The 111,119-nt window shown below is 73.0% G+C and carries 105 protein-coding genes, 7 tRNA genes, 1 other RNA gene and 1 pseudogene (2 of these 114 cut by a window edge); 36 read left to right on the top strand and 78 right to left on the bottom strand.

The features are described 5' to 3' along the window. Positions 1-179, top strand: partial view of a 4-aminobutyrate--2-oxoglutarate transaminase gene (gene gabT / locus ACUXPL_RS03495; RefSeq protein WP_454181980.1) — the 3' portion only. 1,144 nt of this gene lie to the left of the window's left edge; the window shows 179 of its 1,323 coding nt (coding positions 1,145-1,323); its start codon lies beyond the left edge, outside the window; it ends in the stop codon at positions 177-179. An 81-nt stretch (positions 180-260) separates the two neighbouring features. Here the strand turns inward: gabT and ACUXPL_RS03500 are convergent, their stop codons facing one another. The 6 genes from ACUXPL_RS03500 to ACUXPL_RS03525 form a co-directional block, all read right to left on the bottom strand. Beyond that, positions 261-572, bottom strand: a complete 312-nt coding sequence (locus ACUXPL_RS03500) for a hypothetical protein (protein ID WP_454181982.1) — start codon at positions 570-572, stop codon at positions 261-263. A gap of 196 nt (positions 573-768) precedes the next feature. Then, positions 769-2,154: an NAD-dependent succinate-semialdehyde dehydrogenase gene (locus ACUXPL_RS03505; protein ID WP_454181984.1), complete on the bottom strand. Its 1,386-nt coding sequence runs from the start codon at positions 2,152-2,154 to the stop codon at positions 769-771. Further along, positions 2,151-2,486 carry a hypothetical protein gene (locus tag ACUXPL_RS03510; protein ID WP_454181986.1) on the bottom strand — a complete coding sequence of 112 codons (336 nt, stop codon included), beginning with the start codon at positions 2,484-2,486 and terminating at the stop codon, positions 2,151-2,153. The genes ACUXPL_RS03505 and ACUXPL_RS03510 overlap by 4 nt, the downstream gene beginning before the upstream one ends. Positions 2,487-2,601: 115 nt before the next feature. Beyond that, positions 2,602-3,681 (bottom strand): hypothetical protein, encoded by a 1,080-nt coding sequence (locus ACUXPL_RS03515; RefSeq protein WP_454181988.1) that lies wholly within the window; start codon positions 3,679-3,681, stop codon positions 2,602-2,604. Positions 3,682-4,537: 856 nt separating this feature from the next. Next, positions 4,538-5,059, bottom strand: a complete 522-nt coding sequence (locus ACUXPL_RS03520; protein WP_454181990.1) for a hypothetical protein — start codon at positions 5,057-5,059, stop codon at positions 4,538-4,540. Then, positions 5,056-5,259: a hypothetical protein gene (locus ACUXPL_RS03525; protein ID WP_230260565.1), complete on the bottom strand. Its 204-nt coding sequence runs from the start codon at positions 5,257-5,259 to the stop codon at positions 5,056-5,058. Before ACUXPL_RS03525 ends, ACUXPL_RS03520 begins: the two co-directional genes overlap by 4 nt. A 21-nt stretch (positions 5,260-5,280) precedes the next feature. On the opposite strand from ACUXPL_RS03525, the gene ACUXPL_RS03530 reads away from it, so the two are divergent. Continuing rightward, a complete protein-coding gene (locus tag ACUXPL_RS03530) occupies positions 5,281-5,451 on the top strand; it encodes a hypothetical protein (protein ID WP_454181992.1) in 171 nt (56 codons plus the stop codon). A 71-nt stretch (positions 5,452-5,522) separates the two neighbouring features. Here the strand turns inward: ACUXPL_RS03530 and ACUXPL_RS03535 are convergent, their stop codons facing one another. From ACUXPL_RS03535 to ACUXPL_RS03555, 5 genes are all read right to left on the bottom strand, one after another. After that, positions 5,523-6,584 (bottom strand): nucleotidyltransferase domain-containing protein, encoded by a 1,062-nt coding sequence (locus tag ACUXPL_RS03535; protein ID WP_454181994.1) that lies wholly within the window; start codon positions 6,582-6,584, stop codon positions 5,523-5,525. Positions 6,585-6,706: 122 nt separating this feature from the next. Next, positions 6,707-7,702 (bottom strand): ImmA/IrrE family metallo-endopeptidase, encoded by a 996-nt coding sequence (locus ACUXPL_RS03540; RefSeq protein WP_454181996.1) that lies wholly within the window; start codon positions 7,700-7,702, stop codon positions 6,707-6,709. A gap of 55 nt (positions 7,703-7,757) precedes the next feature. Continuing rightward, entirely contained in the window at positions 7,758-8,648 is an 891-nt protein-coding gene (locus ACUXPL_RS03545) for a hypothetical protein (protein WP_454181998.1), read from the bottom strand. Next, complete coding sequence (locus ACUXPL_RS03550; protein ID WP_454182000.1) at positions 8,645-9,661, bottom strand: hypothetical protein; 1,017 nt, start codon at positions 9,659-9,661, stop codon at positions 8,645-8,647. The genes ACUXPL_RS03545 and ACUXPL_RS03550 overlap by 4 nt, the downstream gene beginning before the upstream one ends. 859 nt (positions 9,662-10,520) lie before the next feature. Next, positions 10,521-10,593: transfer RNA gene (locus tag ACUXPL_RS03555), tRNA-Ala, on the bottom strand. Between the two features lie 168 nt (positions 10,594-10,761). On the opposite strand from ACUXPL_RS03555, the gene ACUXPL_RS03560 reads away from it, so the two are divergent. Continuing rightward, positions 10,762-11,892, top strand: a complete 1,131-nt coding sequence (locus ACUXPL_RS03560; RefSeq protein WP_454182002.1) for an oxidoreductase — start codon at positions 10,762-10,764, stop codon at positions 11,890-11,892. An 87-nt stretch (positions 11,893-11,979) separates the two neighbouring features. On the opposite strand, the gene ACUXPL_RS03565 is transcribed toward ACUXPL_RS03560, so the two are convergent. The 11 genes from ACUXPL_RS03565 to ACUXPL_RS03615 form a co-directional block, all read right to left on the bottom strand. After that, positions 11,980-12,055: transfer RNA gene (locus ACUXPL_RS03565), tRNA-Ala, on the bottom strand. A 121-nt stretch (positions 12,056-12,176) separates the two neighbouring features. Beyond that, positions 12,177-12,842, bottom strand: a complete 666-nt coding sequence (locus ACUXPL_RS03570) for a histidine phosphatase family protein (RefSeq protein WP_454182003.1) — start codon at positions 12,840-12,842, stop codon at positions 12,177-12,179. Positions 12,843-12,855: 13 nt separating this feature from the next. Further along, the gene (rsfS, locus tag ACUXPL_RS03575; RefSeq protein ID WP_002853902.1) at positions 12,856-13,281 is read right to left on the bottom strand and encodes a ribosome silencing factor; all 426 of its coding nucleotides are present in this window, start codon (positions 13,279-13,281) and stop codon (positions 12,856-12,858) included. Next, a complete protein-coding gene (gene nadD / locus ACUXPL_RS03580) occupies positions 13,278-13,925 on the bottom strand; it encodes a nicotinate-nucleotide adenylyltransferase (protein ID WP_041104890.1) in 648 nt (215 codons plus the stop codon). The genes rsfS and nadD overlap by 4 nt, the downstream gene beginning before the upstream one ends. A gap of 74 nt (positions 13,926-13,999) precedes the next feature. After that, positions 14,000-14,224: a hypothetical protein gene (locus ACUXPL_RS03585; RefSeq protein WP_036316935.1), complete on the bottom strand. Its 225-nt coding sequence runs from the start codon at positions 14,222-14,224 to the stop codon at positions 14,000-14,002. Between the two features lie 79 nt (positions 14,225-14,303). Then, on the bottom strand, positions 14,304-15,653 hold the full coding sequence (locus ACUXPL_RS03590; protein WP_454182005.1) for a glutamate-5-semialdehyde dehydrogenase: 1,350 nt from the start codon (positions 15,651-15,653) through the stop codon (positions 14,304-14,306). A 73-nt stretch (positions 15,654-15,726) separates the two neighbouring features. Then, a complete protein-coding gene (gene proB, locus ACUXPL_RS03595; protein WP_036316929.1) occupies positions 15,727-16,932 on the bottom strand; it encodes a glutamate 5-kinase in 1,206 nt (401 codons plus the stop codon). 3 nt (positions 16,933-16,935) lie between these two features. Continuing rightward, positions 16,936-18,483 (bottom strand): GTPase ObgE, encoded by a 1,548-nt coding sequence (gene obgE / locus ACUXPL_RS03600; protein WP_063189578.1) that lies wholly within the window; start codon positions 18,481-18,483, stop codon positions 16,936-16,938. Positions 18,484-18,652: 169 nt separating this feature from the next. Continuing rightward, on the bottom strand, positions 18,653-18,910 hold the full coding sequence (rpmA, locus tag ACUXPL_RS03605) for a 50S ribosomal protein L27 (RefSeq protein WP_002853915.1): 258 nt from the start codon (positions 18,908-18,910) through the stop codon (positions 18,653-18,655). A gap of 51 nt (positions 18,911-18,961) precedes the next feature. Next, positions 18,962-19,267, bottom strand: coding sequence for a 50S ribosomal protein L21 (gene rplU / locus ACUXPL_RS03610; RefSeq protein WP_002853919.1), 306 nt, complete (start codon positions 19,265-19,267; stop codon positions 18,962-18,964). A gap of 232 nt (positions 19,268-19,499) precedes the next feature. Then, positions 19,500-22,793: an Rne/Rng family ribonuclease gene (locus tag ACUXPL_RS03615; protein ID WP_454182007.1), complete on the bottom strand. Its 3,294-nt coding sequence runs from the start codon at positions 22,791-22,793 to the stop codon at positions 19,500-19,502. A gap of 397 nt (positions 22,794-23,190) precedes the next feature. Here ACUXPL_RS03615 and ACUXPL_RS03620 point away from each other — a divergent pair, with 397 nt between their 5' ends. After that, positions 23,191-23,850 (top strand): vitamin K epoxide reductase family protein, encoded by a 660-nt coding sequence (locus ACUXPL_RS03620; RefSeq protein ID WP_454182009.1) that lies wholly within the window; start codon positions 23,191-23,193, stop codon positions 23,848-23,850. An 87-nt stretch (positions 23,851-23,937) separates the two neighbouring features. On the opposite strand, the gene ndk is transcribed toward ACUXPL_RS03620, so the two are convergent. From ndk to ACUXPL_RS03695, 15 genes are all read right to left on the bottom strand, one after another. Beyond that, complete coding sequence (ndk, locus tag ACUXPL_RS03625; RefSeq protein WP_180537422.1) at positions 23,938-24,360, bottom strand: nucleoside-diphosphate kinase; 423 nt, start codon at positions 24,358-24,360, stop codon at positions 23,938-23,940. A gap of 75 nt (positions 24,361-24,435) precedes the next feature. Further along, positions 24,436-24,936 (bottom strand): DUF4233 domain-containing protein, encoded by a 501-nt coding sequence (locus tag ACUXPL_RS03630; RefSeq protein WP_336264845.1) that lies wholly within the window; start codon positions 24,934-24,936, stop codon positions 24,436-24,438. Then, positions 24,933-26,486, bottom strand: coding sequence for a bifunctional folylpolyglutamate synthase/dihydrofolate synthase (locus ACUXPL_RS03635; protein WP_454182011.1), 1,554 nt, complete (start codon positions 26,484-26,486; stop codon positions 24,933-24,935). The genes ACUXPL_RS03630 and ACUXPL_RS03635 overlap by 4 nt, the downstream gene beginning before the upstream one ends. Beyond that, on the bottom strand, positions 26,486-29,902 hold the full coding sequence (gene ileS, locus ACUXPL_RS03640) for an isoleucine--tRNA ligase (protein ID WP_454182013.1): 3,417 nt from the start codon (positions 29,900-29,902) through the stop codon (positions 26,486-26,488). The genes ACUXPL_RS03635 and ileS overlap by 1 nt, the downstream gene beginning before the upstream one ends. A gap of 277 nt (positions 29,903-30,179) precedes the next feature. Next, positions 30,180-30,815, bottom strand: a complete 636-nt coding sequence (locus tag ACUXPL_RS03645) for a TIGR03085 family metal-binding protein (protein ID WP_454182015.1) — start codon at positions 30,813-30,815, stop codon at positions 30,180-30,182. Positions 30,816-30,897: 82 nt separating this feature from the next. Then, positions 30,898-32,334: an FAD-dependent oxidoreductase gene (locus ACUXPL_RS03650; RefSeq protein WP_454182017.1), complete on the bottom strand. Its 1,437-nt coding sequence runs from the start codon at positions 32,332-32,334 to the stop codon at positions 30,898-30,900. Next, positions 32,331-33,599 (bottom strand): uroporphyrinogen-III C-methyltransferase, encoded by a 1,269-nt coding sequence (cobA, locus tag ACUXPL_RS03655; RefSeq protein WP_454182019.1) that lies wholly within the window; start codon positions 33,597-33,599, stop codon positions 32,331-32,333. Before cobA ends, ACUXPL_RS03650 begins: the two co-directional genes overlap by 4 nt. Continuing rightward, on the bottom strand, positions 33,596-34,519 hold the full coding sequence (locus tag ACUXPL_RS03660) for an ABC transporter permease (RefSeq protein WP_454182021.1): 924 nt from the start codon (positions 34,517-34,519) through the stop codon (positions 33,596-33,598). The genes cobA and ACUXPL_RS03660 overlap by 4 nt, the downstream gene beginning before the upstream one ends. After that, positions 34,509-35,234 carry an ABC transporter ATP-binding protein gene (locus ACUXPL_RS03665; RefSeq protein WP_180537414.1) on the bottom strand — a complete coding sequence of 242 codons (726 nt, stop codon included), beginning with the start codon at positions 35,232-35,234 and terminating at the stop codon, positions 34,509-34,511. Before ACUXPL_RS03665 ends, ACUXPL_RS03660 begins: the two co-directional genes overlap by 11 nt. Before the next feature lie 31 nt (positions 35,235-35,265). Beyond that, positions 35,266-36,606, bottom strand: a complete 1,341-nt coding sequence (locus tag ACUXPL_RS03670) for a sulfate adenylyltransferase subunit 1 (protein ID WP_377681257.1) — start codon at positions 36,604-36,606, stop codon at positions 35,266-35,268. Next, positions 36,606-37,541: a sulfate adenylyltransferase subunit CysD gene (gene cysD / locus ACUXPL_RS03675; RefSeq protein WP_454182023.1), complete on the bottom strand. Its 936-nt coding sequence runs from the start codon at positions 37,539-37,541 to the stop codon at positions 36,606-36,608. The genes ACUXPL_RS03670 and cysD overlap by 1 nt, the downstream gene beginning before the upstream one ends. Before the next feature lie 32 nt (positions 37,542-37,573). Beyond that, the gene (locus ACUXPL_RS03680) at positions 37,574-38,299 is read right to left on the bottom strand and encodes a phosphoadenylyl-sulfate reductase (RefSeq protein ID WP_049146121.1); all 726 of its coding nucleotides are present in this window, start codon (positions 38,297-38,299) and stop codon (positions 37,574-37,576) included. Continuing rightward, a complete protein-coding gene (locus ACUXPL_RS03685) occupies positions 38,296-40,011 on the bottom strand; it encodes a nitrite/sulfite reductase (protein ID WP_454182025.1) in 1,716 nt (571 codons plus the stop codon). Before ACUXPL_RS03685 ends, ACUXPL_RS03680 begins: the two co-directional genes overlap by 4 nt. A gap of 117 nt (positions 40,012-40,128) precedes the next feature. After that, positions 40,129-40,878 carry a sirohydrochlorin chelatase gene (locus tag ACUXPL_RS03690; protein WP_454182027.1) on the bottom strand — a complete coding sequence of 250 codons (750 nt, stop codon included), beginning with the start codon at positions 40,876-40,878 and terminating at the stop codon, positions 40,129-40,131. Between the two features lie 43 nt (positions 40,879-40,921). Beyond that, complete coding sequence (locus ACUXPL_RS03695) at positions 40,922-41,716, bottom strand: SDR family oxidoreductase (RefSeq protein ID WP_180537408.1); 795 nt, start codon at positions 41,714-41,716, stop codon at positions 40,922-40,924. A gap of 139 nt (positions 41,717-41,855) precedes the next feature. Here ACUXPL_RS03695 and valS point away from each other — a divergent pair, with 139 nt between their 5' ends. Both valS and ACUXPL_RS03705 read left to right on the top strand, forming a co-directional pair. Further along, the gene (valS, locus tag ACUXPL_RS03700) at positions 41,856-44,540 is read left to right on the top strand and encodes a valine--tRNA ligase (protein WP_454182029.1); all 2,685 of its coding nucleotides are present in this window, start codon (positions 41,856-41,858) and stop codon (positions 44,538-44,540) included. A 238-nt stretch (positions 44,541-44,778) separates the two neighbouring features. Beyond that, a complete protein-coding gene (locus ACUXPL_RS03705) occupies positions 44,779-45,294 on the top strand; it encodes a DUF2231 domain-containing protein (RefSeq protein WP_180537406.1) in 516 nt (171 codons plus the stop codon). A gap of 104 nt (positions 45,295-45,398) precedes the next feature. Here ACUXPL_RS03705 and ACUXPL_RS03710 read toward each other — a convergent pair whose 3' ends face one another. Further along, the gene (locus tag ACUXPL_RS03710) at positions 45,399-45,719 is read right to left on the bottom strand and encodes a hypothetical protein (protein WP_180537405.1); all 321 of its coding nucleotides are present in this window, start codon (positions 45,717-45,719) and stop codon (positions 45,399-45,401) included. A gap of 273 nt (positions 45,720-45,992) precedes the next feature. Here ACUXPL_RS03710 and ACUXPL_RS03715 point away from each other — a divergent pair, with 273 nt between their 5' ends. Further along, positions 45,993-46,328 (top strand): DoxX family protein, encoded by a 336-nt coding sequence (locus ACUXPL_RS03715; RefSeq protein WP_454182420.1) that lies wholly within the window; start codon positions 45,993-45,995, stop codon positions 46,326-46,328. An 85-nt stretch (positions 46,329-46,413) separates the two neighbouring features. Here the strand turns inward: ACUXPL_RS03715 and ACUXPL_RS03720 are convergent, their stop codons facing one another. The 7 genes from ACUXPL_RS03720 to ACUXPL_RS03750 all read right to left on the bottom strand — a co-directional run bounded on the left by ACUXPL_RS03720 (position 46,414) and on the right by ACUXPL_RS03750 (position 52,705). Then, positions 46,414-47,031: a mycothiol-dependent nitroreductase Rv2466c family protein gene (locus ACUXPL_RS03720; RefSeq protein WP_180537404.1), complete on the bottom strand. Its 618-nt coding sequence runs from the start codon at positions 47,029-47,031 to the stop codon at positions 46,414-46,416. A gap of 62 nt (positions 47,032-47,093) precedes the next feature. Then, positions 47,094-48,392, bottom strand: a complete 1,299-nt coding sequence (gene clpX / locus ACUXPL_RS03725) for an ATP-dependent Clp protease ATP-binding subunit ClpX (protein WP_060775624.1) — start codon at positions 48,390-48,392, stop codon at positions 47,094-47,096. A gap of 174 nt (positions 48,393-48,566) precedes the next feature. Continuing rightward, entirely contained in the window at positions 48,567-49,232 is a 666-nt protein-coding gene (locus tag ACUXPL_RS03730; protein WP_002855988.1) for an ATP-dependent Clp protease proteolytic subunit, read from the bottom strand. Positions 49,233-49,273: 41 nt separating this feature from the next. Next, positions 49,274-49,888 (bottom strand): ClpP family protease, encoded by a 615-nt coding sequence (locus ACUXPL_RS03735; RefSeq protein ID WP_152743804.1) that lies wholly within the window; start codon positions 49,886-49,888, stop codon positions 49,274-49,276. A gap of 269 nt (positions 49,889-50,157) precedes the next feature. Next, entirely contained in the window at positions 50,158-51,612 is a 1,455-nt protein-coding gene (gene tig / locus ACUXPL_RS03740; protein WP_180537403.1) for a trigger factor, read from the bottom strand. 42 nt (positions 51,613-51,654) lie between these two features. Further along, positions 51,655-51,728: transfer RNA gene (locus tag ACUXPL_RS03745), tRNA-Pro, on the bottom strand. A gap of 83 nt (positions 51,729-51,811) precedes the next feature. After that, positions 51,812-52,705 (bottom strand): SDR family oxidoreductase, encoded by an 894-nt coding sequence (locus tag ACUXPL_RS03750; RefSeq protein WP_454182033.1) that lies wholly within the window; start codon positions 52,703-52,705, stop codon positions 51,812-51,814. A gap of 76 nt (positions 52,706-52,781) precedes the next feature. On the opposite strand from ACUXPL_RS03750, the gene ACUXPL_RS03755 reads away from it, so the two are divergent. Further along, positions 52,782-52,855, top strand: a tRNA-Gly gene (locus ACUXPL_RS03755). A gap of 117 nt (positions 52,856-52,972) precedes the next feature. Beyond that, the gene (locus ACUXPL_RS03760; protein ID WP_454182035.1) at positions 52,973-53,800 is read left to right on the top strand and encodes a DUF1345 domain-containing protein; all 828 of its coding nucleotides are present in this window, start codon (positions 52,973-52,975) and stop codon (positions 53,798-53,800) included. Between the two features lie 21 nt (positions 53,801-53,821). Here ACUXPL_RS03760 and ACUXPL_RS03765 read toward each other — a convergent pair whose 3' ends face one another. From ACUXPL_RS03765 to ACUXPL_RS03780, 4 genes are all read right to left on the bottom strand, one after another. Beyond that, the gene (locus ACUXPL_RS03765; RefSeq protein WP_454182037.1) at positions 53,822-54,733 is read right to left on the bottom strand and encodes an Fpg/Nei family DNA glycosylase; all 912 of its coding nucleotides are present in this window, start codon (positions 54,731-54,733) and stop codon (positions 53,822-53,824) included. Continuing rightward, complete coding sequence (locus tag ACUXPL_RS03770) at positions 54,734-55,207, bottom strand: ribose-5-phosphate isomerase (protein ID WP_454182039.1); 474 nt, start codon at positions 55,205-55,207, stop codon at positions 54,734-54,736. Between the two features lie 81 nt (positions 55,208-55,288). After that, complete coding sequence (locus ACUXPL_RS03775) at positions 55,289-56,854, bottom strand: flavin-containing monooxygenase (protein WP_454182041.1); 1,566 nt, start codon at positions 56,852-56,854, stop codon at positions 55,289-55,291. Positions 56,855-56,868: 14 nt separating this feature from the next. Beyond that, positions 56,869-57,723, bottom strand: a complete 855-nt coding sequence (locus tag ACUXPL_RS03780; RefSeq protein ID WP_454182043.1) for an alpha/beta fold hydrolase — start codon at positions 57,721-57,723, stop codon at positions 56,869-56,871. A gap of 182 nt (positions 57,724-57,905) precedes the next feature. On the opposite strand from ACUXPL_RS03780, the gene ACUXPL_RS03785 reads away from it, so the two are divergent. The 4 genes and pseudogenes from ACUXPL_RS03785 to ACUXPL_RS03800 all read left to right on the top strand — a co-directional run bounded on the left by ACUXPL_RS03785 (position 57,906) and on the right by ACUXPL_RS03800 (position 62,664). Then, complete coding sequence (locus ACUXPL_RS03785; protein WP_454182422.1) at positions 57,906-58,676, top strand: IclR family transcriptional regulator; 771 nt, start codon at positions 57,906-57,908, stop codon at positions 58,674-58,676. A gap of 156 nt (positions 58,677-58,832) precedes the next feature. Further along, positions 58,833-61,454, top strand: a complete 2,622-nt coding sequence (gene pepN / locus ACUXPL_RS03790) for an aminopeptidase N (RefSeq protein ID WP_420826607.1) — start codon at positions 58,833-58,835, stop codon at positions 61,452-61,454. A gap of 136 nt (positions 61,455-61,590) precedes the next feature. After that, positions 61,591-62,022: pseudogene (locus ACUXPL_RS03795) on the top strand (OsmC family protein); the annotation flags it as partial. A gap of 168 nt (positions 62,023-62,190) precedes the next feature. Next, positions 62,191-62,664: a globin gene (locus ACUXPL_RS03800; protein WP_219338321.1), complete on the top strand. Its 474-nt coding sequence runs from the start codon at positions 62,191-62,193 to the stop codon at positions 62,662-62,664. Between the two features lie 40 nt (positions 62,665-62,704). Here ACUXPL_RS03800 and ACUXPL_RS03805 read toward each other — a convergent pair whose 3' ends face one another. After that, complete coding sequence (locus ACUXPL_RS03805) at positions 62,705-63,415, bottom strand: hypothetical protein (RefSeq protein ID WP_073115484.1); 711 nt, start codon at positions 63,413-63,415, stop codon at positions 62,705-62,707. Positions 63,416-63,492: 77 nt separating this feature from the next. On the opposite strand from ACUXPL_RS03805, the gene ACUXPL_RS03810 reads away from it, so the two are divergent. The 4 genes from ACUXPL_RS03810 to ACUXPL_RS03825 all read left to right on the top strand — a co-directional run bounded on the left by ACUXPL_RS03810 (position 63,493) and on the right by ACUXPL_RS03825 (position 67,977). Then, positions 63,493-64,512 (top strand): acyl-CoA thioesterase, encoded by a 1,020-nt coding sequence (locus ACUXPL_RS03810; RefSeq protein WP_180537394.1) that lies wholly within the window; start codon positions 63,493-63,495, stop codon positions 64,510-64,512. 75 nt (positions 64,513-64,587) lie between these two features. Beyond that, positions 64,588-65,472 (top strand): N-formylglutamate amidohydrolase, encoded by an 885-nt coding sequence (locus ACUXPL_RS03815; RefSeq protein ID WP_180537393.1) that lies wholly within the window; start codon positions 64,588-64,590, stop codon positions 65,470-65,472. Beyond that, complete coding sequence (locus tag ACUXPL_RS03820) at positions 65,469-66,908, top strand: flavohemoglobin expression-modulating QEGLA motif protein (protein WP_180537392.1); 1,440 nt, start codon at positions 65,469-65,471, stop codon at positions 66,906-66,908. Before ACUXPL_RS03815 ends, ACUXPL_RS03820 begins: the two co-directional genes overlap by 4 nt. 28 nt (positions 66,909-66,936) lie before the next feature. Beyond that, positions 66,937-67,977 (top strand): glutathione synthetase, encoded by a 1,041-nt coding sequence (locus ACUXPL_RS03825; RefSeq protein ID WP_180537391.1) that lies wholly within the window; start codon positions 66,937-66,939, stop codon positions 67,975-67,977. Between the two features lie 88 nt (positions 67,978-68,065). On the opposite strand, the gene ettA is transcribed toward ACUXPL_RS03825, so the two are convergent. Continuing rightward, positions 68,066-69,748, bottom strand: a complete 1,683-nt coding sequence (gene ettA / locus ACUXPL_RS03830) for an energy-dependent translational throttle protein EttA (RefSeq protein WP_180537390.1) — start codon at positions 69,746-69,748, stop codon at positions 68,066-68,068. 98 nt (positions 69,749-69,846) lie between these two features. Continuing rightward, entirely contained in the window at positions 69,847-70,398 is a 552-nt protein-coding gene (locus ACUXPL_RS03835) for a single-stranded DNA-binding protein (protein WP_073115490.1), read from the bottom strand. A 199-nt stretch (positions 70,399-70,597) separates the two neighbouring features. Here ACUXPL_RS03835 and ACUXPL_RS03840 point away from each other — a divergent pair. Both ACUXPL_RS03840 and ACUXPL_RS03845 read left to right on the top strand, forming a co-directional pair. Further along, positions 70,598-70,671: transfer RNA gene (locus ACUXPL_RS03840), tRNA-Arg, on the top strand. A gap of 115 nt (positions 70,672-70,786) precedes the next feature. Next, positions 70,787-72,232, top strand: coding sequence for a DUF2079 domain-containing protein (locus tag ACUXPL_RS03845; protein WP_454182046.1), 1,446 nt, complete (start codon positions 70,787-70,789; stop codon positions 72,230-72,232). 36 nt (positions 72,233-72,268) lie between these two features. Here ACUXPL_RS03845 and ACUXPL_RS03850 read toward each other — a convergent pair whose 3' ends face one another. From ACUXPL_RS03850 to mptB (ACUXPL_RS03860), 3 genes are read right to left on the bottom strand one after another with little or no spacing between them, the layout of a single operon-like run. Continuing rightward, entirely contained in the window at positions 72,269-73,654 is a 1,386-nt protein-coding gene (locus tag ACUXPL_RS03850; RefSeq protein WP_454182048.1) for a glycosyltransferase family 87 protein, read from the bottom strand. Then, positions 73,651-75,378 (bottom strand): polyprenol phosphomannose-dependent alpha 1,6 mannosyltransferase MptB, encoded by a 1,728-nt coding sequence (mptB, locus tag ACUXPL_RS03855; RefSeq protein WP_180537387.1) that lies wholly within the window; start codon positions 75,376-75,378, stop codon positions 73,651-73,653. Before mptB (ACUXPL_RS03855) ends, ACUXPL_RS03850 begins: the two co-directional genes overlap by 4 nt. After that, complete coding sequence (gene mptB, locus ACUXPL_RS03860) at positions 75,375-77,030, bottom strand: polyprenol phosphomannose-dependent alpha 1,6 mannosyltransferase MptB (protein WP_180537386.1); 1,656 nt, start codon at positions 77,028-77,030, stop codon at positions 75,375-75,377. The genes mptB (ACUXPL_RS03855) and mptB (ACUXPL_RS03860) overlap by 4 nt, the downstream gene beginning before the upstream one ends. Positions 77,031-77,120: 90 nt before the next feature. On the opposite strand from mptB (ACUXPL_RS03860), the gene orn reads away from it, so the two are divergent. From orn to def, 5 genes are all read left to right on the top strand, one after another. Next, entirely contained in the window at positions 77,121-77,747 is a 627-nt protein-coding gene (orn, locus tag ACUXPL_RS03865; protein ID WP_454182051.1) for an oligoribonuclease, read from the top strand. A 103-nt stretch (positions 77,748-77,850) separates the two neighbouring features. Continuing rightward, positions 77,851-77,923 (top strand) — tRNA-His (locus ACUXPL_RS03870). Between the two features lie 167 nt (positions 77,924-78,090). Further along, a complete protein-coding gene (locus ACUXPL_RS03875) occupies positions 78,091-78,396 on the top strand; it encodes an antibiotic biosynthesis monooxygenase family protein (protein ID WP_141844271.1) in 306 nt (101 codons plus the stop codon). Positions 78,397-78,536: 140 nt separating this feature from the next. Then, positions 78,537-78,947: a four-helix bundle copper-binding protein gene (locus tag ACUXPL_RS03880; RefSeq protein WP_285140321.1), complete on the top strand. Its 411-nt coding sequence runs from the start codon at positions 78,537-78,539 to the stop codon at positions 78,945-78,947. Positions 78,948-79,036: 89 nt separating this feature from the next. After that, the gene (def, locus tag ACUXPL_RS03885) at positions 79,037-79,678 is read left to right on the top strand and encodes a peptide deformylase (RefSeq protein ID WP_180537383.1); all 642 of its coding nucleotides are present in this window, start codon (positions 79,037-79,039) and stop codon (positions 79,676-79,678) included. 12 nt (positions 79,679-79,690) lie between these two features. On the opposite strand, the gene ACUXPL_RS03890 is transcribed toward def, so the two are convergent. Both ACUXPL_RS03890 and ACUXPL_RS03895 read right to left on the bottom strand, forming a co-directional pair. Then, positions 79,691-80,584 (bottom strand): dihydrodipicolinate synthase family protein, encoded by an 894-nt coding sequence (locus tag ACUXPL_RS03890; RefSeq protein ID WP_454182053.1) that lies wholly within the window; start codon positions 80,582-80,584, stop codon positions 79,691-79,693. An 89-nt stretch (positions 80,585-80,673) separates the two neighbouring features. Continuing rightward, positions 80,674-82,119, bottom strand: coding sequence for a glyceraldehyde-3-phosphate dehydrogenase (locus tag ACUXPL_RS03895; RefSeq protein WP_180537381.1), 1,446 nt, complete (start codon positions 82,117-82,119; stop codon positions 80,674-80,676). 144 nt (positions 82,120-82,263) lie between these two features. On the opposite strand from ACUXPL_RS03895, the gene rnpB reads away from it, so the two are divergent. After that, positions 82,264-82,642, top strand: an RNA gene (gene rnpB / locus ACUXPL_RS03900) — RNase P RNA component class A. Positions 82,643-82,663: 21 nt separating this feature from the next. Here rnpB and ACUXPL_RS03905 read toward each other — a convergent pair. Continuing rightward, positions 82,664-82,978: a hypothetical protein gene (locus ACUXPL_RS03905; protein ID WP_180537380.1), complete on the bottom strand. Its 315-nt coding sequence runs from the start codon at positions 82,976-82,978 to the stop codon at positions 82,664-82,666. 119 nt (positions 82,979-83,097) lie between these two features. Between ACUXPL_RS03905 and ACUXPL_RS03910 the strand changes: the two genes are divergently transcribed. Beyond that, complete coding sequence (locus tag ACUXPL_RS03910) at positions 83,098-83,895, top strand: YaaA family protein (RefSeq protein WP_180537379.1); 798 nt, start codon at positions 83,098-83,100, stop codon at positions 83,893-83,895. Positions 83,896-83,929: 34 nt separating this feature from the next. Here the strand turns inward: ACUXPL_RS03910 and ACUXPL_RS03915 are convergent, their stop codons facing one another. From ACUXPL_RS03915 to ACUXPL_RS03925, 3 genes are all read right to left on the bottom strand, one after another. After that, positions 83,930-84,940 (bottom strand): reverse transcriptase-like protein, encoded by a 1,011-nt coding sequence (locus tag ACUXPL_RS03915; RefSeq protein WP_454182056.1) that lies wholly within the window; start codon positions 84,938-84,940, stop codon positions 83,930-83,932. An 81-nt stretch (positions 84,941-85,021) separates the two neighbouring features. Then, a complete protein-coding gene (locus tag ACUXPL_RS03920) occupies positions 85,022-85,756 on the bottom strand; it encodes a zinc ribbon domain-containing protein (protein ID WP_180537377.1) in 735 nt (244 codons plus the stop codon). Then, positions 85,753-86,682, bottom strand: a complete 930-nt coding sequence (locus ACUXPL_RS03925; protein WP_454182058.1) for a Nif3-like dinuclear metal center hexameric protein — start codon at positions 86,680-86,682, stop codon at positions 85,753-85,755. The genes ACUXPL_RS03920 and ACUXPL_RS03925 overlap by 4 nt, the downstream gene beginning before the upstream one ends. A 113-nt stretch (positions 86,683-86,795) precedes the next feature. On the opposite strand from ACUXPL_RS03925, the gene msrA reads away from it, so the two are divergent. From msrA to epsC, 3 genes are all read left to right on the top strand, one after another. Beyond that, positions 86,796-87,377 carry a peptide-methionine (S)-S-oxide reductase MsrA gene (gene msrA, locus ACUXPL_RS03930; protein WP_180537375.1) on the top strand — a complete coding sequence of 194 codons (582 nt, stop codon included), beginning with the start codon at positions 86,796-86,798 and terminating at the stop codon, positions 87,375-87,377. A gap of 85 nt (positions 87,378-87,462) precedes the next feature. Continuing rightward, positions 87,463-88,398: a cysteine synthase A gene (gene cysK / locus ACUXPL_RS03935; RefSeq protein ID WP_180537374.1), complete on the top strand. Its 936-nt coding sequence runs from the start codon at positions 87,463-87,465 to the stop codon at positions 88,396-88,398. Positions 88,399-88,441: 43 nt separating this feature from the next. Further along, the gene (gene epsC / locus ACUXPL_RS03940; protein WP_020624780.1) at positions 88,442-89,029 is read left to right on the top strand and encodes a serine O-acetyltransferase EpsC; all 588 of its coding nucleotides are present in this window, start codon (positions 88,442-88,444) and stop codon (positions 89,027-89,029) included. Between the two features lie 18 nt (positions 89,030-89,047). Here epsC and gndA read toward each other — a convergent pair whose 3' ends face one another. The 3 genes from gndA to ACUXPL_RS03955 all read right to left on the bottom strand — a co-directional run bounded on the left by gndA (position 89,048) and on the right by ACUXPL_RS03955 (position 92,312). Beyond that, entirely contained in the window at positions 89,048-90,610 is a 1,563-nt protein-coding gene (gene gndA / locus ACUXPL_RS03945) for an NADP-dependent phosphogluconate dehydrogenase (protein ID WP_180537373.1), read from the bottom strand. Between the two features lie 82 nt (positions 90,611-90,692). Continuing rightward, complete coding sequence (gene ppk2, locus ACUXPL_RS03950; protein ID WP_069941184.1) at positions 90,693-91,607, bottom strand: polyphosphate kinase 2; 915 nt, start codon at positions 91,605-91,607, stop codon at positions 90,693-90,695. Between the two features lie 204 nt (positions 91,608-91,811). Next, a complete protein-coding gene (locus tag ACUXPL_RS03955) occupies positions 91,812-92,312 on the bottom strand; it encodes a hypothetical protein (protein WP_073115531.1) in 501 nt (166 codons plus the stop codon). Positions 92,313-92,450: 138 nt separating this feature from the next. On the opposite strand from ACUXPL_RS03955, the gene ACUXPL_RS03960 reads away from it, so the two are divergent. Then, positions 92,451-93,035: a hypothetical protein gene (locus ACUXPL_RS03960; protein ID WP_180537372.1), complete on the top strand. Its 585-nt coding sequence runs from the start codon at positions 92,451-92,453 to the stop codon at positions 93,033-93,035. Here ACUXPL_RS03960 and ACUXPL_RS03965 read toward each other — a convergent pair. The 5 genes from ACUXPL_RS03965 to ACUXPL_RS03985 form a co-directional block, all read right to left on the bottom strand. After that, on the bottom strand, positions 93,022-93,366 hold the full coding sequence (locus ACUXPL_RS03965; protein ID WP_180537371.1) for an AzlD domain-containing protein: 345 nt from the start codon (positions 93,364-93,366) through the stop codon (positions 93,022-93,024). The genes ACUXPL_RS03960 and ACUXPL_RS03965 overlap by 14 nt on opposite strands. Next, entirely contained in the window at positions 93,363-94,178 is an 816-nt protein-coding gene (locus tag ACUXPL_RS03970) for an AzlC family ABC transporter permease (RefSeq protein ID WP_257643223.1), read from the bottom strand. The genes ACUXPL_RS03965 and ACUXPL_RS03970 overlap by 4 nt, the downstream gene beginning before the upstream one ends. An 86-nt stretch (positions 94,179-94,264) precedes the next feature. Continuing rightward, a tRNA-Val gene (locus ACUXPL_RS03975) sits at positions 94,265-94,338 on the bottom strand. Positions 94,339-94,353: 15 nt separating this feature from the next. After that, positions 94,354-94,860, bottom strand: coding sequence for a redoxin domain-containing protein (locus ACUXPL_RS03980; RefSeq protein ID WP_180537369.1), 507 nt, complete (start codon positions 94,858-94,860; stop codon positions 94,354-94,356). Next, complete coding sequence (locus ACUXPL_RS03985) at positions 94,853-95,284, bottom strand: DUF3052 domain-containing protein (protein WP_454182060.1); 432 nt, start codon at positions 95,282-95,284, stop codon at positions 94,853-94,855. The genes ACUXPL_RS03980 and ACUXPL_RS03985 overlap by 8 nt, the downstream gene beginning before the upstream one ends. Before the next feature lie 254 nt (positions 95,285-95,538). On the opposite strand from ACUXPL_RS03985, the gene aceE reads away from it, so the two are divergent. The 6 genes from aceE to fabF all read left to right on the top strand — a co-directional run bounded on the left by aceE (position 95,539) and on the right by fabF (position 103,461). Next, positions 95,539-98,289, top strand: coding sequence for a pyruvate dehydrogenase (acetyl-transferring), homodimeric type (gene aceE / locus ACUXPL_RS03990; RefSeq protein ID WP_454182062.1), 2,751 nt, complete (start codon positions 95,539-95,541; stop codon positions 98,287-98,289). A gap of 124 nt (positions 98,290-98,413) precedes the next feature. After that, positions 98,414-99,616, top strand: coding sequence for a PucR family transcriptional regulator (locus ACUXPL_RS03995; protein WP_454182064.1), 1,203 nt, complete (start codon positions 98,414-98,416; stop codon positions 99,614-99,616). Positions 99,617-99,722: 106 nt separating this feature from the next. After that, positions 99,723-100,646, top strand: coding sequence for an acyltransferase domain-containing protein (locus ACUXPL_RS04000; RefSeq protein WP_437366978.1), 924 nt, complete (start codon positions 99,723-99,725; stop codon positions 100,644-100,646). A 32-nt stretch (positions 100,647-100,678) separates the two neighbouring features. Further along, a complete protein-coding gene (locus ACUXPL_RS04005) occupies positions 100,679-101,731 on the top strand; it encodes a beta-ketoacyl-ACP synthase III (RefSeq protein ID WP_454182066.1) in 1,053 nt (350 codons plus the stop codon). A 61-nt stretch (positions 101,732-101,792) separates the two neighbouring features. Next, complete coding sequence (locus tag ACUXPL_RS04010; RefSeq protein ID WP_454182068.1) at positions 101,793-102,038, top strand: acyl carrier protein; 246 nt, start codon at positions 101,793-101,795, stop codon at positions 102,036-102,038. A 178-nt stretch (positions 102,039-102,216) separates the two neighbouring features. Beyond that, positions 102,217-103,461 (top strand): beta-ketoacyl-ACP synthase II, encoded by a 1,245-nt coding sequence (gene fabF / locus ACUXPL_RS04015; protein WP_095353759.1) that lies wholly within the window; start codon positions 102,217-102,219, stop codon positions 103,459-103,461. Positions 103,462-103,489: 28 nt separating this feature from the next. Here fabF and ACUXPL_RS04020 read toward each other — a convergent pair whose 3' ends face one another. The 9 genes from ACUXPL_RS04020 to lepB (ACUXPL_RS04060) form a co-directional block, all read right to left on the bottom strand. Further along, complete coding sequence (locus tag ACUXPL_RS04020) at positions 103,490-103,993, bottom strand: DUF3145 domain-containing protein (RefSeq protein ID WP_454182070.1); 504 nt, start codon at positions 103,991-103,993, stop codon at positions 103,490-103,492. 170 nt (positions 103,994-104,163) lie between these two features. Then, the gene (locus tag ACUXPL_RS04025) at positions 104,164-105,204 is read right to left on the bottom strand and encodes a tyrosine recombinase XerC (RefSeq protein ID WP_454182072.1); all 1,041 of its coding nucleotides are present in this window, start codon (positions 105,202-105,204) and stop codon (positions 104,164-104,166) included. 57 nt (positions 105,205-105,261) lie between these two features. Further along, positions 105,262-106,536: a DNA-processing protein DprA gene (locus ACUXPL_RS04030; RefSeq protein ID WP_454182074.1), complete on the bottom strand. Its 1,275-nt coding sequence runs from the start codon at positions 106,534-106,536 to the stop codon at positions 105,262-105,264. Continuing rightward, on the bottom strand, positions 106,533-108,137 hold the full coding sequence (locus tag ACUXPL_RS04035; RefSeq protein WP_454182076.1) for a YifB family Mg chelatase-like AAA ATPase: 1,605 nt from the start codon (positions 108,135-108,137) through the stop codon (positions 106,533-106,535). The genes ACUXPL_RS04030 and ACUXPL_RS04035 overlap by 4 nt, the downstream gene beginning before the upstream one ends. Continuing rightward, positions 108,134-108,553, bottom strand: a complete 420-nt coding sequence (locus ACUXPL_RS04040; RefSeq protein WP_012750829.1) for a YraN family protein — start codon at positions 108,551-108,553, stop codon at positions 108,134-108,136. The genes ACUXPL_RS04035 and ACUXPL_RS04040 overlap by 4 nt, the downstream gene beginning before the upstream one ends. A 134-nt stretch (positions 108,554-108,687) precedes the next feature. Then, a complete protein-coding gene (locus ACUXPL_RS04045) occupies positions 108,688-109,011 on the bottom strand; it encodes a DUF2469 domain-containing protein (RefSeq protein WP_002853817.1) in 324 nt (107 codons plus the stop codon). Between the two features lie 116 nt (positions 109,012-109,127). Then, positions 109,128-109,880, bottom strand: coding sequence for a ribonuclease HII (locus ACUXPL_RS04050; protein WP_454182078.1), 753 nt, complete (start codon positions 109,878-109,880; stop codon positions 109,128-109,130). Beyond that, positions 109,877-110,476, bottom strand: coding sequence for a signal peptidase I (gene lepB, locus ACUXPL_RS04055; RefSeq protein ID WP_454182080.1), 600 nt, complete (start codon positions 110,474-110,476; stop codon positions 109,877-109,879). The genes ACUXPL_RS04050 and lepB (ACUXPL_RS04055) overlap by 4 nt, the downstream gene beginning before the upstream one ends. Further along, on the bottom strand, positions 110,473-111,119 hold the 3' portion of the coding sequence (gene lepB / locus ACUXPL_RS04060) for a signal peptidase I (protein ID WP_454182082.1). Its footprint extends 97 nt past the window's final position; 647 of the gene's 744 nt are visible here — the last part of the coding sequence; its start codon lies off the right edge, out of view — the gene reads right to left on this strand; its stop codon occupies positions 110,473-110,475. Before lepB (ACUXPL_RS04060) ends, lepB (ACUXPL_RS04055) begins: the two co-directional genes overlap by 4 nt.

Consider the following 111,119-nt stretch of genomic DNA (forward strand, 5'->3'; position numbering starts at 1 on the left):
GCGAGCCGGACGCGACGCTGACCGCCACCGTGGCCGCCGCCGTGCGCGCCGCCGGCGTCATCCTGCTCACGTGCGGCACCTACGGCAACGTCGTGCGCTTCCTGCCGCCGCTGACCATCGGTGAGGACCTCCTCAAGGAGGGCCTGGGCGAGGTCACGAAGGCGCTGCAGTCCGCCTGAGACCCCGCCACCGACAGACCGACGACGACGGCCCCGCATCCCTGCCCGGGATGCGGGGCCGTCCGCCTGTCGGCGGAGGACTCAGATGTCGTCCTCGTACGCGGGGCCGCCCTCGTTCTCCATCGCCTCGAGGCGTCGGGACTTCTCGGCGGTGAAGATCCGGCGGACCCCCGTGCCGCCGAACTCGTCCTCCGGGACCAGCCCGACGCCGTACTTCCGCAGGGCCTTCTCCAGACGCAGACGCTCATCCACCCGCAGGTCGGCCACCCCCTTCTCGAAGCGGCGCAGCTGCTCCTTCTCGAGGCCGGCCGCGGTGGCCAGGGTGCGGACACTGACCTGGGCGAGAGCGCGGCCGGCACGCGCCACGTCGAAGGTCATCGGGGTGGGGTACATCAGACATTCTCGATTCTGCAGTTCTCGACGGGGATCCGGTCCATGATGGCCACGCCTCGGATGAAGGGACAAGGGCGCGCCAGCCTAGAACCCGCTGTGTGACAGGCGCGTCGCTGACCCCTCGCTCCCGCCACGGCGGCGGGACGCAGACGGGCCCGCCTCCGGTCACCGGAGGCGGGCCCGTCGTCGTGGGGTGTCAGTCCTGGACGAAGTACATCTGCTTGTTGACGAACTCGTCCATGCCGAGCGGGCCGAGCTCGCGGCCGAAGCCGGAGCGCTTGACGCCGCCGAACGGGATCTCCGCCCCCTCGCCCGCCGGCGTGTTGACGTTGGCCATGCCGACCTCGAGCTGTCGGGCGATCCGCTCGGCCTGGGCCTCGTCCCGGGAGAACACGGCGCCGCCCAGGCCGTACTGGGAGTCGTTGGCGAGGGCGAGCGCCTCGTCCGCGGACTCCACCTTGTAGACGACGGCGACGGGGCCGAAGAGCTCCTCGCGGTAGGCGTCCATCTCGGAGGTGACGCCCGTGATCACGGCTGGGGCGAAGCGGGCGCCCGCCTCGTCCGTGACGGTCCCGCCGACGTGGACGGTCGCCCCCTGCTGACGGGCCCGCTCCACCTGCTCGGCCAGGCCCTCGGCGGCACCGCGCGAGGACAGCGGGGTGAAGACCGTCGGGTCCTCGTCGGTGGCCTCCCCGGGCTTCATGGCCTCGGCCAGGGACACCAGCTCGGCCACGAAGGCGTCATGGATGTCCGCCGAGACGATCATGCGCTTGTTGGAGTTGCAGGCCTGACCCATGTTGTACATGCGGGTCGCCCACGCGGTGCGGGCGGCCTCGGCCGGGTCCTCGGCGTCGAGCACGATGTACGGGTCCGAGCCGCCGAGCTCGAGGACGGCCTTCTTGAGGTGCTGGCCCGCGAGCGCGCCGATCACGGAGCCGGCCCGCTCGGAGCCGGTCAGGGAGACCCCGGCCACGCGCGGGTCGGCGATGAACTCGGCGATCTGGTCGTGCGTGGCGAACACGTTGGTGTACACGCCGGCCGGCACGCCGGCGTCGTCCATGATCTGCTGCACGGCCAGGGCCGAGCGCGGGCAGATCTCGGCGTGCTTGAGCACGATCGCGTTGCCGAGCATGAGGTTCGGCGCGGCGAAACGGGCGATCTGGTAGTACGGGAAGTTCCACGGCATGACGCCCAGCAGCACACCCAGGGGCAGGTGCCGGATCATGGCGCGACCGCCCTCGAAGGTCTCGATGGGGCGGTCCGCGGCGAGGGTGGGGCCCTTGTCCGCGAAATAGCCGAAGATGGCCGAGCTGAACTCCGCCTCCTCGACGCCCTCGGTCACGCGCTTGCCCATCTCGGTGGCGATGATCTGCGCGAGCTTGTCCTTGCGCTCCTCAAAGAGGTCCGCGACCTTCTGCACGATGGCGGCGCGTTCCTCGATGGGGCGGGCGGCCCACGCGCGCTGGGCGGTCTCGGCGGCGGCCAGCACCTGGTCGACCTCACCGTCGGCGAGGGCCGGGAAGGTCTCCACGACCTGGTCGGTGCTGGGGTCCTGCACGCGATAGCCGGTGGGGGTGCTCATGAGTGGGTCCTCTCGTTGGGGTCCCGGACCACGGCAGTGCCGTCGTCGTCCGGACGGATGATCGGGATGCGCCGGGTCGAGTCCGTCTGCGGCAGGGTTTCGCCACGGAAGTAGGCCGGGTGGCGCAACCGCGTCCACATCATCAGTACCACGCCGATCGCCAGCACGCCCATGCCCAGGATGAACACGGTGCCGACACCGAACACGGAGGAGCCGGAGCCGTCGTCCGGGTCGGTGGAGTCCAGCGCGGTCACGCAGAACATCACCAGCAGCACGAGGCCGGGGAGCACCGCGAAGATCGACTCCTGGCTGTCCGGGTTGCCCAGGCCCATGGCGGGCCCCGGCGACTGACGCGCGGGCTGCCGGCCGCGTGTCATGCCGGCGCGGACGCGCCGCCCCTGTGCGTGAGAGGGGCGGCGCGTCAATGGATCCGTGCGCGGCGGGCTGTCAGTCGGTCAGACCCAGACGACGACGGGCCGCGACCAGCATCCCCGCGGCGGCGGCACCGAGGCCGGCCAGCCACCAGCCGGTGGACTGCCCCGTCTCGACGGTGTGCGGGGTCGTGTGCTGCTCGTCGGCGTCGTCCTCGACCGGAGCGGGCTGCTCGTCCTCATCCTCCGGAGCCGGGGCGGCCTCGTCGCCCCGGAACGCGGCGAGCGCCTCGGCGGTGTCCGGGTCGGTCAGGTCGAGCGGCTTCCCGTTGAGGACGCCGTCCTCGGCTTCGACGAAGCCGTCGTATGCGGCAGGGATCTCCTCGCCGACATGCACGGTGACGGTCTGGACGTGGGCGACGTGATCGCTGCGGAAGTCGACGGTGAAGGTGTCCGCGCCGACGAAGCCCTCCTCGGGGATGTACCAGGCACGGAGCTCGGAGTGCTCCGAGTCACGGAACGCGAAGACCTCACCGTGGGCTGGCTCGGTCACGACCGCCGCGTAGGTGCTCTCCATCGTCGGCGCCGCGACCGGGTGGACGATCTCGGCGCCCGCCACCCCGGGTGCCAGCTGCATGGCCGAGTCCCAGACCAGGGGCCGGTCCCCGAGGTGGCCCGTCTGCGGGCCGTCGACGGAGTGCACGGCCGCCCCCTGATCGTCGGTGAGGTCGGCGTCCGCCTGGAGGGTGATGCCCATGTTCAGCATCTGCCCGTCGGCCACGACGTCGTACCGCACGAGGCCCTCACCGGCCGCGCCAAGCGCGCGGCGGGTCTCCAGGACGTCCACCGCGCCGCCGTCGATGACGTCCAGGGCGGTGAACTCCACCTCCTGGCCGCCCTCCAGGCGGGTGCCGTCCTCGGCCACCGGCGTGATCGTGAGCGTGAGGTCCTCCGGGTCGTAGCCGTCGTAGGTCTGGAAGAAGGCCGCGGTGACGTTCTCGGGGTCGACGGCCTGGAAGTAGCCGGCCTGGGGACCATGGGCGTCGTCCCAGGCGGCGGCGGGGCCGGCGAGGGCGACGGTGGTGACGAGGCCGGCGGTGGCGACGGCGGCGGGCAGGTGACGGAGGGAGGGACGACGGGTACGGATGACCGACATGGCAGCTCCCCACTGAGTCGGCCGGAGAGGGCCGGCGGCCCCCGCCTCTGCAGCACCGGCGTTCCGGGCTCCACGGGTGGGGACGCCTCGAGTCTGTCCGCCCAGAGCCCGCCGTGAAAGGGCTGTGCGACGTCGATGCGTGATCGACGCGGGACCGCAACCCGGCCGTGACCGGCGGGGGCGGTCGCGCGGGGAGGAGCGCAGAGTGGTCACGACACGCCGTCTGCTTACGCGGCACGCGGCGTGTCGTGACCACTCGAGGGATCCGGTGGGTCCGACGGCGAGCTCGCCGCCACGACGACGAAGGCCCGGTCCATATGGACCGGGCCTTCTGACTGGTGGACCTAGCGGGAGCGTTTTCGAAACTTGCCCCCGCCCTGGTTCGAATCGCGACGACGCACCGGACGATCCAGTCCCGGCCGACGAGTTGCGGCGGCCATAAGGCGCCGCATGTCAAGCAACAGGTGCGTGTGGATGAGGAAGCACTCCTGGCTGCTGGCGCACGCTACGAAGCAGGAGGGACGTTGCGGGAGATCGGCGTTGACCTGGGCGTGAGCCGTGCTCGGTTGTCGTCACTCCTTCGCGCTCAGGGGGTCCGTTTGCGACGTACATCGCCGCCCGACGCTGATTTCGATGAGATGCGACGACGGTACGCGGCAGGCGAATCCTTGGAGCGGGTCGGGTCCAGACTTGGCTTCTCGGCCGGAGCGGTCCGGCGCAGATTGCTAGCGTGTGGCGTCGTCATGCGGGACTCGCATGGGCGGCAACGCTGACCAGGACGAAGTTGATGGCTGGCTCATCCTCTGCCCCAACGTTGCGAGCTGATGGGTGTGAGCGAGGGCGTCTGACACACTGATCAAGCGTCTCGATGTCGGATCGCTTCGATGTAGCCCTGACGCGCATCATCACTGCGGGAGCGGTCGTAGCGTGCGCGGATGGGAACTCCGCCATCACGTCGCGTGGGCCGGCTCTGCCACGCCTGTGACATCGCCTTGCCGCCTTCGGCTCGTGCCGCGGAGACCAGCGTGCGGTATGCCATGCTGATCTCGGAGTGCGCGTGAATGTCGAGCAGGGCGCAGTAGTAGGACAGCCTGGATTGGATGTCGCTGATGTGGGTGGTGATGGTCTGGCGTGCTGAAGTGGACCCGTCGCGGCGGCGCACGAGGTATGGCGCTTCCAGGTAGTCCTCAACAGCGCGCAGCGCTTCGCTGTAGATCACGGCCCGGCGCTCCTTTCGCGCGATCCTTTGCTGGATGCTGTAGCCGAGGACGGCGACGATCGCGGCAAGGACTGCGGCGAGGACGGTTGCGATGCCGTCCCAACTGAGCGGCTCGATCGTGAGGGTCACTTCGGCAGCGGGCAGGGGGGTCGGCGTCATTGCCTGCCACCTTGATAGCCGTGCGGTGCTTCTGGTGCCAGCCACTTGCCGCCTTGGTGGCCTCCGGTGTGGCGCCAGTAGGTCTCGAAGAACAGGTGGTCACCGGCGAGATTCAGGAGGGCGAGCAGACCATCGTCTGCCGTCCATCTTCGTTCGGGTGGATCGCCGGGGTAGAACAGGCAGAGGCTGTCGTCGGGCATGCGGTGGGGCGAGGCCAATCCGTGGTCGGCGAACACCCGTGGATAGTCCTGCGGCGAAAGCCCATAGGTGTCGTAGAGAGGGCGGGCTTCGAATCGGACCTCTACGGGAATGGGTTCGTCACGCCCTGGGACATCGAGTCCCTCGTGGCGGTAGAGGAGGTAATTGCTGCGAAGGGCGACGGTGACGGCTGAGCCGTAATGGCGTCTCGCGTCGCGCTGGAACGGGAGCGTCCACGCCGGATCAGCCCCGTACCACCGGGTGCTCAGGCGCCCCATGAGCGTACGTTTCCGCGTTCACGGCCGGCGGAGGCGCCGGTGCCGGTGAGGAGGGCGGGCGCACCGAAGGTCTTGGTGTCCTTGGCCTTCTGCGCGGTGATCCGCCGGGCTTCTTCCTGCATCACCGCAGTGGGATCCGGGGCGGGCAGCATCTCGGGGTCGTTGAAGAACTTGGCGATTTCGTTGTGGGCGAGAACGGTGTAGCCGGTCTTCTCGTACTCGATGGCGCGGTCGAGCTTCTCCAGCGCGCGCGTGAGCCGACGGATCACTTCGGTGCGGGTGTCGTTGAGCTTGATGGGCTTCTCCGCGACGCCCGCAGGATCAGGTGTTTCGCCGCGAGAAAGTTCCTTGATCGCGAAGTCGAACCATGCGCGTAGACCCGGGATCAGGGCGGTGGGGGCATCGACACAGTTGAGTGCCAGGGCCTTGATGTTCCAGGAGCACAGCGGCTTGCCGTTGCTCCGGTTCCAGTGCTTCAGCAGGCGCACGATCCGGGCGAAGCAGGCGTCCGTGATCGTGTTCGTGATGCTGACGAGTTCGGTGTGCTTCTCGGGGTGCGAGCGGTCCCAGCTATCGAAGCGAGGGATGTAGAGGCCGGCGCCGTCAGGGTTGTCGATGGCGATGATCACGTCGGCAGTGAAGTCAGGTTGTCCTGGGGCAACCGGGTCGCGGAATCGCACGAGGATGGAGCGCTTGCGGCCCTTGACTTCGACGGCGAGATCGCCGTATTCCTCTTTGAGGCTGGCACGGATAGCGTCTGCGGCGCGCTCCTTGAGGTCCTTCGGCCCGCGCTTGCCCGGACCGTACTCATGGTCGGAATCGGGCACGACCACGCCGAGGTCGACGTCTGTCAGTGGGGTCAGCGCGTCCCCGTGAGCGATGCTCCCGTTGACGTAGGTGCGGCTGCCGGGGAACTCGTCGCGGAGCGCAGTGCCGATAACCCCGCGGCGCTTTCGCGCTTCGTCGAGTTCGGCGTCGGAGACCTCGATCCTGCGGCGGGCCTGGCTGACGATCTGTTCAAGGGTGATGGTCGGGCTGATGGTTGTCATGATGTTCTCCTCGCCGGGAGCAGTGAGCTGGTGACTCTCCCGGCGTCGAGTCCCGCGCGGAGCATCACTTCGATGCTCTACCGAGGGCAGACGACGTAATTCGCTTCAGCCCCCGCCCTACCTCAGGAGCAGTCTTGGCACGCTCCGGTGGTGTCGTCGAAGAGATGGGCGGCTTTCACCAGGTAGCACGACGGGCAGGTGCGTTCGCGCAACCTGAAGCCGCAGTTGCACTGTCCGCATTCTGGACACCTCGGGGCAGCACATTGCTCACAGGGGCGCTCAAACGTGCGGAATTCGTGTCCACACGCGCCATGCTCACAGATTCGGAACACACCCTTGGGGCCGCTGTCCTTCCGTGGCAACGACAGCTTGCGCCAGGCCGCCCGTTCGGTCACGGAGACGATGACGGTCATGCCTCCCATGTCGCCTGCCTGCGCGTAAAGCGTCTGTCCGCGGATGCCGTCGCGGTAGAAGAACTCCGCCTCGCCGTCGACGATCCGCGTGGGCGCCTGTCGTGCGGCGACCACGATGCTCACTCGAGATTGGTCGCTGCCTCGACGCAGCGGGGGAAGCTCGCGGGAGGAGGAGAAGACGATCACGCCGTTCTTGTCAAGGAGCGTGACGTGACCCGGGATCTGAAGGGTCAGGGCAGCCCGGACGCAGACCGCCGCCCGAGAGACTTGCGGCGCGGCGTGCCACAGCGACAGCACGGTGTCCACTGACGGGCCTCGGTCCCCGATGTGCTGCTTGACCAGCTCTTTGGGCAGCAAGATAGCGGAGGCGAAAGTGTCACAGGCCGCGTCCTCCAACGCGAGGCCGCCGTCGCGTTGCTGTGTTAGGCGTTCCATGAGATCGAAGACACTCTGCTGGAGGTGATGGCCATACTCGTGCAACGCGGTGAAGGCCCGTCGACCGCGGCTGGTTGATTCAGAGACGACGAGAACGGGCGGCGTGTGGTCGGCGAGGTACCCGCCGGCGACACTGCACCCGGAGGCGTCGACTTCCTGATCGGGGACCAGGCGCACATCGATGTCGTCTCTGCTTGCCAACTCGCTCAAGGCGTCGTCGAACAGCCGCGAGCGGATGCCTGGGTCGGAGGCGTCGATGTAGTCGAGCATGGCCGTCACCTGGGCGATGACCTGGTGCCTGGGCACACTGATTGGGCGGCGACGTTCAGTGTTCATTGAGCACCGCCGCAAAGAGGGTGTCGAGCCGGAGGTTCCAGTTCGTCGCCTTCTGACCGGTCTGCCGCGCCGCGAGAGCCCAGGATTGGTACGCGAGGTCTCGGTAAGCGGTAGGGACCTTTATGCTGCGCCTGGCGGCGTAGGCAAGAACCTGGCGATGACGCACCGGTTGCTCCAGGCAGGCGACGAGGTCCGCTGGTGGCGCCGGGTTCGCTGCCAAGACTGTTTCAACTGACTCGCCGATCAACGGAGCGACCTTCTCGGCCTCCTCGTGGCTCAGCGCTAATTGGCCACGCCAGATAGCCAACGCCCTCTGCGGTGTCGCTCTGAGGCCTGCTGCGACGTCCTGAACCGTCAGGTTGGCCCGGTGCAGGATGGCACTCAAGTCACCCGACCCGCTCTCGTACCAGCGCGCAGCCGAGAGTTCCGCCATCGCATCTTCCAGTAACGCTCGATATACGCGTACCGGGTGTGGCAGTGAACGGTCCTCGCGGGACGGTGCCGACTCCGAGGCTAGCGAGGCGGTGGCCTCTGGGGACAGTTGACCGGCGAAGCGGTCGAAGACGACGATGGGCAGGGCCTGGGCGAGCTCGGGCCAGACGATCACCGGAACGTTGAACGGGTTGGCCGCAGCCGCGATCGGCGTCGTGGTGGAGTCGGTGTAGTCGAGGTCGAAGGACAGCGGGTTTGCTGTCGGGCGTTGGTCGGCGCTGAGGATGACGACGAGTTGGACTTGGTCGTCCCAGCGTGCGCGCCAGATTTGCCCGACAGCCAGCCCCGGCGCGACCCCGGTCCACGCCGCGCGCACCTCGTCCGGAACAGTGACGCTTGAGGCTGCTACTTCAAGCTTTGACTGCGGACGTGCAGCATCACGAGTCACCTCGACTCCTCTCCGGTTGACCGTGCTGGGTGCGGTCCCACCTGGGGCAGACGACGTGATTCATTCATCGCGTGTGCGAGCGCTGCCAGATGCAGAATGATTTCCTCACGATGCTGGTCGTCAACGGTGGCCAGCCTGAGCCGATCAGCCAGACCCGCGCTCAGTGCTTGTGTCGCCGCGCGTCCCATGCCGGTGGCGGCCTGTCGGGACTCCAGGCTCTGCCCCAGCACAGGTAGCAGCGCTTTTTCTTCCGCGCTGAGCGTGAGCCAAAGCTGTTCCGCTCGTTCTCGTACCGCCAACTCCGCAGTTGGGTCGTCGCTGGAGGTGAACCCGGCGAGCGCGGCCGCGGTGAAGGAACCGTCGGGAACCTCGATGAAGACCGGTGGTGCAAGGAGTGCGAATCGGCGCTCGATGACCGCCGCGAGGTCCTCATCTCGAACGGCACCGTCGGCGTGGTCGATTACGCCGTAGGAGACCTCTGTGAGTGCTACCACCGTGCGCTTCGGGGTCCGTCCCGCCGTGTTCCAAGTCAGAATCTGGTAGCCGCGGACCCGCGCCGCAGCTTGATGCAGTTCCTCCAAGTCACCTTGCCACAGGCCTATGGCGCGATGGAGGAGCGCCCAGGCCCAAACATCCGCCAGGCCGGGTGGTCGCGCGAAACGAGCATCCTCACTGAGGAGAGTGTCGAGACGGCGACGGAGTTTGCCACGCTCGGTTCCCTTGGCCTGATCGATCAGGAAGTTGCGGATGCTGGCCAAGATGAGCCGCTCAAGTGATGCTTGGTCCGTCGCTTTCAGGTAGCAGGCGAGGACGAAAACCTGGCCGCGGGGCGAGGCCTTTGAGAACATGTCGGCAAGCAGGTCATCGACTGCTTCGGCGCTCCAGCTGCGGTGTCCAGCCGGGGGTGGAAAGGACGAGGTGCGCGTGACCTGAGCGCCGAGCCGACGCAGCAAAGCGATCGTGCGAGGTCCACCCGCATCTGCGCGTCGACCTATCTCATCGAACGCGCTCACGCGGACTCCTATCGACGAACGTAGATCACATCGTCATCTTCCCACTGTGACGAGGTAGCGGCCGTGCGACACGCAGCGCACTAACTCAGCTCACCGCCGGCAAGTTGAAAGCGCCGGCCTGAGCCTGCTTCGGCCCGCTGTGATCCATGCTCTTCCGCCGCGCCCGTTGCAACGGTAGTGCGGTTGTAGGCAGCCTCTACCTGCTACGTCACCGTTGGATGCAGTGGCATGACGCGATGGCCTCTGCCGGAGCGGTTCTTCTGATTCCTTGTCGCCAAGACAAGGAGAGGACTGCACTCATGTTCCGTTCGATGTGGACCGCCAGCGTTCATACCCGGTACTTTCTGCGCCGCTACATGCCCACCAACATCGCTCTCGACGCGATCCGCACCCGACGGGGGCTGGAGGGGGCGTCCGGGCCGTGCTGCTGGCCATCCCATACCTGTATGCGGCGAGCGTCCTACGGGTTCTGATCGAGGGCGGCGGACCGGGCTGGTTGCACCTGGTGGTGCTTGTGCTGGCGTGGAACGCGCTGAAATTCATCATCATGGGGCCGCTCAGCGTTGTCCTGCTGATACACGCCCGAGGCCATAAGTCGCGCCGCGATCGGCCAGATCCTCGGTGTCCTCTCCGACCTCGGGGACCTCTACGACAAATGCCGACCTGCTGAACGCCGCATCCTCAACCGCGCTATTCAAGCGGATCATCATCGACGAGGACGAACACGTCGCGTTCCTACCAGCCGAGCCGGCTGCCGCTGTCCTCGCTCAGGAGCACCGGGGCGAGACGCCCCGACCGGACCCGGACGCGAAACTGCCCCGCCATTAGGCGGGGCAAGTTTCGATTTTCTCTCGTTACGTGGAGGTAAGGGGATTCGAACCCCTGACCTTCTGCATGCCATGCAGACGCGCTACCAACTGCGCCATACCCCCAGGTGGGTGGTGACTCCGTTTCCAGCGGACCGGCCGGAGCACCTGAACAGAATACCCGGCCCGCGGCAACCGTGCAAACCGGCCGGGCGGCGTCGATGGACCGCCGCGGCCCCACGGCCTAGCGTGCAGGAGACGCCCCCAGCCCGCCGCCAGCCCAGGAGGTCCTGCATGTCCCCCACCGACGCACCGATCCGCACCGCGCTGATCGGCTATGGGTTCGCCGGGAAGACGTTCCACGTCCCCCTGCTCCACGCCACGGAGGGACTCGCGCTCACCCATGTCGCCTCCAGCCGCCCGGACGCAGTGCACGCGGATCTGCCGGACGTCGTCGTGGTGCCCGACGTGGACGCGCTCCTGGCGCGCCACGACGTGGACCTCGTGGTGATCGCCGCCCCGAACGACCAGCACACGCCGCTCGCGCGCACGGCCCTGAGGGCGGGCAGGCACGTGGTGGTGGACAAGCCCTTCACGCTGAGTCTCGCCGAGGCGCGGGAGCTGCGCGACCTCGCGGCCGAGACGGGGCGGGTGCTGCGGGTGTTCCAGAACCGCCGCTTCGACAGCGACTTCCTGGGTATCGCCGAGCTCGTCCGCTCCGGTCGACTCGGGGACGTCGTCCACCTCGAGTCCCGGATCGATCGCTTCCGCCCGACCGTCCGGGACCGCTGGCGGGAAGCCGCGGTGCCCGGGGGCGGCATCTGGTTCGACCTCGGCCCGCACCTGGTCGACCAGGCCCTCCTGCTCTTCGGCGTCCCCGAACGCGTGGACGCCGACCTCGCGGCCCTGCGTCCGGGCGCCCCGGTCGAGGACTGGGCACACTGCGTGCTGCAGTACCCGGGCCGGCGCGTGGTCCTGCAGGCGTCGATGCTCGTGGCCGGCGGCAGCCCGCGCTTCGCGGTGCACGGCACGCGCGGCACCGCGGTGAAGGAACTGCCGGATCGGCAGGAGGCCCAGCTGCGTGCGGGCCTGCTCCCGGGTGCCGAGGGCTGGGGCGTCGACCCGGACCCGATCCTCCTGCACGACGGGGAGGGGGACATCGAGCGCGTCCCCGCGCCGACCGGAGCCCAGCAGCGGTCCTACACGGGCGTGCGCGACGCGATCCTGGGCCGCCCGAGCGGCGACGCCGCCACCCCCGACCAGGCCGTCGCCGTGATGGCGGTGCTCGAGGCCGCCGTCGCCTCGGCGCGGGAGGGCCGTGCGGTGGAACCCGCGCTCACGGCGGTGGAGCGCGCCGCGTACCCCGGCGTGTCCCCCGCACCGACCGCGGCGGAGCGACATCACCGCAGTGCAACAGCGCGGTGATGTCGCTCCGGCGGCGGTCGCGTCCCGGGCCCGCACAGGAGCCCGACGACGACGAAGGCCCGGTCCGTATGGACCGGGCCTTCTGACTGGTGGAGGTAAGGGGATTCGAACCCCTGACCTTCTGCATGCCATGCAGACGCGCTACCAACTGCGCCATACCCCCAGATGTGGGCGTCACCCGCGATGTTCACGCACCGTTTCCGGGCCGTTCGCCTCGCTGGCAACTCGACCAGCGTACACGGTCCCCGCGCGGGCGCCAAATCCGCGTCCGGGCCGAGGCGCGCTCAGATGCCGTAGCCCTCGAGGGTCCAGTCGCCCCAGCCCTCGGCCCCGGTGTCCGGAGTGAACGCGCCCTGCAGCACGGCGGCGCGGGCGTTGCCGATCCGCTCCATCGCCGCGAAGGCCTCGCCCTCGTGACGCAGGAGCAGCCCCGTGGCCGCGCGGATCAGCGCACCGTGGGCCACGGCGAGCAGGGTGTGGGCGCCACCGTCGCGCGGGGTGTCCGCCCAGTGCGGGGGCACGTGCCCGCGCAGCGCACGCAGGGCCCGCTCGCCGCCCCCGCGCAGGGTCTCCCCGCCGACGGGACCGGCGTCGAGCGCCGGCTCGGCCCGCCAGAGGCGGTGCTCGTCCGGCCAGCGTTCCGCGATGGCACTGAGCTCCAGGCCCTCCCACTGTCCCCCGGCCAGCTCCATCAGCTCCGGGTCGACGGCCACGGGCGCCGCGCCCACCCGGGCCTCGAGCACGATCTCGGCCGTGCGGCGCGCCCGGCCCAGCGGGGAGCACACGGCCACGAGCTCCTCCGCGTCCTCGATCAGGTCGCCCACGGGCCCGCCGGCGGCGCGGCGCGCCTGGCGCTCCCCCTCGGCGTTCAGTTCGATGTCCGTGTGCCCCTGGTAGCGGTCCAGGGCGTTCCAGTCGGTCTCGCCGTGACGCAGCAGGATCAGGCGCATCTCGCGGCCCCGCTCAGGAGGCGTGCGAGGCGGAGGCGCCGTCGTCCTGGGCGGCCGCGTCCGGGCGGGTGCTCTCCTCCGGCAGGCCGAGGTCGATCGCCGGGGTGTCCTTCCACAGGCGGTCCAGCGCGTAGAACTCGCGGTCCTCGCGATGCTGGACGTGCACCACGAAGTGCCCGTAGTCGAGCAGCACCCAGTGGCCGTCGGACCGGCCCTCGCGACGCAGCGGCTTGAGCTGCTCGTCCTTCAGCAACGCCTCCTCGACGCCGTCGACGATCGCGTTGACCTGACGCTCCGAGGCGCCGGAGGCGATCAGGAAGGCGTCGGTGAGGCCGAGCCGCTCGGCGACGTCGAACGCGACGATGTGCGTGCCGAGCTTGTCCGCGGCGGCGGCCGCGGCGGTGGTGAGGGCGTCCAGGGTGGTCTGGGGAACGGTCACGAGGTCTCCTCTTCCGAGACGTAGAGGTGGTGCTTGGCGATGTATTGGACGACGCCGTCCGGGACGAGATACCAGACGGGCCGGCCCCGGCGGACGCGCTCCCGGCAGTCCGTGGAGGAGATCGCCATGGCGGGGATCTCCATCAGGGACACGTCGGCGCCCAGGCCCATGTCCGAGAGGTCGTGGCCGGGACGGGTGACGCCGACGAAGTGCGCCAGGTCCCAGAGCTCGTCCACGTCCTTCCACGTGAGGATCTGGCCCATCGCGTCGGCGCCGGTGATGAAGAACAGCTCGGCGTCCGGGTGCAGGCGGCGCAGGTCCCGCAGCGTGTCCACGGTGTAGGTCACGCCGGGGCGGTCGATGTCCACGCGGGAGACGGTGAACCGGGGGTTGGAGGCGGTGGCCACCACGGTCATGAGGTAGCGGTCCTCGGCCGGGGAGACCTGCCGGTCCGACTTCTGCCACGGCTGGCCCGTGGGGACGAAGACGACCTCGTCCAGCTCGAACTCGGCGGCCACCTCGGAGGCGGCCACGAGGTGCCCGTGGTGGATCGGGTCGAAGGTGCCGCCCATGATGCCGAGGCGACGACGGCGCGCGCCCCCGGCGGTGGGCGCGGGGACGGGGGTGCGGGAGGCGACGGTCATGCGCTCAGGAGACGAACGGACGGCCCGCCGCGTCGCCCCCGGCGGAGGCGGCGACGCGGCGGGCCGGTGAGACGTCAGTGACCGGAGGTGTGCGAGCCGCGGCCGGTGCCGTGGTGCTGGACCGCGGTGGTGGGCTCGGGCAGGCGCAGCGCGCGGGAGCGCATGGACATTGTGGCGGCCAGGGCGGCCATCAGCAGCGCGAAGACGAGCAGGCCGTACCAGATGGGGTCCATCGGCAGCTCGTTGACGACGTGGTGGCCCTCCTCGGCGGCGGCCAGGATCAGGGAGGTGTTCAGCATGGATGCTCCTCGGTGCAGCGGGTCAGACGGCCGGGCCGGGGCCGGGCCGAAGGGGTCCTGGTGTCCATCGTAGCCCGGCTCAGCGGCGGATCTGCCCGTCGCCGCGCAGGATCCACTTGGTGGTCGTGAGCTCCTCCAGGCCCATGGGCCCGCGGGCGTGCATCTTCTGGGTGGAGATGCCCACTTCGGCGCCGAGGCCGAGCTCGCCGCCGTCGGTGAAGCGCGTGGACGCGTTCACGATGACGGCCGCGGCGTCCACCTGGGTGATGAACCGCTCGGCCGCGGCCAGGTCGTTCGTGACGATGGCCTCGGTGTGGCCCGTGGACCACCGGCCGATGTGCTCGATCGCCTGGTCGAGGGAGTCCACGACGCGCACGGCCATCTCCATGTCCAGGTACTCGGTGCCCCAGTCTTCCTCCGTGGCGTCCACGGCGTCCCGGGCGTGGTCGCCGCGGTCGGCGAGCGTGGGCAGCCAGGCCCGCGCGGCCTCGTCCACGTGCAGCAGCACGCCGGCACGGGTGAGGGCGCGCAGCACTTCTCGGCCCGCCTCCTCCGCGTCCCGGTGGAGCAGCAGGGTCTCGGCCGCATTGCACACGGAGGTGCGGTGCGTCTTGGCGTTGAGCGCGATGTCCACCGCCATCTGCTTGGGTGCGAAGGCGTCCACGTACAGGTGCACGTTGCCCTCACCCGTCTCGATCACGGGCACCCGGGCCTCGCGGACCACGCGCTGGATCAGCTCACGGCCGCCGCGCGGGACGAGGACGTCCACCGTGCCACGGGCGGCCATCAGGGCGGCGACGCCGGGACGTCCGAGGTCGTCGATGCCCTGGATGATGTTGGGGTCGAAGCCCTGGTCCACGAGCGCCTCGCGCAGCACCTGGATCAGGACCGCGTTGGTGGACTCCGCGGCCGAGCCGCCGCGCAGGATCACGCCGTTGCCCGACTTCAGGGCGATGCCGGCGATGTCCACCGTGACGTTCGGACGGGCCTCGTACACGGCGCCCACGACGCCCAGGGGCACCCGCACCTGGCTCATCTGCACGCCGTTGGGCAGCGGACCGCCGCGGACCACGGTGCCCACGGGGTCCGGCAGTCCGGCCAGGGTCTCCAGGGCGAGGGCCAGCGCCTCGACGCGCGCCTCGTCCAGCTTGAGGCGGTCCAGCATGGCCGCCGAGGTGCCGGCCTCGCGGCCGCGGCTGCGGTCCTCGCGGTTGGCCGTGATGATCGCGGCCGTGTTGGCGCGCAGGGCCTCGGCCATGTGGCGCAGGACGGCGTCCTTGCGGGCGCGGCCGGCGGTGGCCAGCTCGGGCACGGCCTGTCGCGCCGACTCGGCACGTTGGCGGACGGCCTCCTCGACCTCGGGCGTCGGCGCCTCGGCGTCCTGGCGGCCGGACTGATCCTGGGGTGCGGTGCTCTCGGGGGTCTGCATGCCTCCAGCCTATCGAGCGCCCCGGACGAGGCACGAGGCGCCGGTCCGTCGCCGCGGCCGCGGCCCGTGCCGGTCAGCGCTGCGGCGGAGCCAGGCGCACCCAGTCGTCGGCGTGCACGACGACGCCGTCGTAACCCGCGCCGAGGTCCTCGCGGAGGTCGGCGGTCGTCCGCCCGAGCATGGCGGGCAGCTGCGACGAGGAGTACTGCACGAGGCCGCGCGCCCGCACCCGGCCGTGTGCGTCCACGATCTCGACGACGTCGCCCGGCGTGAAGTCACCCGTGCAGCCGGTGATGCCCGCGGCCAGCAGGGAGCGGCCGCGGTCGATCGCCCCGGCCACCGCGCCGTCGTCGATGACGAGCCGGCCCCGGACCTCCGCCGTGAGGCCGAGCCACGCCGCGCGCGCGGACCGGCGGCGGCCGGTGGCGGAGAACCACGTGCCCACGTCCTCCCCCGCGAATGCGGCGCCCGCGTTCGCGGCCGAGGTGAGCAGGGTCGGGATGCCGGTGGTGGCCGCGATGCCTGCCGCGTCCACCTTGGTCACCATGCCGCCCGTGCCCACGCCCGCGGAACCGGGCACACGCACGTCGACGCCGGCCAGGTCGTCGTCCGAGGTGACCTCCGGGATGCGCCGCGCGTCCGGGTTCGAGGGGTGGCCCGTGTAGAGGGCGTCCACGTCCGAGAGCAGGACCAGCAGGTCCGCCTTGCAGAGGTTGGCCGTGAGGGCCGCGAGGCGGTCGTTGTCGCCGAAGCGGATCTCACGCGTGGCCACGGCGTCGTTCTCGTTCACGATCGGCATCACGTCGAGCGTGAGCAGCCGCGACAGGGCGCGGTGCGCGTTCGTGTACTGGGTGCGCCGCATGAGCTCCTCGGCGGTCAGGAGCACCTGGGCCACCTCGGTGTCGTGCCGGCCGAAGCTCGTGGTGTAGTGCGCCATGAGCTTGCTCTGGCCGACCGCCGCGGAGGCCTGCTGGGTGGCGGTGTCCTTGGGGCGTCGGCCCAGCCCGAGGTGGGGGAAGCCGGCCGCGACGGCACCGGAGGACACGAGCACCACCTGGGTGCCCTTCTGCCGCTCGGCGGCGAGGACGTCCACGAGCCGGTCGATGGCCTCCACGTCCAGGCCGTCCGGCGTGGTCAACGAGGACGAGCCGATCTTCACGACCACCCGGCGTGCGGCCTGCATCGTCTCCCGCGAGGTCACGGGGTTGGCCCGCGGGTCCTCGGAGCCGCGCGTGGCGGGGGTCGGATAGCGGGTGACGACGGTGCGCCGCACGGACATGGATCATCCCTCTCGATCGTCGGTGTCGTTCCACAGGCCGGAGCGTCGCTCGGCCTCCATCTCGGCCCGGGTCGCCGCACGGGCGGCCCGGCGGGCATCCTGCTCGGCGCGCTTCTCCGCGCGGGTCGCGCGGGTGCGCTCGTCGAGCCGCAGGTCGGTGCCACGGGGCCCGGCGAGCAGCTCGGCTCCCGCGGACAGCGTGGGCTCCCAGTCGAAGACGACGCCCGTGACGTCGTCGCCGATCACGACGGCGTCGCCCGGCTTCGCACCGGCCTTGAACAGGCCGTCCTCAACGCCGGCCCGCTGGAGCCGGTCCGCAAGGTAGCCGATCGCCTCGTCGTTCTGGAAGTCCGTCTGGGCGACCCACCGCTCGGGCTTCTCGCCGCGCACCCGGAACAGCGGCTCGAGGTTGCGCTCCTCGCGGCGGATCGTGAATTCAGCCCGCTCGCCACGGCGGCGATGCCGGCGCGGCACCTCGACGGGCGCGGCCGGCGCGGGCTCGACCACCCGGGAACGGGCCTCGGCCACGAGCTCGGCCATGGCGTACTTGAGCGCGTCCAGGCCCTCGCGGGCCAGCGCGGAGATGTCGAAGACCCGCAGGCCGCGGCCCTCGAGCTCGTCGCGGACCATGTCCGCCATCGCGGCGCCGTCGGGCAGGTCGGTCTTGTTCAGGGCGATGAGGCGGGGCCGCTCGTTCAGCGGCACGACGCCCTCCCCGCCCTGGGAGAAGACGGGCTCCACCGCGTAGGCCTCGAGCTCGGCCTCGATGGCCTCGAAGTCGGCGATCGGGTCGCGGTCGGACTCGAGGCTGCCGCAGTCGAGGACGTGCACGAGCGCGGCGCAGCGCTCCACGTGGCGCAGGAACTCCAGGCCGAGGCCGCGGCCCTCCGAGGCGCCGGGGATCAGGCCCGGGACGTCGGCCACGGTGAAGCGCACGTCGCCGGCCTGCACGACCCCGAGGTTGGGCACGAGCGTGGTGAACGGGTAGTCCGCGATCTTGGGGCGGGCCGCAGACAGGGCCGCGATGAGGGAGGACTTGCCGGCCGAGGGGAAGCCCACCAGCGCGACGTCCGCCACGGTCTTGATCTCGAGCGTCAGGTCCCGGCTCTCCCCCGGCAGGCCGAGCAGCGCGAAGCCGGGCGCCTTGCGCTTCACCGAGGCCAGGGCCGCGTTGCCGAGGCCGCCCTGACCGCCGGCGGCGGCGACGTAGGTCGCGCCCTCCCCCACGAGGTCGGCCACGATGTTGCCCTGCTCGTCCTTGACCACCGTGCCGTCCGGCACGGGGAGCACGAGCGACTGGCCGTTCTTTCCCTCGCGGTGGTCGCCCATGCCCGGCTGGCCGTTCTCGGCGGACCGGTGCGGGGCGTGGTGGTAGTCCAGCAGCGTGGTGGTCTGCGAGTCCACCACGAGGGTGATGTCGCCGCCGTCGCCGCCGTCGCCGCCGTCGGGGCCACCCAGGGGCTTGAACTTCTCGCGATGCACGGAGACGCACCCGTGCCCGCCGTTGCCGGCGGTGAGGTGGAGGACCACGCGGTCCACGAAGGCTGCCATGGGAGTGCTCCTAGGGGCTGGAGGGATCGGACTCAGACGGCCCAGGGGCCGGAGACGCCGACGGCGGGGGCGGGTCCGGTGGATGCCGGGCCCGCCCCCGCCGGGGCGTCAGGGGGTGCGGGTGTCCTCGCCGGGCGAGGGTCCGCACGCAGACCGCACGAGTGTCAGATCACTCCGCGGCGGGGACGATGTCCACGACCTTGCGGCCGCGGCGCTGGCCGAAGGCCACGGAGCCCGCGGACAGCGCGAAGAGGGTGTCGTCCTTGCCGCGGCCGACGTTGCGGCCCGGGTGGAACTTGGTGCCACGCTGGCGGACGATGATCTCGCCGGCGTTGACGTCCTCGCCGCCGTAGCGCTTGACGCCGAGGTACTGCGGGTTCGAGTCGCGGCCGTTCTTCGAGGAACTGCCGGCCTTCTTATGTGCCATTGCTGTTGCCTAACCTCTCGGATGCTCGGTTTCGCCGGTGCCGGTGACGGCTCAGGCGATCCCGGTGATCTTGACCGTGGACAGCTCAGAGCGGTGGCCCTGGCGCTTCTTGTAGCCGGTCTTGTTCTTGTACTTCATGATGACGACCTTCTTGCCACGGGAGTGGGAGACGACCTCGGCGGTCACCTTCACACCGGCGGCATCGGCGCCAGCCTTGACCTCGTCCCCGTCCACCAGCATCAGAGCGGGCAGCTCGACGGAGCCACCGGTCTCAGCGGGAACGCGGTCAAGGGTAACGAGGTCTCCGACGGAAACCTTCTCCTGGCGGCCGCCAGCGCGGACAATCGCGTACACCACTTGGGACTCACTTCTCTCGACGTTTCAATGGATCAGATCGGGTTCTGCTCGCCCGCACCTCGACCGCGGCTGCGTCCGGGTCCGGCGGTCCCTCACCGGGACATGCGGGAGCGTGCGGGCGGTGAACACCGATGGTCCAGCATACTCGCTGCCGGGCGTCCGGACCAAACAGAGGCGTGTCGGCGCGTCGCCGCCGCCCGGGGCGGACCCGGGGCGGCGGCACCGACGACGGTCAGCGGCCGCGACGGGCCAGGTCGGCGGCCTTCACGCCGACGCCGAGCATCACCGGGGCGGCACCCTGCGGCTCGGCGGGGGTGGACGCCTCGGCCACGGCCGCCGTGAAGCGGCCGCCCTGGACCCCGCCGGGCGCGGCCTGGACCTGGACGTGGACGCCGTCGGACGACACGGCGCGACGCGAGCGCCGGCGCGGCGCTCCGGGCACCGGGGCTGCCTGGGCCTCGGCCGGGGCGTCCGCGACGGGGGCCTGCTCCGCGTCCGCCGCGGGCGCCGCCGTCGGCTCGGTCGCCGCAGGCTCCACCATCACGGCCTCCTCGACGGCGGCCGGGGCGGCGGGCTGCTCGTGGACCTCGGTGGCGTCCGTGGACTCCTCGGGCGAGGGCTCGGTGGCCTCCACCGGAGCCGCGTCCGTGCGGCCGGCCGTCCGCTCGGCGGACGCGTCCGCACCGGCGGCCGGGCGGACGACGCCGTCGCTCGAGGCCCGGCGGGACCGGCGACGCCGGGGCGTCGGGGCGTCCTCGGCGGGCACGGGCTCCGAGGCATCCTCGGCGGGCACGGCCGCCGAGGACTCGGCGTCCGCGGCGTCGTGCCGCGACGGCGTCGCGTGCTCCGCGCCCTGGCCCTCGGCGTCGGTCTCGGTCGAGGCCGCCTCACCGCCCCGCCGGGACCGCCCGCGGCCACCCCGGCGACGCCGGGACCGGCGGGGACGGTCGTCCTGCGTGTCCGCGTCCTCCGGGGACTCGGCCTCGGCCTCGGTGACGGCGGCCACGGCCTCCTCGGCCTGCGCGACCGGGTCCTGGTGCTCGGGGGCCTCGGCGGCGGCCGGTTCGGTCTCCTCCTCCGTCTGACGGGGCTGATCGGCGGACTCGGCGGGGCCGTCGTCGTGCGACCGCGCGGCATCCTCGGAGCCCGCGGCCTCGGCGCCGGTGTCCGCCGACTCCTCGGTGCGGCCCCGGCCGCGGCGGCGGCCCCGACGGCGCCGGCGACGCGGCGTCTCCTCCTCGTCCGTCCCGGCCGGCTGCCCGGACTCCGCGGGCCCGGCCGACGCGGCCTCGACGGCCTCGGCCGCGGAATCCTCGGCGGCGTCCGCCGCCTGCTCAGCGGGGGCGGGCTCCTGCGCGGGGGTCTCGTCCTCGGCCACCTTGCCGGAGGCCTTCGCGATCGAGTGCAGGGCGACCCGGGCGGCCTCGGCCCGCTCACGGCGCTGCCGCTCGTCCTCGGAGTCGGCGTGCTCGGCGCCCGTCGTCGTGGCCGCGGCGGCGTGGGCGTGCTCGCCCTCGCCGTTGCCCCGGCGCCGGCGACGACGGCGGCCCTCCGCCTCGCCGCGCTGCTCACCGCCGGAGCGTCCCCGCTCGACGGGCGTGTCCTGGATGAGGATGCCGCGGCCGGCGCAGTGTTCGCAGGTCTCCGAGAACACCTCCACGAGCCCGGTGCCCATGCGCTTGCGCGTCATCTGGACCAGGCCGAGCGAGGTCACCTCGGCGACCTGGTGCTTCGTGCGGTCCCGGCCCAGGCACTCCACGAGACGGCGCAGCACGAGGTCGCGGTTGGCCTCGAGCACCATGTCGATGAAGTCGATGACGATGATGCCGCCGATGTCCCGCAGGCGCAGCTGCCGGACGATCTCCTCGGCGGCCTCGAGGTTGTTCTTGGTGACGGTCTCCTCGAGGTTGCCGCCGGAGCCCGTGAACTTGCCGGTGTTCACGTCCACCACGGTCATGGCCTCGGTGCGGTCGATCACGAGCGAGCCGCCGGAGGGCAGGTACACCTTGCGCTCGAGCGCCTTGTGGAGCTGCTCGTCCACACGGTGGGTGGCGTACAGGTCCTCGCCGTCGTGGTCCTCCGGCACCCAGTGGTGCAGCCGGTCCAGCAGGTGCGGGGCCACGTAGGTCACGTAGGCCTCGATGTTGTCCCACGTGGCCTCACCCTGCACGAGCATGGCGGAGAAGTCCTCGTTGAAGACGTCGCGGACCGTCTTGATGGTCAGGTCCGGCTCGGCGTAGAGCAGCTCGGGGGCGAGCACCTTGGTGCCGGACGCCTTCTCCTGGATGCCCTCCCACTGAGCGCGCAGACGGTTGATGTCGTTCTGCAGCTCCTGCTCGGAGGTGCCCTCGGCCGCGGTGCGCACGATCACGCCGGCGTCCTGCGGCAGGTGGTCCTTGAGGATCTTCTTCAGACGCGAGCGCTCCACGTCCGGCAGCTTGCGGGAGATGCCGGTCATCGAGCCTCCGGGCACGTACACGAGGTAGCGGCCGGGCAGGGAGACCTGGCTGGTCAGGCGGGCGCCCTTGTGGCCCACCGGGTCCTTGGTGACCTGGACGAGCACGGTGTCGCCGGACTTGAGCGCGTTCTCGATCTTCCTCGGCTTGCCGTCCAGCTGGGCGGCGTCCCAGTTGACCTCGCCCGCGTAGAGCACGGCGTTGCGTCCGCGGCCGATGTCCACGAACGCGGCCTCCATGGACGGCAGCACGTTCTGGACCTTGCCCAGGTACACGTTGCCGATCATCGAGTCCTGCGTGGTGTGCGAGACGAAGTGCTCGGCCAGCACGCCGTCCTCGAGCACGGCGATCTGGATGCGCTGGTCGCGCTGGCGCACCAGCATCTTGCGGTCCACGGCCTCGCGGCGGGCCAGGAACTCGGCCTCGGTGATCACGGTGCGGCGACGCCCGCCCGAGCGGGAGTCGCGGCGGCGCTGGCGCTTCGCCTCGAGCCGGGTGGAGCCCTTGACGCTCTGGACGGTGTCCGAGGCGGTGCTGACGGCCTGGCGCGGCGCGCGCACGCGGGTGACGGTGTGCTCGGGATCGCCGGCCTCGCCGCCGTCGAGCTCCATGTCCACCTCGCCGCGGCGGCGTCGGCGGCGCCGACGGGAGACCACGGCGCCCTCGGCCCGGTCCTCGGACTCTCCGGCGTCCTCCCGGTCCTCGGCGTCCGCCGACGCGTCTGCGGCGCCCTCCTCCGCGTGGCCGCCCTCGCGCGAGGGGCGGCGACGACGGCGCGAACGCCCGGAGGTCTCCGGGTCGTCCTCGTCCTCGGAGCGCTGCCGGGACGTGGTCTCGGTGCGCAGCACCTCGATCAGGTTCGCCGGCACGGCGAACGGGTCGGTCGGGTCGACCTGCAGGGTCGGCGCGCTCGGCTCCTCGGGCGCGTCCGCGGCGTCGTCGGACGCGGGGGTCCGCTCCGGCTGAACGGCCCCGGCGGCGGTGTCCGCCGCGGTCTGCGTCACGGCCTGCGCGGCCGTCTCCTCCGCGCGTTCGTCTGCGCGGGTCGTGTCCTCGTTGTTGGCCGCCATGGCAGCACCTCCCGCCGACCGACGACGCCACACTCGCCGCCGCCCGGCGTGTCCGCGTCCGCCGCCGGCCGCGTTGCCCCGGGCGCCGTGCGCCACGGGTGCGCCGGGAGGCGGACTCCGAGAAGTCATCGGGTGGACCGCGTCGACCGTCAGGGCCCGGCGCGGAACCGCTGCGCCCTCGAGATCGGGGCCTGGGCGTCGTGTGCCGTCCGCCGGCCGGCGCACGGACGCGCACGGGCGGGGCCCGGCGTCCACCTCCCGCACGATGTTCGACGCGGGGGCGCCTCGGCGGCGGCCCGACGTCGGGCGCGCAGCGGGCTGCCCCGCGGTGTGGCCACGGGACGGCCAGGGCCGATTGTCTCACATCCGCCCCGGGCACGCGCCTAGAATCGTGCCCATGCCTGCGACCCCGCCGACGGACGACATCCGCCTCGCCCCTGCCGACGACATCCCCGCCGAGGAGGCCCGGCTCAGCTGGTACGCCCGGCCCGCGGGCACGGCGGCGCTGCTGCTGATCACCTCGCTCGTGGCGCTGACGGCGACGATCATCATCATCGTCGAGCGCGCCCTCCTCACCGCGGACCCGACGCACCGCACGTCCTGCGACCTCAACCCGTGGGTGTCCTGCGGCCAGGTGATGCAGTCCTGGCAGGCCCACACCTTCGGCTTCCCGAACACGTACATCGGCGTGGTCGCGTTCTCCGTGCTCATCACCGTGGCGGTGTCCCTGCTCGCCGGCGCCCGCTTCGCCCGCTGGTACTGGCTGCTGATGAACGCGGGGATCCTGGCGGGCTTCGCGTTCTGCGTGTGGCTCTGGTACTCGGCCGTCTACAGCATCGGCACGCTCTGCCTCTACTGCATGGTCGTGTGGGCCATGGTCATCGCCCAGCTCGTGCTCGTGACGTCCCGGAACCTGCAGACCGGCACGCTGCCGGCCCCGGCCGGTCTCGTCCGCCTCGCCCGGGAGCTGGCCTGGCCCGTGATCGTGCTCCTCTACGTCCTGGTGTTCGCCTCGATCCTGCTGGAACTGGGCCTCGGGGTCATCGGGATCGACTGAGCCTGAGCTCCCCCACCGGACACGACGACGGCGGCCGGTCACCCCACCAGGGTGACCGGCCGCCGTCGTCGGTGACCCGGACCGGGCTCAGCCGAACCAGATCGCGAGCTCGCGCTCGGCCGAGAGGGTCGAGTCCGAACCGTGGACGAGGTTCTTCTGGACGGCCTCGCCCCAGTCCCGGCCCAGGTCGCCGCGGATGGTGCCCGGGGCGGCCACGGTGGGATCGGTCTTGCCGGCCAGCGAGCGGAACCCCTCGATCACCGAATCGCCCGTGACGCGCGCGGCCACGACGGGGCCGGAGGCCATGAACTCGACCAGCGGCTCGAAGAACGGCTTGCCCTGGTGCTCCTCGTAGTGGCGCTCCAGCATGGCGCGGGTGGGCGTGAGCATCTTCAGATCGGCGATCACGTAGCCCTTGCGCTCGATGCGCGCGAGGATCTCGCCGACCAGGTTGCGGGCCACCCCGTCCGGCTTGACGAGGACGAGGGTCTCTTCGGTGTGGTGCGTCATGGGGTGTGCTCCTAGCGTCGTCGGACGGCCGCGAGCGCGGTCCGGTTCTCGCCCCACCCTAGTGGGGCGCGGTTGTCAGCGTCCGTGCTCGGCCTCCCAGGCGGCCTCGAGGCGGTCGCGCTGGGCGTTCTCGACGTCCATGGCACCGCCCTTGATCACGGCGTACGCCCACGTCAGCGCGAAGAGGGCCCCCACCACGAACATCGAGTACTCCCAGAAGCCGGAGGCCAGCAGGACGGCCTGGATCGCCCAGCCGATCGCGATGCCGACGGGCTTGCGCACCAGGGCGCAGGTCAGCACCGCGACGACGGCCAGCGCGGAGTAGCCCGCCACGAACCACCAGGCGCCCGGCTCGTCCCGGTGCATGCCGAACAGCATGAGCCCGAGGAAGAAGATGAGCACCGCCTCGAGCATGAGGATCGTGGAGGTGAACAGGGCGCGCACGGAGCGGCGGCGCCGGCGAGTGCCGGGGCGCCACTGCCGCTGGGCTCGCGTCTCGCGCGCGGGGCGCCAGGACTCGTCGCCGAAGCGCCCCTGCTCCGTGGCGCCTCCGGTCTCCGGCTGGTCGTCGGTCATCGGTCCTCCTCCGGCCGGCGGCGGGCGCCGGCGTCGTCGCGGTCCTCGAGCAGCTCGAGGATCTCCGGGTCCAGATCGTCCTCGTCGGCGTCCGCCAGCCCGACGGCGTCGAGCAGGTCGGCCGGGTCGAGACCGCGGGCGGCCACGGTGACGGGGCCGGCATGGCGGGGCTCGCCCACGAGGGTGCGGACCTCCGCGGCCAGCGTGATCGAGCCGAGCACGAGCACACCGCCGCCGGTGCCGGAGGCCAGTTCGTCCGCGCTCGTCTCCAGGGCCTCCGCGCGGCCGACCGCCCACTCGAGGGCGTCCGGCACGGACTCGGTGGCGTACACGTCGTCCTCGGGCCAGCCGGCGTCGACGGCCATGCGGGCCAGCTCCCCGGCCGGGATGGCGCGGGTCGAGGAGGACTGCGTCACCGCGAGGTCCTCCACGTCGTCGCCGAACGCCCGGTAGAGCGCCGCGAGCATGCCCGGCGCGTCCTTCTCCTGGAGGATCCCGACGACCAGCGAGAGGCGGGTGAGGCCGAACGCCTCCTGCACCGCGCGGGCCGTGGCCCGCACGCCGTCCGGGTTGTGGGCGGCGTCCACGATGAGCGTGGGCGCGGTGCGCAGCACCTCGAGCCGGCCGGGCGAGGTGACCTGGGACAGCCCCTCGCGCAGCAGCTCCTCGTCCAGCGGTCGCTCGCCGCCGCCCAGGAACATCTCCAGGGCCGCCACGGCCACCGCGAGGTTCTGCGCCTGGTGCTCCCCGAGCAGCGGCAGGAACAGGTCCCGGTACTCGGCCGCGAGGCCGCGCACGGACACCTGCTGGCCGCCCACGGCCAGGGAGCGCTCGAGCACGCCGAACTCGACGCCCTCGAAGCGGAACGGCACGTCGGCCGCCCGCGCCGCCTCGAGCAGCACCTGGGCGGCGTCGCGCTCCTGGGCGGCGGAGACGAGGGCGCCGCCGGGCTTGATGATGCCGGCCTTCTCCTCGGCGATCTCGGCCTCGGTCTCCCCCAGCAGGTCCGTGTGGTCCAGGGAGATGGGGGTGACCACGGAGACGACGGCGTCCGCGACGTTGGTCGCGTCCGTCACGCCACCGAGGCCCACCTCGAGGACGACGACCTCGACGGGCTCGTCCGCGAACACCGCGAAGCCCAGCGTGGTGACCGCCTCGAAGTACGTCAGCGGGACCTCGCCCGCGGCCTCGAGCTCCGCGTCCACGGTCTGCACGATGGGGAGGATCTCCCCCCACACGCGCACGAAGGTCTCGTCGGCCACCGGGGCGCCGTCGATGCTGATCCGCTCCGTGACACGCTGCAGATGCGGCGAGGTGTAGCGCCCGGTCCGCAGCCCGTAGGCGCGCAGGACGGCCTCGACCATCCGCGCCGTGGACGTCTTGCCGTTGGTGCCGGTCAGGTGGATCACCGGGGCCGCGTGCTGCGGGTCGCCGAGCAGCGCGAGGACGCGCCGCATCGGCTCGAGCCGCGGCTGCATCGCGTTCTCCGGGGCGCGGGCGAGCAGGTCCCGGTAGACCTCCTCGACCGTGCCCGGGGCGTCCCCGCGCATCACGCGTCCGCCTTCGCGACGGTGACGGCCACGGTCTTCATGGCGTCGTCGGCCGGGTCCTTGCGCGGGCCGGCCGCGCCGGAGTCCACGAGCTCCAGGTCCACCGTGAGGGTCTCCTCCGCGACGAGGCCGCGGTGGGCCTCGAGCGCCGCCACGACGGCGGTGGGGCCCTCGATCCGCGTGCGCACGCGGTCGGAGACGTCCAGGCCGGCGTCCTTGCGGGCCGCCTGGACGGCGCGGACCACGTCCCGGGCGGTGCCCTCGGCGGCCAGCTCCGCGGAGACCTCGGTGTCCAGGACGAGGAAGCCGGCGGTGCCGGGCAGCACGCCCACCGCGGTCCCCTCGGGGGCACCGGTGGAGACGGTCCGCAGGTCGTAGAGCGCGGGGGCCAGGGTCACGGTCTCGCCGTCGGCGAGCGTGACCGCCAGGCCCTCGGCCGTCTCCTCGTACGCGCCGGCGTCGACCGCCTGCTTCACGAGCGGCACCTGCCTGCCGAACGCCTTGCCGAGCTCGCGGAAGTTCAGCTTCAGCTCCGTGCCGATGCCGTAGCGGGCGATCGCCTCCTCCGAGAGCTCGGTGAGCTCGACGTCCTTGAGATTCAGCTCGTCCGCCACGATGCGGGCGTAGGTGCCCTCGAGGCCCGCCGCGTCCGGGACGACGACGGACAGGCGGGGCAGTGGCAGGCGCACCCGGCGGCCGGCCCCCTTGCGCAGGGCCGAGCCGGCCGAGCTGATGCGGCGCACCGCGTCCATGCGGGCCACGAGGGAGTCCGCCTCGGGCCCGTGGGGGAACAGGTCGGCGTCCGGGTAGTCGGTCAGGTGGACCGAGCGGCCGCCGGTGAGGCCGCGCCAGATCTCCTCGGCGATCAGCGGCATCAGCGGTGCGGCGGCCCGGGTGAAGGCCTCCAGGACGGTGTAGAGGACGTCGAAGGCGACGGTGTCCTCGTCGAAGAACCGCTCACGGGACCGGCGGATGTACCAGTTGGTCAGCGTGTCCATGAAGCCGCGCAGCGCGTCCGTGGCGTCCGAGACCTCGTAGGCGTCCAGGCCGGTCTTGACTTCCCGCAGCATGCGGCCCGTGGCGGCCAGGATGTACTGGTCTAGGGGGTCCTCGGCGGTGTGCCGCTCCTGCGCGCGGTACCCCTCGGGGCGGGCGCCGCCGTCGTGCGCGGTGTTCGCGTACAGGGTGAAGAAGTGGTAGGCGTTCCACGCCGGCAGCAGCACCTGGCGGACGCCCTCGCGGATGCCCTCCTCCGTGACGATCAGGTTGCCGCCGCGCAGGATGGGGCTGGCCATGAGGAACCAGCGCATGGCGTCCGCGCCGTCGCGGTCCAGGACCTCCGTGACGTCCGGGTAGTTGCGCAGCGACTTGGACATCTTCTGCCCGTCCGAGCCGAGCACGATGCCGTGCGAGATCACGTTGGAGAACGCCGGCCGGTCGAACAGGGCGGTCGCCAGGATGTGCATGGTGTAGAACCAGCCGCGCGTCTGGCCGATGTACTCCACGATGAAGTCCGCCGGGTTGTGCGTGGGGAACCAGTCCGCGCGCTCGAACGGGTAGTGCACCTGGGCGTACGGCATGGAGCCGGAGTCGAACCAGACGTCCAGCACGTCCTCGACCCGGCGCATGACCGCGCCGGCCGCGGCGGCCTCGGGGTCCGGGTGGGGGCGGGTGAGGTCGTCCACCCACGGGCGGTGCAGGTCCACCTCGCCCTCGGCGTTGCGCGGCAGGCGGCCGAAGGCCTCCTCGATCTCGGCGAGCGAGCCGTAGACCTCCTGGCGCGGGAAGTCCGGGTGGTCGGACTCCCACACCGGGATGGGCGATCCCCAGTAGCGGTTGCGGGAGATGGACCAGTCACGGGCGTTGGCCACCCACGTGCCGAACTGGCCGTGCTTGACGTTGCCGGGGATCCAGGTGATCTCCTCGTTCAGCTCCAGCATGCGCTCCTTGATCTGGGTGACCTTGACGTACCAGGACGTCACCGCGCGGTAGATCAGGGGCGTGCGGCACCGCCAGCAGTGCGGGTAGGAGTGCTCGTAGGAGGCTTCGCGGGCCACGCGGCCCAGGGCGCGCAGGGCGCGGATGATCGTGCGGTTGGCCTCGAAGACCTGCACGCCGGCGATCTCGCGCAGGTCGCCGCGCCCGACGTCCTCGCGGGCGAACAGCGGCAGGAACCGGGCACCGGAGTCCACGGAGAGCAGCACGGGAATGCCGTTGGCCTCGCACACGCGCTGATCGTCCTCACCGTAGGCCGGCGCCTGGTGGACCACGCCGGTGCCGTCCTCGGTGGAGACGTAGTCGTCCACGAGGATGCGGTGGGCGCCCTCGACGCCGAGGTCACGGCCGTTGACCGTGAAGGTCTCCCCGCGGTGGGCGTCGAACACGTCCGTGAACAGCGGCGCGTAGGCCAGGCCGCCGAGGCGGGCGCCGGGGATCGTCTCGGTGACCGCGGCGCGGGCGGCGTCGGCGTCGGCGTAGCCGAGCTCCTTGGCGTGGGCGCCCACGAGGTCCACGGCCAGGAGGAAGCGGTCCCCGTCCGCGGTCGCGCCTTCGGGGCCGGCCGGCACCACGGCGTACTGGATCTGGGGGCCGACGGCGAGGGCCGCGTTGGTCGGCAGCGTCCAGGGCGTGGTGGTCCAGGCCAGGACGTGGACGCCGGCCAGGTGCGCGGCGAGCGCCGCGTCGGCGCCGCCGTCGGGCACGAGGGCGGGGTCCGCCGGGAGGCCGGTGATCGGGAACGTGACGGTGACCGAGGGGTCCTGGCGCATCTTGTAGACGTCGTCGTCCATGCGCAGCTCGTGGTTGGACAGCGGGGTCTCGTCGTTCCAGCAGTAGGGCAGGACGCGGAAGCCGCGGTAGGTCAGGCCCTTGCGGTGCAGCTCGGAGAAGGCCCAGATCACGGACTCCATGAAGTCCGGGGTGAGGGTCTTGTAGTCGTTCTCGAAGTCGACCCAGCGGGCCTGGCGGGTCACGTAGTCCTGCCACTGGTCCGTGTACTTCAGGACCGAGGAGCGGCAGGCGTCGTTGAACGTGTCGATGCCCATGGCCTCGATCTCGGACTTGTCCGTCATGCCCAGCTGCTTCATCGCCTCGAGCTCGGCGGGCAGGCCGTGGGTGTCCCAGCCGAAGCGGCGCTCCACGCGGCGGCCCTGCTGCGTCTGGTAGCGGGCCACGAGGTCCTTGACGTACCCGGTGAGCAGGTGGCCGTAGTGCGGCAGGCCGTTGGCGAAGGGCGGGCCGTCGTAGAAGACGAACTCGTTCTGCGAGCCGTCCGCGTTCCGGGCGGGACGCTGGTCGATCGAGGCCTGGAAGGTGCCGTCCTCGTCCCAGTACGCCAGGATGCGGCGCTCGATCTCCGGGAAGCGCGGGGAGGCGGGGGTGCGGCCGTCAGGAGCGGAGGAGGCGAGGGGGTACACGGGGGTCCTTTGCGTCCGGGGCGTCGGTTCCGTGCAAGGACGCCCGAGGGCCCGGCCCTCCGGCCGGCCGCGGACGCGGTACCACCTTGCTTGCCGGCGTCGGGAGGTCCCCGGGGTGCCGGCCGCTTGATGACTGCTGTGACGGGCTTACCCGTCCGGTTCTACTGGGGCCCTGCGGCCCGTTCTTCCGGAGGCTCGCCGGTGATGGCCGGGTCGACGCCTGTGCCCGCCAGTGTAGTGGACGATGCGCCGGCCCGTGGCCGCGGGCCGGAGCGGGTCAGAGGGCGGTGCGCACGGCCGCCGACGCGTCGCCGTCGAGCTCCACGTGGACGGCGTCCCGGCCCGAGGCCCAGAGGAGGAGCTCCCCGACCTCGCCGGTCACCGTGACGGGCGCCCGCAGCGCCACGGCCCCGCGGGTGACGGTGACCGGGGCGCGACCCGGGCCCTGGAGGACCACCGGCGCCGCGGACTTACGCAGGAACAGCGGGGCCATGCGGCGCAGCGAGCGGTAGAGGGCGTCCTCCTCGTCCGGGGAGAACGAGCGCGGGGCGGGCAGCGAGCCGCCGGTCGCGGACTCGCCGCGCCGGACGTCCTCGAGGTGGATGAAGTGCTCGACCGCGTTCACGTGCCTGTCCGCCGCCCGCATGGGGTTCAGCGCCGACGGGCCCACGGCCCACTCCCGCACGACCTCGGCGTAGTCGCGGCGCTTGGTCTCCGCGGTCAGGCGGTCGAGGTGGCGGGACAGCGGCGGGAGGAACAGGGCGGCGAAGGCGTCGGGCCGGCTCTCCCGCAGCCAGAGGTGGGCGGCGAGGTCGCGGGTGCTCCAGCCGCCGCACAGGGTGGGCGCGTGGGGGCCCTTCTCGAGCAGGAGGTCAGCGAGGCGGGCGCGTTCGGCTGCGGCGAAGGTGGTCATGGGCACCACGGTAGGGAGCGGGCCGCGGCGCGGGCGAGGGGTGGCGCCCCGCCGCGGCCTCGCATCCACCCGACGGGAGGGCTCAGCCTCCGGCGCCGAGGAGGATGCTCTCCCGGGAGATGCGGGTCATCTCCTCCCGGTCCACGACCTTGACGCGCTCCCGCGCCACCGGACCGGCCTCCGTGGCCTGCGCGCCCAAGGACTTCTCATGCTCATCCAGAGCGTGCCAACCGGCCCACGTCGTGTACGGGACCTCACGGGACTCGAGCAGCTCGATCACCGACTCCTCCGAGGGCTCCTGGGCCGTCCACAGCCCCGGCTCGTCCTCGATCAGATGCGTGATCGTCTCCAGGGAGTCACCCTTGGTGTGCCCGATCAACCCCACCGGGCCCCGCTTGATCCACCCCGAGGCATACAGGCCCGGCACCGGGGCACCGTCCGCGCCCAGCACCCGGCCCTCCGCGTTCGGGATCACCCCGCGCACCTCATCGAACTCCACCCCCTCCACGGGCGAACCGAAATAGCCCACCGCCCGGTAGACCGCCTGCACCGGGTAGTCCACGGTCTCCCCCGTCGGACGGACCCCACCGGAACCGTCCAGCTCCATCCGACGCATCCGCAGACCATCCACCCGGCCGTCCCCGTCCTCGTCCAGGAACTCCTCCGGAGCCTGCAGGAAATGCAGATGCAGCCGACGCGAGGCGCTCTGCTGACGGTCCTCCTGCTCCATCAGCCAGTTCGTCAGCGTCCCGACCATGGTGCGGACCTGGTTGTTCTCCTCGATCGCCTGCTCCGAGGCCTCATCGAAGTCGAAGTCCTCCTCGTACAGCACGATGTCCACATCCCGGGAATGGGCCAGCTCCCGCAGCTCCAACGGGGTGAACTTCACCTGCGCCGGCCCACGCCGACCGAACACGTGCACATCCGTGACCGGCGAGGCGGCCAGGTCCCGGTACACGTTGTCCGGGATCTCGGTGGGCAGCAGGTCCTCGGCATGCTTGGACAGGATCCGGGCCACATCCAGGGCCACGTTCCCGTTGCCGATCACCGCCACCTGCGTGGCCTCCAACGGCCAATGCCGCGGCACATCCGGGTGCCCGTCATACCAGGACGCGAAATCCGCGCCACCGAACGAGCCGGCCAACTCCACCCCCGGCACATCCAGGGCCGCGTCCCGCACCGCCCCGGTGGAGAACACGATCGCGTCATAGTGCCGACGCAGATCCGCCAGGCTCAGGTCCGTGCCGTAGTCCACGTTCCCCAGGAAACGGATGTCCCCGCGGTCCATGACCTTGTGCAGGGCGGTGACGATGCCCTTGATACGCGGATGGTCCGGGGCCACCCCGTAACGGATCAGACCGAACGGGGCCGGGTACCGGTCGAACAGGTCGATGCTGACCCGGAAGTCCCGCTCCTCCTTGGTCAGGATGTCCGCCGTGTACACCCCGGCGGGTCCGGCACCGATGATGGCGATGCGCAACGGGCGGTCGGGCCTCGAGGACGAGGGGGTCGGGGTCATGCTCGTGCTCCTTCGGAGGTCGGGTTCAGGGTCAAGATCGGGGCAGGGATGCCGGCCGCAGGCGCGCCGGTGGCGTAGGGGCTCAGGCGCACGACGTCGCCCACGACGATCACGGCGGGGTTCTCCACACCGACGGCGGCCGCCTGCGCGGCGATGGTCTCCACCGTGCCCACGGTGACCCGCTGGTCCGGCATCCAACCGCGCTCGATGATCGCCACGGGCGTGGCGCCGTCGAGGCCGCGCTCCGTCAGTCGGCGCGCGGTGTCCGCGAGCCGGCGCACGCCCATCAGCAGGACGAGCGTGTGGTCGGCCCGGGTGGGCACTTCGGCCAGCTCTTCGTGGCCGGTCACCAGCGTGAAGCCGGTGGCGACGCCGCGATGGGTGACCGGGATCCCCGCGGCGGCGGGCACCGAGACGGCGCTCGTGACACCGGGGGCCACTTCGACGTCGACGCCGTGGGCGCGGCAGTGCGCTGCCTCCTCGCCGCCGCGGCCGAGCACGTACGGGTCGCCGCCCTTGAGCCGGACGACGAGGCGGCCGGCCCGGGCCTCCCGGACCAGGACGGCGTTGATCTCGTCCTGCGTGGCCAGGTGGTTCCCGGGGGCCTTGCCGACCTCGATCACGGGCACCGCCGGGTCCAGCTCGGCCAGGAGGGCGCGCGGGCCCAGCCGGTCGGCGACCACCACGTCGGCCTCCGCGAGCAGCTGTCGGCCGCGCACGGTGATGAGTCCGGAGTCGCCGGGGCCGCCGCCGACGAGGGCCACGCGGCCGGGCTCGGCGGACGCGCGCCGCCGACGCAGGGGCAGCCGCCCCGTGGAGAGGGCGAGGGTGATCGCGTCCTTCAGGGCGCGGGCGCGGCGAGGGTCTCCCCCGGCGTTGACGGCCACGGTCACGTCCCCGGCCCGGACGACGGCGGGCGTCCAGGCGGCGGAGGACTCGGCGTCGGAGGCGTCGACACACCAGACCCGGCGGGCCTCGGCGTCGGAGGCCACGGCCCCGTCCACGTCCCGGTCGCCGGTGGTGGTCTGGGCGAACCAGACCCCGTCGAGGTCGGACGGGCGGTAGGGGCGGCGGTGCAGGGTGAGCAGGCCGGCCGCCGCGAGCCGCTCCACCTCCTCCCCCGGCTCCGGGGCCACCACGGTGACGAGCGCGCCGGCGTCGAGGAGGGCGCCCACGCGGCGGCCGGCCACGCGCCCGCCGCCCACCATCAGGACGGGCCGGCCGAGCAGACGCAGGGAGGTGGGGTACAGATCGGATGCGGTCATCGCGTGCTCCCTTCCAGCAGCCCCCGTCGGCGCAGCATGCGCCGCTCGACGGGGCCGAATGCGGTCAGTTCGACGAGGACGCCGACGGCCAGGATGGCCAGGACGGCGCAGAGGACGACGGCGAGGTCGGACTCGGCACGTCCCTCGTGGAGCAGGGTCCCGAGTCCGACGCCCATGGGCCCGCCGACGGCGATGATCTCGGCGGCCATGAGGCCTCGCCACGCGAAGGCCCAGCCCTGGCGCAGGCCGGAGACGAAGGCGGGCAGCGCGGCCGGGAGGACCACCAGCAGGGCGGTCTCGAGGCGCGAAGCGCCCAGCACGCGGGCCGCGCGACGCAGCTGCGGCGGCACCTGGTCCGTGCCGGTGGTGAGGCCGGCGACCACGGCGGGGACGGCGCCGGTGAGCATCACGAAGTACGCGGTGGCGTCGCTGAGGCCGAACCACAGCACCGCGAGCGGCACCCAGGCCACGTTGGGCAGCACCATCAGGGCCGTGAGCAGCGGGCCGAACGCCCGCCGCAGGACGCTGACCTGTCCGAGCACCAGGCCCAGCCCCACGCCGACGACCACGGCGAGCGCGAAGCCCACGACGGCGCGGCCCACCGACGTCGCCACTGCCTGCTGGACGAGGCCCTGGGCCCACAGCGTCCCGAAGGCCCCGAGGACGTCGCCGGGACCGGTGATCGGCTCGCCGCGCGCACCGGCCAGCCACGCGGCGACCTGCCAGATCGCCACGAGCAGGACGACGGCGGCCACCGGGAGCAGGACCCGGCTCCAGTCCCACCCGGCCAGACCCGTCCGTCGGGTCGAGCCGACGGCCTGGAGCGCGTCGAGGCCGCTGTCGAGCTCGCGCAGCTCGTCGTCGGCGGCGGCCCCCGGCGCGCGGCCGGGGGCGTCGAGGGTGGGGGTGTCAGTGCGCATGGCGACGGATCTCCTGACCGAGTCGGGCGGTGATGGCGGCCGTGAGGGCGGCCGCGGCGGGCGCGTCGTGGTGGGCGGCTGCGGGCACGTCCCATTCGGCGACGACGCGACCCGGCCGCGAGGACAGCAGCAGCACCCGCTGGCCGAGGCGGACGGCCTCGGCCACGTTGTGGGTGACGAACACGACCGTCCGACCGGTCTGCCGCCACACGCGCTCGAGCTCCACGTGCAGCAGGTCGCGGGTGATCGCGTCCAGCGCCGCGAACGGCTCGTCCATGAGCAGCAGGGGGCGGTCCTGGGCGAGGGCCCGGGCCAGGGCGACGCGCTGGCGCATGCCGCCGGAGAGCTGGTGGGGTCGCAGGTCGGCGGCGTCACCCAGGTGGACGAGGCGCAGCAGCTCCCCGGCACGCCCCCGACGCTCCCCCGCGGGCACGCCGGCGAACCGGAGGGCGAGCTCGATGTTGCCGCGGGCGGTGAGCCACGGGAAGAGGGCGGCGTCCTGGAACATGAACGCGGCCCCCTCCCGGGGGGTCTTGACGACGCCCGCGGTGGGCGCCTCGAGCCGGGCGATGAGGTTCAGCAGGGTGGACTTGCCGCACCCGGACGCACCGAGCAGGCAGACGAACTCGCCCGGCTCGATCCGCACGGAGACGTCCTCCAGCACGGGCGTGGGCCCGCCGAAGCTCTTGCCCACGTCCTCCATCACCACCGTCATGACCGCTCCCGTCGCCCCGTCGTCATCCGGATCAGGCCTCGTCGCCGCCGCGCACCATGCCGGCGGCGAGCGTGGCCCCGTCCTGGGGGTCGATCACGAGGAACGCCCCGGTGCGCCGATGCACGGCGTAGGGCTCCACGGGCAGCGGCGCGGCCAGGTGCAGGCGCACCTGTCCGATGTCGTTGAGCCCGAGGGTCTCGGCCGGGTCGAGCCGCAGGGTGTCGAGGTCGAGCCGACCGGCCACCTCCTGGACGAGCGCCCGGACGACGGCGGTGCCGTGCTTGACGAGGACCTGCTGCCCGACGCGCAGCGGTGCGGCGGAGAGCCAGCACAGCGCGGCGGCCACCTCCGCGGTGGGGCGCGGGGCGGTGTCCGCGGCGGCGATCGTGTCCCCGCGGGCCACGTCCACCTCGTCGGCGAGGCGCAGGACCACCGACTGCGGGGAGGAGGCCTCCTCGAGGGACTCGCCGGCGGCGTCCACGCCCACCACGGTGGTGGTGCGCGCCGGCTGCCCCGGGGTGAGGACGGCGACGGCGTCCCCGGGCCGGACGGTGCCCGCCACGACCTGCCCGGCGTAGCCGCGGTAGTCGCGGAACACCTCGGGGTCGAGGCCGGGAGCCAGGGCGCCCTGGGGGCGCACCACGAGCTGCACCGGGAAGCGGAAGGAGGCCGCGGCGTCGTCCTCGGCGTCCGCCCCGGGCAGGGACTCGAGCAGCTCCATGAGCGTGGGGCCGGTGTACCAGTCCGTCCGCTCGGAGCGGGTGACCACGTTGTCGCCCTGGAGGGCGGACACCGGGACGCTCACCGCGTCGGAGAGGCCGAGCTCCCGGGCCACGCGCCGGACGTCCTCGGCGATCGCGGTGAAGACCTCCTCGGAGTAGTCCACGAGATCGATCTTGTTGACGGCGACGATCACGTGCGGCACCCGCAGCAGGGCCACCACGCTGAGGTGGCGCCGGGTCTGCTCCACCACGCCCTTGCGGGCGTCCACGAGCAGCACGACGGCGTCGGCCGTCGAGGCGCCCGTGACGGTGTTCCGGGTGTACTGCACGTGCCCGGGGCAGTCGGCCAGCACGAAGGTGCGCCGGTCCGTGGCGAAGTACCGGTACGCGACGTCGATCGTGATCCCCTGCTCCCGCTCGGCGCGCAGGCCGTCGGTCAGCAGCGCCAGGTCCAGCCCGCCCTCGGCGCCGCCGAAGCCGCGCTCGGCGGAGGTGCGGGCCACGGCCTCGAGCTGGTCGGCCAGGACGGCCTTGGAGTCGTGCAGGAGGCGGCCCACGAGGGTGGACTTGCCGTCGTCGACCGAGCCGGCCGTGGCCAGGCGGAACAGGGTCCCGGCGGGGGCGTGCCGGTCCAGCAGTGCGGTGCTCATCAGAAGTACCCGTCCTTCTTGCGATCTTCCATGGCCGCCTCGGAGATGCGGTCGTCGGCGCGGGTGGCCCCGCGTTCGGTCAGGGTGGAGGCGGCGACCTCGAGCACGACGTCCTCGACGGTCGCGGCCTCCGAGAGGACGGCGCCGGTGCAGGACATGTCGCCCACCGTGCGGTAGCGCACCGTCCGCGTGGTGACCTCCTCGCCCTCGGCCGGCCGGGAGTGCTCCCCCACAGCGCGCCACATGCCGTCGCGGCGGAAGACCTCCCGCTCGTGCGCGTAGTAGATGGAGGGCAGCTCGATGCCCTCGCGGGCGATGTACCGCCACACGTCCAGCTCGGTCCAGTTGCTGATGGGGAACGCACGGACGTGCTGGCCGGGGGTGTGACGGCCGTTGTAGAGGTTCCACAGCTCGGGGCGCTGGTTGCGCGGGTCCCACTGGCCGAACGCGTCGCGCAGGCTGATGATCCGCTCCTTGGCCCGCGCCTTGTCCTCGTCACGGCGGCCTCCCCCGAAGACGGCGTCGAACCGGTTGGTCCGGATCGTGTCCAGCAGGGGGGTGGTCTGCAGGGTGTTGCGGGTGCCGTCGGCGCGCTCACACAGCTCGCCGCGGTCGATGTACTCCTGCACGGAGCCCACCACGAGCCGCAGGCCGAGCCGCTCCACCGTGCGGTCGCGGAACTCGAGGACCTCGGGGAAGTTGTGGCCGGTGTCCACGTGGACCACCGGGAAGGGGATCCTCCCCGGCCAGAAGGCCTTCGCGGCCAGGTGGAGCATCACCACGGAGTCCTTGCCGCCCGAGAAGAGCATGGCGGGGCGCTCGAACTCGGCCACCACCTCGCGGATGATGTGGATCGCCTCGGCCTCCAGGGCGTCCTGGACGTCGGGCCCGGCGGGGCTCACGGTCCCCGGGTCGGGGGCATGGGTGAGGGTCATCGTGTCTCCTTGGTCTGTCTCGGGAGCGGCGCTCAGACGTGGATGCCGCACTCGGTCTTCGCGGTCCCGGCCCAGCGCCCGGCACGGGGGTCCTCCCCGGGGGCGACGGGGCGGGTGCAGGGGCGGCAGCCGATCGAGGGGTAGCCGTTCTGCAGGAGCAGGTTCACGGGCACGTCGTGGTCCGTGGCGTAGCCGACCAGGTCGTCGAAGCTCCACGGGGCGACGGGGTTGACCTTGACCATGCCGTGGGCCTCGTCCCAGCCCACCAGCGGGGTGTTCGTGCGCGTCGGCGCCTCGTCCCGGCGGACGCCGGTGAACCACAGGTCGTATCCGGCCAGCGCCCGGTTGAGGGGCTCGACCTTGCGCATCGCGCAGCACAGCCCCGGGTCGCGGGCGAACAGGTCCTTGCCGTGGCGCTCGTCCTGCTCGGCCACGGTCAGCTCCGGCAACACGTCCACCACGGTGACGTCGAGGCGGCGGGCCACCTCGTCGCGCGTCGCGAGGGTCTCGGTGAAGTGGTAGCCGGTCTCCAGAAAGAGGACGTCCACGCCGGGCATCCGCTGCGCCACCAGGTGCGGCAGGACGGCGTCGGCCATGGAGCAGGCCACGGCGGCCCGGCGGAGGTCCACATGGCGGGCGGCCCAGTCGACCACCGCCTCGGCGGGTGCGTCCCAGCCGAGCTCGGCGGCGCCGGACTCGGCGAGCGCCTGCAGGCGCTCGAGGTCCTCGGTCGGACGGGTGGGGGGAACGGTGCTCATCGGAGGGCCTCCTCGTCGACTCGGTGTGCCCACCGGGCGAAGGTCTCGCCCGGCCCACGCTGCTCGTCGTACCGGCGGACGAGGCGCTCGACGTAGTCGACCAGCCCGTCCGCGCGGACCTTCAGGCCGCGGACGCTGCGTCCGAGGCCGGCCTCGGCGCGGTCCACGGAGGCCAGCCCGCCGCCCAGGTGCACCTGGAAGCCGGGCGTCTGGCCGCCGTCGTCGTCCGGGAGCAGCTGCCCCTTCAGGCCGATGTCCGCGGTCTGGATGCGGGCGCAGGAGTTGGGGCAGCCGTTCACATGCAGGCTCAGCCGCTCGGGGAGGCGGTCGGCGAGGTCGGCCAGGCGCTCCTCGAGCTGGGCGATCGCGGCGGTGGCGGTGTCCTTCGTGTCCACGATGGCGAGCTTGCAGAACTCCAGGCCCGTGCAGGCGATGGTGGAGCGGCGGAACACGGACGGTTCCGGGTCCAGCCCCAGCTCCTTCAAGCCGGCCACGACGGCGTCCACCCGGTCCCGTTCCACGTCCAGCACCACGATCTTCTGGTGGGGGGTGGTGCGCAGCCGCGTGGAGCCGTGGGCCTCGAGCAGGTCCGCGAGGGCGGTGAGGGTGGTGCCGCTGGAGCGTCCGACGACGGGGGCGGCGCCGATGTAGAAGCGGCCGTCCTTCTGCTCGTGGACCCCCACGTGGTCGCCGGGACGGGTGGGCGGGACCGGGGCGGGCCCGTCGGGCAGGGCGTAGCCGAGGTACTCCTCCTCCAGCACGGTGCGGAACCTCTCCGGCCCCCAGTCCTCGAGCAGGTACTTCATGCGGGCCTTGTTGCGCAGGCGCCGGTAGCCGTAGTCGCGGAAGATGCTCACGACGGCGTGCCACACCTCAGGGGCGCGCTCGGCCGAGACGAAGGCGCCGATCCGGTCGGCCAGGCGGGCCTTCGTGGACAGGCCGCCGCCGACCCACAGGTCGTAGCCGGGGCCCAGCTCGGGGTGCACCACGCCGATCAGGGAGACGTCGTTGATCTCGTGGACCACGTCCTGGGAGGGGTGTCCGGTGATGGCGGTCTTGAACTTGCGGGGCAGGTTGGAGATCTCGAGGTCGCCGATCCAGCGGTCCGCGATCTCCCGGATCACGGGCGTGGGGTCGATGATCTCGTCCGCGGCGATCCCGGCCACCGGTGAGCCGAGGATCACGCGCGGCACGTCGCCGCAGGCCTCGGTGGTGGACAGCCCCACGGACTCCAGGCGCCGCCAGATCTCGGGGACGTCCTCGACGCGGATCCAGTGCAGCTGGACGTTCTGCCGGTCGGTGATGTCCGCGGTGTCACGGCCGAACTCGGTGGAGATCCCGCCGATCACGCGCAGCTGCTCGGTGGTGAGGTCGCCGCCGTCGATGCGCACGCGCAGCATGAAGTAGCGGTCCTCGAGTTCGTGGGGCTCCAGGGTGGCGGTCTTGCCGCCGTCGATCCCCTGCCGACGCTGGGTGTACAGGCCCCACCAGCGGAAGCGGCCGTGCAGGTCGTCCGAGGGGATCGAGTCGAAGCCCTCGTGGGCGTAGACCTGCTCGATGCGCTCGCGGACGTTCAGGCCGTCGTCCTGCTGCTTGAACTCCTCGTTGTGGTTCAGGGGGGCGGTCCCGTCCACCTTCCACTGGCCGTGCGGCTTGGCGGAGGGGCGGCGCGGAGTGCGCGCCGGCCTCGACGTCTCGTTCACCTGGGTCATGGCCGCCACGCTAGGAACCCGGCATGCCGGCCCCAAGATCGTCGACGCGGTTCGTCACGTTCCCGGGGCCGGGCCGCGGCGGGGACCCGGCCCGGCCCCGGTCGTGTGACGGACGGCTCAGCGGCCTCCGGCGGCCCCCCTCGGGGCCTCTACGAGGGCGGACCGCAGCCGGTCCAGGGCGATCCGCGCCACCAGCGGATGCGGCAGCAGGGGGTCGGTGACCACGTCCGCGCCGCTCTCGCCGAGTCGGTCGTGGAAGTACCCGGGGGCCAGCAGGTGGGCGGCCACCACGGCGCGACGGCCGGCGGCGTGCACCCGGGCGACGGCGTCGGGCACCCGGGGGGTCGCCGCCGCCCCGAACGCCGCGGTCACGGGCAGTCCCGTGGCCCGGGCCAGGGCCGCGGCCAAGGCGTGCACCTGGGCCTGTCCGTCTGCGGCGCGGGTGCCGGCCGCCGCCAGGATGACGTCCGATGTCGCGGCCTCACCGGCCGGCACCGCCCGGGTCACCCGCTCGGCCAGAACGGCCACCAGGCGCGGCTCGACGTCGTCCCCGGCCCCGGCCAGCGGTGCGGCGGCGATCGTGTCGGGTCGGGCGGCCGCGGCGTGGTGGATGTCGTGGTGGACGTGGTGGCCCAGGGACAGCAGCAGCGGCACGATCACGGCCGGCTCCCCCGGGGGCAGGGCCGCCACGACCTCGTCGAGGGAGGGACTCTGCACGTCCACGTAGGCCTCGTGGACCTGGGCGCCCGGCCCCTCGGCGTCCAGGAGGGCCGCCAGGTCGGCACGGAGGCCGTCGATCACGTCGCGGCCGGCCGCGTCGTGCGTGCCGTGGGCGCAGGCGATCACGTGCAGCGCGGGCGCGCTCATGCCGAGCCCACCGCGTCGGCCCGCACGTTCCACGGCCCGCCGCTCACCGGCGGATCACCTTGTGCTGGGCGGCCTGGGCGACCGGCCGCATCACGATCTGATCCAGGTTCACGTGGTGGGGCAGCTCGACGGCGTGGACGCACACCTCGGCGACGTCCTCGGCGGTGAGCGGCTTCTCCACGCCCGCGTACACGGCGTCCGCGGCGGACTGGTCGCCGCCCAGGCGGTTGCGGGAGAACTCCTCGGTGTGGACCATGCCCGGGAGCACCTCGATCACCCGCACGTTGTGCTCGGCCTCCTCCAGGCGCAGCGCGCCGGTGAGCCCGTGCTGGCCCATCTTCGCGGCGTTGTAGCCGGCGCCGCCCTCGTAGGCGGTGACGGCGGCGGTCGAGGTCAGGTTGAGCACGGTGCCCTCGCCGTGGGTGCGGAGCATGGGCAGGAACGCCTGGCACATCGTCAGGGTGCCGAGCACGTTGACGCGGTACATCCACTCCCAGTCGGCGCGGTCGCCGTCGCCCACCGCGTCCGTGCCGAGCGCGCCGCCGGCGATGTTGACGAGGGTGTCGGCGCCGCCGTCGGCCTCGACGCGCGAGGCCAGCGCGGCGACGGCGGCCTCGTCCGTGACGTCCAGGGCGGCGGGGACGACGTCGCCGCTCACGCCCTCGGCCCGGGCGTCGGCAGCGAGGGTCTCGAGGCGCTCGGCCCGGCGGCCGACCGCGTACACGCGCCAGCCGCGGCGGGCAAGCTCGAGGGCCGTGGCGCGGCCGATGCCGCTCGTGGCCCCCGTCACGACGGCGGCGCGGGCGGGGTTCTTCGCAGGTTCATGGGTGTGGCTCACGCCTCCGACCGTAGCCGAGCCGCGCCGTTCGGAGCACCGCCCGGATCACCTCCGCCAGGTCGACCGACTGAAAGGGCGGGACGTCCCGGGCGTCGTCGCAGGCCCGGCCCGCCGCCCCGGTCATGGGAGGATGGCGGGCATGGCTGAGAACACGCAGGGCACAGACACGCCCATCGACGCATCGACCCCGTCCACCCCCGCCGCCGGCGCCGTGGCCGTGCCGGACAAGCCGGCCCTCGAGGGCCTCGAGGAGAAGCTGACCGCCCGCTGGGCCGACGAGCGCACCTACGCGTTCGACACGCAGACCACCCGCGAGCAGGTCTACTCGATCGACACTCCCCCGCCGACCGCCTCCGGCTCGCTGCACGTGGGCCACGTCTTCTCCTACACGCAGACCGACGTGCTCGCCCGCTACCAGCGCATGAACGGCAAGAACGTGTTCTACCCGATGGGCTGGGACGACAACGGCCTGCCCACCGAGCGCCGCGTGCAGAACTACTACGGCGTCCGCTGCGACCCCGCCAAGCCGTACGTGGAGGGCTACCGCCCGCCGGAGAAGCCGGCGAAGAACCAGCGCGACTGGGACGTGATCTCCCGCAAGAACTTCATCGAGCTCTGCGAGGAGCTCGCCGTCGAGGACGAGAAGGTCTTCGAGGACCTCTTCACCCGTCTCGGCCTGTCCGTCGACTGGGACATGACCTACCGGACCATCGACGACGTCTCCCGCGCCGTCTCCCAGCGCGCCTTCCTGGCCGGCATCGCCTCGGGCGACGCCTATCTGGCCGAGGCCCCCACCATGTGGGACGTGACCTTCCGCACCGCCGTGGCCCAGGCCGAGCTCGAGGACCGCGAGGTCCCCGGCGCCTACCACCGCTACGCCTTCACCGCTGCGGACGGCGAGCAGGTCTTCATCGAGACCACCCGCCCCGAGCTGCTGGCCTCCTGCTCCGGCCTGGTCGCCCACCCGGACGACGAGCGCTACCAGCACCTGTTCGGCACGACCGTCACCTCCCCGCTGTACGGCGTGGAGGTCGAGGTCTTCCCGCACCCGCTGGCCAAGCCGGACAAGGGCTCCGGCATCGCCATGGTCTGCACCTTCGGCGACCTCAACGACGTCACCTGGTGGCGCGAGCTGCAGCTGCCGACCCGCACCCTGATCGGCCGTGACGGCCGGTTCGCCGCCGACACCCCCGAGTGGATCACCACGGACGCCGGCCGACAGGCCTATGCGGACACCGTGGCCGGCAAGACCGTGTTCTCCGCCAAGCAGGGGGTGGTGGACGCCCTCACCGCGGCCGGCCTGCTGGACGGAGAGCCGAAGAAGATCATGCACGCCGTGAACTTCTACGAGAAGGGCGACAAGCCGCTCGAGGTCGTCACCTCCCGCCAGTGGTACATCCGCAACGGCGGCCGCGACGCCGACCGCCGCGCCGAGCTCATCGAGCGCGGCCGCGAGCTCTCCTGGCATCCGGAGCACATGCGCCACCGCTACGAGAACTGGGTCGAGGGCCTCAACGGCGACTGGCTCGTCTCCCGCCAGCGCTTCTTCGGAGTGCCGATCCCGGTCTGGTACCCGCTGGACGCGGAGGGTGAGCCCGACTATGAGAACCCGATCCTCCCGGCCGACGAGCAGCTCCCCGTGGACCCGGCCGCCGAGGCCGCCCCGGGGTATTCCGAGGACCAGCGCGACGTCCCCGGCGGCTTCACCGGCGACCCGGACGTCCTGGACACCTGGGCCACCTCCTCGCTGACCCCGCAGATCGTGGGCCGCTGGTCCCGCGACGAGGCGTTCTTCAACAACGTCTTCCCGTTCGATCTGCGCCCGCAGGGCCACGACATCATCCGCACCTGGCTGTTCTCCACCGTGGTGCGTGCCCACGCCCTCAACGGCTCCGTGCCGTGGACGGACACCGCGCTCTCCGGCTGGATCCTCGACCCGGACCGCAAGAAGATGTCCAAGTCCAAGGGCAACGTGGTGGTCCCGACCGACATCCTGGACCAGTTCGGCTCGGACGCCGTCCGCTACTGGGCCGCCTCGGCCCGCCTCGGCGCGGACACCGCCTACGAGGTGGCGCAGATGAAGATCGGCCGCCGCCTGGCCATCAAGCTGCTCAACGCCGCCAAGTTCGTGCTGAACCTGGGCGCCACGCAGGACGCCGTCATCCGCACGGCCGACGACGCCGCGGCCGTCACCAACCCGCTGGACGCCTCCCTGCTGGCGCGCCTCGCGGCCACCGTGGAGCAGGCGACCCGCGCGTTCGAGGCCTACGACTACGCGCGTGCCCTCAACGTGACCGAGCAGTTCTTCTGGGCCTTCACGGACGACTACGTGGAGCTCGTGAAGGACCGTGCCTACGGCGGCCATGGCGAGGCCGAGCAGGCCTCTGTGGTGACCACGCTGGCCACCACCCTGGACGCCCTGCTGCGTCTGCTGGCCCCGTTCCAGCCGTTCGCCACCGAGGAGGTGTGGAGCTGGTGGCGCGCCGGCTCCGTGCACACCGCCGCGTGGCCGGGCGCCGCGGACGAGGTGGCGTCCCTGTCCTTCGCCGCCTCTGCCGGCGACGCCGAGGTCCTGCCCACCGTGGCGCAGGTCCTGGGCGGCGTCCGCAAGGCGAAGTCCGAGGCCAAGGTGAAGCAGCGGACCGAGGTGCGCTCCGCCGTGGTGACCGGGCCGGCCGAGTGGCTCGAGAAGCTGCGCGGCGGCCTGGCGGACCTCAAGGCGGCCGGCAACATCGCGGACCTGTCCCTCACGCAGGGCGAGGCCGGCGAGGCCGCGCCGCTGACCGTCTCCGACGTGCAGCTGGCACCGGTCGAGGACGACTGATCCCCGCCGCGCGTTCCCGGACGGTGTCTCGGGAGCGCACGCGGCACGACGACGGCCCCGTCGCCCGTCACGGGAGGCGGGGCCTTCGTCTGCCCGTCGCCGACGAGCGCCGCCGGACCACAGCGGGAAATGAACTCAGGACACCCTTGCCTGAGTGAATTTCGGCACCGGATAAATCCTATTTCCCTCCCAGGTCCTCCCTGGCCGGCCACCAGAATCCCCTCGTAGCGTCCAGGCCGTGAACAGCCTCCCCCTGCACCCGCTGATGGTGCACCTGCCCGTCATCCTCATCCCGCTGACCGTGCTCATGGCCCTGCCGGCCGTGCTCTCCCGCCGCTGGTTCCAGTGGTCCGCCCCGCTGACGCTCGCCTTCTCCCTCGCAGCGGCGGTCGGCTCCGTGCTGACCGCGGCCACCGGTGAACCGCTCGCCGCGTCCGACGGCGAGGCCTCCGCCCTGCTGTGGCAGCATGCGCAGCTCGGTGAGACGACCCGTGACCTGGCGATGCTCCTGTTCCTGCTCCTCCTCGTCTGGACCGCTCTGTCCTGGCACCGCTCCCCCGCCGCGCTGCGCCGCATCGGCGAGCGGATCCCCGCCCTCCACCTGGTGCTGGCGGTCCTGGTCCTGCTGGTCGGCGTGGCGGACGTGGTCGTCGCGGTCCAGGCCGGCCACGCGGGAGCCCAGCTCGTCTGGCAGGGCGAGGGCTCCGGGACGCAGAGCGGAGGCGGGCTGGGCACCGGCGGCGGCCGCCCCTGAGTCCCTGACGTTCCCGCCCCCGCCTGGCGACACGGAACGGCCCCGACACCTCGAGGAGGTGACGGGGCCGTCATCGCGCCCGTGCTGCGAGCGCGAGTCTGCCGTCAACGCGGGATGTTCGTGGCCCGGATCTGGTACGTCGCAGCGTACTTCGGATAGCCCGCCGCCGGATAGGAGTTCTTCGGGAGGCGGTAGCACCCCCGGGTGACCACGACGTAGTGGTGCGGGGTGAGCCGCGCCGCCTTCTTGCGTGCCTTCTGGATCCCGTCCTGGCAGGAGGCGAGGCTCCACGCCAGGACCTGCTTCGAGGAGACCAGACGGTCGGCCGCCTGGGCGGGGGCGGCCGTGGCCCCGGCGATCGACAGGGCCATCATGGCCGACGCCGCCATGGCCGCGAACTTCTTCTTCTGACCCGTGCTTCCCATGGAGTCCCCCCGCTGGTGCTGATCATTGCGTACCGTGATGCAGGCCATATCCAGGCCTGTGGCAGAGACGGTAGGGGACCAGGCGCCCAGCACGCAAGGCTCGCCGGCCATGTCAGGCTTCTCGCCCCGCCGTGTCGTGGTGCACATCCCGGTCGCGCTCCTGCCGCATGTCGCAGTGCGGTCACTGCGGCAGGGGTGGACACTGAGAGGATGAGACCGACACCCGATCCCGCCCCGGCCGGCCGCCGCGCCTCCGACGCCTCCGCCCGGCGGATGTGCGCCGCCCTCGCCGCCATGGGCGTGCTCCACTTCGTCCGACCCGAACCCTTCGACGGGCTGATCCCGCCGTTCCTGCCCGGCTCGGCCCGCGCGTGGACCCACGGCTCCGGCGTGGCCGAGCTGGCCGTGGCGGGTCTGCTGGCCGTCCCGCGCACCCGGCGCGCGGGCGGACGCGCCGCGCAGGCGCTCTTCCTCGGCGTGTGGCCCGGCAACGCGTGGATGGCCTGGCGGTGGCGACGCCGGCCCTGGCCGGCGCAACTGGTCTCCCTCGGGCGACTGCCCCTGCAGGTCCCCCTGATCCGCGCGGCCGGCCGGGTGGCGCGCCGCTGACCTCCGCCGCCCCGCGCCCCCCGACGACGCCGGCCCCACACCTTCGCGCTGAAGGTGTGGGGCCGGCGTCGTGCGAGCCGGGGGCTCAGTCGAACTGCGGGTCGGTGGTGCGGGCGCGCTTGATCTCGTAGAAGTACGGGTACTCGGCCAGGGCCACGGCGCCGTCGAAGATGCGCCCGGCCTCCTCGCCGCGCGGGATGCGGGTGAGCACCGGGCCGAAGAACGCGGTGCCGTTGAAGGACACCACCGGGGTGCCGACGTCGTTGCCCACGAGCTCCTCGGCGGCCCGCTGCTTCTCGCGCAGGCGCTCGTCCTCGGCGTCCGTCTCGGTGGCCGCGAGGATGGGGGCCGGGTCCAGGCCGAGGTCCTCGGCGGCGCCGGTGAGGGCCGCCTCGTAGTCCTTCTGGCCCTCGTTGTGGATGCGGGTGCCCAGGGCGGTGTACCACTCGGCCAGGCGCTCGGGGTGCTCGGCGCCCACGTGCTGGGTGCCGCGGCCGGGGATCAGGCCGCGGTCGGTGGAGCGGCGGTAGTCCTCGGGCAGGTCACGGCCCTCGTTGAGCATGTACAGGGACATCTGGTGGAACTTCACCTGGATGTCCCGGACCTTCTCCACCTCCAGGATCCACCGGGAGGTGATCCAGGCGAAGGGGCAGGTGGGGTCGAAGTAGAAGTCGACGACGGGCTGCTGCGTGGTGTCGGTCATGCTGTGCTCCTTGCGGTCAGGGAGCCGTCTCGGCTCCGGTCGGTCCTGCTGGGCGACGGCGGTCAGGCGCTCCGGCCGCGTCGACGTCGTTCCACCTCGGCCGGGATGAGCGTGGGCTCGGCCTCGCCGCGCACCACGTCCCCGGAGATGACGACCGTGCCCACGTCCGAGCGGGAGGGCAGCTCGAACATCACGGGCTTGAGGACGTTCTCCATGATGGAGCGCAGGCCGCGGGCGCCGGTGCCGCGGGCCTCGGCCTGGGCGACGACGGCGTCCAGGGCGTCCTGCTCGAACTCGAGCTCCACGCCGTCCATGAGGAACATCTTCTGGTACTGCTTGAGCAGGGCGTTCTTCGGTTCGGTCAGCACCCGCACGAGCTGTTCGTGCGTGAGGTCCTCGACGGTGGTGATCACGGGCAGGCGGCCGATGAACTCGGGGATGAGGCCGAACTTCAGCAGGTCCTCCGGCCGGACGTCCGCGTAGGTGACGTCCCCCGCACCCAGGTGGTTCAGGGGCGCGCCGAACCCGATGCCCTTGCGTCCGGCGCGGGAACCGATGATCTCGTCCAGGCCTGCGAACGCGCCCGCCACGATGAACAGCACGTTGGACGTGTCGATCTGCAGGAACTCCTGGTGGGGGTGCTTGCGCCCGCCCTGCGGCGGCACCGACGCCACCGTGCCCTCGAGGATCTTCAGCAGGGCCTGCTGCACGCCCTCGCCGGAGACGTCCCGGGTGATGGAGGGGTTCTCGGACTTCCGCGAGATCTTGTCGATCTCGTCGATGTAGATGATGCCCTGCTCGGCCTTCTTCACGTCGTAGTCCGCGGCCTGGATGAGCTTGAGGAGGATGTTCTCCACGTCCTCGCCCACATAGCCGGCCTCGGTGAGGCTGGTGGCGTCCGCGACCGCGAACGGGACGTTGAGCCGCCGCGCGAGGGTCTGCGCGAGATACGTCTTGCCGGAGCCGGTGGGGCCGACCATGAGGATGTTCGACTTGCCGACCTCGACGTCCGCCAGGTCGTCCCGCTCGGTGAGGCGGTCGGCCAGGTCACCGCTCCGCGCCTGCGGCCCGCGCACGCGCTTGTAGTGGTTGTACACGGCGACGGCGAGGGAACGCTTGGCCGCCTCCTGACCGATCACGAAGCTCTCGAGGTGGTCGAAGATCTCCTGCGGGGTGGGCAGGACGGTCTCGTCCGCCTCCGCCGCCTCGCCGAGCTCCTCCTCGATGATCTCGTTGCACAGCTCGATGCACTCGTCGCAGATGTAGACACCCGGGCCGGCGATGAGCTTGCGCACCTGCTTCTGGCTCTTCCCGCAGAACGAGCATTTCAGCAGGTCAGCGCTCTCTCCGATACGCGCCATGGTGGTACTCCTCGAGGGCCGGGCGGAGACGTCCGCCCCGCGCGGGCGGCGTCGCTGTCAGATTCCGTCCAGCATACGACCGCGGACGGACACGTTAAGGGACCGGGTCCCCGGTCGGCGCCGAGGGGCCCGGCCGCGCGGCGCGCGGCCGGGCCCCTCGACGGGCGCCGTCGGTCAGGCGGACGGGCGGGTGATCTTGCGGGAGGCGAGGACCTCGTCCACGAGGCCGTACTCGAGGGCCTGCTCGGCCGAGAGGAACTTGTCCCGGTCGATGTCCTGCGAGACCTCCTCGGGCGTGCGGTTGGTGAGGGAGGCCAGCGTCTCCTCCATCCACACGCGCATCCGGTTGATCTCCTGGGCGTGGATCTCCAGGTCGGTGGCGGTGCCGCGGTCGCCCTGCATCGCCGGCTGGTGGATCAGCACGCGCGCATTGGGCAGCGCCAGGCGCTTGCCGGGGGCGCCCGCGGCCAGCAGCACGGCCGCGGCGGAGGCGGCCTGGCCCAGGCACACGGTCTGCACCTCGGGGCGGATGAACTGCATGGTGTCGTAGATCGCCGTCATGGCCGTGAACGAGCCGCCCGGCGAGTTGATGTACAGGGTGATGTCACGCTCGGAGTCCATCGCCTCGAGCACGAGCAACTGGGCCATCACGTCGTCGGCCGACGCGTCGTCCACCTGCGCGCCGAGGAAGACGATGCGGTCCTCGAAGAGCTTGGCGTAGGGGTCCTGGCGCTTGAAGCCGTAGGGCGTGCGCTCCTCGAACTGCGGGAGGATGTAGCGCGCGTCCGGCGTGGGCAGGGAGGGCATCCCGGTGGGGAGCCCGGCGGGGAACTGGGTCATTCTTGGTCTCCTGGAGAGGGTCGGGACGGTCCGGGCCGGGCTCAGCCCCGGACGCCGCCGCCGCCGGTCACGGACGCGGCACGGTCGGCGATGTGGTCGATGAAGCCGTACTCGAGGGCCTCCTGTGCGGTGAACCACTTGTCACGCGCGTTGTCCTCGAGGATGGTCTCCACGGACTGGCCGGTCTGCTCGGCGGTCAGCTCCGCCATCACCTGCTTCATGTGCAGGATCAGCTGGGCCTGGATGCGGATGTCCGACTCGGTGCCGCCGATGCCGCCGGAGGGCTGGTGCATCAGCACGCGCGCGTGGGGGGTGGCGTAGCGCTTGCCCTTGGTGCCGGAGGCGAGCAGGAACTGGCCCATGGACGCGGCGAGGCCGGTGGCCACCGTCACGACGTCGTTGGGGATGTACTGCATGGTGTCGTAGATCGCCATGCCCGCGGTGACGGAGCCGCCCGGGGAGTTGATGTACAGGTAGATGTCCTTCTCCGTGTCCTCGGCCGAGAGCAGGAGCAACTGGGAGCAGATCGCGTTGGCGTTGTCGTCACGGACGTCCTCTCCCAGCCAGACGATGCGCGACTTCAGCAGCTGGGTGTAGAGGAAATCCTCGCGCTGCGCCGGGTCCACCGAACGCATGCTGGGGGTGATGTCGGTCATCACTTCCGCCTTCCTGTCGAGATGTCCACGGGCCTCCCGAACGGCGGCCGCTCGCGCGGACGGACGGGTCCCTGATCGAGTCCGACACTAGCCGGGCGTCCGGGCCAGCGCGCGGGACGCCGTCGGCGTTTCGCTGTTGGCGCAGGTTGTCGCGGACCCCGCCCGGGGCCGCCCACCGGGGCCCCGGGACGACGACGGCGCCCCCACCGGCGTGGGCGGGGGCGCCGTCGTCGTGGCTCGGCGGGGGTGCGCCCCCACCCCGGCCGGGATCAGGCCTGCTCGGCCGCCTCGGCGTCGTCGGCCTGCTCGGCCGGGGCCTTCTTGGCCGTCGACTTCTTCTTGGCCGGGGCCTTCTTGGCAGGCTTCTCCTCCGCCTCGTCGGCGCCCTCGGCCTCGGCTGCCTCGGCCTCAGCGTCGAGGGCCTCCTGGCCGCCCGGGGTCACGAACGCCGTCAGGTCCACGGCCTTGCCGTCGGTGTCGGTGACCTCGGCGTACTCGAGGACCTTGGCCAGGGCCTTGCGACGGCGGACCTCGCCCATGATCATCGGGATCTGACCGCCCTGGTCGAGCATCATGGCGAACTGGTTCGGGTCCATGCCGTACTCGGAGGAGGTGGCGATGATGTACTCGATCAGCTCGCCCTGATCGACCGTGACCTCCTCGGCCTCGGCGACCTCGTCCAGGATGACCTCGTTGGCGAACGCCTCGCGGGTGTTCTGCTCGAGCTCGGCTCGGTGCTCGGCGGTGTCGTGGTCGTCGCCCGCGGTGTGGCCGCCGGCGGAGAAGTGCTGCTCGACCTGATCGGCGATGACGCCGTCCGGCACCGGGACCTCGACGAGCTTGGCCAGCTCCTCGAGGACCTTGTCGCGGGCCTCCACGCCCTGGCGGTTCACGGCCTCCTCGGCTGCCTGCTTCTTCAGGTCCTCCTTGAGCTCGGCGATGGTGTCGAACTCGGAGGCCAGCTGGGCGAACTCGTCGTCGGCCTCGGGGAGCTCGCGCTCCTTGACCGCCGTCAGCTCCAGCTTGACCACGGCGGTCTCGCCGTCGTGCTCGCCGCCGTTGAGCGTGGTCTCGAAGGTGGCGTCCTCACCGGCGGACAGGCCGTCGAGGGCCTCGTCGATGCCCTCGAGCATGGTGCCGGCGCCCACCTGGTAGGACAGGCCCTCGGCCTGGTCGACCTGCTCACCGTCGACCGTGGCGGTCAGGTTCATCGTGACGAAGTCGTCCTGGGCGGCCGGGCGGTCCACGTCCTTGAGGGAGCCGAAGCGCGAGCGCAGGGCGTCGAGGGCTTTCTGCTCGTCCTCCTCGGTGGCCTGGGCGGGCTCCACCGTCACCTTGAGGCCCTTGTAGTCGGGCAGCTCGATGGTCGGGCGCACGTCGAACTCGGCGGTGAAGGCCACCGGGCCCTCGGCGTTCTCCGCGTCCGGGGTGGCGGTCACGTCGACCTCGGGGCGGGAGATCGGGGTGACCTCGGCCTCGGCGATGGCGGCGGAGAACCAGGTGTTCAGGCCCTCGTTGACGGCCTGGTCCACGACGATCTCGCGGCCGAAGCGCTGCTCGATCAGACGCGCCGGGATCTTGCCCTTGCGGAAGCCCGGGATCTGCACCTGGTTGGCGATGTCCTTGAACGCCTTGTCCAGGGCGGGCTTCACCTCCTCGAACGGCACCTCGACGGTCAGCTTGACGCGGGTCGGGCTGAGGTTCTCTGCGGTGGACTTGACCACGGATGACTCCTGTTGGTGGTGGTGGATGGTCTTGACGTCGAGTCGGGGTGACAGGATTTGAACCTGCGGCCTCACGCTCCCAAAGCGCGCGCTCTACCAAGCTGAGCTACACCCCGCCGTCGTCCCCGACGCCGGCGGGCTCACGCGGTGGAGGCTCGCCGGACACCCGAGGGACTGCCCGAGGGCAGACTGTGGAATCCTAGCGCGCCGCCTCGCGCCCCGCGAAAAGCCGCGACCGCCGGCCCGTGAAGCCGTCCATCGTGGCGTTGACCCCGAGGACGTCCATCGCGCGGTCGAAGACGGGCGCCGGCAGGGCGCGCAGGGGCGCGATCAGGCCGACGGCGCGCGGCAGCAGCAGGCGCGTACGGCCGGCCTCGACGGCGTCCAGCACCTCCTGCGCCACGTGCTGCGGATCCAGCACGGGCAGCAGCCAGGGCACCCGGCTGCGCACGCCAGCGAACATCCCGGTGTCGATGTAGAAGGGGCAGACGGCCAGGGAGGTGACGCGGCTGCCGTCCTTGCGCAGCTCCGCGGCGAGGGACTCGGCGAAGCCGACCGCGGCGTGCTTGGTGGCGGAATAGTCCGTCTGGCGTGCGACGCCGACCAACCCCGCGGCCGAGGCCACCGTGACCACGGCCCCGCGGTCCCGGGCCCGCATTCCGGGCAGGACCGCCCGGGTCAGCCAGTACGGCGCGAGTGCGTTCACCTCGAAGGTGCGGCGGATGCCCTCCTCCGTGGCGTCCTCGAGGCGCGCGCCCGTCACGACGCCCGCGTTGTTCACGGCGACGTCCACTTCTCCGGCGCGGGCGGCGGCGGCCTCGACGGCGGCCGCGTCCGTCACGTCCACGCGCTCGGCCCGGGCGTCCGCGCCCTGAGACCGGATCTCCGCGGCGACGGCCTCAGCACCCTGCAGGTCGAGGTCCCAGACGACGACGCGGCCCGCGCCGCGGCGAGCGGCCCCCAGGGCGATCAGTCGACCGATGCCGGACGCGCCGCCCGTCACGAGGACGGTGGCGCCGCGCAGGGACAGGGGACGACGGCCGGCGAGGGCGGACGCGGCCCTGCGGAGGGCGGGACGGGAGCCGTGCATCATGCCTCTTCCCCCACGGCCGACGCGGGCCCGCCGTGATACGGTGTCAGCCGCTGGTCCGCGCCGAGCGCGGCCCCGCGGGGATGTAGCTCAATGGTAGAGCCCCAGTCTTCCAAACTGGCTACGCGGGTTCGATTCCCGTCATCCCCTCCAGATCCCCTGAGCCGGGCCGTCGTGTGGGCACGACGGCCCGGCTCATGGCTTTCTCGGGTGCGTCGTCGTCCGCGCCGGTTCCTTTACCGCTGTGCCGGCCCTCTGGAGGATGGACCCATGCAGAACACCGAGCAGACGCCTCGGGACGCGTCCACCGAGGTCGGTGGGAGGCCCTGGCGGCACCGCGTCGTCGAGAACGACACACTGCGCATGACCGTCCTGTCCATGCTGGCGGCCGCCGTCGCGATCGGTTTGAGCACCCTGCTGATCGCCACTCCTCTCGGCGACGCGCTGGGCGTCGGCGCGGCCCGACGCGGCTCCTGGACGAGCGGACTGATGACGCTGTGCCTGATGTGGTCGATCTACTCCGCCCTGGACACGGTGGTGCTGTACCGGTGGCTCGGCCGCCGCGACTCAACAGCCCTGCACTCACTGCTGCGCACGCGCTCCCGCGGCCCGCAGGAGTCCGTCCATCCGGGCGGCTGGAGGGCCCTGATGCTGGGAGCGTCGAGCACGCTGGGCAACACCGTCACGTTCTCGGTGATGGCAATGCTCGTGGTGGTCATCTCGATGTGGATGCCGGATGTCCGGTCCGTGCCCACCATGCGCCTGCTGGCCGTGGCCACGGTCCTCGCGTCCTGGGCGAGCATCGTCCTGGCCCAGGCGTTGCGCTACGCCCGGCTGGCGGCCCAGCACGATCCGAGGAGGTCTCGGCCGGAGGGCGAGTCCCCCGCTCCCCCGATCCGCTTCAGCGGCTCCGAGGCTCCGGTCTTCTCGGACTACGTGGCACTGTCCCTGACGCTGTCCACCATGATGGGCGCCCAGGACGTCGTGTTCTCCGGCCGCGCCGCCCGCACGGCGGTCCGTGAGCACGCGCTGGTCGGATTCCTGTTCAACTCGATGATCATCGCGGCCCTGGCCTCGCTGCTGCTCACCGTCGCCTGATCGGGGCCTGCCACAGGCCCCTCAGCTCTGACAGGTGAGGCACCGGTAGAGCTTCCGGGCCGCCATCTCCTCCACCACGATCGTCTCGCGCCCGCACACGAGGCAGGCCAGGCCCTGCCGCTGGTACACGTAGTTCGCGTGCTCGGGCCAGGCCGCTTCGGCAGGGATCCCCGGCCGATGCTCGGGCCGCGTGGTGACGATCCGCCCGAGCCGCACGCCCTCCCGCATGAGCGCGGCGTTGTCCGCCCAGAGGAATGCCAGGTCCGGTGCAGAGACCTCCCGGGCCGGCCGCCACGGATCGATGCCGGCGCGGAACAGGGCCTCGGCCCGGAAGATGTTGCCGATCCCGCTGACGGCCGCCTGGTCCATCAGCACGACGCCGATCGGCCGCCGTGTCCGCCGGGCGAGGTCGTAGAACGGCGCGGGGTCGTCGTCGTTGAGCGGATCCGGGCCGAGACCGGCGACGACGTCGGCAGCCTCGGCCGGGGTGAGTGCGCGGCACCGGCTCGCGCCGATCAGGTCGGCCCAGCCGTGCTCGGCGCGCAGTCGCAGCCGGACCGTGGCGGCCGGCGGCGGGGGCTGGACCCAGCCGTCGGCGTCGCGGGAGGGATCGGAGGCCGGGGCGCCGTCGTCGTGGACCTCCCGCTCGCCGATCCGGCGGGGGGCGCCGATCGAGGACGCGGCCGCGAAGTCCTGATCCCCGCCGAAGGTCCACGCCCCGTACATGCCCAGGTGGACGTGGAGCACGTGGCCACCGGAGACGTCGGCGAAGAAGTGCTTGCCGTGGGCCCGGGCGCGCTCGAGGACCTGGCCGTCGAGCAGGGCGGCACCCTCGGCGAAGCGGCCCTGCGGACTCGTGGCGCGGATCCGGCGGCCGCCGAAGACGTCGGTGAACTGGCGCGCGAGACGATGGACGGAGTGGCCCTCAGGCACTCACATCAGCACCTCTCCGGTGGTCTCGTAGTGCGCGATCTTCCCGATGCGGCGCACGTGGCGCTCGTCCTGGGAGAACGGTTCGGCCAGGAACGCTTCGATGAGCTCGGTGGCCTCCTCGAGCGAGTGCTGCCGACCGCCGACGGCCACGACGTTCGCATCGTTGTGCTCGCGGGCCAGCCGCGCGGTGTCCAGGTTCCAGGCCAGGGCGGCGCGGACGCCGACCACCTTGTTGGCGGCGATCTGCTCGCCGTTGCCGGAGCCGCCCAGCACGATGCCGAGCGAGTCCAGCCCCTGCTCGCGGTCGGCGACGACGGCGCGGGCGGCGTTGATGCAGAAGCCCGGGTAGTCGTCCTGCGCGTCGTACTCGGTGGGTCCGTGGTCCACCATCTCGTAGCCGGCGGCGGTGAGGTGCTCCACCAGGTGGGCGGACAGCTCCATGCCGGCGTGGTCGGTGGCGATGTGGACGCGCATGCGCGGACTCCTCCAGAAGGACGACGGTCGGGTGGGGTCAGTCTACTGACGGCCCCACCCGACCCCCTGCCCCGGGCCGGCTCAGATCAGCGCGACCGATCGCTCGGGTTCGCGCACCGGCATGGGCTCGGGCTCCCCGCTCGCCGAGGAGAGGAAGCCCTCCCCGGTGAAGTGGCCGTTGCGGGCGCGGAAGTCGTAGGCGTAGTCGGGCCAGATCAGCGTCAACTTGCCCGAGCGGGGGTCCACGTACCAGGAGTGGCAGCCGCCGTCCACGAGCCACACCGAGGTGGCGGCCCGCTCCTGGAGACGGTCCACGTACTCCTCCTGGGCGAGTGTCTCGGGGACCATCGTCCGGATTCCCTCGTGCTCCGCCCGGTCCAGGGCCTCCAGGATGTACGCGATCTGCGACTCGATGATGTAGACGATCGAGTTGTGCCCCAGCGAGGTGTTCGGCCCGTTGATGGCGAACAGATTCGGGAATCCCGCCACGGCCGTGGAGTCGAACGCCGCCATGCCGCTGCTCCAGTGATCGGCCAGGGAACGGCCCTCACCGTCGTGGACGCGGTCGGCGAACGGCGGCTCGGCCGCCTCGAAGCCGGTGCAGAGGACGACGACGTCGACCTCGTACCCGTGACCGCTCACGCCGAACAGCCGGCTCCCCTCGACGCGGTCCAGCGCGCTGTCCTCCAGGGTGACGTCGTCCCGGGCCATGGCCGGGTAGTAGTCGTTGGAGACGAGCACGCGCTTGCAGCCCGGCAGGTACCGCGGCGTGAGCCGCTCACGGAGCTCGGGGTCCGAGACCGCGGCGGCCAGGTGCCCGAGGGCCTGCGCCCGGACCTGGTCCAGCGCGGCCGGCACACCGCGGCGCTGGGCGTAGCTCGACTCGGCGAACCAGAAGATGTCGTCGCGCTCGCGCTGCATGGTGTGCGGGGCGCGCTCGAACATGCGCCGCACGGCCGCGGAGTACGGCTTGACCACGCGCGGGGTGACCCACGCGGGGGTGCGCTGGAAGACGACGAGCTCGGCCGCCGTCGCCGCCAGCTCGGGGATGACCTGGATCGCGGAGGCGCCGGTGCCGACGACGGCCACACGCTTGCCCTTCAGGTCCACCGTGTGGTCCCAGCGGGCGGAATGGATGACCTCGCCCTCGAAGGCGTCGAGACCCGGGACGTCCGGCAGGCGGGGGTCGGCGAGGTGCCCGGTGCCCGTGATCAGCCAGCGTCCCGTGTAGGCCCCGCGCGGAGTCCGCACCGTCCACCGCTCGGTCTCGGGGTCCCAGCGCGCTTCGAGCATGTCCGCCCCGAGGCGCAGGTGCGGGATGAGGCCCTCGTCCTCGGAGAAGCGCACGAGGTAGTCCTGGATCTCCGGGCCCGGCGTGTAGAAGCCCGACCACTGCGGGTTCGGCGCGAACGAGAAGCTGTAGAGGTGGCTCGGCACGTCGCACGCGGCGCCCGGATAGGTGTTGTCCCTCCAGGTCCCGCCGACCTGCTGGGCGCGGTCCAGGATGAGGAAGTCCTCGCGGCCGTGACGCCGCAGCTGGGCGCCCATGCCGAGGCCGGCGAATCCGGAGCCGATGATCAGGATCTCGGCGGACTCGTCGCGCGGTGCGGGGCGCACGTCGGTGGTGGTGGTCGTGGTGGTGGTCATGGCCGGCCCCTCTCTCAGGCGTGGGTCTCGGGGATGATCGCGCCGGCCGGGTGGCGGTCGGGCTCGCGCAGGTGCAGGTCGACGATGTGCATGAGTTCGGCCGGGCGCTCGAGGAAGAAGGCATGGCCGCTCGTCATGGTCGTCAGCCGCGCGTCGTCGATGATGCCGAGCAGCTCGTACTGGTGGTGGGACGGGACCATGATGTCCTCGGCGCAGGAGACGATCAGTGTCCGCGCGGTGACCGCGGAGAGCCGGTCGGCGACGTCCACGCGGGCGTTCAGGTCCATCTGCCGGGCGGTGAACTCGTCCGCGGTCAGGGAGGCGAGCGCTCCGTCGAGCATGGCCGGGGCCAGGGAGCGCAGGGCCAGCGGGGACAGGCCGCAGAAGGCCGTGTAACGGGCCAGGGCATCAGGGCTCGTGGCGTACAGGTGCCGCCAGACCTCGTTGCGCAGGCGCTGGTGGACATCCGTCGTCGCCCAGCCGGCCACGAGCACGAGGTTCTCCACGCGGCGACCGAGGTCGGCGGCCAGCTGCCCGGCCACGACGGCGCCGAGCGAGTAGCCCAGCAGGTCGAAGGCGGCGTCGGGGCCGAGGAGCTCGTCGACGGCGGCCCGCACCTGGCCGACCAGCAGGTCGACGGTCAGGTCCGCGGCGGGGTCGGCCGTCGGCGCCCAGTCGACGGCGATGACGCGCGTCCGCGTGGCCATCATCGGGAACAGGTGGCCGAAGTGCGAGGCGGTCGTCCCGCCCGTGCCGTGGACCAGCACGAGAGGCCGGTCGAGCTCCCCGGGTGTCACTGAGTCGTGGCAGGTGACGGAGGCACCGTCCACGCTGACGGTGCGCGTGACGGTCGATGCGGTCAGTGGCATGGGGCTCCTCCTGGAAACCGATATGTGGACTATTGGGCGCGACATCTGCGATGTGACGCGCCCTACATTTCCCAGCATGGCGCGTGCATTTCTCAAAATGCAAGCGGTGCAGCAACCACTGAGTCCATCAGATGGAACTGGCTCCGACACCGGAGCTGCGGCACGATGGACCGGTGACCCCTATGACCCCGCCCACCGGCGTCCTGCCCCGTGCCGCCCTCGTGATGCGCCTGCTGCACGAGGCCGGACCCGCCGGCCTGCGGCTGAGCCAGCTCGTCCAGCGGACGGGCCTGCCCCAGCCCACCGCCCATCGACTGCTGGCCGACCTGGCGGAGGAGGGTGCCGTGACCCGGCGCGGGGCCGCCTATGCACTCGGTGATCGGTGGGGCCCCGTCGGGTTCGAACCGGTGACGCCGCGGTGCCTGATCGAACGCGAGGCCAGCCGGGCCGTGGTCCAGGCCGCCGCGGACGAGCTGGGGGACACGGTCTACCTGGCGGCACGGGCCGCGGGCGGCGTGGCCTACCTCCTGCGATGCGACGGCGACTCCCCCGTGCGCGTCTTCACCGTGGAGGTCGGCGAGGTCAAGCGGCTTGCCGCCGGGTACGCCGGCATCGCGCTCCTAGCCCCCCTGCCGCCCGAGCGCCGGCGAGCAGAGGTGGACGCGGTCGTCGCCCGGCCTCCCCGCCGCTGGAACCTGACGGATGACGGAGTCCTGCACGACCTGCTGGACACCCTGCTGCGTCAGATGGACGAGCAGGGGTGGTGCGGCGGTGTGCCGGTCGTGCCCGGGGTGGCCGGAGTCGCCTGTGGCGTTCCGGCGCGGACGGGAAGCATCCCCCAGGTGTCCCTCACGGCCTCGGCGGCCGAGCAGCGGATGCCGCCGGCACGCGTGCCCGAGGTGGCTGAGGTGCTGCGTGCGGCGGCGACCCGGCTGGCCGAGATCGGGGGCTGAGCACGCCGGCCGGCCCGCCCTCCCGTGCGCCGTCCACGACGCCCGGGCCAGGTGGCACACTGGGGAGCACCGTGCCATGGCCCCCGTCACAGGCGCCCGGCCGTGCCGCATCCACCCGACCCCAGGAGGAGTCCGACCGTGACCACCGCCGCCGCCATGAACATCACCCGCGAAGAGGCCGCCGCGCGCGCGGCCGCCCTCACCGTGGACGCATACGAGGTGAGCCTGGACCTCACCCGTGGAGCGGAGCACTTCCACACGGCCACCACCGTGACGTTCGCGGCCACGCAGGACGCGGTGGGCACCCACACGTGGATCGACTTCGTGGCCGAGCAGGCTCCCACGGTGACCCTCAACGGCCACGCGCTGGACGTGGCGGACTTCGACGGCGCCCGACTGCGGATCGGCCCGCTGGCGGCGCAGAACACCCTCGTGGTCGACGGGCTCGGGGACTACAGCAACACCGGCGAGGGCCTGCACCGGTTCGTGGACCCCGTGGACCAGGAGGTCTACCTCTACACCCAGTTCGAGGTGCCGGACTCCCGCCGCATGTTCGCGGTGTTCGAGCAGCCCGACCTCAAGGCCGCGTTCCGCTTCACGGTGACCGCGCCGGCGCACTGGGCCGTGGTGTCCAACCAGCCGGAGGCCTCCCGCCGCACCCTCGGCGTCGTGGCGAACGAGGAGAACCCGCAGGGCGTGGACGCCGCGGTCTGGGAGTTCACCCCCACCCCGCGCATCTCCTCCTACATCACCGCGCTCGTCGCCGGCCCGTACGCCTCCGTGCACTCGGAGCTGACCAGCGCCGACGGCCGCACGATCCCCCTCGGCGTCTACTGCCGCGCGTCGCTGGTGGAGCACCTGGACGCGGAGAACGTCTTCGAGCTCACCCGCCAGGGCTTCGAGTTCTTCGAGGCCCAGTACGGCCACGCCTACCCGTTCGAGAAGTACGACCAGCTGTTCGTGCCCGAGTTCAACGCCGGCGCCATGGAGAACGCCGGCTGTGTGACCTTCCTCGAGTCGTACGTCTTCCGCGGGACCGTGCCGGAGGCGCTGACCGAGCGCCGCGCCATCACGATCCTCCACGAGCTCGCCCACATGTGGTTCGGCGACCTGGTGACGATGCGCTGGTGGAACGACCTGTGGCTCAACGAGTCCTTCGCCGAGTTCATGTCCACGCTCGCCGCCGCCGAGAACACGCAGTACACCGGCGCCTGGACCACCTTCTCCTCCATGGAGAAGAACTGGGCCTACCGCCAGGACCAGCTCTCCTCCACGCACCCCATCAAGGCCCGGATCCGCGACCTGGACGACGTGCTCGTCAACTTCGACGGCATCACCTACGCCAAGGGCGCCTCCGTGCTCCGCCAGCTCGTGGCCTGGGTGGGCCAGGAGAACTTCATGGCCGGCGTCCGCGCCTACATCGCCCAGCACGCGTGGGGCAACACCGAGTTGCCGGACCTCATGTCCGAGCTCGAGGCGGCTTCCGGCCGCGACCTGTCCGAGTGGACCCGCCTGTGGCTCGAGACCTCGGGCGTGAACACGCTGCGCACCGAGGTGGAGACGGATGAGGCCGGCACCATCACCGCGCTGCGCCTGCGCCAGAGCGCCCCGGACGGCTCGCCGTCGGCGCCCGGCGACGACGTGCTCCGCCCCCACCGCCTGGCCGTGGGCTTCTACGACGTGGACGAGGCCACCGGCCGCCTGACCCGCACAGAGCGCTTCGAACTCGACGTGGCCGGTGAGGTGACCGAGGTCGCCGAGGCCGCCGGCCGCCGTCGTCCCGCCGTGATCCTGCCCAACGACGACGACCTGGCCTACGCCAAGCTGCGCCTCGACGACGCCTCGTGGGAGGCCGCGTCCACCCGTCTGAAGGATGTGGACGGCTCCCTGGCGCGCACGCTGCTGTGGGGGGCGGCCTGGGACACCGTGCGCGACGGCGAGGCCTCCGCCGCCTGGTTCGTCGACCTCGTCCTGGCCAACGTCGGCCACGAGCGGGACTCGTCCGTGGTGCAGACGCTGCTGCGGCAGCTCGCGACGGCGATCGGCCTGTACCTGCCCGAGGACCAGGCCGAGGCCGTGCGGGTCGCGGCGGCCGACCGTCTGTGGGGCCTCGTCGCGGAGGCCGAGGACGGCTCGGACAACCAGCTGCAGTTCGTCAAGGCGTTCGCCCTGCACGCGCGCACCACGGCGCAGCTGGACCGCCTGGCCGCCCTCGTGGACGGCACCCGCACCGTGCCCGGGCTGGACCTCACCACGGACCTGCGCTGGGAGCTGCTCACCGCGCTGGTGGCGGCCGGCCGGGCCGGAGAGGCCGAGATCGCCGAGGCCGAGCGCGCCGACGCGACCGCCACGGGCGCGCTCGCCGCGATCCAGGCCCGGGCCGCCGTGCCGACGGCCGAGGCGAAGCGTGCGGCCTGGGACCGGGTGATGGCCGGCGAGCTGTCCAACACGGAGCAGCGCCAGGCCCTGATCGGGTTCGCCCGGGCCCACGACGCCGCGCTGATCGCGCCCTTCGCGGACGCCTACTTCGAGGGCGTCGAGGCGATGTGGGACTCCCGTTCTCACGAGATGGCCGAGACCGCCGCGACGCTGGGCTACCCGACCGCCCAGGTCACCCGGGAGATCGCCGACCTCGCCACCGCCCTGTCCGAGCGGCTGGCCGACACCCGCGCGGGGCTGTCCCGCGTCCTCGCCGAGGGCCGGGACGAGACGGTCCGCGCCCTGGCCGCGCGCGAGCACGCGACGGCGCACGTGCATCAGGTCCACGCCGGGGCCTGAGCCGGGCGGCGGCTGCAGCCGCGGCTGACGCCTCTGCTGGCGCTTCCGGGGGCGGTGCCGGTGGGCATTCCACGCAAGATGCCCTCCAGCACCGCCCCCGCCGCCGTCGAGACGCGGGCTGGCTAGGCTGGAACCCATGAAGCACACCTTCTCCCTGCGCACCGAGTGGACGGGCGACCGCGGCACGGGCACCTCCGGTGTCCGCGACTACGACCGCTCCGTGGTGATCCAGGACGCCGCCGTCGGCGAGATCCAGGCCTCGGCCGCCCGCCCCTTCCGCGGCGACGACTCGAAGTGGAACCCGGAGACCCTCCTGCTCGGCGCGCTCGCCGAGTGTCACGTGCTCTCCTACCTGCACGTCGCGGCGACCTCCGGGGTCGTGGTCACGGGGATGACGTGCGGGGTCGAGGGCGAGCTCGAGGTGGACGGCGACGGCGCCGGGCGGTTCACCGCGATCACGCTGCGGCCCGAGGTCACGCTGCAGGACGAGGCCGACCGGGAGCGGGCCGAGGCCCTCCACGCCGAGGCACACCGGCTGTGCTTCATCGCGAACTCGCTCTCGGCCCCGGTCGCCGTCGAGCCGGCCCGCCCCGAGGCCCCGCCCACCGGCACGCCGACGCTGCCGGACCACTCCGCGCGCCTGGGCGCCCCCCTGGCGGTGCTGCGGCCGCGCGTCGCCAAGCGCCCGTCCCGTGTGACGGGCCTGACGGACCGGCCCACCGAGGTCGAGCCGGTGATGCAGGAGGGCACGCCCGCCCCGGCGGACCAGGTGCGCGCCCGCGACGCCGCGGCGGGCCCCGCCGGTGCGACCCCGGGAACCCCGGCCGCGCCCGGTCAGGCCACCAGCTTCTACGACGCCGTCGGCGGCCGCCCGACCTTCGACCGGCTGACCGCCGAGTTCTACGCCCGCGTGCGCGAGGACGAGATCCTCGCCCCGATGTATCCGCAGGACGACTTCGAGGGCGCCCAGCGCCGGCTGCTCATGTTCCTGGAGCAGTACTGGGGCGGACCGCGGACGTACTCCGAGGAGCGCGGCCACCCCCGCCTGCGCATGCGTCACGCCCCGTACCGGATCGATCCGGCCGCGCGCGACGCCTGGCTGCGGCACATGCGCGCCGCCGTCGACACGCTGGAGCTGTCACCGCTGCACGAGGCCGAACTCTGGGACTACCTGGAGCGGGCCGCCCACTCCCTGCAGAACTCGGCCTGACCGGCCGCCAGGCTGCGAATTCGACGCGCCGGGCGCGGGCTCACACCGCCATGGCGGGGCGGCCCAGCACGAAGCCGCCGGGGGTGTCCAGGCGCGTCCACGGCCCCGCCGTGCTGAGCCGGGCACGGCCGCCGGGCCGCAGGAAGCCCAGCGCGTGCGCGCCGAAGGCCATGCCGGCCGGGAACTGCAGCGCCTCGCCCCCGAGCAGGGGTCCCCACATCTGCGCCCGGACCCTGCGGACCAGCGCCTCCCCCGGGTTCTCGGGCAGGGCGTCCCGCACGGCGTCCGCGCCGCGCGTGGCCACCTCGGCCAGCTCCTCGTCGGCGACCTCGGCCACGGGAGTCCAGCCGCCGCGGGGCGGGGTCAGCGCGGTCCAGGTGACGTGCTCGCGGCCCGGCGGCACGGCGAACGCCAGGTCGACGGGGTCCTGGCCGCGCATCCGGGCGGTGCGCTCGGTGACGGAGCCCAGGGCGACGACGGCGTCCAGGTCCGCCACGCCGTCGGCGGTCGCCAGGGGCACGGTGCGCAGCCCCAGGACGACGGGCACCCCGTCTCCGAGCCCGGCCGGCTGCAGCACGGAGACCCACTGGGCGAGCATCGGGGTGCGGGAGCGCCCCGCCTCGGGCACCACGTGCAGGCGCATGCCCGTGTCAGCGACGCGACGGGCGCGGGTGGCCAGCTGCTCGAGGTCCCGCACAGCGCGGTCGTCGACGAAGCGGAGGACGGGGGCGGCGGCGGAGTGCTCGGTCATGCAAGCATTGTCCCAGGTCCGTCGCGTCCCGGACCGCCCCGCCGTCGCGGGGTCCATTCACCTCGAAGGAGCCGTTCGTGCCGCAGCGCCATCCCCGTCCCCGCCCCGGTCGCGCACCGGTCCGCCCGGCCTCGGCCCCGAAGGACCCCACCGACATGCTGCGCGGGATCCTGGAGCTGACGCCGGCCGCGCCGGACCCGGTGACGGGTCAGGTCCGCTTCACGGGCACGACCCCCCGCCAGACGCACGGCCGGGTGTTCGGCGGCCAGGTGCTCGCCCAGGCGCTGGCGGCCGCCTCCCGCACGGTGCCGCCCGCCCGTCCCGCCCACTCGCTCCACGGCTACTTCATCCGCCCCGGGGACGCGCTGCAGCCCATCACGTTCACCGTCGAGACGCTGCGGGACGGCCGCTCCTTCTCCGTCCGCCGGGTCCTGGCCTCCCAGAACGAGAAGGCCATCCTCGCCCTGACCTGCTCCTTCCAGGAGCCCGCCGGCAGCGCGCTGGACCACCAGGTGGCCATGCCGGAGGGAGTGCCCCGGCCCGAGGACCTGCCCACGACGGCGGACGTGCTGGGCGCCATCAACCACCCCGTGGCCCAGGAGTGGGCCTGGTCCCGGCCGTTCGACATCCGCCACGTCACCCCGGCCGTCTACGTGGACCCGGCCGCGGACACCGAGAACCGCAACATGGTGTGGATGAAGACCTTCACACCCCTGGCGGACGACCCCGCGCTGCACCTGGCGGCACTCACCTACGCCTCGGACTACACGCTCCTCGAGCCGATCCTGCGGCAGCACGGCGTCGCCTGGATCCAGCCCGGCATGTCCGTGGCCTCCCTGGACCACGCGATGTGGTTCCACCGGCCCGCCCGCGTCGACGAGTGGCTGCTCTACGTCCAGGACTCCCCCAGCGCCCAGGGCGCGCGCGGCCTCGGCACGGGCGCCGTGTTCGCCGAGGACGGGACGCTCGTGGCCACGGTCGCCCAGGAGGGCATGATCCGCCTGCCCGAGGGGGCCGCCGCTCGGCGGGCGCGGGTCCGGGGCGCGGCCCAGCGCATGGCCCTGCGGACGGTGCTGCGCCGCAGCTGGCGGCGCTGACCCGGCAGTCCGCGCGGGTGAGGCTGCTGATCGGGCCTTGCCACGGGTGAGGCGGCTCGACCACCATCGGCTCCCATGACGCCTCATGCGACCGGCCCCGCCCACCCCGCCGCGGTGGACACCGTGTCCACCCGGACGCACGACGAGCCGTTCTCCGCCGTCGGACCCTGGAGACACGACCCGGCCGCCGCCGGGCAGGTCGTCTTCACCACCGTCCACTCCGGGCACGACCTGCGCCCCGAGGTGGCCGAGCGGATGGCGCTGACGGAGGCCGCGCGCTTCCGGGAGGAGGACCCGTTCACGGACGCGATCGCCCGCGGCGTGGGGTCCGGGATGATCATGCACCGCTCCCGGTTCGAGGTGGACCTGAACCGGCCGCGTGCCACGGCCGTCTACATGGAGCCGGCGCAGTGCTGGGGCCTGGACGTGTGGCGCCAAGGCCGGCTCGACGACGCCGTCGCCGAGCGCAGCCGTGAGGTCCACGACGCCTGGTACGCCGAGCTCGGGCGGCGGCTCGACGTCCTCGCCGCGCGCGGACCGTTCGTGGTGTTCGACGTGCACTCGTTCAACCACCGCCGCGACGGCGCGGACGCCGTCCCCGCCCCGCAAGCCGGGAACCCGGACGTGAACGTGGGCACCGGCTCCCTGGACCGCGAACCCTGGATCCCCGTGGTGGACGCGCTCATGGACTCCCTGGCCCGTCCGCTGATCAGCGGGGTCGGCCGGCGCCTGGACGTGCGCGAGAACGTGCGCTTCTGGGGCCAGAACGAGGCGCGGTGGGCGCACCGGCGCCACCCGGACACCGCGTGCGTGCTCGCCCTGGAGTTCAAGAAGGAGTTCATGGACGAGTGGACCGGTGAGCCGGACCCCGCCGTGATCTCGGAGCTCGCAGCCGCCCTGACGGACGCCGCCGACGCCGTCGCCCAGGCGCTGCCCGACGTGGAGGTGCCCACCCCGTGACCGCCGCACAGACCCCCGAGCCCGATGCGGCCGCCGAGACCGCCACCGAGCGCCGCGCCACCACCGAGACCGCCGCCCCGGACCCCGCCCGGGGCCCGACGACGGCCGGGCAGGTCGCCGTGGGCGCCGCGGACGGGGCGGGCCCCGACGTCCCGGACACGCACGGGACGATGCCGGCCGAGCACCCGGACGACGACGTCGAGCCGCTCGCCACCGGCCCGCGCGGCACCGGACGCGTGGTCGCCTCGCGCATGCTCTCCCGGTGGAGCGGCGACCGCCCGGACACGGGCCTGTCCCTGGCCGACCGCGCCGTCGACCACGAGCTGGGCATGCTGGCGGCCACGTTCCGCTTCCTGCTGGACGTGACGCCCACCAACGTCGAGACCGCCCGCCGGGCGTTCCTGGAGCGCGCCGAGATCGAGCCCTTCGAGTACCGCCGCCTCGAGGACGACCCCGACGTGCTGCGCCAGGTCCTCTACGACATCCCCGTGCAGGCCGTCGAGGACCCCGTCCTCGGAACCCTGCTGCGGAACAAGCAGCGCGAACTGGACCTGCAGCTGGAGATGCTCCAGGCCCGCGACACCGCCGACTTCATGCCGCTGTCCATCACGCTGTACGGGGCCATCACCCCCGCGCTGCGGGAGACCGCCGAGCACATCCTCGCCGCCGTGCCCGTGCCCGAGCCCGGCGGCGAGGACGCCCTCACGGCCCAGGAGTTCCTCGGCCTGGCGCAGGAGGAGATCGAGCGGTACCGGGACCAGGACGCGGACATCGAGGCGCACGCCGAGATCCGGCGCGACGTCTCCGGCGTGATGGTCTCGGGAGACACGCTGCTCGTCGGCCCGGAGTCCCGCGTCCAGCGGGCCCGCGCCGACGCGCTGCTGCAGCACGAGGTCGGCACCCACCTCGTGACGCACGTCAACGGCTCCGCGCAGCCCATCGCCTGCCTGGCCACCGGCCTGGCCGGCTACGACGAGACCCAGGAAGGCCTCGCCGTGCTCGCCGAGGCGGCGTCCGGCCAGCTCACCCCGTTCCGCCTGCGCCAGCTGGCCGCCCGCGTGCTCACGGTGCACCGCATGGTGGCCGGCGCGGACTTCCACGAGTGCCACCGCGCGCTCGTGGAGGACGGGATCCCGCCGTCGTCGGCGTTCACCACCGTGATGCGCGCGTTCCGCTCCGGCGGCATGACGAAGGACGCCGTGTATCTGCGCGGCGTCCTGGACCTCGTGGACCACGTCCAGCGCGGCAACGGACTGGAGCTGTTCCTGCTCGGCAAGTTCGCGCTCGCGGACCTGCCCCTGCTGGAGGACCTGCACCGCCGCCGGATCCTGCGCGAGGCGCGCATCCACGCGCGCTGGCTCACGGAGGAGGCGTGCCTCTCCCGCGTGCGGGCGCTGCATGACATCGTGGACCCCGCCCAGCTTGTCAGCGCGTGAGCCCCCTCGGTCGACCCCAGGAGAGAGCATGAAGATCGGTTTCGTCGTCAACGACGTCGCCACGGAGAAGCCCGTGTACACCACCACCCGCCTGGCGATGGCGGCGTCGCACGCCGGCCATGAGGTGCACCTGTTCGGGACGGGGGACTTCGCCTACGAGCCGGACGGCTCCCTGTCCGTGCTCGCCCACGGCCCGGACAAGAACCACCGCTCCCTCGAGCGCTACCTCGAGGCCGTGCAGCACGAGGACAGCGCGGTGCAGACGCGGGTGGACGACTTCGACGTCGTCATGCTGCGCAACGACCCGGCCGACGACGCCGCCGACCGCCCCTGGGCGCCCACCGCCGGCGTCTCCTTCGGCCAGCTCATCGCCGCCGCGGGCGTGCTCGTGGTCAACGACCCGCACACCCTGGCCAACGCCCTGTCCAAGGCGTACTTCCAGCACTTCCCGGAGATCGTCCGGCCCACCACCCTGATCTCCCGCGACGAGGACCTCATCTCCGACTTCGTCGACGAGATGGGGGGCAAGGCCGTCCTGAAGCCCCTGCAGGGCTCGGGAGGCTCGGGCGTGTTCCTGGTGGACCGGAAGGAGTCGCGCAACCTGTCCCAGATCGTCGAGGCGATCGCGCGGGACGGCTACGTGGTCGCCCAGGAATACCTGCCCGAGGCCAAGAACGGCGACGTGCGCATGTTCCTGATGAACGGTCGGCCGCTGCAGGTGGACGGTCAGTACGCCGCGTTCCGCCGTCGCGCCTCCGCCGAGGACGTGCGTTCCAACATGTCGGCCGGCGGCCAGGCCGAGAAGGTCACGGTCACGGACGAGATGCTCGAGCTCGTGGAGGCCGTGCGGCCCAAGCTGCTGGCGGACGGGATGTTCCTCGTGGGCCTGGACATCGTGGGCGACAAGCTCATGGAGGTGAACGTCTTCTCCCCCGGCGGCCTCGGCTCGTGCCAGGCGCTCTACGACGTGGACTTCGCCCCGGCCGTCATCGCCGACCTGGAGCGCAAGGTCGCCGTGGACCGGCACTACCGGGGCCGGATCGAGAACGCGCACCTGGCCACCATGTGACCCCGCCCCGGCACGACGACGGCCCGTCGCGATCGCGTGATCGCGGCGGGCCGTCGTCGGCGCGGCGCCCGGGGGCGCGTCGGCCGGCTCAGTCGCGCGTGAGCTTGCGGTGCGTCACGCGGTGCGGGCGGGCGGCCTCGGGGCCGAGCCGATCGACCTTGTTGGCCTCGTAGGACTCGAAGTTGCCCTCGTACCAGTACCAGTTGGCCGGGTCCTCCGCGGTGCCCTCGTAGGCCAGCATGTGGGTGGCCACGCGGTCCAGGAACCAACGGTCGTGCGAGACGACCACCGCGCAGCCCGGGAACTCGAGCAGCGCGTTCTCGAGGGAGGTCAGGGTCTCCACGTCGAGGTCGTTGGTGGGCTCGTCGAGGAGCAGCAGGTTGCCGCCCTCCTTGAGGGTCAGGGCCAGGTTCAGGCGGTTGCGCTCACCGCCGGAGAGCACGCCGGCCTTCTTCTGCTGGTCCGGGCCCTTGAAGCCGAACGCGGACACGTAGGCGCGCGAGGGCATCTCGACGTTGCCGACCTTGATGTAGTCCAGGCCGTCCGAGACGACCTCCCACAGCGACTTCTCGGGGTCGATGTTGGAGCGGGACTGGTCCACGTACGAGATCTTCACGGTCTCGCCGATCTTCAGCTCGCCGCCGTCCAGGGGCTCGAGGCCGACGATGGTCTTGAACAGGGTGGTCTTGCCGACGCCGTTCGGGCCGATCACGCCGACGATGCCGTTGCGGGGCAGGGAGAAGGACAGGCCGTCGATGAGGACGCGGTCCCCGAAGCCCTTCTTCAGGTCCTTGGCCTCGATCACGACGGTGCCCAGGCGCGGGCCCGGCGGGATCTGAATCTCCTCGAAGTCCAGCTTGCGGGTCTTCTCGGCCTCGGCCGCCATCTCCTCGTAGCGGGCCAGGCGGGCCTTGGACTTCGCCTGACGGCCCTTCGTGTTGGAGCGGACCCAGTCGAGCTCCTCGGCCAGGCGCTTGGCGAGCTTGGCGTCCTTCTTGCCCTGCACCTCGAGGCGGGCGCGCTTGGTCTCCAGGTAGGTGGAGTAGTTGCCCTCGTAGGGGTAGAGGCGGCCGCGGTCGACCTCGGCGATCCACTCCGCGACGTGGTCGAGGAAGTACCGGTCGTGGGTGACGGCGATGACGGCGCCCGGGTAGGTGGCCAGGTGCTGCTCGAGCCACAGCACGGACTCGGCGTCCAGGTGGTTGGTGGGCTCGTCGAGCAGGAGGAGGTCGGGCTTCTCCAGCAGCAGCTTGCACAGCGCGACGCGGCGCTTCTCGCCGCCGGAGAGGTTCGTGACCGGCTCGTCGGCCGGGGGCGTGCGCAGGGCGTCCATCGCCTGCTCGAGCTGGGAGTCGATGTCCCACGCGTCCGCAGCGTCGATGGCGGACTGCAGCTCGCCCATCTCCTCCATGAGGGCGTCGAAGTCCGCGTCCGGGTTCGCCATCTCCTCGGAGATCTGGTTGTAGCGCTGGATCTTGCCGTAGATCTCGCCGACGCCCTCCTGGACGTTCTCGAGCACGGTCTTGGACTCGTCCAGCTTGGGCTCCTGCATCAGGATGCCCACCGAGTAACCCGGAGAGAGACGCGCCTCGCCGTTCGAGGGCTCGTCCAGCCCGGCCATGATCTTCAGGATCGTCGACTTGCCGGCGCCGTTGGGGCCGACCATGCCGATCTTCGCCCCGGGGTAGAACGACATGGTGACGTCGTCCAGGATCAGTTTGTCGCCCACCTTCTTGCGGGCCTTGACCATCGTGTAGATGAATTCCGCCATGCGGCCCAGGCTAGTCGGTGGCCGCGGGATTCCACTCATCGTGCCGATCCCGCGACCACCGAGCCCGCTCCCCCTCCGTGCTCCGTGCCGCCCCGTGGTCAGGCGACGCCGGCCGCCGCCGGCTCGCGCTCGGGGGCGCCCGCGTCCGACTCGTCCGGGCCGGGCGAGGCCGGGGCGTCGCCACCCTGGAACCCGTCCGGCAGGCCCGCGCTGAACCCGTCGCCGACCGCGCCGGCCCGCCCGCCCGACGCGTCGTCGTCGCGCGGGGCCGACTCGGGGCGCGGCACGGCCGCGCGCTGGCTGCGCTGGAACGCCGCCGAACCGAAGCCGAGGTCCAGCCCGACGGCGTCCGCCACCACGTCCACGGACGTGCCGGAGCGCTCGCCCGAGGACCAGTCGCGGACCCGGAGCCGACCGGTGACGATCACGGGGTTGCCCTTCTTCACGGACTGGGCGGTGTTCGAGCCGAGCTGGCCGAACGCCGAGATGCTGTACCAGTTGGTGTGGGCGTCCACCCACTCGGCGGTCTCGCGGTCGAAGCGCCGCTCGGTGGTGGCCAGGCGGAAGCCGGTCACGGCGGCCCCGGATGCGGTGTGGCGGGTGGCGGGGTCCGTGGCCACGAAGCCGCGCACGGTGATGAGGTCCTGCATGGTGTGCCTCCTGGGCTGGGCCCCGGTGGGCGCCGGGGCGGGTCGTCGGCGCATCGGCTGATCCGCCACGGCCAGACAACCCCGCCGCGGGGCGCCCCGGCAGGATCGGGGGCCGGCCTGGGGACACGTGGAGGTCCCCGGGCGACTGTGCAGGAGCCGACGGCGCCGCCGTCTGCGGCCGTTAGACTGACACGGCCCAGCCCCAGTAGCTCAGCTGGACAGAGCAGCGGCCTTCTAATCCGCCGGTCGGGGGTTCGAATCCCTCCTGGGGCACCCAGACCAGGGGCGGAGCCGTCCGAGCACGCCCGACGCCCGCCCGAAGGAGACCGTCCTGGACCGTCTGCGCTCCTGGCTCCGTGCCCCGCGACCCACCGTCCCCGAGGTCCGTGTGACCCGTCGCGAGGGCGTCCAGCTGGCCGCCCTGCTCGTCGCGGCCGCGGTCCTGTACGTGACGCACTCCTTCCTGCGGTACGCCACCTACGAGGCCAAGGGCTACGACCTGGGCATCTTCGACCAGGTGGTGCGGCAGTACGCGCTGTTCAACGCCCCCCTCAGCTCCGTCAAGGGCGTGGACTTCCACATCCTCGGCGACCACTTCCACCCGATCCTCGCGCTGCTGGCCCCCTTCTACTGGGTGTGGCCGGACCCCCGCATGCTCGGCGTGGTCATGGCCCTGGCCCTCGCCGCGTCCGCCGTGCCGGTGTACCTGTTCGCCCGTCGTCGCACGGGACACGGGGTGGCCCTGGCCGCCGTCGCCGCCCTGCTGCTCTCCTGGCCCTTCCAGGCGATGGTGAACTGGGACTTCCACGAGGTCACCCTCGGCGTGCCGATCCTCGCCTGGCTCGTGTGGGCCCTGGACGGGCAGCGGGCGTGGCTCGCCACCGGCCTGGCGGCGCTGCTGCTCACGGTCCGAGAGGACATGGGCGTGACCCTGCTGGCCGTGGCCCAGGTGCTGGCGATCCGTCGCTTCTGGCCGCAGGCCGCGGTCACCGCCGTGCTGGGCGTGCTCGGCTACTGGTTCGCCACGTCCGTGGTGATCCCCCACTACTCCCCCACCGGCGCGTTCGGCTACTGGCAGTTCACCGCCCTGGGCCCGGACATGCGCAGTTCGGTCCTGTTCCTGCTGACCCAGCCGTGGAACGCCGTCGCGGTGCTGTTCGACCACCCGCTGAAGGTGGCCCTCTGGCTCCTGCACTTCGTCCCGCTGCTGTTCCTGCCGGTCCTGAGCCCGCTCACGCTGATGGCCCTGCCGATCCTGCTCTCGCGGCTGTTCAACGACCGGCTCAACGTGTGGGCCCCCGTCTACCAATACGACGCGATCCTCGCCCCGCTGCTGCTCATGGCCGCGCTCGAGGCGGCCCACCGGCTGGCCGGACGCCGGGACGCGCTGCGCCGGCTGCCCGCCGTCCTCGTCTCCGCGGCACTGGCCGCCGGTCTGATCGGCACCGCGTTCTTCCCGCAGGTGTACCCGCTGCACCGCACGATCGTCGGCGACATGACGACGACGCAGCACGCCCGCGACCTCGACCACGCGGTCGGGCTGATCCCGGACGGGGTGTGCGTCGAGGCCGCCGACAACGCCGTGCCGCACCTGACGGCCCGCACCCACGTCGGGCTGCACGGGGACATCGGCGACGAGCTGGCCACGTGGATGATCGTGGACACCTCGGTGCCCGAGCTCGGCGGCTGGGACCCCCTCACCCCGGAGCAGGCACTGGACCGCGCCGAGCGGCTCGGCTTCGAGCGGGTCTGGTCCGCGCGCGACGTCGTCGTCCTGCACCACCCGGACCGCGCGGTCTCGCCCACCTGCACGACGTACCTCGAGCACCGCTGAGCGGCACCCCACCGCGCCGGCGGACCCGCTCCGCCGTCAGCGGCCCTCGGACTCGCCGAGTGGCTGCAGGCCGCGTCCGGCCGGGGGCAGGAGCAGTCGGTCACGGGCACCGGTGAAGACGCCGGCGTGCGGGTCCTCCGCCACCCCCGGGGCGATCTCGGGGGCGCCCTGGTCGAGGGCGGTGCGGCGCACCGGGTCGCGGGCGGGGTCCAGGATGTCCTTGACCACCGTGGTCATGAGCCACACGAGGGCGACGATGTGCGCCACGATGCCCGAGGCGTACCAGGCGGTGATCCACCAGGCGCCGCCGGCGAACGCCCCGTCGGAGGTGATGCGGGCCGACTCCATCCACACCCCGCCCCAGTGGTAGACCTCCACGGCCTGCCAGATCCAGAACGCGCGCCACCGCGGGGTCGCGAGGACCACGAGCGGGATCAGCCACATCACGAACTGCGGCGAGTACACCTTCCCCCACAGGATGAAGGACGCCACGATCAGGAAGCACAGCTGGGCCATGCGCGGACGGTGCCGCGCCGCGAGGGCGAGGTAGGCGATCCCCACGCAGCACACCAGGAACAGGCCGTTCTGGAGCGTCGTGAACGTCTCCCCGGACCATCCTGTCCAGGCCAGCGCCAGCCAGGTCGAGGAGAAGGAGACCGCGCGGTCCCCCGAGAACGTGTAGAAGCGCGACCACTGGTCGAACGCCGTCAGCATGAACGGGAGGTTCACGGCGAGCCAGGCCGCCGCCCCGGCCACGGCCGCCTTCAGGAACCCGGCCCAGCGGCCCGTGCGCAGCGCCAGCACGAAGATCGCGCCGAAGAAGAACAGCGGGTACAGCTTCGTGGCGGTGCCGAGCCCGATGAGCAGGCCGGCGAGGGTCGGACGGCCCGCCGTCCACGCCCACAGGGCCAGGGCGGCCAGCATCACGGCCCACAGGTCCCAGTTGAGCATCGAGGTGAGGATGATCCCGGGGGCCAGGGCCACGAGCAGGGCGTCCCGGGAGCGGCCGCGCGCGGTGTACGCGGTCGCGACGACCAGCACGATCCAGCAGAGCACCACGCCGATCGCGTTCACGTCGAAGTAGGTCACGGTGCGCTCGTGCAGGTCGCCGGAGGCGGGCACGAGCCACATGGTCACGCCCGCGACCACGGCCAGCAACGCCGGGTACTCCATCCACTGCTCGGGCGGCAGCGGCGTGTAGAAGGGGAAGTGGCCGTCGGAGAGGCCGCGCGTGGGGAACAGCTGGGCGAAGTCCGAATAACACATGTGCGCGTGCACGCCGGGGGCCGCCCAGCCGTTCACGCGGCACCACTGCTTGGTCAGCACGCCGACGGCGGCGGCCGCCACGGTCAGGCCCACGAGCAGGCCGACCCAGCGGGCGCTCGGACGGGTCGGGGCGGGGCTGCGGGGGTGGGAGGTCACGGTCTCTCCTGGGGGATGCGGGTGGACGAGGTGGCGGGGTGCGCGGCGGTCGACGGCGGCCCGTCGGGCGGTGCGTCCGGCGGCACGCCCGCCTCCGGAGGCGTCGGCGACGCCGCCGCGGCCCGCGGCTCGACCACCTCCAGGGGTGGACGCCGCCGCCCGGGGAACAGGGGCGCGGTGACGGGATCGCGGTGGATGATCCATCCGATCCCCGCGAGCATCAGGACGAGGGTGAACACGCGGACGGCCAGGACGGGCAGCCACTGCGCCACGGAGAGCTGGTCCACCACGCCGACGCCGGTGAGCAGCAGCACCGCGAGCGCGGTGACCCACCCGAGCCAGCGGGGATGGTCGGCGCCCCACGGCAACGGGCGGAGGGCGCACGCCAGCAGCGGCAGGACCCAGAGCAGGTACCACGGCTGGATGATCGGGGCGGTGGCGACGGCCACCACGAGCACGGCCGCCGCGCTGAACACCGGGTCCAGGGGGCGGCGGCGCAGGGCCAGCCACGCCGTGAAGCCGAGGGCCGACACCGTCATGACGGTGTAGAAGGCCGCGGCCACGTCGCGCGCCCCCAGGGGCGTCACGGCGTCGACGCCCGCGCCGAGCAGCAGGCCGAGCAGGCCCACGGGAGCGTACGGGAACGCCGCGTCCCCGCTCGTGAGCATGGCCGGCACCCAGCCGAACCAGAGGCCGGAGCCGGCGCCGAGGATCGTGAGGACGGCCAGGGAGATCACCACCGTCGTGAACCACGGGCCGAGCCGGTCCCGCCGGCGCAGACGCGGATCGGCCGCGCGGAACCGGGCCCAGCCGGTGGGCAGGAGCAGGGCCACGAAGGGCAGCACCAGGGCCGTCAGGGGCTTGATCGCGACGGACAGGGCGATCAGCACGATCCCCCACAGCGCATGCACGCGGCGGCGGGGCGGGCGGACCATGAGCAGGATGCCCGCGAGCATCAGCCCCGACATCAGCGCGTCGTTGTGCGCGCCGGCGATCATGTAGAGCAGGAACAACGGGTTCGCCACGGCCACCCACGTGGCCCACGGCCCGCAACGGCCCGCGACGGCGGCCAGCCGCGGCACCGCCCACAGGCACAGTGCCAGGCCCGCCAGGGCGAGGAGGCGGAACGCCGTGACGGACAGTTCGATGGTGCCGCCCGTGGCCCGCCACGTCGTCTCGGCGAACAGCAGGAACAGCGGCCCGTAGGGGGACGGGGACTCGGCCCAGATGGAGTCCGCCCCCTGCATGAACCAGCCGGGCAGGGCGGACACGCCCTGGGAGTACGGGTCGAGACCCGACGCGAGGAGCCGGCCCTGCTGGAGGTAGGAGAACACATCGCGGGAGAAGATCGGCAGCGCGAGCATCAGCGGGGCGGACCACCACCAGGCGGCCCGGGCCACCAGGCGGCCGTGCTCCTCCCAGCGGTCCCGCAGCGCGCGCCCCAGCTCGAGCCAGGATCGGACGAGGAGCAGCGAGCCGGCGGCCAGCAGCACGGTGCTGAGCAGCACGCCGGGCAGGTAGACCCGCAGCGGGTTGAGCAGGGTGGTCCCGGAGAACACCGAGTCGGGCGTCATCGGCAGCCACCCCACGCCCCAGGAGCCCACCGTGATGAGCACGGACGCCCACGTGCCCCGGCGGACGGCCGCGCCGGGCTCGGGCTGCGCCGCCGCACGGGTCGGACGGGGCCGTCGGGCGCCGGTCGTCGCGGGGGCGGCGGGCCTCACTCCCCCGGCTCCACGGGTCGAGGGGCGCCACGGAGCCGGGCCAGGCCGGCGCGCACGGCGGGGCGCACGTGCCAGTGGTCCTTCACGAACCGGCTGGTGCGGCGGTCCACGACGAGGATCCACAGCAGACACACGGCGGAGACGATCAGGGACAGGGCCTTGACCTGGTCCTCGATGTCCAGGAACTGCCAGGTGAAGAGCTGGTCCGACGCGCCGAACGCCAGGAAGTAGCCGACCGTGAACACGACCCACTTGATCTGCCAGTTGTCCCGGATGCCGATCACGGCGAAGAACGGCAGCAGCCACAGCAGGTACCAGGGCTGGATGATGGGCGAGAGGATCACCAGCGCGGTGAACGCCCAGGTCATGCGCGTCATCACGCGGTCCTGGCGGCCGAGGAACATCAGGGCCAGCACGATGAGCACCGAGAGCGCGCGTCCGGCGGTCTTGTACACGCCCTCGACGGCCTGCACGTCCGCCCCCTGTCCGAGGAGCTCGCTCGCCCCCACCGTGATGAGGGACAGCATGCCGATCGGCCCCCACGGCACGGTGCCCGTGCCCGTGCCGACCATGACGGCCACCCAGCCGAAGCCGAAGCCGTTGAGCACGCCCACCAGGGCCATGAGGCCGAAGGAGATCCCGGCGGTGAGGGCCCAGAAGGCGAACCGGCGCGGCCATCGGGCCGTCGGGCCGGCCCACAGCAGGCCGATGAACGGGAGCAGCACGAGGGTGATGGGCTTGATGCCCAGGGACAGGGTGACCAGCACGACGCCGGCCACCCCCCACGCGGCGGACTGCCCGGGCCGCTGGGGGCGGAGCGGATGCCCGGCGCGCAGCGCGCACCACGTGCCGGCCAGGGCGAGGCCGACCATGAGGGCGTCGTTGTGCCCGGACGCGACGAAGCTGATGGTGAAGAGCGGGTTGGCGGCGCTGATCCACTGCGCCCACGCTCCGTTGACGCCCAGCCGGCGGGCCAGCAGCGGCACGAAGACCATGCTCAGCGCGACGCCGGCCACCGCCACCAGGCGGAACAGGAAGATCGCCAGGTCCGGGTTCATGTCCCCCGAGATCGCGACGACGGCCTGCTCGATCCAGAGGAAGATCGGACCGTACGGGGTCTCGGAGTCCGCCCAGGTCGCGTCCGCTCCGAGCTGGAACCAGTTGGACAGCGAGGAGATCGTGTCCACGTAGGGGTCCTGCCCCGCCTCCATGAGACGGCCCTGTCCCACGTAGGCGAAGATGTCCCGGCTGAAGATCGGCAGGGCCACGACCTGGGGCAGGCACCACAGGACGGTGGCGAGGTTGACCGTGCGCAGGGCGCCGCGGCCGAAGGGGCGGATCGTCTGGCCCAGGCGCAGCCAGGCCCAGAACATCACCCAGCAGCCGAGGGTGAGGAGCGCCGTGCCGGCGAGCACGCCGGTCTCCTGGGTGCGCCACGGGATCAGCCACTGCCAGCGGTTGATCGGGGAGGCCGAGGCCAGCCAGCCGACGGAGTACGAGCCCACCACCAGGAGGAGGGAGCCGAGGGTCCCCACCAGGATGGGCCACCAGTCCGCACCGGCGACCTGGGGGTCCGCGCGGAGGCCGCCGACACCGATGTACTCCGGCCGGTGGGCCGTGGACCCGGACGGACGCGGGGTCGACACGCTCATGCGACGGGTCCTTCCGTGCGGTCCTGCGAGGGCGCGCGAGGGCGCGGCTCGCTCGAATCTACCATCGTGACACGCGAGTAGCCTGGGGGCATGAGCGAGACGAGCACCCCCACGCCGGAGAGCGCCCCCCTGGTCTGGATCGACTGCGAGATGACCGGCCTGCACCCCCAGGTCGACGAGCTCGTCGAGGTGGCGGTGCTCATCACGGACGCCGAGCTGAACATCCTGGACGAGGGCATCGACCTGGTGATCCGTCCCTCCGCGGCGGCCCTCGAGCAGATGGACCCGTTCGTCCGGGACATGCACACCACCTCCGGCCTGCTGCCGGAGCTGGCGGAGGGCCTCGAGCTCGACGACGCCGCCGCGCGCGTTCTCGAGTACATCGCCGCCCGTGTGCCCGCCGGCAAGGGCCTGCTGGCCGGCAACTCGGTGGGCCAGGACAAGCTGTTCCTCGCCCGCTACATGCCCGCCGTCGTCGACCACCTGCACTACCGGATCGTGGACGTGTCCACCGTGAAGGAGCTGGCCCGGCGTTGGTACCCGCGCGCCTACTACCAGGCCCCCGCCAAGACCGGGGGCCACCGCGCCCTCGGGGACATCAAGGACTCCATCACCGAGCTGCGCTACTACCGGGCCGCCGTCATGGCCCCCGCCCCCGGCCCCACCACGGAGGAGGCCCGCGCCATCGCGCAGGTGGTGTCCGGGGCGCAGGCCTGACCTCCCTCCCGAGGGGTCGGGGGGCCGGATTCGGCGCCCCGGCCGAACTCGTGTACAGTGGAGCCCGCTGCGTCGCGCGGGGAGCCCCCGCAGGACGCGTATGGTGGGTGTAGCTCAGTCGGCAGAGCGTCTGGTTGTGGTCCAGAAGGTCGCGGGTTCAATCCCCGTCACTCACCCCGAAGGAAGGCCCGGAATCACGCGAATGATTCCGGGCCTTCGCGCATCCCGGACGCGCTGGCGACGAGGGACGCCGGCGGCCGGGTCGTCGCGGCCCTCCCCCGGGCGTAGCCTGGCGGGACGGCGTCGTCCCGACGCCGCCCCGTCAGCGAAGGAGAGCCCCGCCGTGTCCGTCGTGAAGATCAACGCCATCACCGTCCCCGAGGGCGCCGGCCCCGAGCTGGAGAAGCGCTTCGCCGCCCGCAAGCACGCCGTGGACGCCGAGCCCGGCTTCGAGGGCTTCCAGCTGCTGCGCCCCACCGCGGGCGAGGACCGCTACTTCGTGGTGACCACGTGGGCGACCGAGGAGGACTTCCAGAACTGGAAGGGCGGGCGCATGCCCGCCGCTCACGCCGCCGAGTCCGAGGGGCGCCCGGCGCCCGTGGCCACGGGCGCGGATCTGCTCGAGTTCGAGGTCGTCGACCTGGACTGAGCCGCCCCCCGGGGGGGGAGCGGAAGATCCGGGACCGGGCCCTTCTGCCCGCCGCGCCCGAGGCCTACCGTGGCGGGCAGGGCGGTCCTGGACCGACCAGGGCGGCCCGACCGATCCGATCGAGGAGAGACGAGGACGCCATGACCCACCACGTGAGCGCGATGCTCGAGACCCACCCGAAGGACCTCGGCGGCGTCGACCGCCGGAAGCTGGCCGAGTGCATCGAGGCCTGCCTCGCCTGCGCCCAGACGTGCACGGCCTGCGCGGACGCGTGCCTGTCCGAGGACATGGTGGCCGAGATGCGCCGGTGCATCCGGCTGAACCTCGACTGCGCCGACGTCTGCGGGGCCACCGCTGCGGTGCTGACCCGCCAGACGGGCGAGGACGCGTCCACCGTCCGGGCCCTGCTCGAGGCCTGCCGGACCGCGTGCCGGGCCTGCGGCGACGAGTGCGCCTCCCACGCCGAGATGCACGAGCACTGCGCGGTGTGCGCGGAGTCCTGCCGGCGCTGCGAGCAGGCCTGCGCCGACCTGCTGGCCTCGCTCGGCTGACGGGCGGCGGCGCGGCGCGCGGCGGTAGGCTGGAGGCTCCCCCTCATCCCTCCACGCAGGCCCTCCCCCGGGCCGGGAAGCGCAGTGCCATGGCCTCCATCCGTCCCATCACCGTCTACGGCGAGCCCGTGCTGCACCGGCGCGCGGCCGAGGTGGAGGTGATCGACGACGAGATCCGCGAGCTGATCGAGGACATGTACGTCACCCAGGACGCCGCGCATGGCGTGGGCCTGGCCGCCCCGCAGGTCGGGGTCGGGCTGCGGATCTTCACGTGGACGTTCCCGGACTCCGGCGACGCACCGAACGTGGGACACGTGATCAACCCCGTGCTGACCCACCTGGACAAGGCGCCGCGGGAGGACCCGCACCCGGACGAGCACACCGAGGGCTGCCTCTCGGTGCCCGGGCTCGGTTTCCCCCTGCAGCGCCCGACCCGCGTGCGCCTGTCCGGCCAGCGCGTGGACGGCGAGATGTTCGAGTTCGAGGCCGAGGGTTGGTTCGCGCGCATCATGCAGCACGAGTACGACCACCTCAACGGCACCCTCTACGTCAACCGGCTCGAGGGGAAGTGGCAGCGGCGCTGGAAGCGTGCGCAGCGGGCCGAGCGACTGAACGTGCCCGGTGTGACGTGGCTGCCCGGCACGGACGAGGATCCCTTCGGCCACGACGCCGACGACCACGCGGACCACGAGCACGGCCCGGACTGCGACCACGGGCCTGAGGAGGCCTGACCGCCAGCCGGCTCAGTCCAGGCCCAGCTCCGTCACGACCGCGGCGCACCGGCCACGCTCCCCCGCCGCCAGCGGCCGCAGCGGACGCGGCAGGCAGTCCACGTCCGCGAGGCCGAGGTGGGCGGCGACGGCGGCCATCACCCGCAGGGACCCGTGCGCGCGCATCATCGCCCACAGCGGCTCGAGGCGGGCCGTCGCGTCGCGGGCCCGGTCGCGCAGCGCCTCGTCGGCGGCCGCCGCGTCACGGGTCAGGGAGGCGGCGGTGCGGGGCAGGGTCCCGCCGAGGACGGAGTGCCAGGCGTCGCACCCGGCGAGCAGGCCGGCCGTCGCGACCGCGTCCCCGGAGATGCCCACGCCCGTCCCCGGCGGCAGCGCGGCCCGGATCCGGCCGACGCGCGCCCGGGTCGCGGCCTCGTCGTCCTCGGACCGGCCGGGGATCTTCACGTCGCACACGGGCGCGGCGGCGGCCACGCGGGTGTACATGCGCTCGGTCATGGCCACGTGCGTCGTGGTCGGGTTGTCGTAGAGGACGACGGGCAGGCCGGTGGCCGCCCCGACGTCGGCGAACAGACCGACGACCTCGTCCTCCGTGAGCGGCTGGTAGGTCATCGCGGACAGCAGCAGCCCTGCGGCGCCCGCCGCGGCGTGCCGGACGGCGTCCTCGGTCCGCAGCGCGGAGACGCCCGCCAGCACCGGTACGGGGCCGGCCGCGGCGACGGTCCGCCGGACGGTCTCCGCCCGGTCCGCCCGGCCCAGGTACGCCCCCACCCCGGTCGAGCCCAGCACGGCGACGGCGTCGACGCCTGCGTGGACGGCCCGGCCGGCCAGCCGTTCGAGGGCGCCCGGATCGGGCCGCCCGTCCCGCAGCGGGGTCAGCAGGTACGCGTTCAGTCCGGGGAACTCCATGGGACAGGACTACCACGCCGGGCCGACCCGGTCGGCACACGACGACGGCCCGTCCCCTCCGCAGGGACGGGCCGTCGGTCATCGGCGGGTCAGGCCTGCGGGAAGGCGGGGACCTGCTGGCCGGCCATCTTCTCCACCACGCGGATCACCTGGTGCGAGTAGCCGTACTCGTTGTCGTACCAGACGTAGAGGATCGCGTTCTTGCCGTCGTTGTTCACGAGGGTCGCCAGGCCGTCCACGACGCCGGCGCGGTCCGAGCCGACGAAGTCGGTGGACACGACCTCCGGGGAGTCCACGTAGCCGACCTGCCCGCGCAGGGGGCCGGTGAGGGACTCCTGCTTCAGGCGGGCGTTGAGCTCCTCCACCGAGGTGGGCTTGGTCAGCTCGAGGTTCAGGATGGCCATGGACACGTCCGGGGTGGGGACGCGGATGGCGTTGCCGGAGAGCTTGCCCTTGAGCTCGGGCAGGGCCTTGGCCACGGCCTTGGCGGCGCCGGTCTCGGTGAGCACCATGTTCATGCCGGCGGCACGGCCACGACGGGCGCCCTTGTGGAAGTTGTCCACGAGGTTCTGGTCGTTGGTGTAGGCGTGCACGGTCTCCACGTGGCCGTGGTCGATGCCGTAGTCGTCCTGGATGACCTTGAGCACCGGGGTGATGCCGTTGGTGGTGCAGGAGGCCGCCGAGACGATCGTGTCCTCGGGCGTGATGTCGTCCGAGTTCACGCCGAACACGATGTTCTTCATCTCGCCCTTGCCCGGGGCGGTGAGCAGGACCTTCTTGGCGCCCTTGGCCTGCAGGTGCTGGGACAGGCCCTCGTCGTCGCGCCAGCGTCCGGTGTTGTCGACGACCAGCGCGTCCTTGATGCCGTAGGAGGTGTAGTCCACCGTGGTCGGGTCGTTCGAGTAGATGACCTGGATCTCGGTGCCGTTGGCGGTGATCACGTCGCGGTCCTCGTCCACCACGATCGTCCCGTCGAACGGGCCGTGGATCGAGTCGCGGCGCAGCAGGGAGGCGCGCTTGATCAGGTCGTCCTCCGAGTTCTTGCGCACGACGACGGCACGCAGGCGCAGCTTGGAGCCACCGCCGGCGTGGTCGAGGAGGATGCGGGCCAGCAGGCGGCCGATGCGACCGAAGCCATAGAGCACGACGTCCTGGGTCTCGCCCAGGCCCTCACCGGCCTTGCCCTTGACCTCGGCGAGCTCGGCGTCCAGGAAGGTCTGGACGTCCTGGCCCGAGGCCTTCTGCTTGGCGGCCAGCTCGGCCAGGTCGACGGTGGCGGCGCCCAGGTCCATCGCAGCCATGGCTTCGACCAGGGGGTAGGTGGACTCGACACTCAGCGGGGCCTCCTGCACGCGGCGGGCGTAGCGGTGGGCCTTGATGATGTCGATCACGCCGCGGTTCACGAGGGAGCGCCCGTAGATCGAGGTGACCACGTTGTGCTCGCGGTACAGGGTGCCCAGCAGGGGGACCATCTTCTCCGCGAGCTTCTGCTGCGTGTTCCACTCGGGGGTCTGGGTCGAGGCGGTGTCTGCCACGGGAGTCCTTCCTTGAAACCTGGCGGGGCCGTCCTGGGCAGGCCCCGTCCCCCGACCTCGTTGTCGGCGGACGCATCCATTCTAGGCGAGGACGCGTCCGCAGCGGCCCCGTGGCCTCGGCGGGGCGTAGACTGGTCGGTCGGGACGGATCGGCGGACGGCCGCGTGCCCCTGCGGGGGTGCGAGGAAAGTCCGGGCACCGCAGAGCAGGATGGTGGACAACATCCACCCGGGGCGACCCGCGGGCCAGTGCCACAGAGAGAAGACCGCCTCCGCGCCGCTGGCGCGGCGGTAAGGGTGAAAGGGTGGTGTAAGAGACCACCAGCGGCCCCGGTGACGGGGCCGGCTCGGTAAACCCCATCCGGTGCAAGGCCGAACAGGACGCGTCACGAGGGCTGCTCGCCCCAGCGTCCGGGTTGGCCGCTCGAGCCCGTCAGCGATGGCGGGCCCAGATGGATGGCCGTCACCTCGCGCGGAGCAACGCGCGCGAGGCACAGAACCCGGCTTACAGCCGGTCCGTCCCGCCTCACGGCCCCCGGCTGGGGTCAGAACCCCTCGTCGTCGAGGATCCGCTCGAACTCGAGCTCCACCACGTGCTCGCGCTCCCGCTTGTCCAGCAGCCGGTATCCGTACGACTCGCCGATCGAGACGACCTTCGCCAGGCTCGGGCGTCGCCGGTCCCGCGGCCATCCGAGCGTCACCCGGTCCTGCCCCGTGAACGTGCGCTCCCGCAGGCGCTGCTCCACGGCCGAGGCGTGCGTGCGCTCCCGCCCGCTGGAGCGGACCCCGAGCCACACGGCGGCCGCGATCACGAGCAGGACGAACGGAAACACCACGCCGAACACGTTCATGGCGGTCATCGGGCGACTCCTGGGATGCGGGGCGGCTGTGCGGACCCCACCACTGTGCCAGGTCCGGACGACGACGTCGGCCCGGCCCGGCCGCGCGTCGGCCCGGGGCGCCTGGCTAGGCTGGCCCGGTGCTGATCCTGCTGCCGCCCTCCGAGGGCAAGACCGCACCCCGCTCCGGGGCCCCGCTCGACCTCGACTCCCTCGCCCTGGCCGACGACGCCGCGGTGACGGGCGCCCGCGCGGACCTGCTCACGCGGCTCGCCGCGGTCTCGGCCGCCCCGGATGCCCTGACGACCCTCGGCGTCGGGGCGTCGCTCGCCGGCGAGGTCGAGGCGAACACGCGCCTGGCCGTCGCCCCCGCCGCGCCCGGTCACCGGGTGTTCACGGGCGTGCTCTTCGACGCGCTCGACCACGCCTCGCTGTCGGCGGCGGCGAAGCGCCGCGCCCGCGCGTCCGTGCTGGTCTTCTCCGCGCTGTTCGGCGCCACCGCGCTGACGGACCGGATCCCCGCCTTCCGGCTGTCCGTCGGCGCGAAGCTGCCGGGACTGCCCGGGCTGGCCGCGCACTGGCGCCCCGTCCTGACCCCCGCCCTCGACGCGCTCGCCGCACGGGACGGTGGGCCCGTCGTCGACTGCCGCTCCGGTGGCTACGCGGCCCAGTGGCGGGCACCGGCGGAGCGGACCCTCGCGGTCGACGTGTTCCAGCTGCGCGACGGCGAGCGGACCGTCGTCTCGCACTTCGCCAAGCACACCCGCGGCCTCGTGGCCCGCGCGCTCCTGGAGGCGGGGGCGCGGGAGACCTCGACGCTGGACCGCGTGGCGGACGTCGTGGCGCGGGCCGGGGACGGCCCCGGCTGGGAGGTCGAGCTGGCCCGGCCGTCCGGCGGCAAGCCCGGCGCGCTGCGGGTGATCCTGCCCGAGGGGTGACCACCGCCGAGGCGCGGGCTGCCCGGACGCGGCCTCAGTCCTCGACGGCCACCAGCTCCACCTCGAAGCCGTCCGCGGTCTCGAGGTAGGCGGCGTAGTGGTCCGCGCCCCCGGCGTGCGGGTGGCGGTCCTCGAAGAGCAGGCGGAACCCCCGGCCGCGCGCGGCGGAGGTGAGCTCGTCCACGCGGGCGCGCGATCCGGCCCGGAAGGCAAGGTGGTTCAGGCCCGGGCGGGTGCGCTCGTGGGCGCCCGCGGCGACGTCGGGCCCGGCCTCGAGCACGAGGTACTCCCCCGCGCCCTGGTAGGTCCGGCCCTCGGCCCACCCCTCCCCGGGCACGTAGCCGAGCTCGCCGAACAGCCAGCCGAGGCTCGCCTCGGCCGCCGCCAGATCCGCGACCCAGATCTCCACGTGGTGCAGCCGTCCCGTGGGCGCGGGCGCCGGGGTCGCATCATCCGGCGGAGCGACGACGTCGGGGGCGTCCGCCTCCACGGCCCGGACGTCCGCGTCGGCGTCGAGGCCGGACTCGGCCACCGCCGACGTGGAGGTCGTGGACGCCTCCGGGGCGGTCGACCCCGCGGCCGCGGGGGCCGCAACGGGCACCTCTGAGGCACCGGCGTCCCACTGCCCGCCCCGCGCGCCGGCGTCCATGGCCTCGTTGGAGAGGCGGTCGGCGTCCTTGTTCCGGTTGCGCGGGATCCACTCGTAGCTGACGCGCTCGGGGGGCAGCACGGCCCGGGCCTCGGCCGCGAGGCGCCGCATGTCCTCGTGCTTGATCTTCCACCGCCCGGACATCTGCTCCACCACGAGCTTGGAGTCCATCAGCACGTGCACCCGGGCCTCCGGGTCGAGCTCCCGGGCCATCCGCAGCCCGGCCACGAGCCCGGAGTACTCGGCCACGTTGTTGGACGCCTTCCCCAGCGGGGCGGCGTCGGTCCGGAGGATCTCGCCTGTGGCCGGGTCGCGCACCAGGGCGCCGTAGCCGGCGACGCCGGGGTTGCCCCGCGACCCGCCGTCGGCCTCCACCTGCAGGACTCGTCCGCTCACCGTGCGCCTCCTCGTGTCCGTGGTCGCGCCGTCCGACGCGGCCCCCCACTCTACTGACCGCGCCGGGGGCGGGGCCCGGGGTCAGTCCCGGATGAGGATGGCGCCGGACTCGGGGCAGCGGGCGACGGCGGCCGGCGGGAGGGCCCGGATGCGCGCAACCTCCGCGGGCGACAGCTCCGTGCCCGCGGCCGCGGACCGGTTCCCGACGAGCCGGGCCGCGCCGATGCCGCCGTTGCGCTCCCGCGCCTGCTCGTACAGGGCCAGCAATGACGCGGGGAACACCGCGGCCATCGCCGCCCGGCGCTGGATGAGGTCCCGGCCACGCTGGGTCACGGCCTGCCCCTCGCGGCGCACCTCCGCCGCGCGGGCCTCGACCTCGGCCCGTGCCTGCTCCAGAGCGGCGTGGCCCTTCGCGAGCCGGGACTCGGCGGCGTCGGCGGCCTCCATGGCCTCGAGCGCCGCGGCCTCGTGGTCGTCGAGCAGTGCGGTGAGCGTGTCGTCCTCGTGCTGCATGGCCTGCAGCTCCTTGGACCCGCCCTGGCCCGCTTCGAGCCGCTCCCGGGTCCGGTCCCGACGGGCGCGGGTGGCGGCGGCCTTCTCGGTGGCCTCGGCCCCCGCCCGGTCGGCGGTGCGGGCGGCGTCCTGCAGACCGGGCAGCGCCTCCTCGAGCTCCTGCGCACGGGCGCGCAGCCGGGCGTGCTCCGGGTCCGCCTTGAGCCGACGGACGGCGGCGCGGGCCTGATCCAGGGCCGTGTCGAGCTCCTGCAGCTCCAGCAGCCGGGCCTGGACGGCCGGCGGTGCGGTGACCTCACTCATGCGTGACTCCCCTCGTCGGCCCGCTCTCCCCCGACCAGGAAGTCCCAGGGGTCGCTGCGGTGCTCTGAGAACAGGGTGGTGACGCCCAGTCCCCGCTCCGCCAGGGCGGCCTCCAGGGCGCGGGCGCCGTGTTCGAGCCACAGGGACTCGCTCGCCCAGTGCGAGACGTCCACGAGCGCGGGACGTCCCTCCCCCGACGCGGCCGTCTCCCGGGCCTCCGAGGCCGGGTGGTGGCGCAGATCGGCGGTCACGTAGACGTCCGCGCCGGACGCGCGGACCGCGTCGAAGAGGCTGTCTCCGGCGCCGCCGCACACGGCGACGCGGCGGATGCGCTGGGCGGGGTCGCCCGCCACGCGCACGCCGCCGGCCGTGGCCGGCAGCGCCGCGTGCACGGCCCGGGCGAAGGCGGCCAGGTCGGTCTCCTCGGGCAGGTCGCCCACCCGGCCGATGCCCTCGACCCCGGTGCCGGCGGCGGACACCGTCAGGGGCGAGAGCGCTCCGGTGACGCCGACGGCACGGGCCAGCACGTCCGAGACGCCGTCCACGACGGCGTCGGCGTTGGTGTGCGCGGCGAGCAGGGCGATGCGGTGCTCGATCAGGGTGTGCAGCAGGCGGCCCTTCGCGGCGGCGGCGTGTCCGACGGCGGCGACGGACGAGGTCCCGCGCAGCAGGAGCGGGTGGTGGGTGACCACGAGGTCGGCCCCGCGGGCGACGGCCTCGTCGGCCACGGCCTGCACGGGGTCCAGCGCCCACAGGACGGTCCGCACCGGCGACTCCGGGCGCCCGGCCACCGGCCCGACGGCGTCCCACGGCTCCGCCAGCTCCCGCGGCCACAGCCCCTGGACGACCTCGAGGACGTGCCCGAGCGTCGGTGGGGCCAGGGCATGCTCCGGCGAGGCGGGGACGGCGGGACGGGACACGGTCATACCGGCCATGATGGCCCACCCGGCCCGGGCACGCACGACCCGGCGGCCCTGGGTGACGGCACGGGGCGGCGTCGTCGGGAATGAAAAGCGCGGCCCGCGTTGCTGTGCCTGCCATGACCGACTCCCTCCGTACCGAGCCCCTCGGCGCCTCCGACGCGCCCGCCGACGTCCGCGAGCTGACGCTCGCCGGCGGCTGCTTCTGGTGCCTCGACGCCGTCTACCGTCGCGTGCGGGGCGTGCTCGCCGTCGAGTCCGGCTACACCGGAGGCGACGACCCCGCCCCGAGCTACGAGTCCGTGTGCACCGGGACCACCGGCCACGCCGAAGCGGTCCGCGTGCGCTTCGACGCCGCCGTCGTGCCGCCCGAGGTGATCATGGACCTGTTCTTCACCGGCCACGACCCCACGTCGTTGAACCGCCAGGGAGCCGACGTCGGCACCCAGTACCGCTCGGCCGTCTTCGCCCACGACGAGGCCGAGGCCCGGTTCTTCGCGGACGAGATCGCCCGGGCGCAGGCGAACTATGACAGCCCCATCGTCACACGCGTCGAGCCGGCGTCCGCGTGGCACCCGGCCGAGGACATTCACCAGGACTTCTATGCGCGGCGCCGTTCCAACGGATACTGCCGTGTGGTCATCGATCCGAAGCTCGCGAAGGTGCGCCGGAACTACTCCGCGTGGCTCGTGGACGCCTGAGCGGCGCCGCGGCTCGATAGCCTGACGCAGGAACACCCACTAGATCGCCCGCGCCCCGAGGCGCACCACCACCGGAGGTATCACCATGGCCCGCATCCTTGACGACATCACCCAGGCGGTCGGCAACACGCCCCTGGTCCGGCTGAACCGCCTCGCGAAGGACCTGCCCGGCGACGTCGCGGTGAAGGTCGAGTTCTACAACCCGGCCAACTCGGTGAAGGACCGCATCGGCACCGCCATCGTCGACGCCGCGGAGGCGGCCGGCGAGCTGACCCCCGGCGGCACCATCGTGGAGGGCACCTCCGGCAACACCGGCATCGCCCTGGCCATGGTCGGCGCGGCGCGCGGCTACCGCGTGATCCTGACCATGCCCGAGACCATGTCCACCGAGCGCCGCGTGATGCTCAAGGCGTTCGGCGCCGAGATCGTGCTGACCCCCGGTGCAGACGGCATGCGCGGCGCCCTCGAGCGCGCCCAGGAGATCGTCCGCAGCACCCCGAACTCCATCTGGGCCCAGCAGTTCGCGAACCAGGCCAACATCCAGGCCCACTACACGGGCACCGGCCCGGAGATCTGGGACGCGTCCGAGGGCGCCGTGGATGTGTTCATCGCCGGCGTCGGCACCGGCGGCACCATCACGGGCGCGGGCCGGTACCTGCGCGAGCAGAAGCCGGACGTGAAGCTCATCGCCGTCGAGCCGGCCGACTCCCCCATCCTCTCCGGCGGCCAGGCCGGCCCGCACAAGATCCAGGGCATCGGCGCGAACTTCGTGCCGGAGATCCTGGACACCGACCTCTACGACGAGGTCTACCCGGCCACCTTCGAGGAGTCCATCGAGACCGCCCGTCGGCTCGGGACCGAGGAGGGCATCCTCGGCGGCATCTCCACCGGCGCGATCATCTCGGCCGCCCTCAAGGAGGCAGCCAAGCCCGAGTCCGAGGGCAAGCTGATCGTCGCCGTCGTGTGTGACTTCGGCGAGCGCTACATCTCCACCGCCCTTTTCGAGGACATCCGCGGCTGACCGCCGCCCGCTCACCGACCGCACCGACCCGAAGGGGCCGCCCGTGGGACTGTTCTCCCGCATCAAGGAAGACATCGCGACCGTCCGCAGCCATGACCCGGCGGCGCGCGGTGACCTCGAGGTGGCCCTCGTCTACTCGGGTCTGCACGCCGTGTGGGCGCACCGCGTCGCGCACCGGATGTGGCGGCATGACCGGCTGAAGATGCCCGCGCGCGTGCTCTCGCAGGTCACGCGCGCGGCCACGGGGATCGAGATCCACCCCGGCGCGTCGATCGGCCGTCGGTTCTTCATCGACCACGGCATGGGCGTCGTGATCGGCGAGACCGCGGAGATCGGTGACGACGTGATGCTGTACCACGGGGTCACCCTCGGCGGCCGCTCCCTGGCCAAGGTGAAGCGGCACCCCACGCTGCGCGACGGCGTCGTGGTGGGGGCCGGCGCCAAGATCCTCGGACCCGTCGAGATCGGGGAGGGGACGGCGGTGGGCGCCAACGCCGTCGTCGTGAAGGACACCCCCGCCGACGCGATCGCCACCGGCGTGCCGGCCACCGTCCGTCCGCGCAAGGGCCCGGCCGAGGGCAAGCCGCTCGTGGACCCCGCGGAGTACGTGGACCCGGCCCTCTGGATCTGAGGGCCGGGTCCTACCGGGTCAGTCCTGCGTGGGGTCGCCCTCGGTCGGCTGCGGCATGACCACGGGCACGCCCTCGCCGTCGACCTCGGTGCGGTCACCGGACCACAGCGTGTGGAACGAGCCTTTGCGGTCGACGCGCAGGTAGGTGTGGGCGCCGAAGAAATCGCGCTGACCCTGCACGAGGGCGGCCGGCAGGCGGTCAGCCCGCAGGCCGTCGTAGTACGCCAGGGCCGAGGAGAACACCGGCACCGGCACGCCCGCGGCGACGGCGGTGCCGACCACGCGACGCCAGGCCGGCAGGGCCTCGGCGATAGCCTGCGCGAACTCGGGGGCGAAGAGCAGGTTGAGCGGCTGGCCGGGGGCACGGGTGCCCGGTGCCGGGTGGCGGGAGGTGTCGCGACCGCCGAAGGCCTGCATGATCACGTCGAGCAGGTCGGCGCGGATGATGCAGCCGTCCCGCCACAGCGAGGCGATGGTGCCCAGGTCCAGCGCCCAGCCGTACTCCTCGGCGGCGGCGGCGAGCATGTCCATGCCCTGCGCGTAGGCCACGAGCTTGGAGGCGAACAGCGCCTGGCGCACGTCCTCCACGAACGCGTCCGTGTCCTGCGGGGCGCGCTGCGCGTCCTCGTCGACGCCGGCCGCGAGGGTCTCACGGGCGGCCTCGCGCACCGCGCGCTGGGAGGACAGCGAGCGGGCGAAGACGGACTCGGCGATCGCGGCCACCGGGGAGCCGACGTCGAGACCCGAGATCGCGGTCCAGCGGCCGGTGCCCTTCTGGCCGGCCTCGTCCACGATCACGTCCACGAGCGGACGGCCCGTGGCCGCGTCCACCTGGGCGAGCACCTCGGCCGTGATCTCGATGAGGTAGGAGGCCAGGTCGGTCTGGTTCCACGCCGTGAACACCTCGGCCTGCTCGGCGGGCTCGAGGCCGCCCACGCGGCGCAGCAGGTCGGAGGCCTCGCCGATGACCTGCATGTCCGCGTACTCGATGCCGTTGTGGACCATCTTCACGTAGTGGCCGGCGCCGTCCGTGCCGACCCAGGCGCAGCACGGCTCCCCCTCGAACTGCGCGGAGATCTTCTCGAGCATCGGGCCGAGGGACTCGTAGGACTTCTCCGGACCGCCGGGCATGATCGCCGGACCGTGCAGGGCGCCCTCCTCGCCGCCGGAGACGCCGACGCCCACGAAGTGCAGACCCTTCTCGGCGAGGGCCGCCTCGCGGCGGCGGGTGTCCTCGTAATGGGAGTTGCCGGCGTCGATGACGATGTCGCCCTCGTCCAGCAGGGGGACGAGCTGGTCGATGACGGCGTCCACGGGGGCGCCCGCCTTGACCATGATGAGCACCCGGCGCGGCACGGCGAGGGACTGCACGAGCTCGGCGAGCGTCTCCGTCGCGATGAACGCGCCCTCGTCGCCGTGCTCGGCCACGAGCTGGTCCGTGCGCGCCCGGCTGCGGTTGTGCAGGGCCACCGTGTAACCGTGGCGGGCGAAGTTGCGGGCGAGGTTCGCGCCCATCACCGCCAGGCCCGTGACGCCGATGTCGGCGGCGCCGACGGGGACGGTGGTGGTCTGCTCGGTCATCGCGGGTGGCCTCCTGTGGCTCGGACGGTGGGACGGGGCCGTGCCGGACACGGACCCGCCCCCCAGCCTACGTCGACCGCGGTCAGTCCCCCACGGCGTCGCGGCCGCGGCGCACGATCAGCGGGTCCGGGGTGCCGACGACCTCGTGGTCCTTGCCCTCGTACTCGAACTGGGACAGGAAGTAGCGCATCGCGTTGAGGCGGGCCCGCTTCTTGTCGTTGGAGCGGATGGAGATCCACGGGGCGTGGTCCGTGTCCGTGTGGAGGAACATGGCCTCCTTGGCCTCCGTGTAGGCCTCCCAGCGGTCCAGGGACTCGAGGTCCATGGGCGAGAGCTTCCACTGGCGGACCGGGTCGATCTGGCGGATCGCGAAGCGCGTGCGCTGCTCGGTCTGCGTGACGGAGAACCAGAACTTGGTGAGGTGGATGCCGTCGTCCACGAGCATCTTCTCGAACAGCGGCACCTGGTTCATGAAGCGGCGGTACTGCTCGTCCGTGGAGAAGCCCATCACCCGCTCGACGCCGGAGCGGTTGTACCACGAGCGGTCGAACAGCACGATCTCGCCCGCCGTGGGGAAGTGCTGGATGTAGCGCTGGAAGTACCACTGGCCGAGCTCGCGGTCCGAAGGCTTGTTGAGGGCCACGACGCGGGCGGTGCGGGGGTTCAGGTGCTCGGTGAAGCGCTTGATGGTGCCGCCCTTGCCGGCGGCGTCGCGGCCCTCGAAGACGATGATGTGGCGCTGGCCGGTGTCTTCGCCCCAGTACTGCAGCTTGAGCAGTTCGATCTGCAGGCGGTACTTCTCCAGCTCGTACTCCTCGCGCGTCATGCGCGTCTCGTACGGGTAGTCCTCCTTCCACGTCTCCACAGCACGGCCCTGCGGATCGATCAGGTCGGGATCGTTGGTGTGTCCGTCCGAGACGGTGTAGCCGCCGTCGCGCAGCTTGTCGATGAACTCGCGGAGGTTCTCGCGGGGGGCGTCGGGCTGCAGCAGCTCCATGGACCGTCTCCTTCACTGGGTGCGTCACCGTGCCCGCCCGTCCCCTCCTCGGTACGACGGCGGCGGGCCGCGGTCTGTGCTCTGTCCACCATTATGGGCGGACGGCGGACGAGGAAGCCGGGCCCGGCAGCGCAGCCGGGTGAACAGCAGGTGAACCCTGGGAGGCGAACGGTCGCGGCCCCGGGCCGGCGAGGACCGGCCGGCTCAGCCGCGCGGGCCGACGCCCAGGAGCTCGTCGATCGCCGCGACGGCGGCACGCGCCGCGTCGACGTCGGCGAACTGGGCGACGGCGTCGTCGTACCGGCGGTGCCCGGGAAGCTTGAGACCGACGGAGGCGCCATCCGTGGCCGGGAGGATCCAGATCCGGCCGCGCGGCTCGACGTCGCGCTGCTCGGCCACGTCGGCCTCCTCGAACTCGCGGTCGTAGCCGGCCCACTCGACACCGGGCCGCGGGGTGTCGGCGCCGTCGAGGACGTCGCGGCCGCCCATGCGCAGACAGGTGACGGACTGCAGGAGCGCGTCCAGGGTGCGGGCGGTGGCCTTGCCGGCCAGCTCGTCCTGGAAGAGGGCGAGGATGGACCACTGCCCGTCCTGGAGGAAGAGCATGGTCTGCTGCGCCTCGCCCCCGGTGATGACGGCGAGGTGACGGGCGGCGCCGTCGGGACGTGCGGGCAGCTTCCAGAAGCCGAGGGGGGTCGCGGACATGCGCTCCACCCTAGTGCGCCCCGGACGCCGACGACGCGCCGCCGCCCGGCCCCTGCCCCGCATCCCGGGTTGAGTTGTCGCGGGTGCGGGGGCCCGTCACCCGCGACAACTCAACCCGCGTTGCGGGAGGGTGGGCCGATGGGCCTGCTCCGCGACCTCCTCACCCTCCGCCCCGCCCGCGACAGCCCGTCCGACCCGACGGCGACGCTCGGCCGGCACCTCGACAACGCCGCGGCGATCGTGGCCGCCGCACGCCGGGCGGACGTGCCCCTCCCGGTGGCGGCGGCCCTGGCCGAGCTCGAGTCCGGCGGCCGGAACGTCTTCGGCCACGACGCCGGCGGCGTGCACAGCGCCCCGCCCGGGACGGACGTCCCCGTGACCCGGGAGCGCTACGAGGAGCTCGTGGCCCGGGTGGCGCAGGGTGAGAAGTCCAACGGCGTGGGGCCCGCGCAGATCACGTGGCCGCCGTACTTCGCGCAGGCTGCGGAGCGCGGCCTCCGCCTGTGGGAGCCGGAGGACAACCTGGCCTTCGGGCTGGAGATCCTGCGCGCGCACCTGCGCGGCGACCTCTCCGCGGAGGGGATCGCCCGGGCGGGGACGCTGTACAACGCCGGGACGCTCGCCCACGGGGTCACCGCCTACGGCCGGCGCCTCGCCGCGGCGACCCGCGCGTGGGCCGAACGCCTGGGCGAACCCGCCCCGCCGCCGGTCAGGCCAGGTTGACCAACAGCACGTAGGCCAGCGTGCCGGCGGCGATCGAGACCAGGGTCCGCCGCCCGGCCACCAGATGCACGACGACTGTCACCGCCGCCGCGATCAGCGCGTGGGTCACCCGCGTCCCGTCCACGGGCTCTCCGGGGGCCAGGGCCGCGGCGTCGAGCAGCATCACGAGGGCCAGGATGGTCAGCACGCCGGCGGGCATCCACACCGCCAGCCGCGCCGCGAGCACGGACTCCCGCAGCGGCTGCAGCAGGGCGAACGGCAACGCGCGCAGGCAGAAGGTCACGAGGCCCGCGACGACGGCTGCGGCCACCAGGTACGCGGCGCCGGTCATCGGGGGTCCTCCTCGGCGTCGGGCTCGGCTTCCGTGACGGCCCGCTCCCCCGCCGCGGCGACGACGGGCACCGGTCCGGTGACGGGCACGGGCTCGGGCAGCGGCAGGGCGGTCCCGCGCGCGGCGAGCACGTGGAACGCGATCAGCACCGCGGCGTAGAGGGCGAAGGCGACGACGAGCACCTGTGCCGGCGCCAGCAGGAGGGCCACCCCGACGGCGACCGCGGCCGCCAGCACGAGGGGCAGCTGGGCCCGCGTGCGGGCGGCGTCCATGGCGAGCACGATGAAGAGGGCGACGAGCGCGAACTCCAGGCCCTCCACCGGCCCGGGCAGCAGCCAGGCCACGGCCACCCCGGCGAGGCCCCCGAGCACCCAGTACGCCTGCAGCGCGACCTGCATGGCCACCAGTCGGGGGCCGGTCCAGCCGCGGGGCTGGGCGGCGGCGATGGCGTAGGCCTCATCGATCAGGGCACCCATCGAGTAGATCCGCGCGAGGCGCCCCCGGACCACGCGCAGCGGGAAGCTGAACGCATAGAACACGTGGCGGAAGTTCACCAGGAACACCGTCACGGCGATCGTGAGCAGCGGTGTGCCCGCCACCACCAGCGAGACGAGCAGCAGCTCGACGGACCCGGCGAACACGACCACGGAGAACAGGGGTGCGACCCACGCGGGCAGCCCGGCCTGGACCACGAGCATCCCGAAGGCCATGCCCAGGGGGAACAGGCCGAGGCCGGCGCCCAGCGTCACGGCGACACCGGAGCGCACCTCGGCCCACCGCGATGGCGGAACGGGGGCGCGCGAGGAGCTCATGATGGTGAGCATGGTCTCACACGCGCTCGGCGGGCCGTCGACATGACGGGTCAGGTCGTCACGCCGTGTCATGGCCCCGCGATCGGTGCACCCGGAGGGACTCGAACCCCCGACCCTCTCGGTGTAAACGAGATGCTCTGACCGACTGAGCTACAGGTGCCGGTGTCCGTCCAGGCTACCGGTCCGCCAGCAGGTCGCGCGTCGCGGCCTCGTGCTCGCCCCGGGTGCGTGCCTGCCCCGGGGCGGCGACCACGCGCGCGGCCTCGACCCCGTCCGCGTCGAGCAGCACGGAGACGCGGCGGGGCCGGCCGGTCTCCGCATCGAAGACGTCGAGGGCACGGCAGGCCGCGCCGTGGGGCCAGAAATCGGAGAGCAGGATGAGCGGCTCCGGCAGTGCCAGCTCCTCGCGGACGCGGCGCAGCACGGGGGCGGCGTCACACGAGACCACGCGGACGGCCACCTCGTCGACCGCGACGTCCTCGGCGAGCGCCCCGAGCCAGCCGAGCTCGTCCGTGCACACCGGCGTGAACGCCCCGGGCAGGAAGACGAGCCACGTGCCCCGCGGCGCGGCGGCGTCCTCGGGTCCGCGCGTCGGAGGCCACGGCCACCTCTGGCCGTGGTCGTCGCGCAGCGCGGGGGCGACGTCGGCGCCCCGCGTCCCGCCGGACGGGGGCTCAGCCACCGCGCTTCTGGACGAGCTTCTGAGCGGCCCAGTCCTCGGAGGCGCCGGCCCCGGTGGTGGCGTGCAGGCCTGCGGTGGAGGCGGCCTCGGCGACGTCCGCCGGGTTGACGTGGCCGGGGCGCCCCTTGCGGGGGGTCATGATCCAGACGGGGCCGGCGTCGAGGGAGCGCTGGGCGTCCACGAGGGCGTCCGCGAGATCGGTGACGTCGCCGTCGTCCGCGCGCCACCAGAAGAGGACCGCGTCCGCCGGCTCCTGGTCGTCCTCGGTCAGCAGCTCCTCGCCGAGCGCGTCCTCGAGCGCGTCGCGGAAGGTGACGTCGACGTCGTCGTCGTACCCCCACTCCTGCACCAGGTCGCCCCTCGAGAGGGCGAGCTCCGCCAGCAGGGCGCTGTCCGTCGCGGTCGGCGTCGACCCAGCCTGCATAGTGTCCGGTCCTCCTTGATGGTGGCGGGCACTGCGGCCCGCGCCGTCGAGCGGGTGATGATGACCACCATACGCCGTGGAGGCCGCCGTTCCGGGGCCTCCGGCCGGGCGGACGCGGCGGCTCCGGTCTACTCTGGGGAGGAACAGACGCACTCTCCGGGCGACGCGCCCGGCTCGGCGTCGCGGGCCCGGACCGGATCGTCTGCCCGCAGCCCACCGCGGAGCACCCCTCCGCACGAGAACCAGGAGGCACCGTGAGCGCAGCCGAAGAGAGCTCGCAGATCCGCAGCGGTCTGACCGACCAGCTCCCGGACAAGGATCCGCAGGAGACGTCGGAGTGGATCGAGTCCCTCGACGGACTCATCGAGGAGCGCGGCACGGAGCGGGCGCAGTACATCATGCGCTCCCTCATGCAGCGCGCGAGCGCCCAGTCCGTCGCCCTGCCCTACGTGACCACCACGGACTACGTGAACACGATCCCGGCGGACCAGGAGCCGGAGTACCCGGGCGACGAGGAGCTCGAGCGCCGCTACCGCAACTACCTGCGGTGGAACGCCATGGCCCTCGTGCAGCGCGCCCAGCGCGACGCCGTCGGCGTCGGCGGCCACATCTCGTCCTACGCGGGCCAGGCGACCCTCTACGAGGTGGGCCTGAACCACTTCTTCCGCGGCCAGGACCACCCGGGCGGTGGCGACCACATCTTCTTCCAGGGCCACTCCTCGCCGGGCAACTACGCCCGCGCGTTCCTCGAGGGCCGCCTGACCGAGGAGGACCTCGACGGCTTCCGCCAGGAGAAGTCCCGCCAGGGCCACGCCCTGCCCTCCTACCCGCACCCGCGGATGATGCCGCACTTCTGGCAGTACCCCACCGTGTCCATGGGCCTGGGGCCGATGAACGCCATCTTCCAGGCGCAGACCAACCGGTACCTGCACAACAACGGCATCAAGGACACCTCCGACCAGCACGTGTGGGCCTTCCTCGGCGACGGCGAGATGGACGAGCCCGAGTCGCGCGGTCAGCTGCACGTCGCGGCCAACGACAAGCTCGACAACCTCACCTTCGTGATCAACTGCAACCTGCAGCGTCTCGACGGGCCGGTGCGCGGCAACGGCAAGATCGTCCAGGAGCTGGAGTCCTACTTCCGGGGCGCCGGCTGGAACGTCATCAAGGTCCTGTGGGGCCGCGAGTGGGATCCGCTGCTCGAGGTCGACGACGAGGGCGAGCTCGTGCGCATCATGAACGAGACGCTCGACGGCGACTACCAGACCTACAAGGCCGAGTCCGGCGGCTTCGTGCGCGACCACTTCTTCGGCCGGTCCTCCGTCACCAAGGAGATGGTGGCGGACATGACCGACGACGAGATCTGGGGCCTCAAGCGCGGCGGCCACGACTACAAGAAGGTCTACGCCGCCTACAAGGCCGCCATGGAGCACAAGGGCCAGCCCACCGTCATCCTGGCCCACACCATCAAGGGCTACGGCCTGGGCAAGTCCTTCGAGGGCCGCAACGCCACCCACCAGATGAAGAAGCTGACGGTGGACGACCTCAAGGTGTTCCGGGACCGCCACCGCATCCCGATCTCGGACGAGCAGATCGAGAAGGACCCGTACAACATCCCGTACTACCACCCGGGTGCCGACGCCCCGGAGATCAAGTACATGATGGAGCGGCGCAAGGAGCTGGGCGGCTTCGTGCCGGAGCGGCGCAGCGACTACCACGCGATCCCGCTGCCCCCGGAGTCCGCGTACAAGCAGGCCCGCAAGGGATCGGGCAAGCAGCAGGCCGCCACGACCATGGCGTTCGTGCGCCTGCTCAAGGACCTGATGCGGGACAAGAACATGGGACCGCGCTTGGTGCCGATCATCCCGGACGAGGCCCGCACCTTCGGCATGGACTCGTTCTTCCCGACCGCGAAGATCTACAACCCCAAGGGCCAGAACTACCTGTCCGTGGACCGGGACCTGTTCCTGTCCTACAAGGAGTCCCCGCAGGGGAAGATCTACCACGTCGGCATCAACGAGGACGGCGCCACCGCGGCGTTCAACGCGATCGGCACGGCATACTCCACGCACGGCGAGCCGATGATCCCGGTCTACATCTTCTACTCGATGTTCGGTTTCCAGCGGACCGCGGACAACATCTGGGCCGCAGGCGACCAGCTCGCGCGCGGCTTCATGATCGGCGCCACCGCCGGGCGCACCACCCTCGCCGGCGAGGGCACCCAGCACATGGACGGTCACTCCCCCGTCCTGGCGTCCACGAACCCGGCCGTGAAGCACTACGACCCGGCGTACTCGTACGAGATCGCCCACATCGTGCGCCAGGGCCTGGAGGACATGTACGGCGACCACGACCGCGGGGACGACGTCCGCAACGTCATCTACTACCTCACGGTGTACAACGAGCCGATCACCCACATCGAGGAGCCCGAGGGCCTCGACGTGGAGGGCCTGCTCAAGGGCATCTACCGTCTCTCCGAGGGCCAGGGCGACGGCCCGAAGGTCCAGCTCCTGGGCTCCGGCGTCTCCGTGCCGTGGGCGCTCGACGCCCAGCGGATCCTCTCCGAGGAGTGGGGCGTGAACGCCTCCGTGTGGTCGGTGACCTCCTACAACGAGCTGTACCGCGACGCCGTTGCGGCGGAGAAGGACGCCCTGAAGGACCCGTCCGCCACCCCGCGCGTGCCCTACGTGACGCAGGCGCTGCAGGGGGCCGAGGGCCCGATCGTGGCCACCTCGGACTACTCCACCTCGTGGACGAACCAGATCCGCCCGTTCGTGCCGAACCGCTTCTCGGCGCTCGGCGCCGACGAGTTCGGCTTCGCGGACACCCGCGCCGCCGCCCGTCGGTACTTCCTCATCGACACCCACTCGATGGTGGTCCGCGCGCTGCAGCTCCTCGAGGAGGAGGGCGAGGTCGAGCGGGGCACGGCCGCGAAGGCGCACGAGAAGTACCGCCTGGACGACGTCAACGCCGGCACCACCGGCATCGCGGGCGGCGACGCCTGACCCGCACGCCGCGGGGAGGCTGACGCCCTCCCGACCCGACGCCGGCCGCCCGCCTCCGCCACGGAGGCGGGCGGCCGGCGTCGTCGCTGTAGGAACCCCACAACACGCGCCTAGGATGGAGCGCATGCCCGAGCCCCGCCCCGCCGCCCCTCGCCCCGTGAGCACCGACGGGCTGGCCCGCCTCAGGAGCCACCTGGGGGCACTGAACACGGCGGTGCTGCAGCGGCTGGACGCCACCCTGCCCTGGTACCGCCGACTCACCCCGGACGAGCGCAGCGCCCTCGGGCTCGTGGCCCAGCGCGCCCTGCAGGGCTTCCTCACGTGGTTCGAGCGGCCCACCTCCACGGGCCACGTCCTGCAGGACGTCTTCGGGCCCGCACCCACCGATCTCACCCGGGCGATCTCGCTGCAGCGGGCCCTCCAGCTCATCCGGACGATGGTGGACGTCGTCGAGACGCGCGTGCCGGAGCTGCTGGCCGAGCGCGACCAGGCACCCGTCCGCGAGCACATCCTCCACTACTCGCGCGAGGTCGCGTTCGCGCTCGCAGACGTGTACGCCCGGGCCGCGGAGATGCGCGGAGCGATGGACTCGCGGCTCGAGTCGGTCCTGCTGGACGCGGTGCTGCGTGGGCAGGACCCGGACGAGATCCGGCACCGGGCCACCGCGCTGGGCTGGCGTGGGGACCACGACGTGATGGTCATGGCGGGTCTCGCCCCGGGGCAGGACAAGCCCGCGTTCATCCCGGACCTGCGGCGGGCCGCGGCGAGGCTCGACTGCGACCTGCTCGTGGGCGTGCAGTCCGAACGGCTCGTCCTCGTGGTCGGCTCGGTGCAGGATGCGCGGGCGGTGGGCGAGGCGCTCGCGCCCTGGTTCGCGCCGGGACCGGTGATCGTGGGACCCGTCGTGGACTCGCTGGTCTCGGCGCACGTCTCGGCGCGGCACACCCTCGCCGGGCTCAGCGCCGCAGCCGCCCACCCCCGGGCGAGCCGGCCCACCCCGGCGGAGGACCTGCTGCCCGAGCGGGCGCTGCTGGGCGACCCCACGGCCCGGGAGGCCCTCGTGGACGGGGTGTTCACGCCCCTGGCCGACGCCGGCACCTCCCTACTGGAGACCGTGGACGCATACGGCGCGCTGGGCCACTCGCTCGAGGGCACGGCCCGCGAGCTGTTCGTCCACGCGAACACCGTGCGGTACCGCCTCAAGCGGGTGGCCGAGGTGACCGGCTGGGACCCGCTGGTCCCCCGCGACGCGTACGTCCTGCAGACCGCGATCACCCTGGGCCGGCTCGCGGGGGCGCGGCAGACGACCGGGGCAGGGTCGGACTGAGCCGGGGCGGCGCACACCCCCGCTTGTAGAAACCCTCCAAACCGACTCGCCGTGCTTCGTGGCGCGATCTGCCCGGATCGGAGGCCGATCCTGACACGATGGAGGAATGCTTGCCATCGTGTGCCCCGGACAGGGGTCCCAGACGCCCGGCTTCCTCGCCCCCTGGCTCGAGCTGGACGGGACCCGCGACCTGCTCGCGTCCCTCTCCGACGCCGCGGGCGTGGACCTGATCCGCCACGGCACCGAGTCGGACGAGGAGACCATCAAGGACACCGCCGTCGCCCAGCCGCTGATCGTGGCGGCCGGCCTGGTGGCCGCCGCGGCCCTCGAGGCGGACGCCGCCGCACCGGAGTCGACCGTCGTGGCGGGCCACTCCGTGGGCGAGATCACCGCGGCCGCCGTCACCGGCGTGCTGTCGCCCGCTGAGGCCCTCTCGCTGGTGCGCGTGCGCGCCACCGGCATGGCCCGGGCCGCCGCGGCCACGCCCACGGGCATGGCCGCCGTCGTGGGTGGGGACCAGGACGAGGTCCTCGCGGCCATCGACGCGGCGGGCCTGACGCCCGCCAATGTCAACGGCGCCGGCCAGATCGTCGCCGCCGGCACCGCGGAGGCCCTCGGCGCGCTCGCCGAGTCCGCCCCCGCCCGCGCCCGCGTGATCCCGCTCAAGGTGGCCGGCGCGTTCCACACGGAGCACATGCGCCCCGCCGTGGACGACCTCGCGGCCCACGTCGCGGACCTCTCCCCCTCGGACCCGCGCCTGCCCCTGCTGTCCAACCGGGACGGCGAGGCCGTCGAGTCCGGCACGGACGTGCTCGCCCGGATCGTGGACCAGGTCACCCGCCCGGTCCGCTGGGACCTGTGCATGGCGACCATGGCCACGCGGCAGGTCACGGGCGTCCTGGAGCTGCTGCCCGGTGGCACACTGACCGGACTGGCCAAGCGCGGTCTCAAGGGCACCGCGCAGCTCGCCGTGAAGACCCCCGAGGACCTGGACGCCGCGCGGGCGTTCCTGGCCGAGCACTCGGCCTGAACCCCGCGCACCGCCCGGCAGAGAGAAGCACCATGACCGTCACCCTGAAGCAGCACGAGCGCCCCGCGGCCAGCCGCATCGTGGCCGTGGGCGCCTACCGCCCGGCGAACCTGGTCCCCAACGAGGACCTCGTCGGCCCCATCGACTCGTCGGACGAGTGGATCCGCCAGCGCACCGGCATCGTCACGCGCCAGCGCGCCACGGCGGAGGAGACCGTGCCCGTCATGGCCGTGGGCGCCGCCCGGGAGGCCCTCGAGCGGGCCGGCCTGCAGGGCTCGGACCTGGACGCCGTGATCGTCTCGACCGTCACCTTCCCGCACGCCACCCCCTCGGCCGCGGCCCTCGTGGCGCACGAGATCGGGGCCACCCCGGCACCCGCCTACGACGTCTCCGCCGCGTGCGCCGGCTACTGCTACGGCGTGGCCCAGGCCGACGCCCTCGTGCGCTCCGGCACCGCGCGGCACGTGCTCGTGGTCGGCGTCGAGCGCCTCTCCGACGTCGTGGATCCCACGGACCGTTCCATCTCCTTCCTCCTGGGCGACGGCGCGGGCGCCGTGATCGTCTCGGCCTCGGACGAGCCGGGCGTCTCCCCCTCGGTGTGGGGCTCGGACGGGGAGCGCTGGTCCACGATCTCCATGACGCACTCGCAGCTGGAGCTGCGCGATGCCGTGGAGCACGCCCGCACCACGGGCGACGCCTCGGCGATCACCGGCGCGGAGGGGATGCTCTGGCCCACGCTGCGCCAGGACGGGCCCTCCGTCTTCCGCTGGGCCGTGTGGTCGATGGCGAAGGTGGCCCGCGAGGCCCTCGACGCCGCGGGCGTGGAGCCCGAGGACCTCGCCGCGTTCATCCCGCACCAGGCCAACATGCGGATCATCGACGAGTTCGCCAAGCAGCTGAAGCTGCCGGAGTCCGTCGTCGTGGCCCGGGACATCGCGGACGCCGGCAACACGTCGGCCGCGTCCATCCCGCTGGCCATGCACCGGCTGCTGGAGGAGAACCCCGAGCTCTCCGGCGGCCTGGCCCTGCAGATCGGCTTCGGCGCCGGGCTGGTCTACGGCGCCCAGGTGGTCCGCCTCCCCTGAGGCGGCGCCGTCTGGTTCACTGTCCACGTACACCCCACACCCCTACCGAAGGAGACGCCCCATGGCTTCCAAGGAAGAGATCCTCGCCGGCCTCGCCGAGATCGTGAACGAGGAGACCGGTCTCGACACCGCCGAGGTGCAGCCGGAGAAGTCCTTCACGGACGACCTGGACATCGACTCGATCTCGATGATGACCATCGTGGTCAACGCCGAGGACAGGTTCGGCGTGAAGATCCCGGACGAGGAGGTCAAGAACCTCAAGACCGTCCAGGACGCCGTCGACTTCATCGACGGCGCCCAGGCCTGATCGACCCGCAACGGCGGCGGGCCCGGCCCGCCCCGTCCCCTCGGTGAGCGCCGGGGGCGCGTGAGCGCCCCCGGCCCCCGACACCCTCGACTTCCGGCACCCCGGCGAGCGCCGCGCGTCGTGCCGACGACTCCCCCCTCCGCCCGATCCCCACTCGAGACCCAGAGGCAGCAGACCCATGACCCGCACCGCAGTGATCACCGGCCTCGGCGCCACCACGCCCATCGGCGGCGACGTGCCCACCTTCTGGTCCCACGCCCTGCAGGGCGTCTCCGGTGCGCGCACCATGGAGCACGACTGGGTGGAGAAGTACGAGCTGCCGGTCACCTTCGCGGCCGAGCTGGCCGTGCCCACCTCCGAGGTCCTCTCCAAGGTGGAGCAGAAGCGCCAGGACCCGGCCACCCAGATGGCGACCGTCGCCGCGCGCGAGGCCTGGAAGGACGCCGGCCTCGAGGGCGCGGAGGTCGACGGCGACCGGCTCGCCGTGGCCTTCGGCACCGGCATCGGCGGCGTGTGGACCCTCCTGGACGGCTGGGACACCCTGCGCGAGCGCGGCCCGCGCCGCGTGCTGCCCATGACCGTCCCGATGCTCATGCCCAACGGCGCCGCCGGCGCGCTCTCCCTCGAGTTCGGCGCCCGTGCCGGCGCCCGCACGGTGGTGTCCGCGTGCGCCGCCGGTACCGAGGCGCTCGAGACCGCGCTGCTGCTCGTCCGCTCCGGCCAGGCCGACGTCGTGATCTGCGGCGCCGCCGAGGCCGCCGTGCACCCGCTGCCGATGGCCGCGTTCGCCGCGATGCAGGCGCTGTCCAAGCGCAACGACGACCCGCAGGCCGCGTCCCGCCCCTACGACGTGGACCGCGACGGCTTCGTCCTCGGTGAGGGCGCCGGCGTCATGGTGATCGAGTCGGAGGAGCACGCGAAGGCCCGCGGCGCGCGCGTGTACGCCGAGCTGGCCGGCGCGGGCGTCAGCTCCGACTCCCACCACATCACCGCGCCCGAGCCCGAGGGCCTGGGCGCGACCCGTGCGATGCGCGCCGCCCTGAGGTCGGCCGACATCGCCCCCGAGGACGTGTGCCACGTGAACGCCCACGCGACCTCCACGCCCAAGGGCGACGCCCCGGAGTACCTGGCCATGCGGGCCGTGTTCGGCGACCACCTGGACCAGGTGCAGGTCTCGGCCACGAAGTCCCAGACCGGCCACCTGCTGGGCGCCTCGGGCGCGATCGAGTCGATCCTGTCCGTGCTCGCAGTGCACCACGGCCAGGCGCCCGTGACCATCAACCTGGACCACCAGGACCCGGAGATCCCGCTGAACGTGGTCACCGGCTCCCCCGCCCGCCTGCCCGAGGGGCCGCGCGTGGCCGTGAAGAACTCGTTCGGCTTCGGCGGCCACAACGCGGTGGCCGTGTTCCGCAGCGTCTGAGCCGGAGCGCCGCCGGCCGGACGAGGGCTCAGACGGCGCGGTGCAGCCAGCGCACGTTGGCGTGGGCGGCGGCCAGCCGGAACGGCTCGAGCTCATCGTCCCAGGCCTCGCCGAGCGCGAGGGAGAGTTCGTGCATCAGCACGCTGGGGTCGCCCGCGCCGGCCTCGTAGGCGTACCGGATGCGGTCCTCGGAGACCATGATGTTGCCGGAGACGTCCGTGGTGGCGTGGAAGATGCCGAGGTCCGGGGTGTGGGACCAGCGCGAGCCGTCGACCCCGGCGGACGGCTCCTCGGTGATCTCGAAGCGGAGGTGGGGCCAGCCACGCAGGGCGGAGGCCAGACGCGCACCGGTGCCGGCGGTCGCCGTCCAGCGCACCTCGGCGCGGTGCTGGCCGGGCGCGACCGGCTGCCCCTCCCACTCCACCGAGGTCGCGGGGCCGAGCACGGAGCTCAGCGCCCACTCCACGTGGGGGCAGAGGGCGGTGGGGGCGGAGAGGATGTGGACCACGCCGCTGGTTTGGGTGCTGGTCATGGATGCCTCCGGGTGTGCGATGCGGTGCGTCTTCCCCTACGACCACGTCGCGGCTCCGGTGGATCCTGGGGCCATTGTGCACCAGGGATGCCGAGCCGGCAACGAGGCGGTGCGCCGCCGCGCGTGTCGCGGTGGCGCAGTGGAGGGGCCGGGGGCGCTCCGGGGAGGCGTCAGGCGCGGGGGTGGGCCTGCCGGTAGCCCTCGCGGAGGCGATCGATCGAGACGTGTGTGTAGACCTGCGTGGTGCGCAGGGACGCATGGCCCAGCAGCTCCTGCACGCTGCGCAGGTCGGCGCCGCCGTCGAGGAGGTGGGTCGCGGCCGTGTGGCGCAGCGCGTGCGGCCCGCGCGCCGCGGTGTCCCCCAGGCCCTCGAGCGCCCGATCGACGACGGTGCGCGCCTGGCGCACCCCCAGCCGGCCGCCGCGTGCGCCGAGGAAGAGGGCGGGGCCGGAGTCCGGACGGGCCAGGCGGGAGCGGCCGAGCCGCTGCCACGCCTCGAGGGCGCGGCCCGCGGGGTCGCCGTAGGGGACGGTGCGCTGCCGGTCGCCCTTGCCGGTCAGCCGGACGACGCCGCGGCCGGCCTCGAGGTCGTCCACGTCCAGGGCGGAGAGTTCGGCCACCCGGGCGCCGGTGGCGTAGAGCAGCTCGAGCAGGGCGGCGTCCCGCAGGGCCAGCGCGTGGGCGGCGGGGTCGTCGCCCGCGGCGGCGGCGTCCACCCGGTCCTGGGCCGCCGCGAGGAGCCGGGTCGCCTGCTGCTCCTGGAGCACGTGGGGCAGCGTCCCCTCGGGCCGGGGCGAGCGCAGCCGCAGGGCGGGGTCGTCCGCGCGCAGGCCCTCGCGGCGCAGCCAGGCCGTGAAGGTGCGGACGGCGGCCACCCGGCGGGCCAGGGTCGCGCGGGCGAGGCCGGCCCCGCTCATGGCCGCCAGCCAGCCGCGCAGGTCCTCGATGTCCAGCTCGGCGAGGACGTCCGGTGCGCTGGGCGCGTGGCGGGCGGGGGCGTCGTCGTCCACGGCGGGCGTCGCGGCGGTGCCGGCTGCGCCGGCGACATGGTCGATGAGGGCGCGCAGATCGGCGAGGTACGCGCGCACGGTCTGGGGGCTGCGGTTCCGCTCGTGGCGCAGGTGCTCCTCGAACGCCTCGAGCCAGGCCGTGTCCCGGGGCGAGGGGGCGCGCGGGGCCGGGGCGGGACGGACGGAGGACGACGGGGCCATCCCCCCACTCTGCCATCCGCGCCCCGGGCGCCGCGGCCGGGAGCATGCGGCCGGAGGTCATGCGCGCCGCCACCGGTCCTCGACCCGTTCGGCCAGGCCCGCCCGCTGCAGCCGGGACAGGCACGCCAGGACGGTGGGCAGGGCGAGACCGGCGCTGACGGTGATCCTGTCGACGGGCACCGCCTGGCGCAGGGGCAGCGCCTCGTGGACGAGGGCCTCCTCCATCGTGAGCCCGTCCGTGGGCCGCGCGGCGGGCTCGGGAACCGCCCGGGTGAACGACGGCGCACCCGCGCCGCCGCTCCGGGCGGGCGCCTGACCGAGCAGGGCGAGGGCCTCTTGCTCGGTGGTCACGAGACGCGCGGGGCTCTCCTGCAGCAGACGGTGGCAGCCGGCCGAGCTGGGCGAGGTCACGGGGCCGGGGACCACGCCCACCTCGCGGCCGAGGCCGAACGCGTGGCCCGCGGTGTTCTGCGCCCCCGACCGCCAGCGCGCCTCGACCACCAGCACGGCCCCCGCGAGCGCGGCGATGACCCGGTTGCGCTGCAGGAACCGGTAGCGCGTGGGGCTCGCACCGGGCGGCATCTCGGACACGAGCAGCCCGGCGGCCATCACCGCGCGGAGCAGGTCCTCGTGGCCGGCCGGGTAGAACCGGTCGAGGCCGCCGGCCAGCACCGCCACCGTGGGCGGGACGCCGTCGCGATCCGCCACGTCTTCCGGTGCGGCGGGCGCCTGCAGCGCGGCCCGGTGGGCGGCGCCGTCGATGCCGTACGCGCCGCCGGAGATCACGCACGCGCCCTGCTGGACGGCGTGGGCGGCGCAGCGGGCGGTCACCGTCCGCCCGTACGCGGTCGCCTCCCGGCTGCCGACGACGGCGAGCATCCGGTCCGCGGGAGGCAGCGTTCCGGCGCCGCGGAACCACAGGCCCAGGGGCGCCTCCTCGCCCAGGTCCGCCAGGGCGGCGGGCCAGGCGTCGTCCTCGGGGATCAGCAGGCCTCCCCCGAGCCGGTGCAGAGCCACGAGGTCACGCTCCGGCTCCAGCCGGGCGGCCCGGGGCGCCCAGCGGGCCAGCCCCGCGGCCCAGCGCCGGGGCAGCGTGTCGGGCGCGCCGGCGAGATCGGCGAGCAGATCGCGCTCGGCGGGCTGGATCGTCTCCCGGCCCGTGAGCAGGGCGAGCGCCCGCTCCGGCCCCAGCGCCGTGACGGTCTGCACCGCGAGCGCGTCCCCGGGCTCGACCAGCCGGGTCAGGGCGGCGCGGGCGAGCCGGGCGGCGTCCGGCCGGCGCGACCGGGCGACGGGGACGTGGTCTGCTGCCGGGGTGACGTGGGTGGTCATGCGTCCTCCTCGTTCTGGTGGCGCAGCGTGAGTGCCACGTCGGTGTCCTCGGGTGCGGGCTGTTCGGCGCCGCGCAGGTCCGCCAGGGTCCAGGCGAGGCGGAGGACGCGGGCGTGGCCGCGCGCGCTCAGCAAGCCCTGGTCGACGGCGTCGTCCGCGGGCCGGCGGGCCGCCCGGGGCACGGCGTACGGGCCGTGCCGCAACACCCCGGCGGGGACGTGTGCGTTGCGGCGCAGGCCGGGCGGGACGAGCCCACGCTCTGCGGCGGCGGCCCAGCGCCGGGCCTGGCGGTCGGCGGCCGCGGCGACCCGGGCGGCCACCTGCGACGTGGTCTCGGAGGCGGGCGCCCCCGTGAGCTGCCGCGCGTCGACGGGCCGCACGGTGACCTGCAGGTCGACGCGGTCCAGCAGCGGGCCGGAGAGCCGCTGGGCGTAGCGGCGGCGTTCGGGCACGCTGCACCGGCACTCGACGCCCGTGCCGCCGCCCTTGCCGCACGGGCAGGGGTTCGCGGCCAGCACGAGCTGGAACCGGGCCGGGTAGACGACGACGCCGAGGGCCCGGTGCAGCAGCACCTCCCCGGACTCGAGGGGCTGGCGCAGCGCCTCGAGGGTGCGCCGCTCGAACTCGGGGGCCTCGTCCAGGAACAGCACGCCGCCGTGGGCGAGGGAGGCCGCCCCCGGCCGGGCGAGGCCGCTGCCGCCGCCCACGAGGGCCGAGCGGGACGCCGAGTGGTGGGGTGCCTCGAACGGCGGGGTCCGGTCGATCTCGCCGTCGAACCCCTGGGCCGTCCCGCCCCTGCGCCGGACACGGGCGTCGCCGCCGCGGAGGGAGCGCAGGGCGGCGCACTCGAGCGCGGTGCGCCGGTCCAGGGGCGGGAGGATCCCGGGCAGGCGCTCGGCGAGCATGGTCTTGCCGGCCCCCGGGGCGCCCATGAGCAGCAGGTGGTGGGCGCCGGCCGCGGCGACCTCGAGCGCGAACCGGGCCTCGGCCTGTCCGGCGACCTCGGCGAGGTCGGGCACCGCACGGGCCGGCTCCGGTTCCGGGGCTGGCACCTGCCGCCGGGACGGGCGGCGGGGCGCCTCTCCGTCCGGTTCCCCGCCGAAGGCGCGGATGACGTCGTGCAGATGGGCGAAGCCGCGGACTTCAGCGCCGGGGACCAGTCGGGCCTCGGCCTCCGCGTCCTCGGCGACGACCACCTCGGAGCACCCCGCGTCGACGGCGGCCATCACCATCGCCACGGTCTCCGGCGAGCGGTGCAGGGCGCCGTCGAGACCGAGCTCGGCCAGGAACACGGGCCCCTCGACGTTCCGCACCCGCCCGTCCGCGGCGTAGGCCGCCAGGACGATCGCCAGGTCGTGGCAGGCACCCCGCTTGTGCACCCCCGCCGGCAGCAGGTTCACGGTCAGGTGCCGCCGGGTCAGGGGCAGTCCGGCGTTGCGCGCGGCGGAGCGGATGCGGTCCCGGCTCTCCTGCAGCGCCTGGTCCGGCAGGCCGAGGAGGGTGAAGCCGGGCAGGGACTGGGCGATGTCCGCCTCGACGTGCACGACCTCCCCGCGCAGACCCGCCAGCGTGATGGAGCGGGTGCGTCCGATGCCGCTCACGGCCGCACGTCCTGCAGCAGGTCGAAGCGGATCCCGCCCGTGCGCGGCACCAGCACGGCGACGGCGTCGACACGCCAGGGCGTCCCCCGGCGGTCCGCGGCGTGGGCCCGCACCCACGCCGCGGTGAGGCGGTGCAGCCGGGTGAGCTTGCGCCGGTCGATCGACTCGAACGGGTCGCCGAAGGCCAGGCCCGAGCGGGTCTTCACCTCGACGCCCACCCACCAGCCCGCGTGATGGGCCACGATGTCCAGCTCTCCGGCCTCGCCCCGCCAGTTGCGGTCGGCGATCACGTAACCGCGCTCGGCGAGCCAGCGCGCGGCGGCGTCCTCACCGAACCGGCCCAGCGCCGTGTGCGCGCGGCTGGCGCGCCTCTCTCCGGGCGGCTGCGCCCCGATCCGTTCCGCGGTCCCCGTCATCCCGACCACCTCCTGGGCACCAGGGTGGTCCCGGGCGGGGTCGCCGGGTGGGTGGCGGCGGGGATTGTGCGGGGCCGGACGCCTGTGCAGGAGTGGACGTCGGCGCCCCGCCCTCAGGGCCGATCAGGGGTGGGTCAGCTCGGCAGCTGGCCGTCCGGCGGGACCGTCAGGTCCTCGGTGGGCAGCTCCTCGATGTTCACGTCCTTGAAGGTCAGCACCTTCACGCGCTTGATGAACCGCTGCGTGCGGTACACGTCCCACACCCAGGCGTCCTCGAGCAGGATCTCGAAGAACACGTCTCCGTCCGCCTGGCGGGGCGTCAGCCGCACGTCGTTGGCGAGGTAGAAGCGTCGCTCGGTCTCCACGACGTAGCGGAACAGGCCCACCACGTCCCGGTACTCGCGGTAGAGCAGCAGCTCGGCCTCGGCCTCGAAGTCCTCGACGTCGTCTGCGCTCATGACATGCCTCCTCAGTGTTCGCCGCGCACCCGCGACAGTCCGGGCACGCACGGCCTCCATCCTCCCCCGTCCGGGGGTCGCACGTCGAACGGGCGGCCGCGCCCGACCCCGGGGAGTCAGTCGAACAGCGTGGGCGGCGCCTGCGCGGGCGCGCCCGGCAGCCCGAGGTTCCAGCTGCGCCGGTGCTGCTCGCTCGCCCCGCGCTCGGCCAGGGCGGCCCGGTGCGCGGCTGAGCCGTACCCCTTGTTCCCGGCCCACCCGTACCCCGGGTGCGCCGCGTCGAGGGCGATCATGACGTCGTCGCGGGCCACCTTCGCGGCGATCGACGCGGCCGCCACCGTCGCGCACCGGTCCTCGGCCCGCACCAGCATCGTGGGCACGGGCGGCAACGGACGGGGCGCGGGCGCGGGGCCGGCGTCGGGATCGGAGCGGCTCAGCCAGTCGTCCCGGCCGTCGAGCACGAGGGCGACCGGCTCCTGCCCCACCGCGGCGCACAGCGCCGCCCAGGCCCGGCGCCCGGCGAGACCGAGGGCCGCCGAGATCCCGAGCGCGTCGATCTCCGCGGGGCCGGCCTCGCCCAGGGCCACCCCGGCCGCCCAGTCCTCGATCTGCGGGACCAGCGCGCGCCGGCGTCGGTCCGTGAGCGCCTTGGAGTCGCGCACCGGAGGGATCTGCCCCGCGGCGGGCAGCCACGCGGCGCACACCCCGACGACGACGGGCCCGGCCAGTGCGCCCCGGCCCACCTCGTCCATGCCCGCCACGAGCACCCGGTCCACGCCCCGCGCGGCGAGGACCGGCGCGGCCAGCCCCGCCTCGACGTCCAGGCCGGCGCGCACCGTCGGCCGGCCACCGCTCCCGCGGGGAGTCACGTGCGCTCCTCCGGCGCGGGCGCGTCCGGCACGGCGGCGAACGCGTCGGGGTCGGCGCCGGCGCCGCCGATCCGGTCCAGCGGCCAGACCACGAACCGGGCGCGGCCCACCACGTCGTCGAGGGCCACGAACCCGCCCCCGGGCCCGGCGCGGTGCGCGCGGGAGTCGGCCGACGCCGAACGATGGTCGCCGAGCACCCACAGCCGCCCCGCAGGCACGGTCACCTCGAACGCCTCCTGCGCGGGCGTCTCCCCCGGCGCGAGGTACGGCTCGTCGACGGGCACCCCGTTCACGCGCAGCGTCTCCTCGCCGGGCGTCCAGGAGACGGTGTCCCCCGGCAGCCCGACGGCCCGCTTGATCACGTGGCCGCCCCCGGGCAACCAGCCCTTCGTGTCCTCGAACACCACCACGTCACCGCGGCGCACCGGGAACGGGTCCGGGGTGAGCAACGTGGCGACCACGCGGTCGCCGGCCTGCAGCCCGGGCTCCATGGACGAGGACGGGATGGCGTACATGCGCGCCAGGAAGGCCCACGCCAGCACGCAGGCGAGCACGGTCACGGCGGCGGCGATCAGCGCGGTGCGGCGCCCCGTCACGGCGTGTCCCCGGCGGGGGCGTCCACGGTCCCGCGGCGGGCCAGTGGCCACACGATCTCCGCGGCCCGGCCCTCGACCCGCTCGAGCGGGATGAGCCCGCCGCCGGGGGCGCCCAGCAGTGCGCGGGAGTCCCGGGAGGCGGCGCGGTGGTCGCCCAGGACGACCATGCGCCCGTCGGGCACCTCGAAGGACCAGGTCCCCGCCGCGGCCGGCTCGTCCGCGGTGACGGGCCTGCCGAGATACGGCTCGTCCAGCGGCTCGCCGTTGCGCAGCAGCCGGCCGTCCGGGGCACAGCACTCGAGGCGGTCCCCCGGCAGGGCCAGCACGCGCTTGACGAACACGTCCTCGGCCGCGCCGACACCCCACCACCGGGCGACGTCCTCGAGGCCGCGCTCGAGCGATCCAGCCGAACGGTACGGCGCCAGGCTGCCGGCGCCGTCGAACACCACCACGTCGCCGTGGTGCAGGCCCTGCCCGCCGACCGCGGCGGCGTCCACCCGCACGCGGTCGCCGGGCTGCAGCGTCGGCTCCATCGACCCGGAGGGGATGAGGTAGACGGGGCCGGTGAGGGCCCGCAGCACCGCGGCCACCACGACGGCGGCCACCACGGTCAGGCCGAGCCTCGCCCACCAGCGGCTCGCGC

The sequence above is a fragment of the Micrococcus sp. 140720015-1 genome, assembly GCF_053627595.1.

Excerpts from the sequence above, each read along its gene's own strand:
- ACUXPL_RS03500 (WP_454181982.1), bottom strand. The coding sequence starts at position 572 with ATGTACCCCACCCCGATGACCTTCGACGTGGCGCGTGCCGGCCGCGCT.
- ACUXPL_RS03505 (WP_454181984.1), bottom strand. The coding sequence starts at position 2,154 with ATGAGCACCCCCACCGGCTATCGCGTGCAGGACCCCAGCACCGACCAG.
- ACUXPL_RS03510 (WP_454181986.1), bottom strand. The coding sequence starts at position 2,486 with ATGGGCCTGGGCAACCCGGACAGCCAGGAGTCGATCTTCGCGGTGCTC.
- ACUXPL_RS03515 (WP_454181988.1), bottom strand. The coding sequence starts at position 3,681 with ATGTCGGTCATCCGTACCCGTCGTCCCTCCCTCCGTCACCTGCCCGCC.
- ACUXPL_RS03520 (WP_454181990.1), bottom strand. The coding sequence starts at position 5,059 with ATGACGCCGACCCCCCTGCCCGCTGCCGAAGTGACCCTCACGATCGAG.
- ACUXPL_RS03525 (WP_230260565.1), bottom strand. The coding sequence starts at position 5,259 with ATGCCCGACGACAGCCTCTGCCTGTTCTACCCCGGCGATCCACCCGAA.
- ACUXPL_RS03535 (WP_454181994.1), bottom strand. The coding sequence starts at position 6,584 with ATGACAACCATCAGCCCGACCATCACCCTTGAACAGATCGTCAGCCAG.
- ACUXPL_RS03540 (WP_454181996.1), bottom strand. The coding sequence starts at position 7,702 with ATGCTCGACTACATCGACGCCTCCGACCCAGGCATCCGCTCGCGGCTG.
- ACUXPL_RS03560 (WP_454182002.1), top strand. The coding sequence starts at position 10,762 with ATGTCCCCCACCGACGCACCGATCCGCACCGCGCTGATCGGCTATGGG.
- ACUXPL_RS03570 (WP_454182003.1), bottom strand. The coding sequence starts at position 12,842 with ATGCGCCTGATCCTGCTGCGTCACGGCGAGACCGACTGGAACGCCCTG.
- nadD (WP_041104890.1), bottom strand. The coding sequence starts at position 13,925 with ATGACCGTCGCCTCCCGCACCCCCGTCCCCGCGCCCACCGCCGGGGGC.
- ACUXPL_RS03585 (WP_036316935.1), bottom strand. The coding sequence starts at position 14,224 with ATGCTGAACACCTCCCTGATCCTGGCCGCCGCCGAGGAGGGCCACCAC.
- ACUXPL_RS03590 (WP_454182005.1), bottom strand. The coding sequence starts at position 15,653 with ATGCAGACCCCCGAGAGCACCGCACCCCAGGATCAGTCCGGCCGCCAG.
- proB (WP_036316929.1), bottom strand. The coding sequence starts at position 16,932 with ATGTCCGTGCGGCGCACCGTCGTCACCCGCTATCCGACCCCCGCCACG.
- obgE (WP_063189578.1), bottom strand. The coding sequence starts at position 18,483 with ATGGCAGCCTTCGTGGACCGCGTGGTCCTCCACCTCACCGCCGGCAAC.
- rpmA (WP_002853915.1), bottom strand. The coding sequence starts at position 18,910 with ATGGCACATAAGAAGGCCGGCAGTTCCTCGAAGAACGGCCGCGACTCG.
- ACUXPL_RS03615 (WP_454182007.1), bottom strand. The coding sequence starts at position 22,793 with ATGGCGGCCAACAACGAGGACACGACCCGCGCAGACGAACGCGCGGAG.
- ACUXPL_RS03620 (WP_454182009.1), top strand. The coding sequence starts at position 23,191 with ATGCCTGCGACCCCGCCGACGGACGACATCCGCCTCGCCCCTGCCGAC.
- ndk (WP_180537422.1), bottom strand. The coding sequence starts at position 24,360 with ATGACGCACCACACCGAAGAGACCCTCGTCCTCGTCAAGCCGGACGGG.
- ACUXPL_RS03630 (WP_336264845.1), bottom strand. The coding sequence starts at position 24,936 with ATGACCGACGACCAGCCGGAGACCGGAGGCGCCACGGAGCAGGGGCGC.
- ACUXPL_RS03635 (WP_454182011.1), bottom strand. The coding sequence starts at position 26,486 with ATGCGCGGGGACGCCCCGGGCACGGTCGAGGAGGTCTACCGGGACCTG.
- ACUXPL_RS03645 (WP_454182015.1), bottom strand. The coding sequence starts at position 30,815 with ATGACCACCTTCGCCGCAGCCGAACGCGCCCGCCTCGCTGACCTCCTG.
- ACUXPL_RS03650 (WP_454182017.1), bottom strand. The coding sequence starts at position 32,334 with ATGACCCCGACCCCCTCGTCCTCGAGGCCCGACCGCCCGTTGCGCATC.
- cobA (WP_454182019.1), bottom strand. The coding sequence starts at position 33,599 with ATGACCGCATCCGATCTGTACCCCACCTCCCTGCGTCTGCTCGGCCGG.
- ACUXPL_RS03660 (WP_454182021.1), bottom strand. The coding sequence starts at position 34,519 with ATGCGCACTGACACCCCCACCCTCGACGCCCCCGGCCGCGCGCCGGGG.
- ACUXPL_RS03665 (WP_180537414.1), bottom strand. The coding sequence starts at position 35,234 with ATGACGGTGGTGATGGAGGACGTGGGCAAGAGCTTCGGCGGGCCCACG.
- ACUXPL_RS03670 (WP_377681257.1), bottom strand. The coding sequence starts at position 36,606 with ATGAGCACCGCACTGCTGGACCGGCACGCCCCCGCCGGGACCCTGTTC.
- cysD (WP_454182023.1), bottom strand. The coding sequence starts at position 37,541 with ATGACCCTCACCCATGCCCCCGACCCGGGGACCGTGAGCCCCGCCGGG.
- ACUXPL_RS03680 (WP_049146121.1), bottom strand. The coding sequence starts at position 38,299 with ATGAGCACCGTTCCCCCCACCCGTCCGACCGAGGACCTCGAGCGCCTG.
- ACUXPL_RS03685 (WP_454182025.1), bottom strand. The coding sequence starts at position 40,011 with ATGACCCAGGTGAACGAGACGTCGAGGCCGGCGCGCACTCCGCGCCGC.
- ACUXPL_RS03690 (WP_454182027.1), bottom strand. The coding sequence starts at position 40,878 with ATGAGCGCGCCCGCGCTGCACGTGATCGCCTGCGCCCACGGCACGCAC.
- valS (WP_454182029.1), top strand. The coding sequence starts at position 41,856 with ATGGCTGAGAACACGCAGGGCACAGACACGCCCATCGACGCATCGACC.
- ACUXPL_RS03710 (WP_180537405.1), bottom strand. The coding sequence starts at position 45,719 with ATGGGAAGCACGGGTCAGAAGAAGAAGTTCGCGGCCATGGCGGCGTCG.
- ACUXPL_RS03715 (WP_454182420.1), top strand. The coding sequence starts at position 45,993 with ATGTGCGCCGCCCTCGCCGCCATGGGCGTGCTCCACTTCGTCCGACCC.
- ACUXPL_RS03720 (WP_180537404.1), bottom strand. The coding sequence starts at position 47,031 with ATGACCGACACCACGCAGCAGCCCGTCGTCGACTTCTACTTCGACCCC.
- clpX (WP_060775624.1), bottom strand. The coding sequence starts at position 48,392 with ATGGCGCGTATCGGAGAGAGCGCTGACCTGCTGAAATGCTCGTTCTGC.
- ACUXPL_RS03730 (WP_002855988.1), bottom strand. The coding sequence starts at position 49,232 with ATGACCCAGTTCCCCGCCGGGCTCCCCACCGGGATGCCCTCCCTGCCC.
- ACUXPL_RS03735 (WP_152743804.1), bottom strand. The coding sequence starts at position 49,888 with ATGACCGACATCACCCCCAGCATGCGTTCGGTGGACCCGGCGCAGCGC.
- ACUXPL_RS03750 (WP_454182033.1), bottom strand. The coding sequence starts at position 52,705 with ATGATGCACGGCTCCCGTCCCGCCCTCCGCAGGGCCGCGTCCGCCCTC.
- ACUXPL_RS03760 (WP_454182035.1), top strand. The coding sequence starts at position 52,973 with ATGCAGAACACCGAGCAGACGCCTCGGGACGCGTCCACCGAGGTCGGT.
- ACUXPL_RS03770 (WP_454182039.1), bottom strand. The coding sequence starts at position 55,207 with ATGCGCGTCCACATCGCCACCGACCACGCCGGCATGGAGCTGTCCGCC.
- ACUXPL_RS03775 (WP_454182041.1), bottom strand. The coding sequence starts at position 56,854 with ATGACCACCACCACGACCACCACCACCGACGTGCGCCCCGCACCGCGC.
- ACUXPL_RS03780 (WP_454182043.1), bottom strand. The coding sequence starts at position 57,723 with ATGCCACTGACCGCATCGACCGTCACGCGCACCGTCAGCGTGGACGGT.
- ACUXPL_RS03785 (WP_454182422.1), top strand. The coding sequence starts at position 57,906 with ATGACCCCGCCCACCGGCGTCCTGCCCCGTGCCGCCCTCGTGATGCGC.
- pepN (WP_420826607.1), top strand. The coding sequence starts at position 58,833 with ATGAACATCACCCGCGAAGAGGCCGCCGCGCGCGCGGCCGCCCTCACC.
- ACUXPL_RS03800 (WP_219338321.1), top strand. The coding sequence starts at position 62,191 with ATGCAGGAGGGCACGCCCGCCCCGGCGGACCAGGTGCGCGCCCGCGAC.
- ACUXPL_RS03805 (WP_073115484.1), bottom strand. The coding sequence starts at position 63,415 with ATGACCGAGCACTCCGCCGCCGCCCCCGTCCTCCGCTTCGTCGACGAC.
- ACUXPL_RS03815 (WP_180537393.1), top strand. The coding sequence starts at position 64,588 with ATGACGCCTCATGCGACCGGCCCCGCCCACCCCGCCGCGGTGGACACC.
- ACUXPL_RS03825 (WP_180537391.1), top strand. The coding sequence starts at position 66,937 with ATGAAGATCGGTTTCGTCGTCAACGACGTCGCCACGGAGAAGCCCGTG.
- ettA (WP_180537390.1), bottom strand. The coding sequence starts at position 69,748 with ATGGCGGAATTCATCTACACGATGGTCAAGGCCCGCAAGAAGGTGGGC.
- ACUXPL_RS03835 (WP_073115490.1), bottom strand. The coding sequence starts at position 70,398 with ATGCAGGACCTCATCACCGTGCGCGGCTTCGTGGCCACGGACCCCGCC.
- mptB (WP_180537386.1), bottom strand. The coding sequence starts at position 77,030 with ATGAGCGTGTCGACCCCGCGTCCGTCCGGGTCCACGGCCCACCGGCCG.
- orn (WP_454182051.1), top strand. The coding sequence starts at position 77,121 with ATGAGCGAGACGAGCACCCCCACGCCGGAGAGCGCCCCCCTGGTCTGG.
- ACUXPL_RS03880 (WP_285140321.1), top strand. The coding sequence starts at position 78,537 with ATGACCCACCACGTGAGCGCGATGCTCGAGACCCACCCGAAGGACCTC.
- def (WP_180537383.1), top strand. The coding sequence starts at position 79,037 with ATGGCCTCCATCCGTCCCATCACCGTCTACGGCGAGCCCGTGCTGCAC.
- ACUXPL_RS03890 (WP_454182053.1), bottom strand. The coding sequence starts at position 80,584 with ATGGAGTTCCCCGGACTGAACGCGTACCTGCTGACCCCGCTGCGGGAC.
- ACUXPL_RS03905 (WP_180537380.1), bottom strand. The coding sequence starts at position 82,978 with ATGACCGCCATGAACGTGTTCGGCGTGGTGTTTCCGTTCGTCCTGCTC.
- ACUXPL_RS03920 (WP_180537377.1), bottom strand. The coding sequence starts at position 85,756 with ATGAGTGAGGTCACCGCACCGCCGGCCGTCCAGGCCCGGCTGCTGGAG.
- ACUXPL_RS03925 (WP_454182058.1), bottom strand. The coding sequence starts at position 86,682 with ATGACCGTGTCCCGTCCCGCCGTCCCCGCCTCGCCGGAGCATGCCCTG.
- msrA (WP_180537375.1), top strand. The coding sequence starts at position 86,796 with ATGACCGACTCCCTCCGTACCGAGCCCCTCGGCGCCTCCGACGCGCCC.
- cysK (WP_180537374.1), top strand. The coding sequence starts at position 87,463 with ATGGCCCGCATCCTTGACGACATCACCCAGGCGGTCGGCAACACGCCC.
- gndA (WP_180537373.1), bottom strand. The coding sequence starts at position 90,610 with ATGACCGAGCAGACCACCACCGTCCCCGTCGGCGCCGCCGACATCGGC.
- ppk2 (WP_069941184.1), bottom strand. The coding sequence starts at position 91,607 with ATGGAGCTGCTGCAGCCCGACGCCCCCCGCGAGAACCTCCGCGAGTTC.
- ACUXPL_RS03955 (WP_073115531.1), bottom strand. The coding sequence starts at position 92,312 with ATGTCCGCGACCCCCCTCGGCTTCTGGAAGCTGCCCGCACGTCCCGAC.
- ACUXPL_RS03960 (WP_180537372.1), top strand. The coding sequence starts at position 92,451 with ATGGGCCTGCTCCGCGACCTCCTCACCCTCCGCCCCGCCCGCGACAGC.
- ACUXPL_RS03965 (WP_180537371.1), bottom strand. The coding sequence starts at position 93,366 with ATGACCGGCGCCGCGTACCTGGTGGCCGCAGCCGTCGTCGCGGGCCTC.
- ACUXPL_RS03970 (WP_257643223.1), bottom strand. The coding sequence starts at position 94,178 with ATGAGCTCCTCGCGCGCCCCCGTTCCGCCATCGCGGTGGGCCGAGGTG.
- ACUXPL_RS03985 (WP_454182060.1), bottom strand. The coding sequence starts at position 95,284 with ATGCAGGCTGGGTCGACGCCGACCGCGACGGACAGCGCCCTGCTGGCG.
- ACUXPL_RS03995 (WP_454182064.1), top strand. The coding sequence starts at position 98,414 with ATGCCCGAGCCCCGCCCCGCCGCCCCTCGCCCCGTGAGCACCGACGGG.
- ACUXPL_RS04000 (WP_437366978.1), top strand. The coding sequence starts at position 99,723 with ATGCTTGCCATCGTGTGCCCCGGACAGGGGTCCCAGACGCCCGGCTTC.
- ACUXPL_RS04005 (WP_454182066.1), top strand. The coding sequence starts at position 100,679 with ATGACCGTCACCCTGAAGCAGCACGAGCGCCCCGCGGCCAGCCGCATC.
- ACUXPL_RS04010 (WP_454182068.1), top strand. The coding sequence starts at position 101,793 with ATGGCTTCCAAGGAAGAGATCCTCGCCGGCCTCGCCGAGATCGTGAAC.
- fabF (WP_095353759.1), top strand. The coding sequence starts at position 102,217 with ATGACCCGCACCGCAGTGATCACCGGCCTCGGCGCCACCACGCCCATC.
- ACUXPL_RS04020 (WP_454182070.1), bottom strand. The coding sequence starts at position 103,993 with ATGACCAGCACCCAAACCAGCGGCGTGGTCCACATCCTCTCCGCCCCC.
- ACUXPL_RS04025 (WP_454182072.1), bottom strand. The coding sequence starts at position 105,204 with ATGGCCCCGTCGTCCTCCGTCCGTCCCGCCCCGGCCCCGCGCGCCCCC.
- ACUXPL_RS04030 (WP_454182074.1), bottom strand. The coding sequence starts at position 106,536 with ATGACCACCCACGTCACCCCGGCAGCAGACCACGTCCCCGTCGCCCGG.
- ACUXPL_RS04040 (WP_012750829.1), bottom strand. The coding sequence starts at position 108,553 with ATGACGGGGACCGCGGAACGGATCGGGGCGCAGCCGCCCGGAGAGAGG.
- ACUXPL_RS04045 (WP_002853817.1), bottom strand. The coding sequence starts at position 109,011 with ATGAGCGCAGACGACGTCGAGGACTTCGAGGCCGAGGCCGAGCTGCTG.